The 115343-nt window shown below is 69.7% G+C and carries 98 protein-coding genes and 3 pseudogenes (1 of these 101 running past the window's edge); 56 read left to right on the top strand and 45 right to left on the bottom strand.

The genetic code is table 11. The annotated features are described in order from the left end of the window. The 13 genes from ACWCP8_RS27585 to ACWCP8_RS27525 all read left to right on the top strand — a co-directional run. Positions 1-163, top strand: the 3' end of a protein-coding gene (locus tag ACWCP8_RS27585; RefSeq protein ID WP_352270446.1) for a hypothetical protein. 305 nt of this gene lie to the left of the window's left edge; 163 of the gene's 468 nt are visible here — the last part of the coding sequence; its start codon lies beyond the left edge, outside the window; it ends in the stop codon at positions 161-163. Positions 164-358: 195 nt separating this feature from the next. After that, on the top strand, positions 359-1627 hold the full coding sequence (locus tag ACWCP8_RS27580) for an RICIN domain-containing protein (protein WP_451118792.1): 1269 nt from the start codon (positions 359-361) through the stop codon (positions 1625-1627). Continuing rightward, on the top strand, positions 1624-3018 hold the full coding sequence (locus ACWCP8_RS27575; RefSeq protein WP_451118761.1) for an RICIN domain-containing protein: 1395 nt from the start codon (positions 1624-1626) through the stop codon (positions 3016-3018). The genes ACWCP8_RS27580 and ACWCP8_RS27575 overlap by 4 nt, the downstream gene beginning before the upstream one ends. A 204-nt stretch (positions 3019-3222) precedes the next feature. Then, positions 3223-3552 (top strand): deoxyxylulose-5-phosphate synthase, encoded by a 330-nt coding sequence (locus tag ACWCP8_RS27570; protein WP_267009215.1) that lies wholly within the window; start codon positions 3223-3225, stop codon positions 3550-3552. A gap of 88 nt (positions 3553-3640) precedes the next feature. Further along, a complete protein-coding gene (locus ACWCP8_RS27565; RefSeq protein WP_356004043.1) occupies positions 3641-4126 on the top strand; it encodes a MarR family winged helix-turn-helix transcriptional regulator in 486 nt (161 codons plus the stop codon). A gap of 89 nt (positions 4127-4215) precedes the next feature. Then, complete coding sequence (locus tag ACWCP8_RS27560) at positions 4216-5703, top strand: MFS transporter (protein ID WP_451118759.1); 1488 nt, start codon at positions 4216-4218, stop codon at positions 5701-5703. Positions 5704-5751: 48 nt separating this feature from the next. After that, positions 5752-6261, top strand: coding sequence for a TIGR03618 family F420-dependent PPOX class oxidoreductase (locus ACWCP8_RS27555; protein WP_451118757.1), 510 nt, complete (start codon positions 5752-5754; stop codon positions 6259-6261). Between the two features lie 64 nt (positions 6262-6325). Then, the gene (locus ACWCP8_RS27550; RefSeq protein ID WP_356004034.1) at positions 6326-6553 is read left to right on the top strand and encodes a hypothetical protein; all 228 of its coding nucleotides are present in this window, start codon (positions 6326-6328) and stop codon (positions 6551-6553) included. Positions 6554-7035: 482 nt separating this feature from the next. After that, positions 7036-7524: a pentapeptide repeat-containing protein gene (locus tag ACWCP8_RS27545; protein ID WP_451118755.1), complete on the top strand. Its 489-nt coding sequence runs from the start codon at positions 7036-7038 to the stop codon at positions 7522-7524. Between the two features lie 72 nt (positions 7525-7596). Then, on the top strand, positions 7597-7761 hold the full coding sequence (locus ACWCP8_RS27540) for a hypothetical protein (protein ID WP_451118753.1): 165 nt from the start codon (positions 7597-7599) through the stop codon (positions 7759-7761). Between the two features lie 782 nt (positions 7762-8543). Then, positions 8544-10994 (top strand): SpoIIE family protein phosphatase, encoded by a 2451-nt coding sequence (locus ACWCP8_RS27535; RefSeq protein WP_451118790.1) that lies wholly within the window; start codon positions 8544-8546, stop codon positions 10992-10994. Between the two features lie 221 nt (positions 10995-11215). Further along, a complete protein-coding gene (locus tag ACWCP8_RS27530) occupies positions 11216-11521 on the top strand; it encodes a hypothetical protein (protein WP_451118751.1) in 306 nt (101 codons plus the stop codon). A 332-nt stretch (positions 11522-11853) separates the two neighbouring features. Further along, positions 11854-12039, top strand: coding sequence for a helix-turn-helix domain-containing protein (locus ACWCP8_RS27525; RefSeq protein ID WP_451118749.1), 186 nt, complete (start codon positions 11854-11856; stop codon positions 12037-12039). Between the two features lie 12 nt (positions 12040-12051). Here the strand turns inward: ACWCP8_RS27525 and ACWCP8_RS27520 are convergent, their stop codons facing one another. Next, on the bottom strand, positions 12052-13110 hold the full coding sequence (locus ACWCP8_RS27520) for an enoyl-CoA hydratase/isomerase family protein (protein WP_451118747.1): 1059 nt from the start codon (positions 13108-13110) through the stop codon (positions 12052-12054). 262 nt (positions 13111-13372) lie between these two features. Between ACWCP8_RS27520 and ACWCP8_RS27515 the strand changes: the two genes are divergently transcribed. Next, positions 13373-15577: a SpoIIE family protein phosphatase gene (locus ACWCP8_RS27515; protein WP_352263731.1), complete on the top strand. Its 2205-nt coding sequence runs from the start codon at positions 13373-13375 to the stop codon at positions 15575-15577. Positions 15578-15675: 98 nt separating this feature from the next. Here ACWCP8_RS27515 and ACWCP8_RS27510 read toward each other — a convergent pair whose 3' ends face one another. From ACWCP8_RS27510 to ACWCP8_RS27480, 7 genes and pseudogenes are all read right to left on the bottom strand, one after another. Next, positions 15676-16302 (bottom strand): LAETG motif-containing sortase-dependent surface protein, encoded by a 627-nt coding sequence (locus ACWCP8_RS27510; protein WP_356004018.1) that lies wholly within the window; start codon positions 16300-16302, stop codon positions 15676-15678. Between the two features lie 274 nt (positions 16303-16576). Further along, positions 16577-17065 (bottom strand): N-acetyltransferase family protein, encoded by a 489-nt coding sequence (locus tag ACWCP8_RS27505; protein WP_451118744.1) that lies wholly within the window; start codon positions 17063-17065, stop codon positions 16577-16579. 46 nt (positions 17066-17111) lie between these two features. Further along, a complete protein-coding gene (locus ACWCP8_RS27500) occupies positions 17112-17300 on the bottom strand; it encodes a hypothetical protein (RefSeq protein ID WP_451118796.1) in 189 nt (62 codons plus the stop codon). A gap of 85 nt (positions 17301-17385) precedes the next feature. Beyond that, a pseudogene (locus ACWCP8_RS27495) lies at positions 17386-17448 on the bottom strand (sugar O-acetyltransferase); the annotation flags it as partial. A gap of 67 nt (positions 17449-17515) precedes the next feature. Next, positions 17516-18505 (bottom strand): DUF6397 family protein, encoded by a 990-nt coding sequence (locus ACWCP8_RS27490; protein WP_451118742.1) that lies wholly within the window; start codon positions 18503-18505, stop codon positions 17516-17518. A 137-nt stretch (positions 18506-18642) separates the two neighbouring features. Next, entirely contained in the window at positions 18643-19056 is a 414-nt protein-coding gene (locus ACWCP8_RS27485; protein WP_382836810.1) for a roadblock/LC7 domain-containing protein, read from the bottom strand. 125 nt (positions 19057-19181) lie between these two features. Beyond that, positions 19182-19820 (bottom strand): GTP-binding protein, encoded by a 639-nt coding sequence (locus tag ACWCP8_RS27480; RefSeq protein WP_352263722.1) that lies wholly within the window; start codon positions 19818-19820, stop codon positions 19182-19184. 336 nt (positions 19821-20156) lie between these two features. On the opposite strand from ACWCP8_RS27480, the gene ACWCP8_RS27475 reads away from it, so the two are divergent. Together ACWCP8_RS27475 and ACWCP8_RS27470 are read left to right on the top strand one after the other, a co-directional pair. Further along, positions 20157-20519 (top strand): ArsR/SmtB family transcription factor, encoded by a 363-nt coding sequence (locus tag ACWCP8_RS27475; RefSeq protein WP_352263720.1) that lies wholly within the window; start codon positions 20157-20159, stop codon positions 20517-20519. A 12-nt stretch (positions 20520-20531) separates the two neighbouring features. Beyond that, positions 20532-20786, top strand: coding sequence for a GNAT family N-acetyltransferase (locus tag ACWCP8_RS27470; RefSeq protein ID WP_451118739.1), 255 nt, complete (start codon positions 20532-20534; stop codon positions 20784-20786). Positions 20787-20825: 39 nt separating this feature from the next. Here ACWCP8_RS27470 and ACWCP8_RS27465 read toward each other — a convergent pair whose 3' ends face one another. Beyond that, complete coding sequence (locus tag ACWCP8_RS27465; RefSeq protein ID WP_451118737.1) at positions 20826-22319, bottom strand: LCP family protein; 1494 nt, start codon at positions 22317-22319, stop codon at positions 20826-20828. Positions 22320-22748: 429 nt separating this feature from the next. On the opposite strand from ACWCP8_RS27465, the pseudogene ACWCP8_RS27460 reads away from it, so the two are divergent. After that, positions 22749-22859: pseudogene (locus ACWCP8_RS27460) on the top strand (TerD family protein); the annotation flags it as partial. A gap of 35 nt (positions 22860-22894) precedes the next feature. On the opposite strand, the gene ACWCP8_RS27455 reads toward ACWCP8_RS27460, so the two are convergent. The 4 genes from ACWCP8_RS27455 to ACWCP8_RS27440 are packed head-to-tail and all read right to left on the bottom strand — an operon-like array spanning position 22895 to position 27364. Beyond that, entirely contained in the window at positions 22895-23329 is a 435-nt protein-coding gene (locus tag ACWCP8_RS27455; protein WP_267009120.1) for a DUF742 domain-containing protein, read from the bottom strand. Between the two features lie 22 nt (positions 23330-23351). Then, positions 23352-23789 carry a roadblock/LC7 domain-containing protein gene (locus tag ACWCP8_RS27450; RefSeq protein ID WP_352263716.1) on the bottom strand — a complete coding sequence of 146 codons (438 nt, stop codon included), beginning with the start codon at positions 23787-23789 and terminating at the stop codon, positions 23352-23354. Beyond that, the gene (locus ACWCP8_RS27445; RefSeq protein WP_451118734.1) at positions 23786-26443 is read right to left on the bottom strand and encodes a nitrate- and nitrite sensing domain-containing protein; all 2658 of its coding nucleotides are present in this window, start codon (positions 26441-26443) and stop codon (positions 23786-23788) included. Before ACWCP8_RS27445 ends, ACWCP8_RS27450 begins: the two co-directional genes overlap by 4 nt. Before the next feature lie 51 nt (positions 26444-26494). Next, positions 26495-27364: an MHYT domain-containing protein gene (locus ACWCP8_RS27440; RefSeq protein ID WP_352263713.1), complete on the bottom strand. Its 870-nt coding sequence runs from the start codon at positions 27362-27364 to the stop codon at positions 26495-26497. Between the two features lie 171 nt (positions 27365-27535). On the opposite strand from ACWCP8_RS27440, the gene ACWCP8_RS27435 reads away from it, so the two are divergent. The 3 genes from ACWCP8_RS27435 to ACWCP8_RS27425 all read left to right on the top strand — a co-directional run bounded on the left by ACWCP8_RS27435 (position 27536) and on the right by ACWCP8_RS27425 (position 29726). Continuing rightward, the gene (locus ACWCP8_RS27435) at positions 27536-28135 is read left to right on the top strand and encodes a class I SAM-dependent methyltransferase (RefSeq protein ID WP_352263711.1); all 600 of its coding nucleotides are present in this window, start codon (positions 27536-27538) and stop codon (positions 28133-28135) included. A gap of 203 nt (positions 28136-28338) precedes the next feature. Next, positions 28339-28638 (top strand): hypothetical protein, encoded by a 300-nt coding sequence (locus ACWCP8_RS27430; protein WP_382836902.1) that lies wholly within the window; start codon positions 28339-28341, stop codon positions 28636-28638. Positions 28639-28754: 116 nt separating this feature from the next. Next, on the top strand, positions 28755-29726 hold the full coding sequence (locus ACWCP8_RS27425; RefSeq protein WP_352263790.1) for a hypothetical protein: 972 nt from the start codon (positions 28755-28757) through the stop codon (positions 29724-29726). A 69-nt stretch (positions 29727-29795) separates the two neighbouring features. On the opposite strand, the gene ACWCP8_RS27420 is transcribed toward ACWCP8_RS27425, so the two are convergent. The 3 genes from ACWCP8_RS27420 to ACWCP8_RS27410 form a co-directional block, all read right to left on the bottom strand. Next, a complete protein-coding gene (locus tag ACWCP8_RS27420) occupies positions 29796-30338 on the bottom strand; it encodes an MOSC domain-containing protein (protein WP_352263708.1) in 543 nt (180 codons plus the stop codon). A gap of 34 nt (positions 30339-30372) precedes the next feature. Then, on the bottom strand, positions 30373-30555 hold the full coding sequence (locus tag ACWCP8_RS27415; RefSeq protein WP_352263707.1) for a hypothetical protein: 183 nt from the start codon (positions 30553-30555) through the stop codon (positions 30373-30375). A gap of 152 nt (positions 30556-30707) precedes the next feature. Continuing rightward, positions 30708-31823, bottom strand: coding sequence for a fatty acid desaturase family protein (locus ACWCP8_RS27410; protein ID WP_352263705.1), 1116 nt, complete (start codon positions 31821-31823; stop codon positions 30708-30710). 269 nt (positions 31824-32092) lie between these two features. Between ACWCP8_RS27410 and ACWCP8_RS27405 the strand changes: the two genes are divergently transcribed. The 7 genes from ACWCP8_RS27405 (at position 32093) to exaC (ending at position 42719) form a co-directional block, all read left to right on the top strand. Then, positions 32093-34996, top strand: a complete 2904-nt coding sequence (locus ACWCP8_RS27405) for a DEAD/DEAH box helicase (RefSeq protein ID WP_352263704.1) — start codon at positions 32093-32095, stop codon at positions 34994-34996. Continuing rightward, positions 34993-36387 carry an SWIM zinc finger family protein gene (locus tag ACWCP8_RS27400; RefSeq protein ID WP_451118730.1) on the top strand — a complete coding sequence of 465 codons (1395 nt, stop codon included), beginning with the start codon at positions 34993-34995 and terminating at the stop codon, positions 36385-36387. The genes ACWCP8_RS27405 and ACWCP8_RS27400 overlap by 4 nt, the downstream gene beginning before the upstream one ends. Positions 36388-36577: 190 nt before the next feature. Then, positions 36578-38065 (top strand): APC family permease, encoded by a 1488-nt coding sequence (locus tag ACWCP8_RS27395; protein WP_352263701.1) that lies wholly within the window; start codon positions 36578-36580, stop codon positions 38063-38065. Next, a complete protein-coding gene (locus ACWCP8_RS27390) occupies positions 38062-39078 on the top strand; it encodes an acetamidase/formamidase family protein (RefSeq protein WP_352263699.1) in 1017 nt (338 codons plus the stop codon). The genes ACWCP8_RS27395 and ACWCP8_RS27390 overlap by 4 nt, the downstream gene beginning before the upstream one ends. Before the next feature lie 33 nt (positions 39079-39111). Continuing rightward, the gene (locus ACWCP8_RS27385; RefSeq protein ID WP_451118727.1) at positions 39112-39705 is read left to right on the top strand and encodes an N-acetylmuramoyl-L-alanine amidase; all 594 of its coding nucleotides are present in this window, start codon (positions 39112-39114) and stop codon (positions 39703-39705) included. 98 nt (positions 39706-39803) lie between these two features. Then, entirely contained in the window at positions 39804-41054 is a 1251-nt protein-coding gene (locus tag ACWCP8_RS27380) for a GAF domain-containing protein (RefSeq protein WP_451118725.1), read from the top strand. Between the two features lie 141 nt (positions 41055-41195). After that, positions 41196-42719: an acetaldehyde dehydrogenase ExaC gene (exaC, locus tag ACWCP8_RS27375; protein ID WP_451118723.1), complete on the top strand. Its 1524-nt coding sequence runs from the start codon at positions 41196-41198 to the stop codon at positions 42717-42719. A gap of 162 nt (positions 42720-42881) precedes the next feature. Here exaC and ACWCP8_RS27370 read toward each other — a convergent pair whose 3' ends face one another. From ACWCP8_RS27370 to ACWCP8_RS27305, 14 genes and pseudogenes are all read right to left on the bottom strand, one after another. After that, positions 42882-43184: a hypothetical protein gene (locus ACWCP8_RS27370; protein WP_451118721.1), complete on the bottom strand. Its 303-nt coding sequence runs from the start codon at positions 43182-43184 to the stop codon at positions 42882-42884. A gap of 962 nt (positions 43185-44146) precedes the next feature. Further along, positions 44147-44269, bottom strand: a pseudogene (locus ACWCP8_RS27365) (transposase); the annotation flags it as partial. 132 nt (positions 44270-44401) lie between these two features. Continuing rightward, a complete protein-coding gene (locus ACWCP8_RS27360) occupies positions 44402-48325 on the bottom strand; it encodes a helix-hairpin-helix domain-containing protein (RefSeq protein ID WP_451118719.1) in 3924 nt (1307 codons plus the stop codon). A gap of 4 nt (positions 48326-48329) precedes the next feature. Next, on the bottom strand, positions 48330-49280 hold the full coding sequence (locus ACWCP8_RS27355; protein ID WP_451118718.1) for a hypothetical protein: 951 nt from the start codon (positions 49278-49280) through the stop codon (positions 48330-48332). Next, positions 49280-53668, bottom strand: a complete 4389-nt coding sequence (locus ACWCP8_RS27350) for a hypothetical protein (protein ID WP_451118716.1) — start codon at positions 53666-53668, stop codon at positions 49280-49282. Before ACWCP8_RS27350 ends, ACWCP8_RS27355 begins: the two co-directional genes overlap by 1 nt. After that, a complete protein-coding gene (locus ACWCP8_RS27345; RefSeq protein WP_451118714.1) occupies positions 53661-55238 on the bottom strand; it encodes a baseplate J/gp47 family protein in 1578 nt (525 codons plus the stop codon). Before ACWCP8_RS27345 ends, ACWCP8_RS27350 begins: the two co-directional genes overlap by 8 nt. Continuing rightward, positions 55235-55702, bottom strand: a complete 468-nt coding sequence (locus tag ACWCP8_RS27340) for a GPW/gp25 family protein (RefSeq protein ID WP_352263684.1) — start codon at positions 55700-55702, stop codon at positions 55235-55237. Before ACWCP8_RS27340 ends, ACWCP8_RS27345 begins: the two co-directional genes overlap by 4 nt. Positions 55703-55718: 16 nt before the next feature. Then, positions 55719-56051, bottom strand: coding sequence for a hypothetical protein (locus tag ACWCP8_RS27335; protein WP_352263682.1), 333 nt, complete (start codon positions 56049-56051; stop codon positions 55719-55721). 73 nt (positions 56052-56124) lie between these two features. After that, positions 56125-56931 carry a phage baseplate assembly protein V gene (locus tag ACWCP8_RS27330; protein WP_352263681.1) on the bottom strand — a complete coding sequence of 269 codons (807 nt, stop codon included), beginning with the start codon at positions 56929-56931 and terminating at the stop codon, positions 56125-56127. Next, on the bottom strand, positions 56928-57917 hold the full coding sequence (locus ACWCP8_RS27325) for a hypothetical protein (protein WP_451118711.1): 990 nt from the start codon (positions 57915-57917) through the stop codon (positions 56928-56930). Before ACWCP8_RS27325 ends, ACWCP8_RS27330 begins: the two co-directional genes overlap by 4 nt. 29 nt (positions 57918-57946) lie before the next feature. Further along, entirely contained in the window at positions 57947-58840 is an 894-nt protein-coding gene (locus ACWCP8_RS27320) for a hypothetical protein (protein WP_451118710.1), read from the bottom strand. Beyond that, on the bottom strand, positions 58837-62907 hold the full coding sequence (locus ACWCP8_RS27315) for a peptidoglycan-binding protein (RefSeq protein WP_451118708.1): 4071 nt from the start codon (positions 62905-62907) through the stop codon (positions 58837-58839). Before ACWCP8_RS27315 ends, ACWCP8_RS27320 begins: the two co-directional genes overlap by 4 nt. A gap of 16 nt (positions 62908-62923) precedes the next feature. Continuing rightward, positions 62924-63340 (bottom strand): hypothetical protein, encoded by a 417-nt coding sequence (locus ACWCP8_RS27310; RefSeq protein ID WP_356000653.1) that lies wholly within the window; start codon positions 63338-63340, stop codon positions 62924-62926. 30 nt (positions 63341-63370) lie between these two features. Then, entirely contained in the window at positions 63371-63910 is a 540-nt protein-coding gene (locus ACWCP8_RS27305) for a hypothetical protein (RefSeq protein ID WP_451118706.1), read from the bottom strand. 180 nt (positions 63911-64090) lie between these two features. Between ACWCP8_RS27305 and ACWCP8_RS27300 the strand changes: the two genes are divergently transcribed. Beyond that, positions 64091-64318, top strand: a complete 228-nt coding sequence (locus tag ACWCP8_RS27300; RefSeq protein ID WP_451118704.1) for a hypothetical protein — start codon at positions 64091-64093, stop codon at positions 64316-64318. A 910-nt stretch (positions 64319-65228) separates the two neighbouring features. Here ACWCP8_RS27300 and ACWCP8_RS27295 read toward each other — a convergent pair. The 7 genes from ACWCP8_RS27295 to ACWCP8_RS27265 form a co-directional block, all read right to left on the bottom strand. Further along, positions 65229-65672 carry a hypothetical protein gene (locus ACWCP8_RS27295; RefSeq protein WP_352263671.1) on the bottom strand — a complete coding sequence of 148 codons (444 nt, stop codon included), beginning with the start codon at positions 65670-65672 and terminating at the stop codon, positions 65229-65231. Positions 65673-65688: 16 nt separating this feature from the next. Then, entirely contained in the window at positions 65689-66243 is a 555-nt protein-coding gene (locus tag ACWCP8_RS27290; protein WP_352263669.1) for a hypothetical protein, read from the bottom strand. 14 nt (positions 66244-66257) lie between these two features. Further along, positions 66258-67928, bottom strand: a complete 1671-nt coding sequence (locus ACWCP8_RS27285; RefSeq protein ID WP_451118701.1) for a phage tail sheath subtilisin-like domain-containing protein — start codon at positions 67926-67928, stop codon at positions 66258-66260. Continuing rightward, positions 67925-69169: a hypothetical protein gene (locus ACWCP8_RS27280; RefSeq protein WP_451118699.1), complete on the bottom strand. Its 1245-nt coding sequence runs from the start codon at positions 69167-69169 to the stop codon at positions 67925-67927. Before ACWCP8_RS27280 ends, ACWCP8_RS27285 begins: the two co-directional genes overlap by 4 nt. 263 nt (positions 69170-69432) lie before the next feature. Further along, the gene (locus ACWCP8_RS27275; RefSeq protein WP_352263664.1) at positions 69433-70344 is read right to left on the bottom strand and encodes an AfsR/SARP family transcriptional regulator; all 912 of its coding nucleotides are present in this window, start codon (positions 70342-70344) and stop codon (positions 69433-69435) included. A gap of 563 nt (positions 70345-70907) precedes the next feature. Further along, positions 70908-71555 (bottom strand): hypothetical protein, encoded by a 648-nt coding sequence (locus ACWCP8_RS27270; RefSeq protein ID WP_451118696.1) that lies wholly within the window; start codon positions 71553-71555, stop codon positions 70908-70910. Continuing rightward, positions 71546-71743 carry a helix-turn-helix transcriptional regulator gene (locus ACWCP8_RS27265; protein WP_097282426.1) on the bottom strand — a complete coding sequence of 66 codons (198 nt, stop codon included), beginning with the start codon at positions 71741-71743 and terminating at the stop codon, positions 71546-71548. Before ACWCP8_RS27265 ends, ACWCP8_RS27270 begins: the two co-directional genes overlap by 10 nt. Positions 71744-72307: 564 nt before the next feature. Between ACWCP8_RS27265 and ACWCP8_RS27260 the strand changes: the two genes are divergently transcribed. From ACWCP8_RS27260 to ACWCP8_RS27160, 21 genes are all read left to right on the top strand, one after another. Beyond that, complete coding sequence (locus ACWCP8_RS27260; protein WP_352263660.1) at positions 72308-73786, top strand: sugar transferase; 1479 nt, start codon at positions 72308-72310, stop codon at positions 73784-73786. 73 nt (positions 73787-73859) lie between these two features. Next, positions 73860-75179 (top strand): nucleotide sugar dehydrogenase, encoded by a 1320-nt coding sequence (locus ACWCP8_RS27255; RefSeq protein WP_352263658.1) that lies wholly within the window; start codon positions 73860-73862, stop codon positions 75177-75179. Next, complete coding sequence (locus tag ACWCP8_RS27250; RefSeq protein WP_451118693.1) at positions 75169-76434, top strand: glycosyltransferase family 4 protein; 1266 nt, start codon at positions 75169-75171, stop codon at positions 76432-76434. Before ACWCP8_RS27255 ends, ACWCP8_RS27250 begins: the two co-directional genes overlap by 11 nt. After that, on the top strand, positions 76431-77831 hold the full coding sequence (locus tag ACWCP8_RS27245) for a Wzz/FepE/Etk N-terminal domain-containing protein (RefSeq protein WP_451118691.1): 1401 nt from the start codon (positions 76431-76433) through the stop codon (positions 77829-77831). Before ACWCP8_RS27250 ends, ACWCP8_RS27245 begins: the two co-directional genes overlap by 4 nt. Next, on the top strand, positions 77828-79348 hold the full coding sequence (locus ACWCP8_RS27240; RefSeq protein WP_451118689.1) for a Wzz/FepE/Etk N-terminal domain-containing protein: 1521 nt from the start codon (positions 77828-77830) through the stop codon (positions 79346-79348). Before ACWCP8_RS27245 ends, ACWCP8_RS27240 begins: the two co-directional genes overlap by 4 nt. A 2-nt stretch (positions 79349-79350) precedes the next feature. Continuing rightward, complete coding sequence (gene asnB / locus ACWCP8_RS27235) at positions 79351-81285, top strand: asparagine synthase (glutamine-hydrolyzing) (RefSeq protein ID WP_451118687.1); 1935 nt, start codon at positions 79351-79353, stop codon at positions 81283-81285. A gap of 25 nt (positions 81286-81310) precedes the next feature. Next, complete coding sequence (locus ACWCP8_RS27230) at positions 81311-83491, top strand: bi-domain-containing oxidoreductase (protein ID WP_352263649.1); 2181 nt, start codon at positions 81311-81313, stop codon at positions 83489-83491. Further along, positions 83488-85440, top strand: a complete 1953-nt coding sequence (locus tag ACWCP8_RS27225) for a heparinase II/III family protein (protein WP_352263647.1) — start codon at positions 83488-83490, stop codon at positions 85438-85440. Before ACWCP8_RS27230 ends, ACWCP8_RS27225 begins: the two co-directional genes overlap by 4 nt. Before the next feature lie 8 nt (positions 85441-85448). Next, the gene (locus tag ACWCP8_RS27220; protein WP_451118684.1) at positions 85449-86969 is read left to right on the top strand and encodes a right-handed parallel beta-helix repeat-containing protein; all 1521 of its coding nucleotides are present in this window, start codon (positions 85449-85451) and stop codon (positions 86967-86969) included. A gap of 1 nt (position 86970) precedes the next feature. Next, positions 86971-88203 (top strand): O-antigen ligase domain-containing protein, encoded by a 1233-nt coding sequence (locus ACWCP8_RS27215; RefSeq protein WP_451118683.1) that lies wholly within the window; start codon positions 86971-86973, stop codon positions 88201-88203. Positions 88204-88205: 2 nt separating this feature from the next. Then, positions 88206-89480, top strand: coding sequence for a glycosyltransferase (locus ACWCP8_RS27210; RefSeq protein WP_352263642.1), 1275 nt, complete (start codon positions 88206-88208; stop codon positions 89478-89480). After that, on the top strand, positions 89477-90751 hold the full coding sequence (locus ACWCP8_RS27205) for a class I SAM-dependent methyltransferase (protein ID WP_352263640.1): 1275 nt from the start codon (positions 89477-89479) through the stop codon (positions 90749-90751). Before ACWCP8_RS27210 ends, ACWCP8_RS27205 begins: the two co-directional genes overlap by 4 nt. Beyond that, positions 90748-91578 (top strand): glycosyltransferase family protein, encoded by an 831-nt coding sequence (locus ACWCP8_RS27200; protein WP_352263639.1) that lies wholly within the window; start codon positions 90748-90750, stop codon positions 91576-91578. Before ACWCP8_RS27205 ends, ACWCP8_RS27200 begins: the two co-directional genes overlap by 4 nt. Next, positions 91575-92222 (top strand): PIG-L deacetylase family protein, encoded by a 648-nt coding sequence (locus tag ACWCP8_RS27195; RefSeq protein WP_451118680.1) that lies wholly within the window; start codon positions 91575-91577, stop codon positions 92220-92222. The genes ACWCP8_RS27200 and ACWCP8_RS27195 overlap by 4 nt, the downstream gene beginning before the upstream one ends. Positions 92223-92225: 3 nt before the next feature. Continuing rightward, positions 92226-93251, top strand: coding sequence for an NAD-dependent epimerase/dehydratase family protein (locus tag ACWCP8_RS27190; RefSeq protein WP_451118678.1), 1026 nt, complete (start codon positions 92226-92228; stop codon positions 93249-93251). After that, on the top strand, positions 93248-94522 hold the full coding sequence (locus tag ACWCP8_RS27185; protein ID WP_352263634.1) for a DUF4910 domain-containing protein: 1275 nt from the start codon (positions 93248-93250) through the stop codon (positions 94520-94522). Before ACWCP8_RS27190 ends, ACWCP8_RS27185 begins: the two co-directional genes overlap by 4 nt. Then, entirely contained in the window at positions 94519-95817 is a 1299-nt protein-coding gene (locus tag ACWCP8_RS27180) for a hypothetical protein (protein WP_451118676.1), read from the top strand. The genes ACWCP8_RS27185 and ACWCP8_RS27180 overlap by 4 nt, the downstream gene beginning before the upstream one ends. Continuing rightward, on the top strand, positions 95814-96761 hold the full coding sequence (locus tag ACWCP8_RS27175; protein WP_352263631.1) for a glycosyltransferase family 2 protein: 948 nt from the start codon (positions 95814-95816) through the stop codon (positions 96759-96761). The genes ACWCP8_RS27180 and ACWCP8_RS27175 overlap by 4 nt, the downstream gene beginning before the upstream one ends. Next, a complete protein-coding gene (locus ACWCP8_RS27170) occupies positions 96758-97999 on the top strand; it encodes a polysaccharide pyruvyl transferase family protein (RefSeq protein ID WP_451118674.1) in 1242 nt (413 codons plus the stop codon). Before ACWCP8_RS27175 ends, ACWCP8_RS27170 begins: the two co-directional genes overlap by 4 nt. Continuing rightward, positions 97996-98547, top strand: a complete 552-nt coding sequence (rfbC, locus tag ACWCP8_RS27165; RefSeq protein WP_352263627.1) for a dTDP-4-dehydrorhamnose 3,5-epimerase — start codon at positions 97996-97998, stop codon at positions 98545-98547. Before ACWCP8_RS27170 ends, rfbC begins: the two co-directional genes overlap by 4 nt. Positions 98548-98554: 7 nt before the next feature. Continuing rightward, complete coding sequence (locus ACWCP8_RS27160; protein ID WP_352263626.1) at positions 98555-99889, top strand: glutamate-1-semialdehyde 2,1-aminomutase; 1335 nt, start codon at positions 98555-98557, stop codon at positions 99887-99889. 7 nt (positions 99890-99896) lie between these two features. On the opposite strand, the gene ACWCP8_RS27155 is transcribed toward ACWCP8_RS27160, so the two are convergent. Further along, on the bottom strand, positions 99897-100577 hold the full coding sequence (locus ACWCP8_RS27155) for a phosphatase PAP2 family protein (RefSeq protein WP_451118671.1): 681 nt from the start codon (positions 100575-100577) through the stop codon (positions 99897-99899). A 1230-nt stretch (positions 100578-101807) separates the two neighbouring features. Between ACWCP8_RS27155 and ACWCP8_RS27150 the strand changes: the two genes are divergently transcribed. Then, a complete protein-coding gene (locus ACWCP8_RS27150; RefSeq protein WP_451118669.1) occupies positions 101808-102641 on the top strand; it encodes a PIG-L family deacetylase in 834 nt (277 codons plus the stop codon). A gap of 483 nt (positions 102642-103124) precedes the next feature. After that, complete coding sequence (locus ACWCP8_RS27145) at positions 103125-103250, top strand: hypothetical protein (RefSeq protein ID WP_267008952.1); 126 nt, start codon at positions 103125-103127, stop codon at positions 103248-103250. Between the two features lie 19 nt (positions 103251-103269). Here ACWCP8_RS27145 and ACWCP8_RS27140 read toward each other — a convergent pair whose 3' ends face one another. Both ACWCP8_RS27140 and ACWCP8_RS27135 read right to left on the bottom strand, forming a co-directional pair. After that, positions 103270-104001, bottom strand: a complete 732-nt coding sequence (locus ACWCP8_RS27140; protein ID WP_451118667.1) for a dienelactone hydrolase family protein — start codon at positions 103999-104001, stop codon at positions 103270-103272. Positions 104002-105162: 1161 nt separating this feature from the next. Further along, positions 105163-106575, bottom strand: a complete 1413-nt coding sequence (locus ACWCP8_RS27135) for an aminopeptidase P family protein (protein WP_451118665.1) — start codon at positions 106573-106575, stop codon at positions 105163-105165. 214 nt (positions 106576-106789) lie between these two features. On the opposite strand from ACWCP8_RS27135, the gene ACWCP8_RS27130 reads away from it, so the two are divergent. Beyond that, the gene (locus tag ACWCP8_RS27130; RefSeq protein WP_451118663.1) at positions 106790-107773 is read left to right on the top strand and encodes a LuxR family transcriptional regulator; all 984 of its coding nucleotides are present in this window, start codon (positions 106790-106792) and stop codon (positions 107771-107773) included. A 501-nt stretch (positions 107774-108274) separates the two neighbouring features. Here the strand turns inward: ACWCP8_RS27130 and ACWCP8_RS27125 are convergent. Then, positions 108275-108715: a hypothetical protein gene (locus ACWCP8_RS27125; protein ID WP_451118661.1), complete on the bottom strand. Its 441-nt coding sequence runs from the start codon at positions 108713-108715 to the stop codon at positions 108275-108277. A gap of 294 nt (positions 108716-109009) precedes the next feature. Between ACWCP8_RS27125 and ACWCP8_RS27120 the strand changes: the two genes are divergently transcribed. Both ACWCP8_RS27120 and ACWCP8_RS27115 read left to right on the top strand, forming a co-directional pair. Next, positions 109010-110236, top strand: a complete 1227-nt coding sequence (locus ACWCP8_RS27120; RefSeq protein WP_451118659.1) for a metallophosphoesterase — start codon at positions 109010-109012, stop codon at positions 110234-110236. 202 nt (positions 110237-110438) lie between these two features. Then, on the top strand, positions 110439-110759 hold the full coding sequence (locus ACWCP8_RS27115) for a SpoIIE family protein phosphatase (protein ID WP_352263612.1): 321 nt from the start codon (positions 110439-110441) through the stop codon (positions 110757-110759). Between the two features lie 162 nt (positions 110760-110921). Here the strand turns inward: ACWCP8_RS27115 and ACWCP8_RS27110 are convergent, their stop codons facing one another. The 4 genes from ACWCP8_RS27110 to ACWCP8_RS27095 form a co-directional block, all read right to left on the bottom strand. After that, positions 110922-111755 carry a YhjD/YihY/BrkB family envelope integrity protein gene (locus tag ACWCP8_RS27110; protein WP_451118656.1) on the bottom strand — a complete coding sequence of 278 codons (834 nt, stop codon included), beginning with the start codon at positions 111753-111755 and terminating at the stop codon, positions 110922-110924. Positions 111756-111995: 240 nt separating this feature from the next. After that, positions 111996-112118 (bottom strand): ferritin-like domain-containing protein, encoded by a 123-nt coding sequence (locus ACWCP8_RS27105; protein WP_352263787.1) that lies wholly within the window; start codon positions 112116-112118, stop codon positions 111996-111998. Positions 112119-112441: 323 nt separating this feature from the next. Next, positions 112442-112783 (bottom strand): GNAT family N-acetyltransferase, encoded by a 342-nt coding sequence (locus ACWCP8_RS27100; RefSeq protein ID WP_352263608.1) that lies wholly within the window; start codon positions 112781-112783, stop codon positions 112442-112444. A gap of 10 nt (positions 112784-112793) precedes the next feature. Next, positions 112794-113774 carry a pirin family protein gene (locus tag ACWCP8_RS27095; protein WP_451118654.1) on the bottom strand — a complete coding sequence of 327 codons (981 nt, stop codon included), beginning with the start codon at positions 113772-113774 and terminating at the stop codon, positions 112794-112796. A 114-nt stretch (positions 113775-113888) separates the two neighbouring features. Here ACWCP8_RS27095 and ACWCP8_RS27090 point away from each other — a divergent pair, with 114 nt between their 5' ends. Beyond that, the gene (locus ACWCP8_RS27090; RefSeq protein ID WP_451118652.1) at positions 113889-114377 is read left to right on the top strand and encodes a carboxymuconolactone decarboxylase family protein; all 489 of its coding nucleotides are present in this window, start codon (positions 113889-113891) and stop codon (positions 114375-114377) included. 188 nt (positions 114378-114565) lie between these two features. Continuing rightward, positions 114566-115183 carry an NAD(P)H:quinone oxidoreductase gene (gene wrbA, locus ACWCP8_RS27085; RefSeq protein ID WP_326818522.1) on the top strand — a complete coding sequence of 206 codons (618 nt, stop codon included), beginning with the start codon at positions 114566-114568 and terminating at the stop codon, positions 115181-115183. Positions 115184-115343: the final 160 nt, after the last annotated feature.

Raw genomic sequence — 115343 nt, 5'->3', positions numbered from 1 at the left:
CGGCAGCGTACGGGTGGAGTGGCTCGGTCCGCCGGGCAGCGGCGCCGCGCACGAGGAAGAGGCCGAGCTGACCCGGTGTGCGGCCGCGCTGGGACGGCTGGGGTGGACGGCGCTGCTGTACCGGGGGCCGCGGCGCCGCAGGTTCCTGGAAGTCGAGCCATGACGGTGGCGTTCAAGTCCTGAACGCGTCGTTGGTGCGGTCCGTCAACAGAAGGTCCGTACCAGCTCCTTGACGCCCTCTCGTGCCAACACTTAAATCAAGAAATGAATTAAGCGTCGGGGCCGAACGTCACCCGGGCGCCGGTTCAGCGTGCGATCTGTCATGAGCATGCCCCCACCATGAAGTGATGTGATGACTGTGCGAACCCCCAGACGGCGCCGGACGGCGCTGTATCTCGTTGCCCTGCTGTGCTGTTCCGGCGCGGTGACCGCCGCTCCCGCGGGCGCCGCCCCGGTGCCCGAACCGCGCGTCGCCGCCGCTGCCGCCGCGACAACGTTCTCCGACGACTTCAACGGTGCGGCCGGATCGGCGGTCGACGGCAGCAAGTGGCAGATGGAGACGGGCGACAACGTCAACAACCACGAGCGGCAGTACTACACGGCGGGCAACAGCAACGCCGCCCTCGACGGCCAGGGCAATCTCGTCATCACCGCCCGCAAGGACAATCCCGGCAACTACCAGTGCTGGTACGGCCGGTGCGAGTACACCTCGGCCCGGCTGAACACGGCCGGCAAGTTCACCTCGACATACGGACACGTCGAGACCAGGATGAAGATCCCGCGCGGTCAGGGCATGTGGCCCGCGTTCTGGATGCTCGGCAACGACCTCGGCAGCGTCGGCTGGCCCAACAGCGGCGAGATCGACATCATGGAGAACGTCGGCTTCGAGCCAGGCACGGTCCACGGCACCATCCACGGTCCCGGGTACTCCGGCTCCGGCGGGATCGGGGCCGGCTACTCCCTCCCCGGCGGCCAGGCGTTCGCCGACGCGTTCCACACCTTCGCAGTGGACTGGGCCCCCGACTCCATCACGTGGTCCGTGGACGGCAATGTCTACCAGCGCCGTACGCCGGCCGACCTCGGTGGCAAGAGCTGGGTGTTCAACAAGCCGTTCTTCGTCATCATGAACCTCGCGGTCGGCGGCTACTGGCCCGGCGACCCCGACGGCAGCACCGCCTTCCCGCAACAGCTCGTCGTCGACTACGTGCACGTCACCACCAGTGACAGCGGATCCGGCGGTACGGGCGGCACCATCACGGGGCTGGGCGGCAAGTGCGTCGACGTGGCAGGCGCCTCCGCCGCCAACGGAACAGCAGTCCAGCTCTACGACTGCAACGGAACCGCCGCCCAGAAGTGGACCGTCGGCACCGACGGTACGATTCGCGCGCTCGGCAAGTGCCTCGACGTCAAGGACAACAGCACGGCCGACGGCGCCCAGCTTCAGCTCTGGGACTGCACCGGCGGAGCCAATCAGCGATGGGGGGTGTCCGGCGCCCGGGACATCGTCAATGTCCAGGCCGACAAGTGCATGGATGCCACCGGCAACTCCTCCGCCAACGGCACCCGGCTCCAGATCTGGACCTGCGCCGGAACCGCCAACCAGAAGTGGACGGTGAACGCCGCATGAGCCCCTCCCCCGGCTCGCGCCGCCGCCCCGGCCCGCTCGCCCTCCCGGCAGCGCTCCTCCTGGCCGCCGGAGCCTCACTCGTCACCCTGCCGGCCACGGCCAGCGCCGCGGCCACCGCCACCGGCGCGATCACCGGGCTGGGTGGCAAGTGCGTCGATGTGGCAGGCGCCTCCGCCATCAACGGAACAGCGGTCCAGCTCTACGACTGCAACGGAACCGCCGCCCAGCAGTGGACCGTCGGCACCGACGGTACGATCCGCGCGCTCGGCAAGTGCCTCGACGCCAAGGACAACGGCACCGCCAACGGCACACAGCTGCAACTGTGGGACTGCAGCGGCGGCGCCAACCAGAAGTGGTCCGTCTCCGCGGCCCACGACATCGTGAACACCCAGGCCGACAAGTGCATGGACGCCACCGGCAACTCCTCCGCCAACGGCACCCGGCTCCAGATCTGGACCTGCGCCGGAACCGCCAACCAGAAGTGGACCGCACCTTCGGACGGCGGCACCCCCGCACCCGGTGGAACGATGGCCGTGGCGCCCTATCTGTACAACGGCTGGGGCAGCCCGCCCAGCCCGACGACCGTCATGAACGCAACCGGCGTGAAGTGGTTCACCCTGGCGTTCGTGCTCAGCAACGGCTACTGCAACCCTCAGTGGGACGGCGGACGGCCCCTGACGGGCGGCGTCGACCAGCAGACCATCAACACCGTGCGCGGCGCCGGCGGGGACGTCATCCCGTCCTTCGGCGGCTGGAGCGGCAACAAGCTGGAGAGCTCCTGCTCCAGCGCGGGTGAGCTCGCCGCCGCGTATCAGAAGGTCATCAACGCGTACGGTCTCAAGGCGATCGACATCGACATCGAGGCGGACGCCTACAGCAACGCCACGGTCCAGCAACGCACGGTCGACGCACTGAAGACCATCAAGGCCAACAACCCCGGCATCAAGGTGTACGTCACCTTCGGTACCGGCCAGAGCGGCCCCGACACCAGTCTGATCAACAGGGCCGCCTCCGCGGGGCTGACCGTCGACAGCTGGACGATCATGCCCTTCGACTTCGGCGGCGCCGGACAGAACATGGGCACGCTCACCACACGTGCCGCCGAGGGCCTGAAGAACGCGGTCAAGAGTGCGTACGGATACAGCGACGACCAGACCTACCGGTCGATCGGCATCTCGTCGATGAACGGCATCACCGACGACAACGAGACGGTGACGGTCGACGACTTCCGCACCATCCTCGCCTACGCCCAGCAGCACCACCTGGCGCGGCTCACCTTCTGGTCGGTGAACCGCGACCGGCCCTGCACAGGCGGCGGAGCAGACACCTGTTCCGGCGTGAGCCAGCAGGCGTGGGACTACACGCGGGTGTTCGCCCAGTACACGGGATGACGTGACGGGGAGCGCAGGGGGCTGCCGGCTGGCCGCCCCCTGCGTTTCGGAGGCGACGCGGACCGTCCGCCGGGCACCGGTGTGAACCACCGGGCCGGCGGCCGGTTCCGCGGCTCCCTACAACGTGGCCGCAACTGGCGGGCGCCCTGGCCGCCCCGCCGAATTCCCGTCGCCGCCGGGCCGGTCAGGGCCTACGCTCCCCGCATGTCGCACGCGAAGACCTCGTACGTCTGTCTGCCCTGCCGGGCCTCGTACAAGCAGCGCTGCACGGGAGATCACGACCGAATCTGCCCGCGCTGCACACAGCCGTTGATCCACGTCGGCTCGGCCTTCGCCACACCGCGGCGCCGGGACACGGATGCCTGGCGCACGCTCTCGGTCCTGTTGCATGCGGGCATCCGCTTCCACAAGAGCTGCTGCGGCGGTCCCGGCTACCGTCCGCGCACCATGAGCGAGGTGCGCGAGCGGATGGCGTACGCGCGCACCACCGGGGAACCGTTCGCCCGAGCCCTGGTGCGTCGCAGCCTGCCATAGCGTGCCCGTACCAGCGGCGGGCCGGTCACCGGATAGGCCAGTTGCCGGATAATCCACCACGGACCGAATCGCGATTACCCTGGGCGGCATGACTGCCATGGCACCCGCCCGGACCGAACCGGACCTCTCCTTCCTGCTGGATCACACCAGCCATGTTCTGCGGACCCAGATGGCGGCAGCGCTCGCCGAGATCGGGCTCACGGCACGCATGCACTGCGTCCTGGTCCACGCCCTGGAGGAGGAGCGGACCCAGATCCAGCTCGCCGAGATCGGCGACATGGACAAGACCACGATGGTCGTGACGGTCGACGCCCTGGAGAAAGCCGGCCTCGCCGAGCGCCGCCCGTCCAGCAAGGACCGCCGCGCGCGGATCATCGCGGTGACCGAGAAGGGTGCGCAGGTCGCCGAGGAGAGCCAGAAGATTGTCGACGGGGTGCACGAGCGGGCGCTCGGCTCCCTCCCCCAGGACGAGCGCGAGGTGCTGCTGCGAGCGATGAAGCGCCTGGTGGACGGCCATCTGGCCACTCCCGCCGAGAGTCCGCAGACGGTGCGTCGCGCTCGCCAGCGCGGGTAGCGGCCGGCAGATCGACCCGAAACAAATAGTCTGCAACGAAACCATCTGCTAACTTCTCTCCTGTCACCTCATCCGACAGGAGAGACCGCATGTCCGCTCCTTCTGCTCGCCCCGCACCCGCCGCTTCGTCCACGACACCTGCCACCACAACCCGCTCCCGCCGGTTGGCCCTCGGGGTGATTGCGACGGGGATGCTCATGATCATCCTCGACGGCTCCATCGTCACCGTGGCCATGCCGGCCATCCAGGACGACCTGGGGTTCACCCCGGCCGGACTGAGCTGGGTCGTCAACGCCTACCTGATCGCGTTCGGCAGCCTGCTGCTGCTCGCAGGACGGCTCGGCGACCTGCTCGGCCGCAAGCGCATGTTCCTGGCCGGCACTGCGGTGTTCACCGTCGCATCACTGCTGGCGGGCCTCGCCACCACACCCGCGCTGCTCATCGCCGTCCGGTTCCTGCAGGGCGTCGGCGGCGCGATGGCGTCCGCCGTCGGCCTGGGCATCCTCGTGACACTCTTCACCGAGCCCCGCGAACGCGCCCGCGCAATTGCCGTGTTCAGCTTCACCGGTGCGGCCGGTGCGTCGATCGGTCAAGTCCTCGGCGGGGTCCTCACCGACGCCCTCAGCTGGCACTGGATCTTCTTCATCAACCTGCCGATCGGGCTCGCGGCCCTCGCCGTCGCCGTGCCCGTGCTTCCCGCCGACCGCGGTCTCGGCCTCCGCGCCGGAGCCGACGTCATCGGGGCGCTCCTGGTCACCGCCGGGTTGATGCTGGCGATCTACACCGTCGTCAAGGTCGAGGAGTACGGCTGGACCTCGGCTCACACGCTCGGTCTGGGCGCGGCGGCCGCCGTCCTGCTCGGCACGTTCATCGCCCGCCAGGCCGGCGCCGGAACCCCGCTCCTGCCTCTGCGGATCCTGCGGTCGCGCACGGTCGCTGGTGCCAACCTGGTCCAACTCCTCATGATCGCCGCGCTGTTCTCGTTCCAGATTCTGGTCGCCCTCTATCTGCAGAAGGTCCTCGGTTACGGCTCCGCGCGGACCGGACTCGCCATGCTTCCGGCAGCGGCCGTCATCGGCGTGGTGTCCCTGGGCGTCTCGGCCCGTCTCAATGCGCGCTTCGGCGAGCGACGCGTACTGCTGGCCGGACTCGTGCTGCTGGTCGGGGTTCTGGGGCTGCTGGCGCGCGTACCCGTCCATGCCCACTACCTCACCGATCTGCTTCCGGTGATGCTGCTGGCGGCCGGCTTCGGCCTCGCGCTCCCGGCGTTGACCGCGCTCGGCATGTCCGACGCGAAGGCCGATGACGCCGGGCTCGCGTCCGGGCTGTTCAACACCACCCAGCAGATCGGCATGGCCGTGGGCATCGCACTGCTGTCCACGCTGGCGGCCTCCCGGACCGACGAGCTGCTCGCGAACGGACAGAGCCGGACAGCGGCGCTGACGGGCGGCTACCACCTGGCGTTCGTGATCGGCGCCGGCTTCCTCGTCGCCGCCTTCGTCGTCGCGTTCCTGGTACTGCGCCCGCACCGGCCGAAGCCCGTCGCGGCCCCGGAGAGAAACGCCGCGACTGTCTGACCTCCCCCTCTCACTCCTCCACGACCACTACCGGCGAAAGGTCGCCTCATGAACGCGAACACGGAAGAAACGGCGAAGGACGAGCAGCAGCCGGGCGCCGGGCCCGCACCCCGCCTACTCACCGATGACGAGCTGTCACGACTTCTGCGCGATCAGCAGTTCGGAGTGCTCTCCTTCGTCAGGCGCAGCGGCCACCCGCATATGTCCACGGTGCTGTACGACTGGCATCCCGAGGAGCGCGTGGTACGCATCTCCGCCACGGCCGACCGCCTGAAGGTGCGCCGGCTGCGAAATGCACCGCAGGCCGCCCTGCATGTACACGGGCCGGACGTCTTCTCGTTCGCCGTCGCCGAGGGGCATGCAGAGGTCTCGGAGGAGACCACCGTTCCCGGTGACGCGACCGGCCGTGAACTGCTCGCCATGACACCGGGGTTCGAGGACGCGGCGGAAGAGGCCGCATTCCTGGAACAGGTCGTGGCAGACCGGCGCGTGGTGATCCGCATTCGGGCCTCCCGTCTGTACGGAACGGCCCTGGACATCCCCGCAGCGCAGTCCTGAACCGCGTTGTCAGACCCATGAGGGATGCTTGATGGTCCGACACCTCTGACCAGGAGATGCTGAGATGCACAACGACGAGCTCGCTGCGGCCCAGGCGTACGTCCGGTTACTGGAGGCGACTCGGGCAGCTCTCGCGGACCAGGACCGGGCGCCGCTGTACCTGTCGCTGCTCGCCTCCCCGATGGCCGAGGCCGATAGTGCGTTGCGGCGTGCGGGGCTCTGCGGCAACGAGGCGAGATTCTTCGATCTCGTACGGTCCCTTCAGCCGAGCATGTCCGGCAGCGGTCACTGATCACCACGGCGGGCGGGCCGGCTGACAGGCCGGCGGGGACAGTGCCGCGGAAATCGGTTCGTCTGTCGATGTCAACGCCCGTACGGTACGCGCGATGGACGGGGGTCTGACGATGGTCCGCAGCAGCAGGAAGCCACGGCGTCTCGTCGTGGGTGACGAGACGTTTCTCTGGTCGGTCGGTCATCACCACCGCACCGACGGAGGTCGGCAGTTCCGGTTCGGCAGCGAGCAGGTCCAGCAGCGTCCTGCGCTCGTCGGCCTTGGCCAGCCAACTGCGGCCAATCCTCCAGCAAGTCGTCGGTCTTCACATGGAGTGCGGTCGCGAGGGAGTCCAGCTCTTTCTTCACACACCGAGGTTGGCCTCCTTCGCCACTTCCACGGGCCCTTCCCGCACATACAGGCCCCTGCGGCACCGGTCAGAGCAGCCCGTGCCAGCTGTCCAGCAACGACAGCCCCATTCAAGAGCTGGCACGATGTCCAGCATGAGCCGACTGGAAACGCTGAAGGAGAACCTCGCATCCCGCCGTCAGTACGCGACTCTCCAGCGGGAGTCCTTTGACGGCGCGGATCTCGCTTCGGTGCGCTTGCGGTCGTTGTGGTTCACCCGGTGCACATTTCGCGAGACGGATCTCCGCCAAGCCACTCTCGATGGCTGCCACTTCAAACTATGCGATCTTCGCGGAGCGAATCTGAGCGGCGCCTCCATGCGGGGCGTCACTCTGGCGGGCTGCGATCTGACCGGCGCCGACCTGCGCGCCGCGGATCTGACCGGCGCCCGTTTCGGCCTGGTCCTCACCGGTGCCCCACCCCACGGGCTGACGAATGCCACCGACGCCAAGCTCGACAAAGCTGTTCTCCGCGATCTCCAACTGGAAGAGGTCATCGGCTGGCCCATCATCGCTGATCAACTCGCGCCGGAAGCGCGAACACATGCAGCGGGCGTCGACCAAGCCTTGGAACCGATCATCTAGGGCCTGGTCGCCACCGAGAACGCCCCTGACACCGGCCCCGGGGGCGGGGGCCAGGAGCGGGGCAGTTCCTGGGTGGAGATCGCCCGGTACCTGGGAATCGGTTCGGCGGAAGCGGAAGCGCGATTTACTGCGAACCTGGACGGCTGGAACACGGCCTTCGACATCCCCTGCCGGCTCGACGACACCGGCCGCAAGCGCATACCCCAACTGCCCACCGCAGCGTATGACCCCGCTTGAACCTCACCCGGCTTGACCGCTGGGCGGGGAACCGGCTCATTCTTGTCAACGACGAGCACCCCGTCAGCGCGGGTCTCGTCATGGCCGGGCCGGAGACGTAGCACCCCCGGTCACCCCGTAGCGGCGTTCGGCCCTGCAGGAAAGACGATCCACCCCACCGGCCCGCCCGCCCGCCCCGAAACGGGAATCGCTCACCCTGGGCCTCTGACCAAGGCTTCGGCGTAGTCGCCTCAGGCCCGCCCGGCCGCGGCACGACGGAGGGGCAGCGTGCGGATTCGGAGGTGCTGCTGGACGCGGCAGGGCAGCAGCACCTCGCGGAGCTGTGCAGGTGGAGGGCGGAGTAGTTAGCCGGGCAGCGAGGCGGGAGCGGGCCAGCAGCATTGGGGGTGGAAGTGCCGCCCTCCGCATCGTGGGTGAGCGCGGAGAGGCGGAGCTGGGGGAGCGAATGCGGCGGGATGCGTTCCCACCGGCAGCGGTCGACGCTGGATTCATGAGGACCGTCTGGTCCAACATGATCCAGTTCGGAATGGTTGCCCTGCCCGTCCGGCTGTTCGGCGCCACCGAGCGGGGCGGGCCATTTCCGCCGAGCCCTTCGACGTCCTGGGTCGGCTCGAAGACTGAAAGCACCCGTCGTAGGTAAGCTGAGACCAGCCCGGCGAGCGCATCCACGCAAGCGTCTGCGCACCGGGAACGCGCTGCACTGGATGGTCGGCATGGGTGCTCGCAGGAGAACTCGTTCCACAGCAGCAGACCTCCTTGGGGGTCCATCGACCGCCGTGGTTGTGGTCGACGGCGCAGGGGTGGTGCGGGGGTGGAGCGAGGGCGCTGCGAAACTTCTCGGCCACTCGAGCCCGGAGGTGCTGGGCAGGCCCCTGTCGGAGGTCTTCTCCCCGACGGAAAGGGCGACGTATCAGGCGGGCGCCCCTGACCTCGCGGCGCGGCTCGGGGCGCAGCAGGGCTGGAAAGGCCGGCAGACCGTGCGTCACCGGGACGGCCGCCGTCTCGAGCTGGAGATCGGGATCCTGCCCATCCAGGACTCCGGCGATTGTTCGATGCGACTGGTTCTCGCCACCGACACGACTCGGACCTGGTGGTGGAGCGCCGGCAGCTCCCTGCTGGAAGGGATCACCGTCACCGCTCCGGTGGGCGTGGCCATGGTCGACACCGAGCTGCGGCTCACCTGGGTGAACGATGCCATGGAGCGCCAGTGCGGCATCCCCCGCGAGCGCTTCCTGGGGCGGCGCCTGGAAGACATCCTGCCCGACCTGGATGTGGAGCACACCGAAGCGGAGATACGCCAGGTGCTGGAGACCGGCCGCCCTTCGACGGGCCGTGAGTACTTCGGCCACGTTCTGTCGGAGCCGGGTCAGATCGCCTATTCCACCTCGTGCTTCCGCGTGGAGAACGAGGATGGACGACCGCTGGGCGCGTGCTACATCGTCCTTTCCACCACCGACCACTACCGCGCCCGGCAGAAGCTGACACTGCTGAACGAGGCCCACAAGCGCTTGGGCAGCACGCTGGACGTCCCCCGCACAGCACAGGAACTGGCCGACGCGGCCGTCCCCGGGCTCGCCGACCACGTCACCGTCGATCTCCTCGACTCGGTGCTGCGCGGTGAAGAGCCCCCATCCGGCCCGGCCGACGCCACCACTGCGGCCTCCCTCCGCTGCGTCGGACACCGCTCCGCCCGCGAGGGTGCCCCGCCGCCCATCCCGCCGGGTGAACCCTGCGACTACCCTCCGCTGTCGGCCACGGCACGCGCGCTTATCAGCGGCTCCTCCACACTGATCCCCGAGTTGGACCCCACCGATCCCCACTGGACCGCCGACGACCCGGCCCGTGGCGCGTACCTGCGCGACCTCGGCATCCACTCACTGATGATCGTCCCCATCCGCGCACGCGGCACCACCCTGGGAGCGGCCACCGTCGGCCGCTGGCAGCCCAGAGTGCCGTTCCAGCCCGACGACCTGGTCCTCGCAGAGGAGCTGGTCGGACATGCCGCGGTCTGCATCGACAACGCCCGCCGCTACACCCATGAGCACGCCGCCGCACTAACCCTCCAGCGCAGCCTGCTCCCCCAGGACCTGCCCGAACAGAACGCAGTCGATGCCGCCTACCGCTACCTGCCCGCCGACACGGCAGCCGGCGTGGGCGGTGACTGGTTCGACGTCATCCCGCTCTCCGGAGCCCGCGTCGCCCTGGTCGTCGGGGACGTGGTCGGACACGGCATCCACGCCGCCGCCACCATGGGACGGCTCCGCGCCGCCGTACAGACCCTCGCCGACATCGACCTCACCCCCGACGAGGTGCTGGCTCACCTGGACGACATAGTCAGCCGGATCGCCGAGGAAACCAACGACGAATCCGGCGTGACCGGGGCGACCTGCCTGTACGCCGTCTACGACCCGGTCGGCCGCCACTACACCCTTGCCCGCGCAGGCCACCCGGCACCGGCGCTCGTCTCTCCCCAAGGCGCTGCCCGGCTTGTGGACCTCCCCAGCGGCCCGCCCCTCGGCCTCGGTGGTCTGCCCTTCGAATCCATTCGGATGGACGTCCCCGAGGGCAGCATCCTGGCTCTCTACACCGACGGCCTGATCCAGAGCCACTCCCTCGACGCCGACCAGGGACTCCGGCAGTTGTTCGACGTCCTGGCCGTCCCGCAGACCCCGCTGGAGGACCTCTGCGACGCCGCCGTCGCAAGCCTTTCGACCAACCGGCCGGGAGACGACGCGGCACTGCTGCTGGCCCGCACCCACGCCCTGGGCGAGGATCACGTCGCCTCCTGGGACATCACCAAGGATCCGGCCGCCGTCGCACCGGCCCGTGCCAGGGCGGCCCGGCAACTCGCGGCGTGGGGCCTCGAGGAGCTCGCCTTCACCACCGAGCTGGTGGTCAGCGAACTCGTCACCAACGCCATCCGCTATGCCTCGGGCCCCATCCGGCTACGGCTCATCCGTGACCGTACGCTCATCTGCGAGGTCTCCGACGGCAGCAGCACCTCCCCCCACCTGCGCCACGCCCGGACAACCGACGAGGGCGGCCGTGGCCTCTTTCTGATCGCCCGATTTGCCCAGCGCTGGGGCGCCCGATACGCCGGTGACGGCAAGACCATCTGGTCTGAACAATCCCTCCGACCCGCCGGAATCGAGCAGGACATACTCGAAGCCTTCGGAGATCTCAGCGACCTTAAGGACAGCGGCCCCCTGAGCCGATTGGGCAGCCGTGGCTGACGCAGCCTCACGTGCGGAGCAACGGATCGCGCGCGTGCGAGACGACGCGGCCGGGCGATACGAGCCGGCGCGGGAGTTCTACCGGCTTGCCACGGGCCCCCGCCGCCGGTACGGCCATGCCGAGCTGAGTTTCATGCACTGGTCCCTCGCCCGTGGTGTCCTCGCGCCGGAATCCTCCGACCCGCCGGGAAGTCCCTGGTGGCGCGCCGCCCGAATACCCAGTGATCGAGACCGTCGAGGAAACCATCCTCGACGAGCACGCCTTCGCCCGCATGCTCGACTACGGCCTGATCGCCCCACGGCTGACCGCACTCTACGAATTCTCGGCCACGTCGCTGGACCAGCCGCAGCTGACCTCCCTACTGGACGACGGCGTCCCGGCCTACGCATGGCCGCACAAGGACCGGCCGCTCTGGTACATCGGCAACACCGGCCCCCACCTGCGTGCCATAGCCCGCGCCAGCGGCGTCCGCCTGCTCCGGGAACCGTCACCGCTGGCCCGCTCCCACCGCCGACCGCACCGGTGACGGCACCGCACCGCAGCGGTGTGCGGTGGGCTTGGCGCCCTTTCCGGATCGGGCGACAGAGCCCCGCAGTGCCCGCCGACGCGGCGGTAGGTCCGTGCTGTCAGCCGTGGTGTCACGGCCGTGGCGCTGGTGTCCTGCGCCAGTAGTTGATCGTTAGTAGTTGCGTGACTTCTGCTGCTGGTGCGTCAGTTCCTCGTCGGGGCCCGAAGCTGGAACCGTTGCTGCTGTCTGATGACGAGCGGGCGGTGTTGGAGCGGTGGACGCGTCGGGCTGCATCGGCCCAGGCGCCGGCCCTGCGGGCGCGGATTGTGCCGGCGTGTGGGGGACCGGAGGTGCCGGCGATCACCGCGGTCGCCCGGGATCTGCGGGTGGCTGCGGACACGGTCCGCAAGCGGCGGCGACGCTTCCTCGCCGAGCGGCTGGACGGGCTGGTCGACGAGCCCCGGCCGGGCCGGCCGCCCACCATCAGCGTCGGTGGAAGCGGTGGTGGTCACCACGCTGGCACCTGTGGAGCCTGACTCACGGAGATCTCATTGCAGGGCGAGGCCGAGTTCGCGGGCTCCCAGCGGCTCGAAGAAGCCCGCCACGTCCGCCGAGCTGACCTGGGCGAGCCGGGCCGGGCTCCACTGCGGGTTGCGGTCCTTGTCGATGATCTGGGCGCGCACGCCCTCCACCAGATCGGGCCCGGTGAAGGCGGCGCAGGAGACGCGGAACTCCTGGTCGAGCACCGCCTCCAGGCTGCCGAGGCGCCGTGCGCCGCGTACCGAGGCGAGGGTCACCTTGAGTGCGGTGGGCGACTTGGCGAGAATCGTTTCGGCGGTCTCTTTCGCGGCGGGTACGCCGCTGTTCTGGAGCCGGTCGACGATCTCCTCGACCGAGACCGCCGCGTAGCAGGCGTCGATCCAGTCGCGGTGCGCGGCCAGTTCACCGACGGGCGGGGCCGTGGCGTACCGCCGCACAGTCGCCACGACCTCGGCAGGAGTTGTGCTCCCGGCGAGATCCCGGGTGAGGTCCACCAGGTGATCGGACGGGACGAAGTGGTCGGCAAGGCCGCACAGCAGCGCATCGCCCGCGCCGACCGCGTCCCCGGTGAGCGCCAGGTGGGTGCCGAGCTCACCGGGTGCGGAGGCGAGGAGGTGGGTTCCACCGACGTCCGGCACAAAACCGATGCCGGTCTCCGGCATGGCGACGCGTGAGCGTTCCGTGACGATACGGACGCTGCCGTGGGCCGATACCCCGACGCCGCCACCCATCACGATGCCGTCCATGAGTGCGACGTACGGCTTGGGGAAACGGGCGATACGGGCGTTGAGCCGGTACTCGTCGCGCCAGAAGTCCACCGATGTGCTGCCGCCCGCTCGGGCGTCCTCGTAGATCGCGCGGATATCGCCGCCGGCGCACAGACCGCGCTCCCCTGCCCCACTGAGCAGCACCGCGGTGACCGAGTCGTCTCGTTCCGCCGCGGCGAGGGCTTCGTCGATGCAGAGCACCATGGTGTGGGTCAGCGCGTTGATCGACCGGGGCCGGTTGAGCGTGATGTGCCGGATGCGGCCCTCGGTGTGCAGCAGGACGGGGTCTTCGTTGTTCATGAGTGCGCTCCGGTCAGCCCTGCCGTACCGTCCGCCGGTCACGGACGATCTTCCGCTGTTCATTGTGCGTGGTGGGTGGTGGGGCGGGGCAGCAGGGGGTGCCGAGGGCCGGGACAGGGGGCAGTAAGGGGCGTCCGAGGCGCCGGGGGGTGTCGTCCGCTGTGGCAGTCATCTGGAACCGGTTCGACAATTGAGGCGTATACGAGCACCGCACACAGGCCGCACTGCCCGCCAGTCCCGCCGGACGATCTCCGGAGCAGGAATGACCGACAATGACCGGAAGCCAGACTCCGACGATTCCCCCCGCGTGCAGCTCGACCGGCGCCACAACGGCGAGACCGGGACGGCGGAGCGGCTTGCGCTGAATCGCACGGGCAGCTTCGAGTGGGACCTGGACGCGCGGACGCTGGACATCGACGTGGCCGGTCTGCTGGTCTTCGGGGTGGACCCGGACACCTTCACCCCCCGCCCGGGGGCCCTGCTCGAGCGGCTCGAACCGGTGGAGCGGACCCGGCTGGAACTCGCGGCCGACGAGGCCATCAACGGCAGCCGCAGCTCGTACAGCATCCACTTTCAGGTCCCGCTCGACGACGGCACGCACCAGTGGACCCATATCCAGGCGCGGGTCCTGCGCAGCGACGACGGACGGGCGCACCGGGTCATCGGAGTCGTACGGGACGCGACGGCTGAGATCACCCATTCGGCCTTCGTGCTTGACCTGGAGAAGCGCCGCCAGCGCCAGACCAGCATCGTTGAACGCACAACAAGCGCAATGGCTCGCGCGGTGACCGTGGACGATGTGACCGCCGCGCTCACCGGCCCGGGCGGGCTCGCCAGGCTCGGCGCCGACGGGCTCGCCCTCGCGCTGGTCGAGAACAACGTGCTCACCGTCATCGCGCTGAGCGGCGACGCTCCGGAGGCGATAACCGAGGTCGCGGCCAGGAATCTCGACCCTCGATTCCCCCTGGCCGACACCATCCTCAGTGGCCGGCCACGGTTCGCGACCTCGGTCGGCGCACTCACCCGGCGCTACCCGGCGCTGGAGCAGTACATGGACCAGTTGAAATTCCGCGCAGCAGCGTATCTACCACTGGTCGCACAGGCGCGTACGTTGGGCGGGCTTGCGCTCTTCTACCACGAGCGCACGGCCTTCAACGCCGACGAGCGCAATCTGTGTCTGGGGCTCGCGGCCATCGTGGCCCAGTCGCTGCAACGCGCGACCCTCTTCGACGAGGAGCGCGAATTCGCCACGGGGCTGCAGTCGGCGATGCTTCCCCGGCAGATCCAGGAGATCAAGGGTGGCGAAATCGCCGTGCGCTACCACGCTGCGTGGAGCGGGCGACAGGTCGGCGGTGACTGGTACGACGTGATCCCCCTGCCCAAGAACCGGTTCGGCATCGTGGTGGGCGATGTGGAGGGCCATGACACCCATGCGGCCGCCATCATGGGTCAGCTGCGGATCGCCCTGCGCGCGTACGCCGCCGAGGGGCACCCGCCGGCCACCGTACTGGCTCGGGCCTCGCGGTTCCTCGCCGAACTGGACACGGATCGCTTCGCCACGTGTACGTACGCGCAGGTCGATCTCGCCACGGGGACCGTGCGCATGGTCCGCGCCGGACATTTCGGTCCGCTGATCCGGCATACGGACGGCAGGATCGGCCTTCCACAGGTACGGGGCGGGCTGCCGCTGGGGATCTCCACCGCCTTCGAGGACGAGGAGTTCCCGGAGACCCGTCTCGACCTGGTGCCCGGCGAAACGCTCGTCCTGTACACCGATGGCCTCGTGGAAGAGCCGGGAGCCGATATCGACGCGGGTGTCCGTGCGCTGGTCCACGAGGTGCGCGCCGGTCCCACGCGCGCGCAGGCGCTGGCCGACCATCTGTCGGACCGGCTCTGGGAGCGCTGGGGCGCGGGGGACGATGTCGCGCTACTGGTGCTGCGGCGCAGTCCGGATCCAGGGTCGCCGCGAGCGCCGCGGTTGCACCAGTACATCCACCAGGCGGACCCGGAGGGGCTCTCCGAAGCCCGGGCGATGGTGCGCCAGGCCCTGGAGGACTGGAACCTGGGCGAATGCGCCGACGATTGCGAACTGATCACCGGTGAGCTGCTGGTGAATGTGCTGCTGCACACGGACGGCGGAGCGGTGCTCACGCTGGAGGTCCTTCCGAAACCTGTCCGGCGGGTGCGGCTGTCGGTGCAGGACCGTTCCAGTGCCTGGCCGAGGCGGCGAACTCCCGGCGAAACGGCGACATCGGGGCGCGGCCTGTTGCTCCTCGATGCCATCGCCATCCGCTGGGGTGTCGAGTCGCGCGGCGAAGGAAAGGCCGTCTGGTGCGAGATCGGACCATCGGCATCATCCGCCTCCGCTGCCCGGGTCCGGAAGCCGACCCGGTCTGCGGAACCTGGGGCGCCCGTGAAGCCGCCCGACCCTGCGGAGTCCGCGGACCCTTCTGAAGGCCCGAGTTGAGGGGCGCGCCGCCACGCGCGGCGTGATGCGGCACGCCCCTCGCCCCCATGGTCCGTGGCGCGGTCCCACGCTACGGACCTTGGGACCACTGAGCTACGTCAGTGCTGTGCGGTGCGACGCTTGCGCACGGACCACATGATGCCGCCACCGGCCAGCAGCACGGCGACAGCCGCACCACCGATGACGGGGGTGGCCGACGACGAACCGGTCTCGGCCAGGTCTGGCGAGCTGGGGCTCGGCGAGGCCGCGGCGGGCGCGGTCTCCGGGGAGCTCTCGCTCGGCGTGGCGCTCGGGGTGGGCGCCTCGGTGGTCGGCTTCTCGGCCGGCTTCGACTCGGACTTCGTCGGCGTGGGCTTCGAGGTGTTGTCCTCACACACCGGCGCCTGCTTGGTCTCGTCCTTCGAGAACTGATCCCCGTCGCCGGCCTTGACGACCAGGTGGACCGTCAGTTCCTTGTCGTGCTGGGGCAGGTCGAGCTTCTTGTGGAACTCCTTGCCGAACGTCTCGGTGGGCAGGAGGTCCTTTCCGTCGACGGTGACGGTCACCTGGTTGGTGACGCCACCGTTGTAGGCGGTCAGGTCAAGGCTCACATCAGTACAGGTCACGGCCCAGGTGGGGGTGTGAGCTGCGGCCGGTCCGGCGCAGAGGACCGCGCCGGTCAGGCCGGCAACCGCAACGGCCGCGTATGTCCCCGCGGCGCGCCACGATCTCCTGGGTATGGTCATGGATTCTTCCTCCACATATTTCATCGCCCGAATGGCGGTGGAGCGCACAGTACTGCCCCCCGTAACCGTCCGCGCAACCGACCCATGCGCCACACGAGGTTACAACTGCCTCCACATCGCCGCGGGTTGGTATATGCCGGACACCCCCCCTGACGCCGCGGCCCGTCGAGCGGTGGCGTGAAGTGAGCGTATGGCGCCGGACCGCCCGTTCCGCCGGCCCGAGCGCAGTCCGAGGAGCAGCCCCGCCGGCGGCCCGACGAGCGGGCCTCATGAGTCAGAGCGCGCGATGCATGATGTGCAGTCCGACGAACCCGTGCTTCGGGTGGTTGAACCCTCCGGGCAGGGTCCCCAGGATCTCGAACCCGAGAGAGCGGTAGAGCCGCACCGCATAGTGGTTGGTCTCCACGACGGCGTTGAACTGCATCGCCCGGAACCCTGCCGCGCGAGCCCACTCCACCGTGTACACGCACAGCGCCCGGCCCACTCCCTGACCGGAGTGCTCGGGGGCGACCATGTAGCTGGCGCTGGCGATATGCCTGCCGTTGCCCATGTGGTTGTTGTTCATCTTCGCCGTACCCAGGACGGTCCCGTCGTCGTCGACCGCGACGACCGTACGGTTCGGCTCCTTCAGCAGCCACCAGTCGCGGGCGTCGTCCTCGCCCAGCTGTAGCGGGTAGGTGAACGTCTCCCCGGCGGCAACGATTTCGTGGAAGAACGGCCAGATGGCGGGCCAGTCCTCGGTGGTGGCTTCCCTGATCAGCATGAGGACACAATGCCGGTGCGGGGCGCCGTTCGCGAACCGTTATTCGTCACGCCGCGCACTGGCTAGGAACGGTGAGAAGCTGCACGTTGGGGCCGATTTGTACATCGGCACCGATCGTGATGGGCGCCGCATCGAGGAAGACCGCTCCGAAGTTGATGAACGTACGCGGGCCGATGGTGATGCGAGACCCGTAGTCGCAGTAGAACGGCGCGCGAAAGTTGACATCCGCGCCCACCGAGCCGAGCAGCTCCGCCAGGGATCTTCCGCCGTTCGCCGGGCGTTGCCCGCGCCGCAGTGTTGTAGGCCTCGCAGAGTTCGATGCGCCGCTCGGTATCCGCGCGCAGTTCGAGATCGTCCGCGATGTACCAGTCGCCGGCCAGCATCCGCCTCTTGTTCTCCCCCACGACTCACCTCTCTCCTTGCGTATCCATCGTGTCCGTCGTGTCCGGTTCATTCAACGGTCTTCACCGGCAGCCCGTTCCCAACCGTCCTCCGCCCCGTAACGCGCCTTCGCAGACCGAGTCGGGCAAGCAGCCCGGGTGCGGAATCGAGCAGGGGCTCAGTACCGGGAGCGGAGACGGGGACGGGATCGGAGTCGGTAACGGAAACGGGGCGATGGTCGTCTCCCGGACGCGGAGCCTGTCGCGACGCCCGTGCGCCGTCCAGCTCCATGATCAGATTGATCCTCCGCCAGAGGATCTCGTCCGGATCGTCCGCCTGCATCAGCTGTGCCACGGTCTCCCGGGCGACGACGGATCCCGGCGGCCCGAAGACCGGCTCGGGCCGGACCTTGGCGAGGTGGGCGCGCTCGCAGGGATCGTCGACCACGTCCGCGAGCTGCACCGGATCCAGCGCGCCGGCGAGCACCGCCGCGCGCCGCCAGGGATCCTCCGTCCGGCTCAGCAGCCGCTCGATCCGTTGTGCGCGCCAGTTGCGCGCCCGCCAGTCGGTGCCTGCGTCCAGCCGGGCCCTCATCCAGACCGGACTTTTCCCGGCCAGCAGTTGAGGAGCCCGGGCCGCGAACCCGAGGACTTCCTGGGCGAGATAGAGCCACACAACCGCTCGATACCGATTGAGACAGAACGTGACCGGCGTGATGCATCCCGCCCGGGCCAGTCTGGTGAAGCGGACCGGACTGATGCCGAGTAGACGCGCCCCCTCCGCCGTGCCCACCGTACGAACCCGTTCGCGCAGCGCGTCCGGGAAGCCGTCCTCCGACCGGAGCCGGTGGATCTCCTCACGCCCTACCCTGGGCCTGCCGCCGGCCTGCTCCGCCGTGGTGCGCACGATGCCCAGATGCACCGCAAGTTCGAATTCACCGCGCTTCAGACCCAGTTCCTGCGCCGCTCGTCCCCCTGCCACCGTCCCGCCAGTGGTGTCGGCGGCAGCGGCCGTCCCGCCGCCCAGGACTTCTGTACGCGCTGCTTCCGTAACAGCCATGACCGTCCTCCCCCGTGAGGTTCCGCGAGTTCCATAACTCTCTGTGATCACGGTATCTCGAGGGGAAGACTTTCGCCCGGCCTGTGGACAACTCTCACGGTCGGGCGAAAAGTGCAGGTCGGATGGGCTCCGTAGAGTCAGATCCGGTTGACTCCTCCATGGCCGCCCTGGCGTGCGGTGACGCCGAGATGTTCTCCGACCTTGTTCACGAGCAGTGTCATCTCGTACGCGACCTGGCCGACGTCGGCCTCGGCCGCGGTCAGCACGCACAGACAGCTGCTGTCTCCGGCGGCAGTCACGAAGAGGAGCGCCTCGTCGAACTCCACCATCGTCTGCCTGGCCTTTCCTCCCCGGAAGTGCCGTCCCGAGCCACGGGCGAGGCTGTGCAGCCCCGACGAGACCGCGGCGAGATGCTCCGCGTCCTCCCGTGCCAGCCCCGTGCTCGCTCCCGTCACCAGGCCGTCGTTCGAGAGCACCAAGGCGTGCCGTATGTGCTCGACGCGGCCGGTGAGATCGTCAAGGAGCCAGTCAAGTCCCCTGTCCAGCGCCATTTCCCCGCTCCTCCCCGCTCATGCGTTCCCCGTACGTGTCCCCGTTCCCACGTTGCGCGTAAGCCTTGCGTACAGCTCACGTACGGGCAAGCGCCCCCCTGCATCCGCAACGTCGCGCAGGAAGGTCAGCCCACCGAGTCGAGGAGCCGCGCCGTGTGCATCCGGCCGGCGTACTCGACCATGCGGATGAGGACTTCCTTGCCCGAGTCGCGGTCGCGCGCGTCGCACAGCACGACCGGTGTCCCCAGGTCGAGATCGAGGGCGCGGGACACTTCGCGCTCGCCGTAGGCGCGAGCTCCCGCGAAACAGTTGACGGCCACGACGAACGGGATCCTGCGATGCTCGAAGTAGTCGACGGCCGGGAAACAGTCTTCGAGCCGCCGGGTGTCGGCGAGCACAACCGCGCCGAGGGCCCCTTGGGAGAGCTCGTCCCAAAGGAACCAGAACCGGTCCTGCCCCGGTGTGCCGAAGAGGTACAGCGAGAGGCCGGACCGGATGGTGATGCGTCCGAAATCCATGGCCACGGTCGTGGTGGTCTTCTGATCCACCCCGTCGGTGTCGTCGACCGACTGTCCGGCCTCGCTGAGGAGTTCCTCCGTACGCAGCGGCCGGATCTCACTGACCGCACCGACGAGAGTCGTCTTGCCGACCCCGAAGCCCCCGGCGACCAAGATCTTCAGCGCGAGAGCGTCGGTCTCCGCGGCTTGTTCAGCCGCTCCCTCGACCGTCTCCCCGCCCGTTCTGTCAGCGTCCTCGGAAGGCATCGATCACTTCTCTCACCCGTGAGCCTCAAAATGGAAAAGCGCAGATCGGAGCCATCTTGACGGGCTCGGTTCGATATCTGTGGGCTGTGGTACGCGTGACAGCATGGCAAGCAGTGACCCCGCCCCGAGCAACGTGATCGGATTTTGACCGGAGTGGCCGGACAGAGACCAGTCGGTGTTCGTATGAGATCACTGTTTGAGCCGAATTGAAGCCTGGTTCCAGCCGGACCCGAACCCGGCGCGGTTGTGCGGTCGGGCCCGGGGTCTTCACGTCCGGCGCCTACACTGGTCGCTTCGGGGCGTGGGGAGACAGTCCGGCGGGACAGGAGAGCAAGAGTGTCGACACGTGCCGGCAGCTTCGGCGATCCGCCCGCGGAGGTGCTGGCGGAGGCGGCCGCGGCGTTCGGACTGCTGGCGACGCCGGCGCGGCTGCACATCGTCTGGGCGCTGTCACAGGGTGAGAGTGATGTGACCGGTCTTGCGGAGCTGGTGGGCGGCACGCTGCCGTCGGTCAGCCAGCATCTGACGAAACTGAGATTGGCCGGTCTCGTGCGATCGCGGCGCGAGGGCCGCCGTCAGGTGTATCTGGTGGATGATCCCGATGTGGTGACGGTCGTACGGCTGATGGTCGGCCAGCTCGCCGCACGGGCCGGGCATGCACCCGCGCGGCGCGTACGCCTGCGTGACCTCAGTGACTGAAAGCAGCGCAGCGTGCGATGTGCACGCGCCCAGCCCGGCCAATCCCAGCGGACTGCACGGCACATCTCCAATGTCAGCACCGATCCGCGCCGTCGACGCCGCGGGTACGCCCGGGCGTGCCTCGACGCGTTGCTCACCTGGTTCGGTGAGGAGACTCCGGTCACGGTCGTCAATCTCAATGCCACCGGGGACGGTGCCGCTCTGTACGAGTCGTTCGGCTTCGCGGCGCCTCGGCACCCTGCGCTGCAGCTCCGTACGGGGGCGTGACCGCCCGCAGTTCCGCAAGGGTCGGTGGAACCGGGCCGGTCAGCCGTAGGAGAGGTCGGCGCACAGGTCTTCGTCGGCCGACCGGACTCCGTCACCGGGGGCGGACGCAGCCGTGCCGGGTGTCGTGGACGCGGCGGGCGACGGATTCTGTGCGTACGAGCTGCCGAGGACCACTCGGATGCCCGGGGTGTCCGAGGCCGTGGTCCGCGCCCCGGTGAAGAGTCGCGCGGTGGTCTCCGCCTCACTCCGTAAGCCCGGCCCGTATTCGATGACGGTCGACGTGTGGTCCTGGGTGCTCGCGGTCGCCGTGACGGTGACGGTGAAGCCGCGGGCGCGCAGCAGTTCGGCAGCGCGGGCGGCGAGTCCATTGACGGTGGTGCCGTTGTAGACGGCCAGGCTGATACCTGTGCCGGAGACCGCGGCCGGGGCGGCGGGAGACGGCGACGCATCAGCCGAACCCGGGCCGCCACGGCCATCCTTGCCCTTGCCACCGGCATCCTGGCCGTCGATCGCCCGGTCGGCCTTGAGCGCCGCCCACAGCGCATCGGCGTCCGGCTCGACGATCGCGACCCGCGCGCCCTCGTAACGCCAAGGGACGGTCACGAACTTGGTGTTGCGCAGATCGATGTTCTTCATCGACATGGCGAACGACAGCAGCCGGTCGGCCGATCCGAGGCCGGGGTCGACGGTCATCGCGTCGGTGGCCGCGTTGGCGAGCGGCAACAGGGTGGTGGGGTTCATGCCCCGGGACTTGACCTTCTTGATGAGGGAGCCGATGAATGCCTGCTGGCGTTTGATCCGTCCGATGTCGGAGCCGTCGCCGATGCCGTGCCGCATCCGGACGTAGTCGAGCGCGCGCTGCCCGGAGACGGTCTGCGGGCCCTTGGCGAAGACCAGGGCGCCTCGCGTGGGCCGGTTCGGACTGAGGTCGCGCTCGTAGATGTCCTGCGGCAGACAGACCGGGACTCCGCCGACGGCCGACGTCAGGGCGGCGAAGCCGGAGAAGTCCACCACGATGGTGTGGTCGACGCGCAGGCCCGTGAGCTGCTCCACGGTGTTCTGGGTGCAGGCCGGGTTTCCCTCAGCGGTGTCCCCCGCCGAGAACGCCCCGTTGAACATGACGTGGTGCTGCGGTGCGGTCCAGTCGCCGCCCGGCGTCTTGCACGCCGGGACGTCGACGAGGGAGTCACGGGGAATGGACACGGCGACCGCGTTCCGGCGACCGCCGTACACATGGAGCAGGAATGCGGTGTCGGAGCGGCCCACGGTGCCCTTGCCGCCGCCCAGCTTCCTGTTGGCGCCGGAGCGTGAATCCGATCCGATGACGAGGACATTCTGCCCGTCCGACGAGGAGGGCGGCCGGTCGCCGGAGATCCCGTCCGCGCTGAAGGTGTCGATCTGGCCGGTCAGCTTGAGGTAACCCCAGCCGACGCCCGCGACGAGCAGGACGAGGAACGACAGCCCCATGGTCACGGTGCGCCGCGCCCGACTGCCCCGTTGTAGGCCCGCCGCCACCTTGTGACTTCCCGTCATTGGTCACCTCGCCCGTCCGGCCTTCCACCTTCCACCTTCCACGGAGGAAGACGTACACCGCCGCCCCGAAGTTGCACAGTTGCGCAATCCAGCAAGTGTTGCCGTGCAAGTGGATCAACGGTCCCACCCACAGCCGTCCGGATCCGCCGACTCCGAAACATCGGAAGGAAGGGCGGAACAGAGGTGCTGCGCAACGGCCTTGAACCCTGGCACCTCTCGATTGTCGCGGTTGTACTCATCGCGCTGTCCGGATCGGAGAAACTGCCGGACTCGGCCCGCACGCGGGGCGATTCCACGCGGATCCCGAAAAGCGTGAGGCGAAGGCCGTGAACAACGACGAACCACAGTGAGCCGGGCGGCGCGATAGCGCGCCCGGGCTGACCGTGGTGACGGTCGGTCCGGACTGGGACGTGTGGACGACGGGTGAGGGCGAGGGCTCTCGGGGAGGTGTTCCGGCATGGCGTGGAATGGAAGTTCCGCGCGGTGGGCCAGGGTTTCGCGCGAGGCCCTGCCGGTATCCCGTCCGGCTACGGCGTCGATGCCAGGTCCCTCGGACCGCCTGCCGGAGCGATGGCTCAGAGCGCCCGCAGTCCGTTGATCACCTCGCGAAGGATCCGCTCGTCGGGCAGTTGTGCGGGCGGCACGGGTCGGCTGACCCGCACATAGCCGGCTTCGAGCAGATCTCCGAGGAGTACGCGGACGACACCGACAGGGAGGTCGGCGTCGGCTGAGAGTTCCGCGACGGACTGGGTCTCGGAGCGGCACAGGGTGAGCAGGGCGCGGTGTTCGGGTCCCAGCAGGCGCTCCTCGGAGCTGTCCGGTGCGCTGTCGGCGACGGCGACGAGTGCGATCAGATCGAAGTGCGCGCCGTTGGGGCCCGGTTCGGTCCGTCCGCCCGTCATGGCGTACGGGCGGACGAGGGGCCCCGCTTCGGCGTCGTACCACTGACTGCCCGGCAGTTCGGGCGGGTCCGGGAAGCGCTGGGAGCCTCCCGGACCCTTGCTGGTCATGTCCACTGCTGTCTCCGCCCTTTCAGCCGGCCGGGGGCGGGGGTGCGGTGAGCCGCGGCGGGGTTCGCAGGTGCTCGCCGACCCGTTTGACGAGGCGGGCCATCTCATAGGCGACCAGGCCGATATCGGCGTTCGCCGTGCTCAGTACGGCGAGGCAGGAGCCGTCCCCCGCAGCCGCGACGAACAGGAAGCCCTCATCCATCTCGACCATGGTCTGACGGACGTCTCCGGCCTGGAAGTGCCGTCCGGCGCCCTTCGCGAGGCTGTGGAAACCGGAGGCCACCGCCGCCAGGTGCTCGGCGTCCTCGCGGCTGAGCGCGCTGGAGGCGCCCACCGCCAGACCGTCGTTGGAGAGCACCACGGCGTGCCGGACTTCGCCGACCCGGGCCACCAGATCGTCCAGCAGCCAGTCGAGTTCGCCCGAGCGCCGGTGCACCTCGGTCCTCTCGTTCGCGATCATGCGTGGTCTCCTTCGCTGCCTGGACGGGGGCGGGGTTCGGTGATTTTCCGGCGGGGTGCGGGCGTGCCGGGGGCGGTGCCGCCGCCGCGTACCCAGCCGTTGCGGTAGGCGGTCATCCGGTCCCTGGCCTGCTCCGGGGTGCGCTCCACCGGGCTGTCCGCGCCGCTCCCGTCGTCGCCTCGGGACGGTTCGGGACGGGGCTCCTCGCGCAGTTGCGGAACGAGGCTGGCCTGCCGGACGCGGCGGGGCAGTGTGCCGTCGTCGTCCGCGCTGCTGCTCTCGCTCCGGGGTGTCGGCCTGGCCTCGCTCCTGCCCGCTGCCCTGTCCTCGTCCGTTCTGCGGGCACGCGGGCGCAGCGAGGTGACTCCGGCCGGGGGACTCGTCCGGGATTCGAGGGCGTGCACCGGGGCCGGGGCGGGGAACGCCGTGGCCTGGGTGCGCACCGCACGCGGGCCCGGTCCGGGTCCGAACGGCTCACGGTCACCATCGCTGTCGCCGTCGCGTTGGCGCTCGACGGTTGTCTTCTCCGGTGCGGCCGCTTCCTCGCCCACCAGAAGCGCGCCCTGCAGCAGTGCGGTCGGCAGCAGGACCACCGCGGTCGTTCCGCCGTACGGGGAGGTGCGCAGCTTGACCTTGATGTGGCGCCGGACCGAGAGCCTGCTGACGACGAAGAGGCCGAGCCGGTCGCTGTCGAAGAGGTCGAGAGCCTGCGCTTGCTCGATGCGCCGGTTGGCCTCGGCGAGGAGGTCGTTGCCCATGCCGAGTCCGCGGTCCTCGATCTCCAGGGCGTAGCCGTTGCCGACAGGCTCGCCGCTGATCCGCACCTTGGTGTGCGGCGGTGAGAACTGCGCGGCGTTCTCGACGAGTTCGGCAAGGAGGTGGGTGAGGTCGGCGACCGCGGTGCCCTTGACCGCGGCGTCGGGCAGTTGCCGTACCTCCACCCGGGCATAGTCCTCGATCTCGGATACGGCCGCGCGTACGACATTGGTCAGCGGTACGGGCATCCGCCATGCGCGGCCGGGGGCTGCGCCGGACAGGATGATCAGGCTCTCCGCATGCCGCCGCATCCGGGTGGTGAGGTGGTCGAGGCGGAACAGGTTGCTCAGTTCGTCGGGGTCATCGGTGCGGCGCTCCATGCTGTCGAGGAGGTTGAGCTGGCGGTGAACCAGCACCTGGCTACGGCGGGCGAGGTTGACGAAGACGCCCGAGATGCCGTCGGCCAGTTCGGCTCGTTCGACGGCGGCGCTGAGGGCGGCCCGGTGCACGGTGCCGAGGGCCTCGCCGACCTGTCCGATCTCGTCGTGGGAGGCCATGCCGGGTGGGGCTTCGGCCTGGATGTCGAGCGCCTCGCCGGCCCGGAGTCGCTGCATGGCGCGGGGCAGTTTCCGGCGGGCGATCTCCAGTGCCCTGTCACGGAGACTGACGAGTTCCACGACGAGCGCGCGGCCGATGCGTACGGTGATGACCAGCGAGGCGGCCACGGCGACGCAGCCGAAGAGGACGGCCGCTCCAGACGGACTGAACAGGCCGCGGGCCAGCGGGTCGGTGCGGTCCGCGGCCCGTTCCGCGGCGCGGGTGTCGATGGTACGCAGCTCGCTCCGTACGCTCGCGGCGGCCGTTTCCCAGTCGGCGGTGTTCACCGCCCGTGCGGCTTCCTGTCCGGGCGATGCCGCCAGCACCTGGTCCTCGGCCGCCTCGATCAGACGGTATGCGGGCCGGGTCGTGAGCTTCTGCCAGGTGATGCGTTCGGCGGCCGGCAGATCGGCGCCCGCGGTCTCGGTGAGGTTCCTGCGGGTCTCCATCGCTCCGGTGAACTGCACCAGTTGGTGGCCGTCGAGGCTCTCGGTGAGGCCTGCCGTGGCGAGCAGGGCGTCCTCGCGGGCCAGCATCTCGTCGGCGCGGGCCAGTTCGAGCAGGACCCGTGCATCGGATCCGAGCGCGTCGTCCTGAATTCCGGTCACGGCGCCGGAGACGGCGAATCCCGCGGTGACGGCCCGGGTGTACCGCTCGAACACTGCGTTCTCGTCGCGCTCCTGCTTACCGTCCCGGTCCCGGTCGCCCGCCGTACGCAGTTCGTGGGTGCGGTCGAGGAACCGGTCGAGCCGGTCGGCGACGCCCGTCGGAAGGCTGCCCGCGTTGGCGCTGGTGTGCTGTTTGTCGAGTCGCAGGGCGGCGAGTGCGGTGTCGGTACGGCCGGCCTGCTGTTTCAGGGCGGCGGCGCGGGCGCTGCTGGGGGCGACGGTCTGGAGCAGGGCAGCTCTGCGTTCGGCCTGGAGTGCGGCGACAGCGGTCGATATCGGGGCCCGCACCTCTTTGTCGACCCGCTGCAACTGCCGTAGCTGTGCCACGTCCTGGGCGGTGTTGACCGTGGCGAAACCCCACAGGGCGAGCAGCGAGACGACGGGCACCATCAGAAGCGAGATGATCTTCGCGCGTACGGTCCTCGGGCGCAGTGTCCAGCGTCCGCGTGGCCCGGATGTGCCCTGCGTCAGCAGCAGCCGCACGTCGTGTTCGGCGCTCTCGTCGGCCGGCGGTCCCGCGTGCGCGCGTCGTCCGCGCGCCGCGGGCGGGGGCGAGGCGTCGGGCGAGGGCTGGGCGCTGGTCCATGTGGCGGCCGTCGCGCCAGGGTCCGGGGTCGTGCGGGGTGGGCGCATGGCCTCCTCGTTCCGGGTGTGGAGCTGGGCAGGAGTGAAAGGGGCGCGGCGTCAGGGCGCGGCGGCGGGCGAGGGGTCCTGGCCGCGCGGGTCACGCCGTGTGTGGGGATCGCGTCCGCGTTGCGCGGATCGTGCCGGGGCCATGGCATCCGCTTCGGCGGGTTCCGCACTGCGCCCGGCGGAGACGTACGCGGCACGCTCGCGGGCCGTCGGCGAGAGGGCGACGAACGCCGACGTCAGAAAGAGGTACGAGCCGAGTCCGACGGCCAGGGGGAAGATGAACTGCATCGTAGTTGCCCCGGGGAGTTCCACGTCGGAGGAGGTGACGCGGACGCCGACGGCCATCATGCCCGTGTAGTGCATGCTGCTGACCGCCGCACCCATGACGAGCGAGGCGAGGGCGACGGCACGCGGTGACTTGATGTTCAGCGCCGCCCACAGGGCCGCTGTCGCGGCGACGACGGCGATGGCGACGGAGAGTGCGACCCGCAATGGGTCGTAGTGGATCGTGCCGTGCAGCCGCAGTGCCGCCATGCCCAGATAGTGCATGCTGGCGACGCCGAGTCCGGTGCCGAATCCTCCGACGAGCAGTGCCCCGGTGCGGTCACGGCTGTAGCCGACAGCGAAAACACCGCAGCCGACCACCACCATGGCGCAGAGCAGGCTGAGCAGGGTCAGCGGCACGTTGTAGCGGATATCGGTTCCGGTCACGCCGAAGCCGAGCATCGCGACGAAGTGCATGGTCCAGATGCCGGTGCCGAGGGCGGATGCGGCTGCGATCAGCCAGTTGCGGCGCGAACGGCCGCTCGTGTCGAGTGCGCGCACGGTGCAGCTCAGTCCGAGCGCCGAGCCAATCACTGCCATCGCGTACGACAGCGCAGGTGTCAGCCAGCCGAAGGTGGCGTGGTCCAGGTGTCCCATGAATCGGGGACGCTAGTCGCGATGGGGGCGCACGCCTGGGGCGCATTTCGAAAGCTGCCGGAATATGAGAGAGAGATGTCCCCGAACGATCGCGCAGTGCTCGAACATGCACACCGATTCCCGTGGTTTCGTTCCATTTCACTCCGGCGGCCGCTGCGCGATCATGTCCGTATGGCCGATCACCACACACATGTCCAGGACTTCTTCACCGCCCGCGCCGCGGACTGGGACACCCGCTTCCCCGACGACGCTCCTGCCTATGCGGCCGCCGTCGAAGCACTCGCGCTGCGCCCCGGCGACGCCGTGCTCGACGCGGGATGCGGTACGGGACGGGCTCTGCCCGCACTGCGCAACGCCGTCGGACCACAGGGCACGGTTCTGGGTGCGGACCTCACCCCGGCAATGCTCCAGGCGGCGGTACGGGCCGGACGCGACCGGAGCGGTCGGCTGCTGCTCGCCGATGTGGCCCGGCTGCCGCTACGGAACGCCTCGCTCGACGCAGTGTTCGGCGCCGGGCTCATCTCGCACCTGGCACATCCCGGACCGGACCTGGCCGAACTGGCGCGCGTCGTCCGGCCCGGCGGGCAGCTGGCGCTGTTCCACCCGATCGGCCGGGCCGCACTCGCGGCGCGCCACGGCCGCCGGATCACGGACGACGATCTGCGGGCCGAGCCCAACCTCAGGCCGCTGCTCGCACGTTCGGGCTGGCGACTGGACTCGTACACCGATGAGGATGCCCGATTCCTCGCACTCGCCGTCCGGGCGGACTGACCGGTGAGCGGGCCGACCGGGCGCGGGCCTCCGGGTCTACTCGACCGGAGCGCCCGGCCGCCGGTTGTGCGCCGCGCGGTCCCTGTTCCTCGGTCGGTGGTCCAACTCTACGTCGAGGGGGAAGACCGTAAGTACGTACGAAGACAGCTTGCGTGCACGCCCCCCGTGCACGGCTCCCCGGGAAGGCGGTCTCCATGATCGACATGTTCAGCAGTCTCCGGAAGGTGGTCTCTCCCGGCCGCAAAGGCGGGCTGCCCGCGCCACCGCACGAGGAACACCGACGCAAGCAGCACAATCTGTTCGAGGCGGCCGCCACCTATGTCTCGGCGTGCGCGGAGGACGACCAGGACCGGATGGACGAGGCGAGCGGATGGGTATCGCCCGGAGCGCTCTCCTTCGGGGTCAATGAGCTGGCCTGCAGAGCCGTCGTCGCGCTGGCTCGCGAGCGCGGTCAGTCGCCGCAGTCCGTGGCCCGTGACCTGCTCGGGCTGCCCGCCGACTGAACGGCGCCGTCCGCTTGACCACGCACGATGGGTCTTCCCTTGTCAGGGCCTCGACGACCGCGTTACCCACTGGTTAAGGTGCGCCGACGGAAACCATGAGGGACGAGGAGAGTGCTGTGGCCGGGACGGACGACGCGGTCGCCGAGGACGACGCACTGTATGTGCTGACCGCGGTGCTGCTCACACCCGCGCAGTTCCCGAGCGTGCTCGGTGACGACTACCCGGCGGCCTGCGGGGCACTCGGCCTCGAGCCGTACGCCGAGGGCTATGGACTCGTCCTCGGCCAGGACGGCGACGGTGCCCGGTGGACCGTCGTCGTCGACGACGTGTCACTGGTCGCCGTCGCCATCGCCTCGTGGGACTGCGGCATGGAGTACGACCTCTCCCCCGACGACCGCTCAGTGGTCTCTGCGCTCCCTGGCTGGCCCCTCGCACTGGCGGTCGCCGCACCGGGGGTGCCCGCCCCCCACGACCCGCCGCCGGACCCCGAGGCCGAGGGCACCGATCTGCCGCCGCTGACCCCGCCCGACACCGAGACGTGGGGGCCTGCGCAGCGGCGGCTGGGCGCGGACGAGATCGCGTTGCAGTGGGCGGCCTGGCGCGACCAGATCGACGACGAGACGACGTTCAGCGGGCCGAACGGCACGGATGTCGCGGACGATGCGGATGGCGGGGACGCCGGGGGTGGCGCCGGCGAGCCGGACGGCACGGACGATCCGGACGGCGCCCAGGAGTCGGATGCCGGCGCCGCAGTGGACGCGAACCCGTCCTCCGACGCGGCAGAGGAGAGCTCGGCCCGCCCCACCGCGCTCTCCGGAACCCATCCCGGTGTGCGACGCGCTCTCGCGGAGGCCCATGCATACGTGGACAACCCGCCGCCGCCCGGACGCATCCGGTCCTCCTTCGCCCCGGGCGACGCCCGGACCCTGCGCGCCGACGGACCCGGCTGGTCCCTGGTCGCGAGGACCGACGACATTGCGTTCGTCCTGCTGGACGAGGAACCCGGCGAGGTCCTGCCGGTGGGACGCGGGGCGGCACTGCCCGGCCTGTTGAAGGCGCTCGACGCGCTCGCGGTACGGCCGACCTGAGCCGAGAGACTCAGGCACCGGCCGGGCGGTGACCAGAGCCCGCACGGCGCGACCGGTGCGGCTCCCCCGCTACACGCGGTCCAGCGGCCGGTGCGGCTCGGCGGGCAGCTCCACCTTGACCGGATCGCCCGGCCGGACCGTGCCACCGGAGGTGACGATGCCCATGATCCCGGCCTTGCGCACGATGTGGCCCGCCGCATCCCGACCGACGACCTGCTTCAGCAGGCCGTCCTGGAAAATGTCGATCTGCAGGCACGGGTTGCGCAGGCCGGTGACCTCGACGACGGCTTCGTCACCGAGGTGCAACAGCGTGCCGACGGGGAGGCCGAGGAGATCGATGCCGCGCGTGGTGACGTTCTCCCCGAGATCTCCGGGAGCTACCTCGTAGCCCGCCTCCCGCAGTTCCTCGAACAGCTCCTCGTGGATCAGATGGACCTGGCGCAGATTCGGCTGGGTGGGGTCCTGCGCAACGCGGGAGCGGTGCTTGACCGTGACCCCCGCATGTACGTCCCCCTCGACACCGAGTCCGGCCAGCAGGGTCACGCTGTCCCTGTTCGGCTTGGTGAAGGTGTAGGTGCCGTTGCTGCTCACCGCGGTGACTGTCCCGCTCATCTACGGAGAACCCCCCTCTCGGCCGCCTGTCCTCTCAGCGACCTATTTCCTTGCGGGTGATCCTGCGGAGCCTGCGCCGCTGCGAGGGATCCAGCATGAGATAGGCAACCGCAGGCACTCCGATCAGGACCACCAGCGAAAGCCAGAATCCGATGAACGGCATCAGGACGACTGCCGCGACCACTCCCCCGATGGCGATCTTTGCGCTGTTCGACATCGTCCACTCCTCCTTCGCGGCGCAAGCCGCTTCTGCTGTGACAACGCCTGTGCGAGCCTGTCGGTTCCAGCTTGCACCAGCGGTCGTCCCGATGGGTTGCCCGAGCAGGTTGCCGAGTCGGCTGCCCCGAGCGGGCTACCTGCTGAGCTGTCTCAGCGAGCCGTCTCAGCAGGCTGCCTCAGCGGTTCGCCGACTTCGTACATGTGCTGCAGCGCCTGACGGTAGGACTCGACCAGGCCGGTCTCCGCGTACGGCATGCCCAGCGACTCGCAGTGCGCTCGCACCAAGGGCTGCGCCCGGCGAAGGTGGGGGCGCGGCATGCTCGGGAACAGATGGTGTTCGATCTGGTAGTTGAGCCCGCCGAGGAACCAGTCGGTGAGGACGGCGCCGCGTACGTTGCGCGAGGTGAGGACCTGTCGCTCGAGATGCCCCCAGCGGTCGCCGTCGGGGTCGGGCATCTCCATGCCTTTGTGGTTCGGTGCGAAGGCCATGCCCAGGTGGAGTCCGAACAGCGCGTGATGCACCAGCGCGAAGACGACCGCCTTGCCCGGAGACATGACGGTGAGCAGCAGCGTCGCGTAGAGCCCGAGGTGGGTGACGAGGAGCAGTGCCGACAGGACACGCTCGCGGGCGGGCTGCTGCCGCAGGTACTGGAAACCGGAGATCTTGAGGGCGATGCCTTCGAGGAGCAGCATCGGGAAGAACAGCCGGGCCTGGTTACGGGTGAGCCGGCGGGCGAAGCCTTCGCGCTGGGCTGCCTGCTTCTGCGTCCAGACGAGGGCGCCGACGCCGACGTCCGGGTCCTTGTCGATGTGGTTGGGGTTGGCGTGGTGGCGTACGTGTTTGTCGTTCCACCAGGCCTCGTTCATACCGAGGAGCAGGTTGGCGTGGACGAGACCGATGACCCGGCTCGCTCGGCGGTCGCCGGTTATCTGGGCGTGTCCGGCGTCGTGGCCGACGAATGCGGTCCGGGACCAGAGAATCGCCAACGGCAGGGCGAGCAGCAAGGCCCACCAGGTGTTGCCGAGGAGTACCAGGCCGGTGAGCACGCCGCCCAGGGCGAGGAGGTTGCCGGCGATGACGGCCGCGTACCATCCGGTGCGCCGCTCCAGGAGTCCTTGCGCCTTCACGGCCCGCAGGAGCGGCGCGAAGTCACTGCCGCCGACACCTGCCGCGCGTCCCCCGACGCCCCTGCTTCCGTCGGCGCTGTCCGTACTTCCGGCACGGTCGCGGGGGCGGTCCGCGACGGTGACTACGGCCTGAGGCATGTTGACTCCGGTCTCTGGGCGGCAGGGGAAACTGCTCTGACCTGTTGAAACGTACGGGAAGGGGTGCTGCGGCAACCATGGCGCCACCACCCGGGGTATCGGGGGGTAGCCCCCTCCTGGGAGAGGGGTGCTGGCTGCACCGGGCAGCCCGCAGGCGTCATCGAAGTGAGCTGGATCACGGCGATTGCGCTCCCGGACCGCGTCTCCGGTGGAGTACTCTCGGCGACCTTGGGCCCCCACTAGTCAAATTTGAGGAATCCGACATCGCTGTGCAAAGGCTCCCTGCGGCAACCCTCGCCGAGATCTCCGCACTCTCCCGCTGCTCCGTCGTCTTCCTTCCCGCAGATCCCTCCCGTACCGGCCGGGTCGCCTTCTGGCATCCGGACGGCGACAGCCCGCCCGATGCACCAGGGACCGTCGGGGATCTGACCGTCGTCGGAGCCGACACCCGCCCGTACGGTGTACCGGCGCTGCTGCTTCCGGTGCGGGACGCGCTGCCCGTACTGACCCGCGCGCGGGCCGCGGCGCAGGCCTCGCCCTCGGCCGCGTTCTGGGGCGCGGCCGCCCTCCTCGCCCTGCAACTCGCTGCCCGTGGACTGCTGCTGCCGGGGCTCAGTGCCTCCGACCACGACGCGTGGCGGGCCGGCCCGCTGACCGCCGCCGATCTCGACCGGATCCGTGACCTCGCGGCTTCCATGCCGCCAACCGCCCATGCCGTGCCGCTCGACGACGCTGTGGAGCCCGTGCTGCTGCCGGAGCCGGAGCGGCTGCTGCGCGCGTTCCTGGACGCGGTGGCCGACGGCCTGCCGCGCACGCCCGCCGCGGTGTTCGCCACCAAAAGTCCGGCCTTCGCCGTCGACGCTCCGCAGCGCCTGCCCGAGCGTCAGGCCTGGGCCGCCGACGTCGCGGCCGGGCACGACGCGGGTGTGCGGCTCTCACTGCGTGTCGAGGTCACCGGTCTGACTCCTGCTCACGAGGACGCCGAGCGGGGTGCCGGGCCATCCTTCCGTGCCGTCCTGCAGATCCACAGCGTCAGTGATCCGACCGTGGTCGCCGACGCCGCCGACGTCTGGGCGGGCACGGCGCCCACCGCAGCGGGGTTCGGTCCGCGCGCGCGGATGGACGCCCTCCTCGCCCTGCGCCGCGCCGCCCGGGCCTGGCCGCCGCTGACTCCGCTGCTGTCGGCCGCCGTACCGGACTCCGTCGAGCCCGCCGACGAGGAGATCGCCGAACTGCTCGGCTCCGCCGCACGGTCGCTCGCCGCGACCGGGGTCCAGGTGCACTGGCCCAAGGAGCTCGCCCGCACGCTCACCGCACGCGCGGTGATCGGCCCGCCGGACGAGGGGGAAGCCGGGCACGCCGGCGACCGCGACGGCGAGTCCTCGAACAGACAGTCCGCGTCCGACGTCCCGTCGTTCCTGTCGGCCGACGCTCTGCTGGCGTTCAATTGGTGGTTCGCGCTCGGCGACCAGAAGCTCAGCCGCGCCGAACTGGACCGGCTTGCCGAGGCCGGCAGGCCGATTGTCCGGCTGCGCGACCAGTGGGTGCTCATCGACCCGGAAGCGGCGCGTCGCGCCCGTGAGACGCAGGACCGCAAGGTCACGCCGATCGATGCGCTCGGGGCCGTTCTGACCGGTTCCACCGAGATCGACGGCCGCCCGGTCGACGTGCAGGCGACCGGCTGGCTGGAGCAACTGCGGGCGCGGGTCGCCGATCCTGAATCCGGTGCGCAGCAGACGGTCGGTCAGCCCTCCGCGCTCGTCGCGACGCTCCGCGACTATCAGCTGCGCGGTCTGAACTGGCTCCACACCATGACCTCGCTCGGCCTCGGCGGCTGTCTCGCCGACGACATGGGCCTCGGTAAGACCATCACCCTCATCGCGCTGCATCTGCACCGTCAGAGCGTCGAGGAGGCCGCCGGGCCGACGCTGGTGGTCTGCCCGACCTCGCTGATGGGCAACTGGCAGCGAGAGATCGAGAGGTTCGCCCCCGACACACCGGTACGTCGCTTCCACGGCGCGTCCCGGACCCTGGAGGGCCTGGTGGACGGCGAATTCGTCCTCACCACGTACGGCACGATGCGGCTCGACGCGGCGAAGCTCGCCGCGGCCGATTGGTCCATGGTGGTCGCCGACGAGGCGCAGCACGTGAAGAACCCGTACTCGGCGACCGCGCAGCAGCTGCGGACGATCGGTGCGCGGGCGCGGGTGGCGCTCACCGGCACCCCCGTGGAGAACAACCTGTCCGAGCTGTGGGCGATCCTCGACTGGACGACGCCCGGGCTGCTCGGCCGCCTCGGCACGTTCCGTACCCGGTACGCGCGGGCGGTGGAGGGCGGCAACGACCCGGCTGCGGCCGAACGGCTCGCAGCCCTGGTACGGCCGTTCCTGCTGCGGCGGCGCAAGTCCGATCCGGGCATCGCCCCGGAGCTGCCGCCGAAGACGGAGACCGACCGCGCGGTCTCGCTGACGGCGGAGCAGACCGGTCTGTACGAGGCGGTGGTACGGGAGACCCTGGCCGAGATCTCCGGCGCCGACGGGTTCGCCCGGCGCGGCCTGGTGATGAAGCTGCTGACGGCACTGAAGCAGATCTGCAACCACCCTGCGCAGTACCTCAAGGAGGAGCGGCCTCGGATCGCGGACCGTTCGGGGAAGCTGGAGCTCCTCGACGAGCTGCTCGACACCATTCTCGCGGAGGACGCGAGCGTGCTCGTGTTCACCCAGTACGTACAGATGGCGCGGCTGCTCGAACAGCATCTGGCGACGCGCGGGGTACGCACCCAGTTTCTGCACGGCGGCACGCCGATCGCCGAGCGCGAGGCCATGGTCGACCGGTTCCAGGCGGGCGAGTCCCCGGTCTTCCTGCTGTCTCTGAAGGCGGCCGGTACGGGGCTCAACCTCACCCGGGCGGGCCACGTGGTGCACTTCGACCGCTGGTGGAACCCGGCAGTGGAGGCCCAGGCCACCGACCGTGCGTACCGCATCGGGCAGACCCAGCCGGTGCAGGTGCACCGGCTGATCGCCGAGGGGACGATCGAGGACCGGATCGCCGACATGCTGGCCCGCAAGCAGGGCCTCGCGGATGCGGTGCTGGGTTCCGGTGAGACGGCACTGACCGAGCTGACCGATGCGGAACTTGCCGATCTGGTGCAGCTACGAGGGGGCGCGCGATGAGCGACACGTACGGGACCGACAAATACGCGAACCCTGGGTACGAGGGCGAGGACCACGACGCCGACGGTTACGAGGGGGAGGGATGCGACCCCGCCGGTGACGGAGCCGAGGTGGCGGCGCCGGGGCAGGAACGTACCTTCGCCGCTCTGCCGCCCGCGCGGGGCCGCGGCTTCGCCGAGTCCTGGTGGGGCCGGGCCTGGCTGAAGGCCCTCGAAGACACCGCGCTCGACGGCGAACAGGTCAAGAAGGGGCGTCGGTTGGCCCTCGAGGGAGGGGTCGGCGCGGTCTCCGTACGCCCAGGGCGGATCACCGCAGTCGTCCAGGACCGGGACTCGACCACGTACCGCAGTGATGTCCTGCTCCAGCAGCTGAGCGAGGAGGAGTGGGACCGCTTCCTGGACATGGCGGTCGACCGGGCCGGGCACATCGCCGCACTCCTCGACCGGGAGATGCCGCCGCATCTGGTGGAGGACGCGGCGGCGGCCGGGGTGGATCTGCTGCCCGGCATCGGCGATCTGGATCCGGAGTGCACCTGCGAGGCGTGGGACCACTGTCCGCACTCCGCCGCCCTCTGCTACCAGGTGGCACGGCTGCTGGACCAGGACCCCTTCGTTTTGCTGCTGATGCGGGGACGCGGCGAGCGGCGGGTGCTCGACGATCTCCAGGCGCGAATCACGGCCCGGGCCGCGGAGCGGCAACCGGCGGAGCCCTCCCGCGCGGAGGACCGGCGGGCGCGCGGCGTACGGGCGGACGAGGCATTCGCCGCGCAGGACATCCTGCCCCCGCTGCCCGCTCCACCGCCGCTGCCCGCCGAGCCCGGCCCCCCGCCGTCGCTGGACACGGAGACCGAACCGGAGCCCGGCCTCGACCCGGCCGCCCTGGAAGTGCTGGCGACCGACAGCGCCGTCCGGGCCCACCGGATGCTGGCGGAAGCCCTGTCGCCCGACCATGGACAGCAGCCCGTGCAGGCCGGGTTGACGCCGGAGCAGGATGTCGTACGGCTGGTCGCCGACGCCCGTCCCGAGCCGTGGATCATCACACGGCTGGCCACGGGATCGGGGCGGCAGCGGGCCGAGCTCGACGCGGCGGTGAGGGCCTGGGGTTACGGCGGCACCGCCGCGCTCACCGTGCTCGACGAGGAGTGGGCACCGGATCCGGAGTCCCACGCCCGGGCCCTTGCCCGGCTCGCTGCGGCGTGGGAGGACGGCGAGCGTCCGCAGCTGCGGGCGGTGCGCAACCGGTGGACCGTGGCGGGCGGTGACGTACAGCTGCGGTACGGGCGGGACGGACGCTGGTGGCCGTACCGCAAGGAGCACGGGCGATGGATTCCGGCGGGGCCGTCGGACGACGACCCGGCGGCGGCGCTGTCGGAAGCGCTCGGCATCGGGTAGCCCGCCCGCCGGTGGTCCCCCGCCCCACCGGACACCGCACCCGACTCCCCCAACTCCCTTGCATGCCACCGATTTTCGGCCGCCTGCCATCTTCCGCCATCCGCGCCGCGGTCGTACGGTGGGGCGCGCGAGACGCTCGGCCGTACATCGGACAACGCATTCCGGTCAACGGACAAGAGGGAGTCACGAAGTGTCGGGGGAATCGGAAACCACACTGCTGCGCGATGCCATCGGGCTGCGCGAAGTTCTCTTCCAGAGCATCACGGCGATGGCGCCCGCCGCCGCCATCGCCGCGTCCATCCCGTCCGGGGCCGCGTTCGCCGGTGGCAGTCTGCCGCTCTCCGTGCTGGTGGCGCTGGTGGCCTGTCTGTTCACCGCTTCGTGCGTCGCGGAGCTGGCCCGCCACCTGCCGGCAGCCGGTTCGGTCGCCACGTACTCCGCACAGGGCCTGCATCCGACCGTCGGCTTCCTCGTGGGCTGGGGCTATGTCTTCGTCGAGGCGCTGGTGCCCGCGCTGCTGCTGCTGCAGCTCGGGTTCACGACGGCGGGCACCCTGCACCAGGAGTGGTCGTCGTACCCGGCGGACCTGTGGTGGCCGTGGTCGCTCCTGGGTGCGGTCGTCATCGCGCTCGCCGGCTACTTCGGGGTTCGGGCATCCGCCCGCTTCGGGACCGTACTCGGCATCTTCGAGGTGCTGGTCTTCGTCGCCTTCGCGGTGCTGCTGATCGGGCAGGCCGGCTCGGACAACACCCTGTCGGTGTTCGGGACGTCGCACACCGCGGACGGCTTCGACGGCATCAGCGGGATCTTCGCGGGCTCCGTCTACACCGTGCTGGCGTTCGCGGGCTTCGAAGCGGCGGCGCCGCTCGCCGAGGAGACGAAGAACCCGCGGCGCACGATGCGCCGGGCGGTGCTCGGCGCCGCGCTGTCGATCGGCCTGGTGTACGTCCTCACCACATACGCCATGTCCGTCTATTTCGGGCCGGACAAATTCTCCGGATTCGGCGCTTCGGGGGCGGCGTCGTGGGAAGGCGTCGCCCGCGCCTCGTTCGGGCTGTTCTGGGTGCTGCTCTTCCTCGCCGTCGTCAACTCGACCGTGGCCAACGCCAACGCGTGCGCGAACGTGTCGACGCGTACGGCCTTCGCGTTGGGGCGCATCGGAGTGTTCCCGCAGGCGTTCGCCCGGCTCCATCCGCGCCGCCGCTCCCCCGTCACCGGGGTGGCCGCGCAGTTCGTGATCGCGGTCGGAGCCACGCTCGGTCTCGGCTTCGGCTATGACCCGGTGACCGCGTTCGTGCTGCTGGCCACCGTCATCGTGACCGTGATCATCGGTGTGTACATCGTCGTCAACCTGGCCTGCGCCGGGTACTTCCTGCGCCGACGCCGCGACGCGTTCAGCCCCGTACTCCATCTTCTCTTCCCGGTGCTGGGCATCGCGGCGTTCGTACCGGCGCTGCTGACGGCCGCCGGCATCCCCGTCTTCGACTTCGTCTCGGAGCTCAGCGCCCCCGTCTCGTACGCCGGACCGATTGTCGGTATCTGGATGCTCATCGGCATCGTTGTGCTGCTGGTGCTGGTGCGCAGACATCCGGAGCGGGTGGCACAGACCGGACGGATCCATCTGGACGAGGCCCCGGAGGCCGTCGTCGACATCGAAGCAGGAGCAGAACAGCGATGAGCGACCCACGGATCCTGACCGTTCGCCCCAAGGAGGGCGAGTACGCATGGACCTTCGGCGGTGCGGCGCCGGTGGCCCGGATCGAGCCCGGCACCTTCCTCGATGTGTACACGGAGGACTGCTTCGCGGGCCGGGTGCGCTCCGAGAAGGACCTGGTCTCCGCCGTCTGCGAGTTCCCGTTCCTCAACCCGCAGACCGGTCCCTTCCATGTCGTGGGGGCGGAGCCGGGCGATACCGTCGCGGTGCACTTCGTGTCGATCGAACCGGCCAGGGACTGGGCGGCGTCCACGACCGTGCCGCTGTTCGGCGCCCTCACCTCCACCCATGCGACGGCTTCGCTGCAGGCCCCGCTGCCCGAGGTGGTGTGGATGTGGCAGCTCGACCGGGCCCGCCGCACCTGTCTCTTCAGCGCCCGCGACAGCGACATCCAGGTGGAGCTGCCGATGGATCCGATGCACGGCACGGTCGGGGTGGCTCCGGCCAATCTGGAGGTGCGGTCCGCGCTGGTGCCGGACGCACACGGCGGAAACATGGACACGCCCGAGATGCGGGTCGGCGTCACCTGCTATCTGGGGGTCAATGTCGAAGGTGCGCTGCTGAGTCTGGGCGATGGCCATGCCCGGCAGGGTGAGGGCGAGACCTGCGGAGTCGCGGTGGAGTGCGCGATGAACACGGTGGTGCTGGTCGAGCTGTTGAAGGGTGTCGCGACGCCGTGGCCGCGCATCGAGTCGGACACCCATCTGATCTCCACCGGCTCCGCCCGCCCCCTCGAAGACGCCTTCCGTATTTCACAGTTGGACCTGGTGCAGTGGCTGGCACGTGACTACGGGCTCTCCGAGCTGGACGCGTACCAGCTGATCAGCCAGGCCGGTGAAGCTCCATTGGCGAATGTCTGCGACACCAACTACACCTGTGTGGCGAAGATCCGCAAGAAATGGCTGCCTGCGGGCGATCCTCATGGTGGGCTGCACCGTCATCTGCGGGAGACCGCCGCACTACTGCCCACCGCCTGATCCCGGAACCCCCCTCCCCCCACAGGAGCGTTCATGCACCGCAGAAGGATCCTTCAGGGCGCCGCGGCGACGGCCGCCGCCGCTCTGCTCCCGGCCTCCACCCGCGCCATGGCCTCGTCCACCGCTGGATCCACCGACTATCCGCTCGCACACTGGACGCCCGCCTCCACCGCCAACTACACGGCCTCGACGCGCCCTTCGGCGTATCCGGTGCAGTACTTGATCATCCACGTCACGCAGGAGATGTTCTCGGACGCGATCGGGATCTTCCAGAATCCGGCGAAGCAGGTATCCGCCAACTATGTGGTGCGTTCGGCCGACGGATACATCGCGCAGTGCGTCCGGGAACAGAACATTGCCTGGCACGCAGGCAATTGGGACTACAACACTCGCAGTGTCGGCATCGAGCACGAGGGCTGGGTGGACCAGCCGGCGTACTTCACCAACGCCCTGTACGAGCAGTCGGCGCTGCTGACCGCGTCGGTCTGCGACCGCTACGGCATCCCCAAGGACCGTGCGCATATCCTCGGACACGCCGAGGTACCGGGCACCGATCACACCGATCCCGGACCCAACTGGGACTGGGTGCGCTACATCCGCCTCGTCAACCTCTTCAGCGCCGGCTGAACCGCAGTCCCATGTGACTACTCTCCGCACCGAGGTTGTCGCAGAGCCCGGCTGCGACGACGATGGGGGGCACGACACCCCTTGGACGGGAGGGTGAGTTGACGGACCCCTGGCTAGCTCTGACCGCCGATACGGACCTCGTCGATCGGCTCGGTGAACTGCGTCACGCACACGAGGTGTTCACCACCGCGGGTCGGCTGGAGCTGCCGGTACGATCCGTGGTCGGCGAGTCGTGGCGGCGCTCCGCCCGGGCCCGGGTCAGTCCGGACGGTGCGGCTCAGGTCGAGCTGGGTGCGGACGAGCTCGGACCGTACCGGGAGGGACATCCGCTGGCCCGCGCCATGCCGGTGATCCGTGAACTGATGAGTGCGTACGCCACGGACGGAGAGCATCTCCTCGCGGTGTGCGACGCGCACGGCAGGCTGCTCTGGGTCGAAGGACACGAGACGACACGGCGACGCGCGGGGCGGATGAACTTCGTGGAAGGCGCCCGCTGGTCCGAGTCCGTGGCGGGGACGAACGCACCGGGGACAGCGATCGCCGTGGACCGGCCGGTGCAGGTGTTCGCCGCCGAGCACTTCCTGCGTCCGGTGCAGCAGTGGACCTGCGCCGCGGCGCCACTCCACGATCCGCGCACAGGGCGGGTGCTTGGCGCCGTCGACATCACCGGCGGAAACCGGCTCGCGCACCCACACAGTCTGGCGTTCGTCCAGGCGGTGGCGCGCGCGGCCGAGTCCCAGCTCGCTCTGCTCGCGCCCTCGCCCGCCCCGGAGTCCGTACAGCTCAGCGCGCTCGGCCGGGACGAGGCACTGCTCGTCGCGGGCGGCCGCAAGATCCGGCTCAGCAGGCGGCACAGCGAGATACTGGTGACGCTGGCCCGCCATCCGGAGGGCTTGGGCGGCGACGAACTTCTCATCGAGCTGTACGAGGACGAGTCGGTGACCCCGGTGACGCTGCGGGCCGAACTCTCCCGGCTGCGAAGGCTCCTCGGCCCGGAACTCCTGCTCTCCCGCCCGTACCGGTTCGCCGCCCCGGTCGACGCCGACTTCGACACCGTGGCGCGCAGGCTCGCCTCCGGTGCGGTGGCGGCGGCGCTCAGCGCGTACGCAGGGCCGCTGCTGCCCGGTTCTCAGGCTCCGTCCGTCGCCCGGCTGAGGCGCCGGCTCGGCGATCAGCTGCGGGCCTCGCTGATCGCGCGCGGTGACCCGGGGCTGCTGGCGGACTGGGCGTACAGCCCGTGGGGTGAGGAAGACCTCCCGATATGGCAGGCGCTGGCCGCGGCAGCGCCGCCCGGGCAGCGGCCGGCGCTGCTGGCCAGGGCGCGCGAGCTCGACGCCGAACAGCGGTAGAGCTGCCCGGCGGATCGGGGCCGGGGCCGCGACGCCCAGCACGACCGCGCCGCGCGCAACGGGCTTGCAACGTTGCGCTGCCTAGCCTCACGCCGAGGGCCGTCCAACGGCGGGCGGCACCGGATCCGGGAGGCCACAGAGATGACCCGTTACGCTGCGCCGGGCACCGAGGACGCCATCGTCTCGTACGAGTCCCGCTACGACCACTGGATCGGCGGCGCTTACGTCCCGCCGACCCGCGGCCAGTACTTCGAGAACCCGAGCCCCGTCAACGGCCGCCCGTTCACCGAGATCGCCCGCGGCACCGCCGAGGACATCGAACTCGCCCTGGACGCGGCACACGCCGCCGCCCCCGCCTGGGGAGCCACGGCAGCCGGTGAGCGCGCGTCGGTCCTCAACCGGATCGCCGACCGGATGGAGGCGCATCTGGAGGAGCTGGCGGTCGCCGAGAGCTGGGACAACGGCAAGCCGGTGCGGGAGACGCTGGCCGCCGACATCCCGCTCGCCATCGACCACTTCCGGTACTTCGCGGGTGCGCTGCGGGCCCAGGAGGGCTCGCTCAGCGAGATCGACGACGACACCGTGGCGTACCACTTCCACGAACCGCTCGGTGTGGTCGCTCAGATCATTCCGTGGAACTTCCCGATCCTGATGGCGACCTGGAAGCTGGCCCCGGCGCTCGCCGCGGGCAACGCGGTGGTCCTCAAGCCGGCCGAGCAGACCCCGGCCTCCATCCATGTGTGGCTGAGCCTGGTCGCCGATCTGCTGCCGCCGGGTGTCGTCAACATCGTCAACGGGTTCGGCGCGGAGGCCGGCAAGCCGCTCGCCTCCAGCCCGCGGGTCGCGAAGATCGCCTTCACCGGCGAGACCACGACCGGGCGGCTGATCATGCAGTACGCCTCCGAGAACATCAAGCCGGTGACGCTGGAGCTGGGTGGCAAGTCGCCGAACATCTTCTTCGACGACGTCTGGTCGGAGAACGACGACTTCCGCGACAAGGCCCTCGAAGGGTTCACGATGTTCGCCCTCAACCAGGGCGAGGTGTGCACCTGTCCGTCGCGTGCGCTGATCCAGCGCGGCCACTACAGCGAGTTCCTGGAGGCAGGCATCGCCCGCACTGAGAAGATCGTGCCGGGCCACCCGCTGGACACGGACACCATGATCGGTGCGCAGGCCTCCAACGACCAGCTGCAGAAGATCCTTTCCTATCTGGACATCGGCCAGCAGGAGGGTGCAAAGGTCCTGTCGGGCGGTCAGAAGATCGAGTACGACGGCGAGCTGGCAGGCGGCTACTACGTCCAGCCGACCATCTTCGAGGGCGATAACCGGATGCGGGTCTTCCAGGAGGAGATCTTCGGCCCGGTCGTCGCAGTGACGTCCTTCTCGGACTTCGACGACGCGATCAGCACGGCGAACGACACGCTGTACGGCCTCGGGGCAGGCGTCTGGACCCGTGACATCAACACCGCGTACCGGGCGGGCCGCGCGATCCAGGCAGGCCGGGTCTGGACGAACTGCTACCACGCCTACCCCGCGCATGCGGCCTTCGGCGGCTACAAGCAGTCCGGGATCGGCAGGGAGAACCACAAGATGATGCTGGAGCACTACCAGCAGACGAAGAATCTTCTGGTGTCGTACTCGCCGAAGAAGCTGGGCTTCTTCTAGACGCACGAGAAAAGGCGCCTGACCTGGGCTTTCACCCGTCAGGCGCCTTTCGCTCAGCCCGCTCTCGACCGAGCCCGGCTTGCGTGCTAACTCCCATTTCCTCTCACTGCTGTACCCCTCCCGACCAGTGCTTCCGGACCAGTCACGGACCAAACCCCCGGTTCAGCCCTCGGGTGCGTCACCTTGGCTGACGCGCTGCCACTCGTTCATGGACTGCTCGATGAGGCGGTTCGCCTGCTCTCGAAAGCCGTCGAGGAACTTGGCGTAGTGGCGAAAGAGAACCTCGATGGTCTGACCGGCGCGGCGGGCGCATTCGGCCGGGTGCACTCCGGAGTAGAGCCAGAACGAGATCCCGGCGTGCCGGAGATCGTAAGGTCGCTTGGCCAGGCGAGAAGTCCGCTCGGTACGAGTCAGGGCGTGCTCCCGGGCCCGCACCCACGTAATGCCGTAGGCGGCAGCGCCCAACGTAGTTGCCGGCCTGGTTCCGGAAGAGTCAACCGTCGGGTGCCATCGAACCGTTTCACATGGGCACGCAGCATGCGTACGAATTGCGGCGGGATGGGAACAGGTCGCGTCGCGCTTGCCGCGCGACGCTTGAGCGAGTGCACCTCGTGCACCTCACCGTCGTCGGTCCACTCCTTGCCAGACGTGACAACCCCGCCCGAGAGGTTGAGCATCCCCCATCCAGTCTTCGGCAAGTGACATTGATCGATCCGAAGATGGATGCCTCAGCCGGCCGCACAGTCGCGAAGTACATGCAGCCGAAGAACGCCCCAAGATGAGGACCCCGCCCCCGCTGGCGAGCAACGGACTCGAGCAGGCGAAGCACCTGGGCCGGATTGGGAACGGCGGCCGGATCCACCTCTTCATTGACTGCTGGCGCTTTCCACCGTAGACCGTTGAGGGGTTTTTCCGCGAAGTACCCCTTCTCCACCGCAGTGTTGAGAGCTTCGTTGAACGCAGCCCTCTTGCGTCGGGCTGTCTTGGCCGCAGCCGCCTTGCCGTCCAGTTTGCGGCACATCGCGTCGAGGGCCCGCCAGCCTGGTTGGGCTACCGCTTCGACGACCGCTGACGTACACGAGCGCCGGCGTACGGCAGGAGCGCTAACGATGGGCACGTACCCCATGCGGACCCCGGACCGCTGTCCCGCTGCGGCAGGGCTCTCCCCGGCCCACCGGCCAAGCAGGTCAGGGCCGACGGCTTCCCGGCAGAGGTGACGTACGAGACCGACCCCCTGTGCGGTACGCGCTGGCACGTGTGGGGCAAGACGTCGCCGCTGCGTATTGACCGCGATAGCGTTGCCAAATCGCGTGGTGAGCAGCAACGACACCTCTTCCGTCAGCCTGCCCTCTCCTGGCCGACCCCAGGGAAGCTCGACCGCCTGGGGCGGGAAATCCTTCACATGCCTTTTCAGCTCTTCAGTTGATGCGACGCTCGTAGTACGCCCTGGTGCGGGGGTCGAAGCGCATCCGGGTCTGCACGATCCGGTGCAGGGCGGCGTTGGCCTGCCGGTCGCCGCCGCGGTTGAGCCGACGGTACTGCCGACGGCCTCTGCCTCGCCGTTCGTTCACGCCGGAGTTCAAGGCCGAGACCGCGGTGCGGCTGTGGGTCGGCCAGGCACCGCGGTTTGTCTCTCGACAGGTAGGCGTCCGCTTCCGCCACGGTCGACGCGCCGACCATCCTCAGGTGGGAAAGATCACCCGTACTCCGTTCGCTCGCACCAGCCGGCCCGCTTCGGTGATCAGCCGCCGCGCCATCTTGTTCGACACCCCGCGCAACCCGGCGACGGTCTCCGGGACGGCGCCGCTCAGCGCGACCAGGTCGCCGATCCCCACCTCGTTGAGCTCGACCGCCCGGATGTTTCCGATTCCCCGGATCGAGGTGAGAGGCAGCTCTGTCCGCACCCGCGATACGACGGCGGGGCCAGGAGTCAGCGCCGGCCGGTCCGGGATCCGGAGGCGCGGGAGGCGGATCTCCGGCGCGGCCTTCAGCTGTCCACCGAGGCGCATCCGGTCGGTACCGCACTTCGGGCATGTGCTGAGCGTGGCCGGTCGGCCGGCGGGGGTTCGGACAGCCATCGAGCGCCGTACGGGACGGTCTTCACCGCAGGTCGAGCAGTAGCACTGCTCGCCATCGGGCTCGTCGCCGACAGGTGTCGACGGGCAGAGACCGTCAGCAGGCAGCGGCGAGGCGACCGGGACACCCTCGTCCAGCCGCACCGATACACCGGTCATCGTCAGGTCACCAGGAGCCTCCGAGACGAAGTGCAGTGCGACCTGCTGCGCAGTGCCACAGGTCAGGGACAGCGCCGACAGCTCCACGGCACCACCAGCCGGTACTACGAACCGCAGGCGGGCGACCGCTGAGCCCGCAGGCACGGCCCCGCTCATCGCGCGGTCCTCGAAGTCCAGCGGATCGAGGGGCAGGGTCAAGGCGGCTCCGATCGGCGCCTCGGTCTCATCGCCGAAAACGAGCTCCGCAGCCGCGGCAGGGCCACTCACACGGGCGGTCAGCCGCAGATCGAAAACGTCTGCCTGGTCCACGGGCACGAGTTGAGTCACGAGGGCGTCGACCGCGCCGGAGTTCGTCATGGTGATCCCCGAGCCACCCGACGGCGTGACCACGGCACCGACAGACGTCCAGGACGATGGCAGCGTGGACGCGGCGTCCGCAGTGCCGGCCAGAGTCACGTGGTCCACGGCGGTCAGACCGCCGGGGGTGAAGAACCTGATCTCCACCTGGGTGGCGCCGGGCGGCGAGGTCACCACGAGTTCGTGTCGGGGAACATGGTCCAGGGCGGTCTCGCGATCGGCGTCGAACGAGGTGACCGGCACACGGTCGGTCCGCCCGCGCGAACACCCCGAGCCGCGCCAGATCAACTGCGCGACGGCGTCCTCGTCCTGGCTGATCCCGTCGAAGGCGAACCGGTACCGCGTGGCGGCGAGCACCCCGACGGCCTGCGAGATCGCGGCCGGCTGCGGCACCTCGCTCCGGCGGCTGCCCCGATCGCCGAACAGTGCGAGCACCTCGCCGGTCGTCGGCAACGCAATGGGCTGTACGGCGCCCGCGGTCAGCTCCCAGTCCACCGGCTGAGCCTTGCCGAGGGTCAGCAACTGGGCCGACACCCCGCCGACGACCGTCACCACCGCGTGCGTCCCGGCCGGGCTGATCACGGCCTCGGCGCCGTCCGAGGTACCGGTCATCGAGGCGCCGGACTGCTCGATCAGCGCCCGGCGGCGAACGTCGATCGCCAGCACGTCGCCGTCCTGGATCACCACGGCCAGCTCGTCGGTGGGATCGATGGCCAGGCACTGCGGAGTCGAGTTCGCCGGCAGGTCGAACTTCCCCACCGGGGCCAGGTCGTTCGCCCGCAGGAACTGCACGCTCTGGTGACCGAGGAAGATCACCTGACCCCTGGACGACACGACTGCCACGTCGACCGCGCTGTCGCTCAGCTCGACCGCCATCGCGTTCCGCCCGACCAGCCCCGCCCGGTCCGGGTACCGCACCAAGGTCGACTTGCCGTCACCCTGAACCAGGACATAGATCGCCCCGTCAGCGCCCGTCGCGAGTGCTCGCGGGCTGCCGATCGTCCGGTCGGAGGGCAGCTTAGACCAGTTCGGTGCGCCCGCACGCAGGTCGGCCCAGCTCACAAAGCGCACAAGAGCGTCGTTCGAGTCGTCCCGGCAGAGCAGCAGGACCCCGGATCCGTCAGCCATCCGCACCACGTCGAGCACTTGCTCGGGTACGGCGATCGCGGCGCCGATCGGCCGCCCGTTCTCCGTCACCGCAAGCTGCAGGAAGGACCCCGGGATGCTCCCGGCCGCCTCCCTGCCGAACTCGGTCAACGCCACAACGACCTGCGCCCCGGAAGCATCGACCGCCATCGCCACCGGGTAGCCCGGACCGAGCGCGGAATCGAACCCGGGCAGCTGCGCGAAGACGTCATAGGAGTGCAGCCGGGCGCCATCCGGACCTTGCGCACCGAGCAGCACGGTGCCGCTGTCGGGCAGGAACGCCGCGGCCCGGCCGAGCGACTGCCCCGTATTGGCTCCGCCCAGCGGCGAAGGCCCACCGATCGTCGTGCCGACCCGGTACCAGTCTTCAAAGTTGCCATTGGCAACATGCTCTGCCGTCACCTGCCCAGCGCCCTGGCCGGCCGCCGCAGCGTTGACCGCACCCGCTACCTCCGGGAAGCTCAGGTCAAGGTCGATCGACGCCTGCGCAGCGAATCGTTGCAGTGACACGGCGACTTCCTCGGTGCCTGCGGCAACGCGCAACTCCAACGGCATCTGGAACGTGCTCGTCACATGGCGCAACCGCAACTGCGCCCCAACCCCGCCGACGGACCGCCAGGACAACCCACCATCGGTCGTCCGCTGCAAACCCTCGGCCGCAACCCCTGCGCCCCAGGTCGCGACGCCTTCCCGAGCCTGCACGACCAGCCAATGCCGTACGCCACCTGGTAGCTCCAGCTCAGCCGGCAAGGCCACGTTCAGCCAAGTCGGCGATCCGGCCGTGTCGCGCGTCAGCGTGAGCTCGGCCGGCTTGCTCAATGACGACGTCCGGCCCGGCTTGCCGTCCAGGTCGTTCACCACGTCGATCGCCAGCTTCGCCTCCGCCGTCACCGACGTGACCAGCAGATCGACCGAGCTCGCCACCACCGCGGCGTCGAGGGTGAAAGGCTGCGCCAGCGGTCCGGCGGCAGACACCTCCACGTACTCGGTCGCAGGAGGGGTCAACGCCCCGAACACGACTGTGCTCGCCTCGAACCCACCCTGCACCCGCCCAGCCGTCCCACCCGGTACCGCGATCAGCCCCGGCGCCATCGCGACACTGAGCGCCGGGGCGGCGGTCGGTGTACCGGCGTACTGGTAGGTCGATCGGATCGTGGTGAGGTCGTCGGGCATCGCGCTGACGGCAACCGTGTAGTCGATCTCTAGGTCGAGGTCGAGCCGGGAGATCGAACCGGAAGTCACGATGAGAGGCACCACGTAGCAGCCGTTCTCGATCGGGAGATCCGGCAGCATGCCTTGCAGCAGCGCCGAGAAGTCGGGGGTGGTGACGGGCTCGACCAGATCGCCGGTCCGGTTGTAGAAGACCGGTCCGCCCTCCACGGCGAGAGTGATGTCGCTTGGCGGCGACACGACCTTCAGCGCGGAGATGTCCGCACCGGCCTTGGCCACGCGCAGACCTGTCACCGTCAGCCCCGGCAGGTCCATCGAGTTGCTCAAGGGCAGTACGGGCCCATCGCCGAGACCGCCCGAGGCGTTGACCCCGAGGAAGCCACCGCCGAGATCCACCAGCAGTATGCCGGGCGGGGGCGTGGTGTTCAGTCCGGAACCGGTCAACGCCGCCAGTTTCCGGCGCGCGTGCAACTCGATCTCGACCGCGCCGTTCGCCAGTGCTTTGCTCGCTCCCCACTCGCCGACCGGACCGGGGAACGTGATCGTCTCCAGAAACCGCCGGCCCGGGTCCACGCTGTGCGGCGTCACCGTCAGCACCGCACGGCTGACCGCCGCGCCGGCCGGGAGTCTGCGCAGCACCAGCCGGCGCAGCCGCTCGAACGGCGCCGCACGGCCCGCGTACCTGGTCCGGATCCTCATCGCGTCAGGCCTTGAGCAGGATCATGACCGCGAGCTCGTCGCCGTACTCGCCTTGCAGGTAGTCGGCGACCTGGCCGGCCTCGGGCCCGCCGTGAAGCGCGTCGCCGGGGAACCACACCGCGGTCCGGTTCAGGTCGAGGTGCTGGATCATCACGTTCGCCGGGGCCGGGATCCGGACCTGGTTGTCGTTGCCGAAGGCCGGACCTGCGGGGAAGTTGAGCGTCCGGCGCGGCCGGAACTGGAACAACAGGTCGTTCCAGTCGCCGTTGGCCCTCAGCTCCTCGACGGTGATGTTCTGCTTGCAGCAGCGTTCGAACCAGGGCGAGTGGCAGTAGGCGTCGTCGTCGAACTGGTCGTTGGGGTCCTTGAAGAACGCCTTCCAGAACTCGGTCTCCAGATCGTCCAGCGTCGAGCTGTCGGTGTACGGCACCCGGTACCGGGTGAGCAGGTCGGAGAACAGGATGCCCAGTTCGGGAAAGTCCTTCGGCTGGATGTCGACCGCCACCTGGTTGTTCGCCACGTCACGGACCCGGACCCGGCGTTCGCTGCGGTGGTGCAGGTAGAACGTCGCGTAGGCCAGCCTGGTCTCGTCGTCCTCGCGGCAGACCACCTTGAAGTAGTCCAGCTCATAGACGTCCACCAGCGGGCAGCTGCCGAGGTTGTGCTCCAGCTCGGTGATGTCGTCCTTCTTCAGCATCTTGAAGAGCTGCTGGTACCCGGTCCGGCCGCGGACCTGGTCGAGCACCCGGCGGGTGACCTCTTCGGTCAGCGCGTTCAGGTCCTTGCCCTCCAAGTGGTGCGCGTCGTCCGCGTCGGCGACATGCGTGACACTGTCGGCCGCGGCCTGCGACGTACTCCGGATGTCGGCGTAGATCTTGCGCTGGACGGTGTTCCAGTCCTCCGCGGTGAGCAGGTCACCGGGTGCTCGTTCGACGTACGGCGTGGTCTCGGTCATCAGGTTTCCTCCGTTGGTTCAGGTCCGGCAACCCGGTCCCTGGTCACGTCTGCATGGATGCCGGCCGCCTTGGCGAGGCCGACGCCGACGGGTCCGGGGTGTAGCAGCGCGTTGGCGAGCGACGACAGCGGCGGGCCGAACACGGTCTGCCGGGCGGATTCGAACCGGCCTCCGGGGAAGGCCACTTCGAGGTCGTAGATGACCGGGCCCGACGCCCTGCCGGTCACCCGTATTTCATTGCCCCAGGCCCCTTCTTCGGCGGCGGACAGCTCAACGAAGCCGGGCGCCAGGCCGGGCTCGGACAGGAACATCCGGGCGCGCGCACCCGGCCGGCCGCCGCTGAGCCGGACCGGATCCCGGAACGGCAGCGCGACCGCGCTCCAGCCGATCGGCACCAGGTCGACCAGCTTGGCGATCACCAGCTTGGAGCCGGTCTGCAGGTCGTTCAGGCGGTCGACCAGGAACTCGTCGTCGGTCACCGGCTCGGTGACGACACCGGCGTGCGACTCGGGCACGGCCGCGCCGAATCGGGCGTTTCCTTCCGCCGTCGCACCGATGCCGCCTGCGCCGAAGGCCATGCCGAAGCGTTCGTCCAGCTCGGCCGGGAGGTTCACCGTGAACGCGCCGGCTCGGTGTGAGTCCCAGTCCACGCGGATCTCCGCGGTCGGACGGCGTACCGAGGAGGCGGCGAAGACAGCGTCGGGGTGCGCGCCCTGCGGGCCGAAGGAGCTCAGATCGAAGACAGCTTCCTCACTCCCGGCGCCGCCGGCGAAGTGGTCGGCGTCGAAGTACGCGGCATCGAAGCGAGCGGCGCGGCACTCCGAGAAACTCCAGGCATTCAGACCACGCCGTACGCCGAGGAGGCCGGTGCCGGTGGTCTGGACGTGTGCCGCTGGACGGCTGGTTCCGTTCTCGGTGATGACCGCGCGCACGGTGTCGCCGCCCGCCGGCTCGATCGTCAGGATGCCACCTGCGTCGATCGCCTCGCTGATCCGGATCGACCAGCCCGCCACCGGGTCGGCGACCCGCGGGGCGGACACCCCAGCCTGCGTGGTCAGCGTGACCCGGCCGATCACGTCGGAGGCACCGGCGTTGCGGAAGCGCAGGACGGTGCCATGGGCAACAGGTCCGGAAGCCCGGGCGGGCTGCGACGGGTACTCGGCGACCTCGAGGAATCTGAGCGGGATCACCTCGACTTCGCTGTCCTCCCCTTCGGTCGGCGAGGCGAGCCGCAGCTTGTCCTCCGGTGAGAGTGAGGCGAGGCCGGGAGCGGCTTCGTTGATCGCGGCAATGATCTCGGCGGCGACGGTGGTCGACGAGGTGGCGCCGGCGACGTCCACGTCGAAGGGCGGCTCGCCGTCGACCGCGAGACGCAGTACGGATCGCTCGGAAAGGTCCACTGGGGCGAGAAGGTCGACCGCGCCGTCGATGACGGCTGGGCCGGGAGCTTGCCCGGCTGCCGAAGTCGCGCCGAAGAGGAGGGGTGCGGCGTTGCCGGTGCCCGTGCGGATGAGCTCGATACGGCTGGAGGAGCCGCTGGTGGGCGAGGCGATCCGCAACGCCAGACCCCCTGGCACTGCTACCGCCGATGCGTTCGCGATCGTCGCTGCGTTGATCGCTGTGGCCAACTCGGAGATCGTCACCGCGGCCGGGTCGGCGGCCGCGCTCGTGAGATTCACGACGACCGCCGGTCCTCCGTCGACCGCGACCGTCAGCTGGTTGGCGATGGTCAGATCCACCGGGCCGGTGCGGTCGATCTGTCCGACTACTCGGGCGGGAGTGGCCACGGCGCCCTGGTAGGTGCGCGGCGCGGCGATACCCAGCACAGCGGTACTGACCTCCGTCCCGGTGCTCGGAGGCAACAACTCCAATCGGCTGCCGCCGCCGACGGACGGCGAGGTGAGCAGCAGATGGATGCCGTCGTGCGCGGCAACCTGTGCCACGAGGGCGACGTTGATCGCAGCAACCAACTGACTGAGGCTGCGCCTCGCCGGCCCGGCTGGATCACCGAGGATGACGTCAACCGCTGCGCCACCGTCGACAGCCATCCGGATCGTCGCGTCGGCGGGCAGATCGACCCCGGCGGTCAGGTCGACCGTGCCCGTGAACCGGACTCCCCCGGGCGCGCCACCACGCGTCAGCCCGGGTTCGACGTCCAGCACCGCCCTGAGTGCATCCCGCTGCAGCGGTTCTTCCAGCACAATGGACGGCGCTCGCCCGGCGGTGAGGGCAGATGACCGGAGGGCCAGGGTCTTGCCGTCGGTGGAGGCGAGGGCTGGGGTGCCGGCGGAGGCGAGGCTTGTGTTGGCCGCGTTGATCGCGGCGACGATCTCGGCGGGCGTGGTGGCGCGCGGGCGAGGCCCGGCGCAGTCGACCTCCACCACCATGCCGCTCTCCACACCAGCGGCTCCTTCCAACGCCACCCCGCCCTCCGCCGACACAGGTACGTCGGTCAGCCGGATTCGGAGGTAGCGGTTGGTGGTCAGGTCTGCGCCGCCGCTCAGGTCGTTGGTCCCGCGGAGCACGGCCGGCTCGCCTGCCGTGCCGATGGCTGTGCGGGCGGTGAAACCCAGGACCGTCGCAGCCGCGTCGTCGGTGACTCGGACTCGGGTGACGAAGCGTCTGCGGTCGGTACGGCGGAGTGGTGCGACGCGCAGACTTCCGCCGGCTCCGTCGGTGGCTGAGACCAGGATCAGGTGAGCGCCGTCGTCGCTCGCGAGCTCCTGACCGAAGCTGGTGTTGATCGCGTTCGCGAGGTCCTCCACGGCCGCCCGGGTGATATCGGTGACTCCCCGGCGAAGGTCGACATCCACCAGGTCGGAGCCGTCGATGGCGATCGACAGGGTGTGGCGGGCTGACAGGTCGACCTTCGCCGACAGGTCCGCGGTACCGGTGAAGGAGGCGGTGACCGGCGGGGTGCCCTGGCTGCTGCGGGGGTGCAGGCCGAGGAGGTCTTCGGCGACATCCCCGGCGACTTCTTCGACGCGCAGGCGACCCGTCGGCCCAGGGCTCGACGACGTCAGGGTGAGATGGCTGCCGTCATGACTGGCGACCGCGTCACCGAGGCCTTCATTGATCGCGGCAACGATCTCGGCGAGCTTGGTCGCGGCTGGATCCGCGCCGGCCAGATCGAGGGTGACCGTCGGCTGCGAGTCCACGGTCAACCGGAGACTCGACCGTTCCTGGAGATTCACCCCGGGCCCGAGATCCCGGTCACCGACGACTCGCGCGTTCCGAGCAGCATCGCCCACGGTAATCGGTGCGACCTCACCGAACAGCCGCGCGGTCGCGTCCTGGGCGGCCGGTGTCTGGAAGGCGATGTGCCCGGCTGCACCCGGAGTCGGCGAGGTGAGGGTGAGGAACCGGCCGTCGTCCGTGGCAAGCGGCAGGCCGATCGCGCTGTTGATCGCAGCAACGATCTCGCCGATCTCGACCGCCGCCGGATCCGCCGCAGCGGCCGCGCAGTCGATCTCGGCCAGGTGACTGCCATCGACTGCAAGCCGGAGGTAGCGCGGACCGGTCAGGTCGACAGCGGTGCTGACGTCGACCCGTCCAGTCACCACGGCATGCGTTGGATCCGCACCGCGATAGGTCCGAGGACGCAACCCGAGAACGAGCTCCGCGGCGTCACCGGGCCCGTCGTCGACAGTGATCAGCCCGACGGTACCCGCAGTCAGTGAGGTCAGCCGCAACCGCCCGTCCGACACATCAGCGATCCCCTCCACGCCAAGCCGGTCGTGGATCGCGGCAACGATCTCCTCCGCGGTCACCTTGGCGGTATCGGCCGCACCCGTCGTCAGTTCGACCGACTGCGGCCCACCGCCGTCGAGCGCTATCCACAGCGTGCCCCTCGCGCTGAGGTCGACGCCGCCGCGCAGATCGACGTCACCGAGGAGGGTCGCCCGCGCCGCGTCTGCGCCGTAACGGTCGAAGGCCGGCCGGCCGAAGACGAGCGTTGCCGCGTCAGCACCCTCCGGGAACGACGTGACAAGGATGGGCTCGCTCCTGGTCCACCACGTGTCGAGCGCGTCGTCCTCGATGTGCAGCCCGAGCGTCGCGGCGGTGATCCGCAGGATGCCCTGCACGGTGACCGTGCCGTCGAGGAAGGTCTTCACATAGCGCTTCAGATGCTCCCGGAACTCCTCGACCGACTCGTCCGGCCGCGGCGCCAGCCCGTACAGGGCACCGAACAACGCGAGATCGTGGATCGCCGACTCACCCGCGTCCGCGAAGTCGACCCAGTGCGACCGCATCACGGCGACCAGGCTGTTCTCGGCCGCCTGCAGCTCACCGCCGTACGCGTCCGCCAGCGCCCGGAGCGCGGACGGGTCACCCAGCGTCCGGTACGTCGGCGGCAGGTTCGCGAGGATGCGGTCGGCCTTAGGCACCGGGTGCCTCCCGCAGCGCGACATCCGTGGCAGCCATGTCGAGCGCGATCCACCACTGCTCGCCGTCGATCGTCGCCGAGACGCTGAAGGTGGCCGCCTCGATCTCCTCGTCGGTGGCCGGCTGCCCAGTGGGACCGACGAGCAATGAACGATCGGGAATCCGCGCACCAGTAGGAGCTTGCGACCCGGCAGTCTCGACCGCGGCAGTCAAAGCGGCACGCAGACCATCGGCGGGCGCGGTGGCCACAGCAGTCAGCAAGGCGTCGATCAAGGTGCCGTCGCCGGTGTCGCCGGACAGGTCGGCACGGGCGACGACGACGTCCACGATGGTGGCGTCGGCGATGTCGTCGACGCCCTTGACCGCAGCGAGCATGGTCGCGCCGTCCGCGGCGTCACCAGCTGAAAGCGCGTCGACGACCGCCTGCAGCGCGGCCACCACCTCGGCGGCGATCCGGGCCTGCCCCGGCGCTGAAATGCCCGGGGTGATCGTCGCCGTGATCCGCGGCGTGATGAAGACGTACCGCGCGACCAACGTCGCCAGTACTCCGGCCGCCCGGGTGTCATGAACCGCCGCGGTGAGACTGGGCAGGCGCTCCGGTTCGGCGTCGACGACCACCGTGACCGTACCCGGATCCGACCGGTTCGCCGGCGGGCTGTTCGGGTCGAAGAACTCGACCGGTTTGCCGCGCCCCTCCCGGATCACCCGGTCGAGCGCGGACAGCGTGGCCTTGCCCAACGCCCGCAACGCCGACCGAGCCCGATCGCGCAGCTCGTCATCCGTCTCGTCGGCGGCAGCGCGGATGGTCGGGTCGAGGTTGGTGACGCGCTCGATCCCGGCCACCGGTTGAGTCATCTCGCTGATCACACCGGCCCCCACCAGCCCGGCATCTCCGGCGAACCCGGTGTCCGCCCGCACCGGCACGTCGATCCGCACCTGACCGCGCTGCAGAGTCCTCGGTTGGGTCGAGGTGAAGACGACCCCACCACCGGCCAGCCGAGTCCCGGCCGGGATGGTGATGTTGCCGTCGACGGCTGCGGCCCGGAAGAAGGTGACCAGGCCCTCGGCGTACTCGGCGGTCTTGCGGACGACGTCCAGGATCGACACGACGTAGTCCAGGGACTTGCCCGTCGCGGTGTCGACGAACGCGGACAGGTAGGCCAGGTTGATCTGTTCGTAGACCGTCGCGATCTCCCGGCCGACCGCCTCGGACAGCGTCCGCGTGACGCTGCCGACGTTGATGTCGCTCAGCGGCGAGCGGCTCGTGATCCGGAAGTAGTCGACGTAGAAGGTGCTGTCGTCGTCCGGCAGGGTGCCGTCCTCGAGCCAGATCACCACATTGGTCCCGGCGCCGAAGGTGAAGTCGATGTCAAGCACGAACGTGCGCGGCTCCTGCGCCGCAGTACCAGTGATGCCGCGGACGCCGCCCGCGGGCTCGGCCAGCGGGTAGGTCAGCACCTTCAGGTCGAACCGGATCGGCTCGTTCACGACGCCGCCGACGACCGAGGTGAGGATGTCGTCGACCAGATCGCCGTACGGGCGATGGATCAGCGTTGCGGTGTCACCGTTCATGCCACGCTCCCGCCGAGGTCGATCGGTAGCACGAGATTCAGAGGAGTGGGTTCGTGGACGGTCAGCACCTCGACCTTGATCACCAGCCAGGTCGGCCGGCGCCGATCCGTCGTCACCGTGACCGACTGGACCGCGGCGATCCGTGGTTCGCCTTGCAGGGCCTGCAAGGCGAAGAGTTTGGCGCGGTTGCGGGTGGTCTCGGTGTTCGGTTCACCGACCAGCTCGTGCAGGCGGCTGCCGTACTCAGGATGGCCGAGGTGAGCCAGTTCGCCGACCTGGGTCAAGAAGCGCAACAGCAACGCCTGCTGGAGATCCTGTACGCCGGTCAGCCGCTGCAGGTCGACCTTGGACGAGACCGGCCGGACCGCGGTCAGCAGATCTGCGCCACGCTCCCGCTGCTCGGCATACTCCAGATCGCCCAGCAACCGCAGATCCGACCCGAACAACGCATCGAAGTCCGTCATTGCCGCCTCCTCGTGGTCACGGCGGCCAGCTGTCCGTCACGTATGTCGCCGCGGGTGGGCCCAGTACGACCAGCACTCCGGGCGGGGACGGAATCCGGTCGCCGACCCGGACGAGCGCCCTGCCCCCGACCTTGACCCCGGAACTCCCGAGCGGCCCGATCACCAGCGGATAGGGCACGCCGGTGAAGGAGTTCACCATCAAGCAGATCGAGCCGCTCGTTGCCAGCGGCATCCCACCGGCCGTGATGTACGGCGGTAGCACGACCATGATCGTCCCGCTGTCGGGCGCCCCGGCCGCACCAGGCGCCACCATCACCGACGCCCCCACCGACACCGGCAATCCCGGCATACCGACCTCCCCCACTCACGATCTGCCCCCTTTTCTTACGCACCGGCGGTCTCTCAACCGTCTTTGTGCTGTCTCAAGGGCTGAAGGAGGTGGTGCCCTGGATGGTGATGCTGGCGCCTTGGAGGGTGGCGCCGGTGCCGCCCTGAAGGGTTGCTTGCAGGTTGCCTTTGACGGTGGCCCGGGAGTTCGCCTCGATCGAGGCGTTGAGGCCGGCCTTCAGGTTGATGCTCCCGTTCGCCTCGAGCGTCAGGTCCTGAGCTGCCTTGAAGGACACCGAACCGGCCGAGTCCAGTACTACGTCGCCGTCCTGGTTCACCGTGATCGTCGTGCGCCCGGCCGTCACCTTAACCGTGCCTCCGCTCGAACCCGACTGGTCGAGCTTCAGCTCTGTCTCGCCCGCGGTCGCGGTGACGGTTCCGTCGACGATCCGCACGCTGATCTTCGGCGGCATCTCGATCACCAGCTCGCGCGGTGGACTCTTGTCCCCATGGTTGCGGATCGCCGCCAATACCGACTTGTCGTCCGCTTCGGCGAGCGGCAGCCGGAAGATGAGTTCGTCGGTCGTCGACAGCGGCGGGCGGTCGACGTCGTCGTACAGGCGGGCGATGACGATCGGCGCGTTCACGTCGCCGTGGTCGAAGGCGAGCAGGACGAGGTCGTTCACGTTCGGGATCGCAACGCTGCCGACGTGTCCGGTGCCGACCGGGACGCGTTTCAGCTCCAGCCCGCTGCCGCGCAACTTGACGTCGACGCCGTAGTTGTCGTCATCGTCCTTGCCGGTGTGCGGATGGACCGCGGTGACGACGCCGAGCTCGGTGGTCCGGTGCGCGGTCAGCTCGTCGCGGACGATCGCGGCGATGGTGTCGACGATGGTGCTCACGGTGCCACCCCCTGGCGAGTGCGGAACTCGACGTCGGTAATCAGCCCTGCGGCCTTGGTCAGGTGATGCCGTACTCCGCGAACCTGGTAGGTCCCCTCCAGCTCGTCGACCCCGGCCCGGTCCGGGAACCCTTCCAGCCGGATCAGGTCGCCGAGGAACAACTGCGGCCGCCCTTGGATCCGGACCCGCCCGTGCAGGGCTTGCTCGGTCAAGGTCTCGGCAACCGACTCCGCCACCGCCGCAGCCAATTTGCTGGTCCGGACGGCAGCTCGCTCGATCAGCAGCATCGGCTTCGCAGTACCGGAGGTCCCGTGCCTTGGGCCGAAATCCTTGGTCAGCCATGCCCACGACTCGTCGCCTCCCGAGCCAGGGCTGTCTCCCCACACCTGCACGGTCCCTGCGCGCGACCGGGTTCGTTGCAGTTCGGCGTGCAGCACGTGTTCGCCGTACTTGAGTTTGTGCACGGTCCGATTCCCCGTGAATCCCTCGAAGACCAACTTGCCTTCGGCCGTGACATAGGTGTCGAACCCCGCCAGATACGCGAGATCCCGCAAGTGCCGCGCCACCGGCCGCCGGCCGTCGATCACGTACGCCGGAAACGGCGGCCCGTCCTCGACCGAGTGGACGTCCATGCCCGCCTCGGTGGCCAGCGCACGCACGATGTCCCCGGCCGTCGTGTCCTCGAAAGTCCTGTCCACAAAGGTTCTCACCAACTTATCGCCCCCCGAGTGCCCGGTGATCCGCTTCGTCTCCAGCCCGGGCTCGACAGCGACCACGCTCCCGGTCAGCACCCGGAAGAGCTGATCCTCGTCGGCGTACCCGAGATCGACCGACAGGTCGTCACCAGGCTGCGCGCGCAATCCCCCGACCTGCCCCTGCCGCAGGGTCACCGAGTCGGCCGGGGTGTCGAGATCCAGCCGCACGGTCAACTCGATCGCAGTACTGGCTTTCGCCTCGACCGTCGTGTCGACGACCTTGTCCCCCACCACGATCCGGTACGCCGGCCGCAACATGGTCAGGCACCTTCCCCGGTGGGGCCGAGCCACTGGCGCAGCCTCTCGCCGTACGCCGAAGTGCCTTCGTCGGCCTCGTCCGTACGGACCCGCTCGGCCAGCTCAGGTCGCTCGTCGAAAACCTCTGTGCTGGACAGGGGGTCGGGCGCCTCGACCAGGTTCGGCAGGAACGTGGTCAGCAGATGGTCCCGAAGGTCCCGCTGGGCTGGGTCGAGCGCGGTCCGGAACATCGCGCGGGCCAACCGCGCGCGCTGTCCGGTGTCGAGCGACTCCGTCACGCTCGCGTCTTCGTAGGCCGCTCGGAGATAGGCGTCCTGGGCGTCCGTCCGGGTGGCGGGATCCTCGGCGATCCGCATCAGCACGTCGAACCGCTCCGGCGAGCTGACGACCGCCTGCCGCACCTGCACCCAGACGAACCGGGCGAACCGGGCGCCGCCCTCAGCTCGCAACCGCCCAGCCTGCGCGAGGATCTGGTCGACGGTGAGATGGCGGGCCCGCAGCTCGAGCGCGAGCCGCAGATCCGGCAGAACCGACTCCGCGGGCTGGAGGCTGGTGCAGTGCTCCTCGGTGAGCTGGCCGGCGAGATTCGGCGTACTGCCGTCGCAGAGACCGACGAGCTCGGACCCGGCCTCCGTGCTCACCTGCGACCAGAGGCCGTAGTAGTCGAGAACCGCGTCCTCGCCGCCCCGCTCGACCACGGCGATCCGCACGACATCCCCGACCGGGTCGGTCAGCGTGCCCTGGAGTACCTCGAGCAGCCGTACGTCGAGCGTGCCGATCCGTTCGGGTAGGTCGTCGGCGCCGGGCTGCCACGGCCCGAACTGCCGGGACTCGACGCGGACGTGCACGATCAGGCCGGCGGCCGCGATCTCGGAGATGACCGGTGTCTGGCTCATGCTCGTCCGTCCCTTGCCAGCAGAGGTACCGCACTGGGAGCCCGTACTTCGACCCCCGCCGAGACCGCCGGCACGGCCGGCGAGGTCTTCGTCCGCGCGGTGATCTTGGTCGACGGCGCGGTCGCCACGGTGATCGCCCCCGTTCCTGGGTTGATGGTCCATCGTCCATCCATCTGCCACGCCAGCCGGTGCAGTACGCCGTACAGGCGGTTCGCGGGGTGCACTGTCGGCGTGCTCGCCGCGCTCAGGTTGGTCCACAGCGACAGGAAGCAGTTGAAGCGGATCTCGAACACGAAGGCAGTCAGCTGCCCGCTCGCGGGCAACGGGTGGGTGCCGCGCGCCGACGAACCGGGGCTGTCCACGGCCTCGACGATCCAGCGCTCACCAACGGCGAGCGGGGTCCGGCTGCGGATCCGGCTCTGCCCGAGTGCGGCCGAGTCGCCACCGGTGCCCACGGCGCCGCGGCCGGAGTCCAGGATCGGCGGCACCACCAGCGCCGGCGCGGGATCGCCCGGCAGGAAGGTGGTCGCAGCACCGGTTGCGAGCGCCCGGTTGGAGCAGAAGACCGATGGCGACGGGTGGACGACGTTGGGCACCACCGAGGCGTCGGTGTAGGTCGGTGAGAACGTGTTCGGGCCGGTCATGTTGTTGAACCAGCCGCCGAAGAACTGGGTGGACAGCCGGCGGCCGGTCGAGCCGCCGGTGACGAGGTCGACCTGGGCGTTCATGTGGATCGCCGCGGTGCCGGGGTTGGTCACGTCGAATACCCCGGACCGGACGTTGATGCCGTTGCCGGCAATCGCGGTGGCGTTGAAGTTGGCCGCGGTCGCCGCGGAGTTGTCCTTGAACAAGGTGGCGCGGCCGAGCACGAGGTTCAGCACGATGTTCGGCTCGCGGTCGATCTTGTGCTCGAACCGGCCGTTGCCGTTGCCGTCGACGAACGGCCGGACGTGGAAGGTCCCGGTATTGTCGGTCAGCAGCGTCGCGCGCCGATCATTGCCAACAGCAACCTTGACGGTGGGCGCCGAACCTTTCTTGTGCAGGTTGACGATCGCCTCGGCATCGTCGCCACCGCTCGCCGCCGAGATGCCGGAAGCGCGCTGGGCACCCCAGCTGACCGGCGTACCGGCGGGCGCGACGTCGACGGTCAGCTGCACCGGGCCGGCGACCAGGACCGAGTTCTCCAGCAAGGGCAGCGGCGCGTTGAGCACCGGATCCTCCTCGAAGGCCTGCGCGACGGCGACGGTGAAGAGATGGTCCGCAGCCGGGCCGTTGCCCAGCCTGGCCGTCCGCGGCGGCGTGGCCGGGACCGTCGCCTGCAGGTTGCTGAACTGAACGACCGTGAGAGCGACCCGGTCACCGTCCGGTTCCAGCCCGTCGATGCCGAGCTGGAACCCGCAGTCGCGCAGCCCCGCGCTGACCCGGGCGCCTTCCACCCAGAATTTCGTCCCGGCTGCCGGGAAGGGACTGGCGACCTTGGTCGACGTGCCCAGCGAGGCCTGACCGGCCGCGGCCACCTCGTTGGCCGCCGCGAACAACCTCTCGCGTGGGGTGGGATCGGCGGAGTCGAGCGCGCGCAGTACGAGGGTTCCGGTGAAGCCGGCCGGCTTGGGCGGGCGGACCGTGAGCATCGCGCGGCCGTGGTGGAAACCACCGTCCTGCAGGTGGACGAACCGGCCGGGACTCATCTTTGTGGCCGCCGTCATCGCTGCCGGATCCGTCGTCTTCGAGGTCCGGCTCGCGTGCAGGTCGAGAGTCAGCTCGACGGCCGTCATCGCCTTCTTCGCCGACAGTCCCTTCTTGCCGTCGACGGTCAGGCTCAGCGTCAGGACGACGTCGCCCAGCTTGTCGCTCGCCTTCGCGCCGGCGGCGAAGATCGTGACTCCGGCCTGCAGCTGCACACTCGTGAACACCGCGCCGTCGGCCACCCGGTTGCCCGCGGTGACCGCGTCGAAGAACTCGATCGGGCCCGCCTTGGAGATGGTCAGCTTGCCGCTACCGGTGAAGGCGGTGGAAGACTTCAGCACGACCGGACGGCGGGCCGGGCTGGTCTGCGGCTTCTTCACCACCACCACGTCCGGGGAGGTCACCGTCGGCGTCGGTGGCGGCGGGGCCGGTGGGTTCACCGGAGCGTCCAGCACGATGCTGGGCTGGACGAACGCGACCGCGCGGTCGACGACGACGATGTCGGCGTCGGCGGAACCGTCCAAGCGGAAGCAGACGGCGTTGCCCTTCACATCGTCGAGGGACTGGGTCCCGGCGCTGACCACGAACGGCCCGTCCACCTCCGCGGTGAAGGTGCCCGGGCCCTTTTGCTTGTCGTAGTGGAAGGTGCCGTCTTCCTTGGTGCGGCCCTGGATCGGCGTACCGGCGGGCGCAGTACCGGCTGTCTTGGGGATCTCGCCGTCCAGGTATTCGCCGTCGGCCGCAGTGAGGATGTACTTGCCGACGAAGGGCGTTCCGTCCTCGAAATGGATCTTGCCTTGGACAACGAATGAGCCCGGCTCGGCCGGCTTGCGGCACCACGGGCGTTTCGGGTCCGGCGTACCGGTTGGGCAGGGTTGGTCCCAGGGGACGACGTAGCAGTCGACGGCGGTCGCAGTACCGTCGTCGAGGCACCAGCCACCGCCGCCCGCGCCTTCCGGGACGAGGTCGAGCGTGACCGGTTTCGGTACCTGGCAAGGCATCACGGGCTCATGGACGAACATCAGCTCGGTACGCCGGTTCGGCCGCCACGCGTTCCCCGTGTTGAGCACCGGATCCTGCTCGCTGCAACCGAGCCAGCGCAGCGGGCCCGAGTCGCAGCCGGTGGTGTTCATGTTCGCCATCAGCCGCGCAGTTGGCAGGTTGAGCGGCTCGTGCCCAAGGTAGGCCTCGATGAGCACCGGCCAGGTTCCGTCACCGACCACTCCGTCGTCGGCGAGACCATGATCCTGCTGGAACTTGCGGATCGCCGCGTTGGTGAGGGTGGCGTCCTCGCCGGACGTCTTGCCGACGTTGCCGAGATACAGGCCGAGATCCTGCAGCATGTGCTGGATCTCGCGCGTCCCCCAGCTGTCCCGGACGGTGGTGATCGTGCCGCTCGGCCGCTCCTTGCGCAGCTCGTTCCACTCGGCGATCGACTTCTGCGGATCGCTTCCGAACGTGAGCATCGCGTACGTCGCCCGGCCGCGCCGCTCCGACAACGCCTGGTTGTACGCCGTCGAGCCGACCAGGTCCGTATGCCCGGAGATCACCAGGAGTTCGTCGGAGTGCTTGTCGGAGTACGCCGCGGCCGCCTGCAGCACGTGTCGCATGCAGGGCTCGACGAAGGCCTTGTCGAAGCGGAAGTGGATCGCGAACACCGTGCCGACCTTCGCGCCGCGGCGCAGCACGATCGTCACCCCGGCGACCTGACCGTCCTGCACCCGAATCGTCGCCGAACCGGTCAGCACCTCGCGCCGGCCGGTAGGGGTCGCGGTGTCGTCGACCAACGCGTCGACCGTGTACTCCCCGGCCGGAAAGGGATCTTCGAACCACACATCCGGCCTGATCCGGTTCGTGAGGACCCGGGTCAGGTCCTTCTTGGACTCGGCCTCGACGCCGTGCACCGTAACCCGGACACGGTCCATGTCGAAGGCGGGGTCGCCTTCCACGACCACCGTCACCGACAGCTTGCCGGTCTCGACGTCGGGCGGTGGTGGCGGCGGGACGATCACGTCCTCGGTATCCGTCTTCTCCGCCGGCAGGAACTCCCGGAGCGCGAAGCGGTACTCGAAGGCGTTCGGCCTGCCGGCCACCTCGCGGACGTCCATCCGCTCGATCAGCACCCGGTCGACCAGCGTCGCCGAGGTGATGTCGGAGACGAACGCGACCGGCTCGCCGGCGTGGAACGCCTTGCGCAGGTCGGCCAGATGCGGCAGCGTCTCGGCCGCCGTCAGCGTCCCGGTCAGCCTGACGCGGGCGGCGCACCGGCCGAGGTCCTGCAGGAAGTCCCCCTCGAGCCCGGGGACCGGGTGGCGGGTGACCACCTGGTCCTCACCGGTCTCGACCAGTTGGACCTGCTCCAGCTCGAGGTCTCCCAGCATCGGCCGGACCACCGGGTCAGCCCTTCAGGCTGTTCAGGTGCGCGACTATGGCGGCGATCAGCGCGAGGATCTCTGCCTTCACGGCGTCGACGCTCGGCAGCCCGGTGACGACGTCGGCGACGTCGGCGATCGACTCGATGCTGGCGGTCTCGTTCGGCAGCAGCTTCTTCGCCGCCTCGAGCAGCGCCGGGATCTTGCCGGTGAACGCCGACACCTCGGCCAGCCCCGGGATCGCGCCGACGTCGAGGTTCTCCAGCTCGGTCTTCAGCTTGTTCAACAATTCGACGAGCAGATCGAGCAGATCGTTCACTCGTGGAACCAGTGACGCGATCGCCTGGATCGCCGGTTTGATCGTCGGCACGTTGGCGTCCAGGAAGCTCTTGAAGTCCGCCAGCACCTCCTTGAGCTGCTCGAACAGATTCTGGTCGGCCATGGCGCTTGTCTCCCCCCGGGTTTCCTTCGGTTACGGCAGGTCTGCCTTGAACTTGGTCAGCCGCCCCAGCAGCTCGGTCAGCGGATCGACGAACCGCTCCAGCCCGGTCGCGAACGGCAGCGCGATGTCGAGCCCGTCCAGTACGCCGTCCAGGAGGTCGGTGGCGTCACCGAGGATGTCCGCGTCAAGCGGATCCACCCCGGCGGGCTCGACCGGTTCGATGAACTCGCGCAGCGTCAGCACGTAGCCGAACCGCCCCGGCCTGCCGGCCAGCTGCCGGACCCGCAGGTCATCGATCAGCACCGTGTCGATCGCACAGTCGGTGGTGATGTCCGCGACGAACGGCACCGCCACCCCGGTCCGCAGGTTCTCCTTCAACGTCTCGACAAGCTCGAGCGCCTTCGGGTCGGTGGCGACCCCGATGACGGTGACGGTCGTCGGCGCCCGGCCGAGGTTCTGCAACAGGCTGCCGTCCTTGCCCACCGGCTTGTGCTCGGCCAGCGCCCGCCGATCGCTCGTCCCGATCTCCTGCACCTGAGGCAGTTCGGTCCCCGCCAACATCGGCCGCATCCCTCACACCTCGATCCCATGCCGCCGTGCCGCATCCCCGAGCACTCGCTCCAACACCCGCTCGACATCCGCGTCATCCCAGCCGCCCGCCGGCCGCTCCACCCCCGGCTCCTCATCAGGCCACGCCCTCGGCAACACATCCGGCCCGCCGACCCGAGCCTCCGCCGCCGGGCTTTCCCGGTGGACCGACTGTCCAGCATTCACGCCTCCAGCCCCGACAAGCTCCGTACTACGTCCAACCGCGCGACCGTCCGGCAGTTCGCCATCGCCGGTCAGGCCCGAGCCACCAGCGAACTGCCCCAGCCCGTCATCGCCCGACTGTGCCAGCCTGCCTGCGCCCAACTGCCCCGGACGGTCACCACTCGACTGCGCCGACGGGCCACCGCCCGGCTGTGCCAACCTGCTTGACGACCGCTCCAGCCGCTCATCGCCGGACCGGCCCGACACGCTCCCTCGCCGGCTCGACACGTTGCCCGGCCAACCCGACCGGCCACCGCCCGGCTGACCTGTCCCGCCGCCTGGCGTCCGGTCACCTGTGCCCGTCCGCTTCTGTCCGAGGCCTGGCGTCCGGTCGCCTCCACCCATCTGCCCCGGCCCACCGTCATCCGACCGGCCTGCGCCAGGCTGCTGTCCGGCCACCGCGCCTGCATGCCCCTCAGCCACCTGCCGGCGCCGAGCCCTCCCGGCGGGCACGGCGTGTTCACCGGCACCTCCCGCCGCCGCACCGGATCCACTCGTGTCCCCCGCCATCGCCTGCCGCTCCGGCTCGCCGGCAGACCGCCTCTCCGCTCGGTCACGGACACGGTCGAGCAGTCCGGCCGACGCCTGACGACCGGCACGCGGCGGCTTGCGCAGTACGTCGAGAAGCCCATCGGGATCAGCCCCGATCCGGGAGCCAACCGCCTCCCGGAGCAGCCTGGACACCTCCCCGGCCGCCACTCGCGCCCGTGCCGGCTCGCAGTCGGTCATCGGGTCTGCGCCACGCCGGCTCGGGGGTTCCTTCAACCCCGGGTCGGCAGGGGCGCAGACCACCGGAGCAGGTTCTCCCGCTCGCCTCCGTGAGGCGGGCCGACGAGGGGTGGTTTCGTCAACAGGACAAGGAGTTTCGGGCATCCCAAGCACTGGTACCTGCGCAGGCACACTCGACAGACCCTCACCCAGCAGCGGGGCTGACAGGATGGAAGGCAGCGGGAATGCGGTCGCGCAAAGGGCTCGCGTGGCCCGGCCGATCCGGTCCAGCCGATCGGTCGAGCGCGCCAACTCGTTGCGCCAGGCAACAAGTGAGTCGGCGGCCGCCAGGGCGGTCGGGGTGTTCATGTCAGGCGACCTCCGAGCTGCGGCCAGCCATTTCGACGTACATCAGGATCTGGCCGACCGTCATCGCGCTGACCTCCTCCGGCGTCCAGCCGAACTCGTCCGCGAGCACGAAGCACGCTTTGGCCAGCGGCGTCTGGACGAGTTCGCCGAGCCGGTCCCGCGGCGTGTCGATCCCGCTCAGCTCGTTGATCCGGTCGACCAGGAAGCGTGCCAGGCCGGCCGGCAACCGCCCGGCCTGGTCCACCGTCAGGGTCGGCTCGACCAGCGCCTGCTGGATCATCAGCCCGGCCGCAAGCTCGCGGTCGTCCCGGGCCGCGTGCGCGATCCGTTGCACGTCCCGGACCGTCAGCGGCCGGATCGTGACGGCACCTGTCGGCGAGCCGGGCGGCAACTCGACCTCGTGGGTGAGCGCGCTGCCGGCCAGCAGGTCGTCTGCCGTGAGCATCGGTCGATCCCCTGCCTCAGGCGAAGGCGACGTTGGTCGGCGGTGCCTCGCCACCACCCGCGTCACTGCCGGAGCCATCCCGGTCGACGACCCGCACGGTCAGCGCCTTGAAGCACAGGTTCTCCATCACGAACTCGTCCTCCGGCAGCGACCAGCTCCAGTTGGCGAACTTCACTCCGCCCAGCTCCAGGCTGAGCGAGTTCGCCGGCCGGGCCGGATCGGCCAGCCGCAGCGTGATGCTGAAGGTCGGCTGTACGTACGGTTCCGGCGTCGCGGTCGGCGTGGCGCCCCGACCGAGCAGCAGGAACAGCAGCGCGCCGTTCACGTAGGCGCGCCCGACCGTGCCGGAGATGGCGATGTCGCCCGGACTGAGCGAGACCGGATGCCGGCGGCCGACCTCGTAGAACTCCTTCAGCGCGGTGTCGACGCGGACCTTCACGTCGCTCAGCCGGCCGACGGTCTGGATCGCGAACGTGTCGACGACGGCCTTCGCGTCCGCGCCTTCCGGCGTGTTCTCGCCGGCCAGCGTGAGGGTGCCGTGCGCACCCGTGAACACCTCAGTGAGTGCCATGACTGTCCTTTCCGTTAGCCGAGGAAGATGGTGACGACGATGAAGTCGATGCTGAAGGTCGGCAGGATGACGAGGTCGACCAGCGCGCGGCCGCGGATCTCGTCGTCCCGGCTGGCGTGTACGTCGAGCTGGTAGCTGACCAGCATCTCGCTGGTCACCATCGATGCCAGGAAGCCGTTGATGGTCGCCCGCAACGCGCCCCGAACGCGTTCGTTGTTCAGCAGCCCGATGTACGGTGTCGCCGCGGACCGGACGCCGAGTTTGGCGTAGTCGACGATCCGCCGGGTGGTGATCTGCGTCCACGCGGTGTTCGTCGAGGTGGTGATGCCCTTCACGACCCGGAAGCCCTGCCGGTTCTCCAGGGTGAGCACGCGGCTCAGGACGAGCTGCTTGAGTTCGGCGCTGCTGAAGTCGTGTTCCAGCTTGTCGACCGCGAGCACCTTGTTGGTCAGACTGATGTGCGGGCTCTGCGAGGAGAGCAGGCCGGCCACCGCGGCAGCGGAGTACGTCCCAGGCAGTACTACGGGCGCCGGCGGGCTCTGTGAGCGGTCTGCCGTGCCGATGCCAGGTCCGACGAACAGGAGGCGGTCACTGTTGAGGCTGTGGGCCGAGGTGGCCGACAGGAAGGCCGACCGGTCGGCAGCAGGCGCAGTGCCGACCACCGCGACCCGCTCTCGCTTGATCTCGTCACCGGACGCCGCTGCGCAGTGTGCGGCGAGGTCATCGCCGAAGGACTGATCCTGTCCGGCTGCCACGATGATGTGCGCGTCCACTCCGAGCAGAGCGTCAAGGCCCGTCTGGTAGTCCGCACCCGCGGCACCGTTCGCTCCGCCGGCCAACGGGGTCGCGGCAACCTCGTCGGGCAGCTCATCCGGGTGGTATGCCGCGGGAGCGGGTGGCGAGGCCGGGGCCGATCCCGTGACGAGTGCGGAGTTGGTCAGGTCCGAGATGAGGTCGTCACCCGACACGACGTTGTAAGTCTCTTCGGCCTGGATGCCGAGTTTCACAGTCACCTTGCGGGCGGCCGACTTGGCCACTGTGTAGGTCGCGAGCACGGTGTCGCCCGCGCCGGGCGCGGTACCGAAGGTGAGCTCACCGCTGGTGGTGTCAACGGCTACCTGGGTCGGACTGGGCGTCGTGTCGTAGACGATGCCCGGTACCTGGTCGGCCCCACCGGCAGAGGGCCGTACGACGATCCTGTTGGTCGCGCTTTGGATCACAGGTGCATGCCCGAGTGTCGGCGGCGTACCGGCGACGTCCTCGCTGCGGACCTGAGCGTTGGCGTCTGCGGTCGACACGGCCACGGTGAGGGCGTTCCCCCAGGTACCGGGCGACGTGGCTGTCAGCCGGACACAGGGGCCACCGGGCGAGGCAAGGTCCACCGCTGCAGATGCAGCGTTGTTGTCAGCGATCCGGACGGCCCAGACGGTGGTAGCACCGTACTTATAGGCCTGTTCGAGCGCCCGGGTCAGCGTGAGTTCACCAGAGGCACCGTCCACCCAGCGGTCATAGCCGCCGTACTCGGTGAGCGCGTCGGTGTAGCTGCCGAGCACTTGCGGCACCCCGATCGGGCCCTTGCCGGCCGTGCCGACGACTCCCAGGTTTCCCACGGTGATGGCACCGGGGACGATGAGCGCCTCGGGTCGCACCTCGATCAGTACGCCGGGCAGAACTGGTTCGGTCATGTCGCCCTCTTGTCCGTGAGCCGTAGGTAGACCACGGCGGTCTGGTCGAGGCCGGGCCCCGAGTAGGTGATGCTGAGCCGGTCGGACCTCGCCACCAGCTCGATCGCCGGGTCCAGCAGCCGGTCGAACCCGACGTACTCGTCCGGCACCGTGTCGACGTTCCAGTCGCCCAGCGTCAGCGACGTACCGGCCGGCCCGATGCTCGCGAAGAGCACCCCGGGCGCCTCCGTCACCTCGGCCGGGCCAGTGGCCGCCAGGAAACTCGCGAGGTCCGGCTGGACGACCGGCGGCGCCCCGGACGAGTCGGTACGGCGTACCGTCACCGTGCCGCCGAGCGGCGGGCCAGGCTCGAACACGAGCGCACTGATCCGGCTGATCGTCGCGGGACCGGTCAGGGTGAGGTCAGGCGCCTCTGCGTCGTCCCATCGGACCAGGCCGTCAGTGATCGTCTCGTGCTCGCGCGCGGTGCTCGGCGCCTGCTCTGGATCGGTGGTCATCTCGATCCGCGCGATCAAGCTGTCCGCGTCGTCGTCGGCTGCGTACCGGTACTCGTAGAGCAGGTCGAAGCTGGTGGTCTTGCGCCAGGCGGCAAGGGAGTCGAACTCCTCGGCGGGTAGGGTGTCGGCGACGTTGAAGCGCAGGAAGCCCGCGGACCGCAACTGCTCGCGGTCGTCCAGCAGGTCGGAATGCAGAGTCAGTACTGCGGAGTCGACAGCGGGCGCCGACCCTGCCCACAACTGAAACCGCACCCGAGCGTCGAGCCGGCCGGCCCGCAAGGTCCGCCCCCCAAGAGCCGCAGACTCCGTGCCGGCCTGATTCCCCAACCCGGCAAGCTTTTCAGTGACCCGCTCCAGCGTCACGTTGGGCTCCGGTAGCACCGGTGCCGCCACCGGCAACCGCGCCCCGAGCACGGCCAGCATGTCAGCCACCACCTCGGTCAACGTAGGCCCGGCCATCACCGACCGCCGCCCACCCACGCGCCCTGCGCTACCCGGCACCGCGGTGCGGGACAGCTGGCGTTCCACGAAGCGTGCGATGTCTGCCGGCCTCCGCCAGCCCTGCCGTTCCCCGGTGACCGCGTCAGTGACGTATCCGGCCCAGCCGGAAACTCCCGCCTGACCGCCTGCCCTCGCCGTGGGCAGCTCGAGCAACGCCCGGACCACGAACGAGTGCGCCGACACGAGGTCGTCGTCGATCGAGCCGATCGGTCCACCGCTTCCCCCACTGCCGTCGGCGTTCACGCTGCCTGCTGCTGCTTCATCGGTCCGCGATCCCCTTCGCGAGTCCACCCGCGAGCCCTTCCGTCTCCCCACTCCACCCGCCCCCGGTCTCCGCCCCGTCTCCCCACCGTCTCCCGAACGCCTCAGCCCCCGCGCGCTCGCTCGGCATCTCGGCAGCGTCGACGGCCTGAGCAACGAAGTCCGTCGTCACGAACCCCCTGGTTGCTCACGCGTGAGAACGTAGTCCGCGCCGGCACAGGGGTCTCCTCCCGATGCTCGGAATGTCAGGCTGGGCTGTTGCGTAGTTGGTGGCTGATGGCATCGACACTCGCGCGAAGCGCGGCGAGCTCAGCGCGGACGCTGTCCAACGTCGCGGGCGGTCCGGGCGCCGCCGCGACAGGCCGGACGGCTGGTGGGCTGTGGGTCGACGGGGGTGGCGGATTGTCCGCGCCGATCTCCGCGGCCAGCGCCTCAGTCCTGGGCTGGGGGCGGACGCCCAGTTCGTTGGCGAGGACCTGTCGGCAGCGGCGGAACTGGCGCAGGGCGCGGGTTCGGTCATCGGTCAGGTAGTAGAGGCGCATCAGCCGGCGATGACTTCGCTCGTGCGCCGGTTCGATCTCGAGTAATTTCTGCGCCCAGCAGATCGCCGCCTCCAGGTGACCCCGCCGTTCGCAGCCCCGGCTGAGCTTGTCCAGCAAGGTGATGTGCAGGTCTTCGAGCTGGGCTCGTTCGGCCAGGCACCACTCCTCGTAGCAACTCGCCAGCAGCGGCCCGCGGTACAGCGTGCTGGCCTGGTCCATCGCGGCCAGATCCGCGTCGGTGAGGTCCTCGACCTGGGTCAGCTGAGCGGCCCTGGCCTGCTCGGTGAAGACAGCGACATCCGTCCACAGAGGCCGGTCCGGATTCACCCGCAGCAGGTCCCCGTCGGTCAGGACGAGTCGCTGGCCGGCCGGTCCGCCGGTGTCGGTGACCCGGTGGATCTGCCAGAGCGCTTGCCGAATCGCCTTGCGGGACGCCTCCGGTCCGGCGTCCGGCCAGACGACCTCAGCGGCCTGCTCCCGTCGTACGTTGCGTTGTGGTGCGAGCAGCACCAGTGCCAGCAGTTCCTGGGCCTTCCGCAGGATCGAGCCGGCGACCTCACGGTCGGTGGACACGATCTGGAACGGCCCGAACAGATGGACGCGAAGCTCGAGCACAGCAGAAACCTCCCCCCACGCGACCAGCGACCCAGGCGCCTGTGCGACCCCGGTCCCCCGCCGGCCGAACACACCGCCGGCCCGTAGCGTCCGGCTCCCCCGAGCGGTGTGTGTTAGTGGTGTACTTCCAGGATGCGCGCATCCGGTCACTCACGGCAAGATGGGAGGACGTGCCTGGTTTCGCCTCGATTTGGCGGGAGTTCGCGTCTTGACCGCTTGAAGCGACCGTCCGACCTGTGGAGTTCACCGGCGCGGGCCCGGCAGGGCTTCGGCAAGGAACTCCATCCGGTTCAGCAAGCGCACGTCGGCGACCACCTGCGTGGAGTCGGTACGCCGGCGCCTGCCTCCGGGCTGGCACGCCCGCCGCCTCATCAGTACCAAGATCCGGACCATACGCGGGCCAACACTCCGCCCGTCGCAGATCCAGCCTCCGTTTTCCCTGGTCACCGCGCCATGCAAGATGTACCACCAGCAGACGAAGAACCTCCTGGTGTCGTACTCGCCGAAGAAGCTCGGCTTCTTCTAGACACAGAAAGAGGGCGCCTGACCAGGCAAGATGCCCGTCAGGCGCCCTCCGCAGCGCACGACTGAGCGGTAAGTCGAGATGCGTTGACCGCTGCCCTCTTTCGGTTCACAGTCTTGGCGGCAGCAACCGCCCCGTCGACCTTCCGGCACAGGGCGTCGAGCCCCCGCCGCAGTACGTCCGACTCCTCCGACTCGCTGACAGGCAGCGAGTGGCGCTGCAGCCAGTCCAGGGCGGCCTGCCACTCCTCCCGGGCATCGGCGTTCCAGGGATTCTTGTTGAAGGCCCACGAGTACAGCGCGCGTCGCAGTACGCGAGGCGCCCGGTAGACGGCCCTTGGTTCAACGAAGGCCGGAGTGATAGTCGCCAAGGCGTCTGCAAGGGTGCGGCGCGTATTTCCTGGGGTGCGGTCCCACCGTTGCTCGAGGTACTCCCGGGCCAGAACGTACCAAGTGTTCCGCTGCTTCAACGCCCGGATTTCGGAGGCCGGCAGACCTGACCGGGTGTCGAAGGGTTCACCGTCGCGAGCGGCGGTCATCAGCTTGGAGCGCCGACTCTCCGCGAGCCCTTTGGTGAGGAAGGACTCGGACTTCTCACGTCCACCAACCGTCCAACGGACCTCAAATCCCTTGCGCCGATCCGGCCGCTCGCGGATCTCCCAGACCCGGACCTTGTAACTCATCGCCATGCAGGCGTATCCCTTTCACACGCCTCCCACCACGCGTCTAGGTCCGCGCGGCGACAGCGCAATTCACCATTGGGCAGCTTGATCATTCGGGGTGCCTGACCGCGAGCACGTAGGCGGTAGAAGGCCGACGGACTCATCCGGATTTCCGCTAGGACCTCGGCGAGCTTGAGCGCAGGTGGACGAGCCATTGATGCTTCCTCGGGCATTCCGGATTTGTCGGCCGCCCAAGCGGCAGCGCGCGACTCGCACCCACCGTTGTGTCCACCGCGCAACGATCGGCGGTCGTCGGCCGGCGACGGCAGGGAGGTAGAACCCTCTTTCTCCTTTCTCCGGGTAGCAGAAAGTCCGTTCGAGGCCGGTCGAGCGACGGCTGTTACAGCATTCCGTGCCGGTCTCGCAAGGGTGAGCCGTGGTGCGCGCGGGTTGGCGTGGCGCGCGCCGTGCCAGGTGTGCCGGTATCGAACGGGTGGATGCAGTGGTCAGTGATTGACGGGCACCCGGGTAGTTGAATGCGTGCCAAATGCATGCGTGTGTGACGGAAATGTCTGCATTTCGTAACAGGCATCGGGACGTCTACCGCAAATCGGGCAATCAGGCCAAAGTGTGCGCTCTCGGCATCACGCCGGGACCGATCAATGCTCGGGCCGCACGGTCCGGGCCTAGCCGGAATGTCATGCGGCCGGCGTGGGCCTCCCGAGGGGAGGAACAGTGTTGGGCGATCACGTCGAGCCACTGGTGACCTGGAGGGTTCTGTGCGGCAAGGGGGACTAGTCAGCCCGTTTTCGTCGGCGCGCGAGCGTCTGGCGAACGGCGCGATCAGACAGCACGCTATCGAGTGGGAGCAGCGGTACCGCCGTGCCGTGATCATCAGCGATACCGTGGCCACCGCCTTGGTGGTGGCGGCGATCGGCAACTTCTTCGGGGTCCGGGACGCGGCCAACTGGCATGAGAAGTGGGGAATTCTCGCATTCGGCACCGAGCTGCTGGTGCTGGGGGCGCTTGCGGTGAGCCGGTCGTGGGCTCCGGCCGTACTCGGCCAGGGCGCCGAGGAATTCCGTCGGCTCGGACGCTCACTGTTCGCGGCGACCGTCGTGCTGGCGCTCGGCGGGATCGCTCTCACCTCGCGCAACATCAAGCTCTGGATCTTCGTCGCGATCCCCGCGATCGCGATCGTCACCATGACGGAGCGGTATCTGCTGCGCCTCTGGCTGCACAAACAGCGGAAGGAAGGACGGTGCCTGCGACCGGTGCTCGCTGCCGGGAGCCTGGCCACCGTCAGCGACCTGGTCACCCGAACCCGCAAGTTCCCGCACCTCGGCTGGCGGGTGGATGCGGTGTGCACGACGGACGGTCTCGGGCTCGACGGTGACCAACTGGACGGAGTGCCGGTCGTCGGCCGACTGGCGGATGTCGCGGGCCACGTCAGCCGCGACGGCTACCGTGTCGTCGCGGTCACACCGGACCCGCACTGGTCACCGGACCGGCTGCAGCGGCTTGCTTGGAACCTCGAAGGCAGCGATGCCGAGATGGTCGTGGCCCCCGTGCTGATGGAGGTGGCCGGCCCACGGCTGCGCATCGACGCGGTGCTCGGGATCCCGCTGCTGCGGGTCAGCATGCCGACCTTCACCGGGGGCCGCCGGGCGATCAAAGAGGTCGTCGATCGGATGGGCGCGGCGATCCTGCTGGTGCTGTTCGCGCCGCTGATGGTGCTCGTCGGGCTGCTCGTGCTGGTGGACAGTCGGGGCGGGGCGTTCTACCGCCAGCGCAGAGTCGGCAAGGACGGCCGCGAGTTCACCATTCTCAAGTTCCGCACCATGGTCGCCGGGGCTCACAGGGCACGTGCCGCGCTGGCCGACCGCGACGAGGGCGCCGGCCTGCTGTTCAAGCTCCGCCGGGATCCGCGGGTGACCCGGGTGGGAGCAGTGCTGCGCCGGTACTCGATCGACGAGCTCCCGCAGCTTTTCAACGTGCTCACCGGATCGATGTCGCTCGTCGGTCCGCGGCCTCCGTTGCCGGGGGAGTCCGCTGCGTACGGCCCGGACATCCGGCGGCGGCTGCTGGTCAAGCCCGGGCTGACCGGCCTGTGGCAGATCAGCGGACGCAGCGATCTGTCGTGGGAGGAGGCGGTCAGGCTGGATCTGCGGTACGTGGAGGACTGGTCGCTCGCCCTGGACACAGTGATCTTGTGGAAGACGCTGCGTGCGGTGCTCTACGGGCAGGGGGCCTACTGATGCGCGGGGGTCGCCATCCGGCCGGCGCCCGGACCGCAGGCCGGGAGTGCCTGCCTGGGGAGAGGAACGGGTCATGAGAGTCAGCGTTTTCGGGCTCGGTTACGTGGGCTGTGTGTCGGCCGCGTGCCTGGCCAGCATGGGTCACGAGGTCATCGGGGTGGACGTGAACCAGGTGAAGGTCGACCTGGTCAACGACGGCAAGGCCCCGGTGGTCGAGGAGCGTATCGGCGAGCTCATCGCCGAGGTCGTGCGGACCGGAGCGTTGCGCGCTACCGGCGACGTCCGTGAGGCGATCATGGGCAGCGAGGTGTCGCTGGTCTGCGTGGGCACGCCGTCGGAGCCCAACGGGAGCCTGTGCACCACGTACTTGGAGCGGGTCACCGAGCAGATCGGCGCCGCGCTGGCCGAGCGGAGTGGGCGGCACACCGTCGTGTTCCGCAGCACCATGCTCCCGGGCACCTGCCTGAACCTGCTGGTACCGATCCTGGAGAAGTACGTCGGCGGCACGGCCGGGGTGGACATCGGGGTCGCGGTCAACCCGGAGTTCCTGCGCGAGGGCACGAGCGTGCGGGACTTCTTCGACCCGCCCAAGACCGTAATCGGCGAGCTCGACCCGGCAAGCGGCGATGCGGTGTTGGCGCTGTACGACGGCCTGCCCGGCGAGGTGTTCCGGGTACAGGTCCCGACGGCCGAGGCGATCAAATACGCGGACAACGCATTCCACGGCCTCAAGATCGGCTTCGCGAACGAGCTGGGCGCGGTGTGCCAGGCGCTCGGGGTGGACTCGCACCAGGTGATGGACGTGTTCCTGGCCGACCGCAAGCTGAACATCAGCCCCGCCTACCTACGGCCCGGCTTCGCCTTCGGCGGCTCCTGCCTGCCCAAGGACCTGCGCAGCCTGGTCCACACGGCGCAGCGGGCCAACGTCTCGGTGCCCATCCTCGCCCACGTGCTGCCCTCCAACTCCGACCATCTGCAGCGCGCGGTGGAGATGGTCGAGCGCACCGGCAAGCGCAAGGTGGGCCTGTTCGGGTTGTCCTTCAAACCCGGCACCGACGACCTCCGCGAGAGCCCGCTCGTCGAGCTGGCGGAGCGGCTCTTCGGCAAGGGGTACGACCTGCGGATCTACGACGCCAACGTGAGCCTCTCCCGGCTGCTCGGCGCGAACCGCGAGTACATCGAGACCCGGCTGCCGCACCTCGCGCAGCTGCTCGCGGATTCCGTCGACGAGGTGCTCGAGCACGCCGAGGTGTGCCTCGTCGGGACCAGGGATCCGGCCGTGCTGTCGGCGCTGCCCCATGGCGCCGACGGCCCGGTGATTGTCGACCTCATCCACCTTCCCGACGCCGAGACGCGCCGGGCCGAACCGGGGTACGTGGGCCTTGCTTGGTAACACGACCAGCGGCGACCGGGCGGACCGGCGCGCGCTGATCCTGGTGGAGAACCTGTCGGTGCCGTTCGACCGGCGGGTGTGGCAGGAGTGCACGACACTGCGCGACGCGGGCTGGAAGGTGCACGTCATTTGTCCCCAGGGGAGTAAGCGGGACACGGAGCCGGAGGCGGAGATCGACGGGGTGCGGATCCACCGCTACCCGTTGCGCGCGGCCACCGGAGGGCCGGCCGGCTACCTGCGGGAGTACGGAACGGCGTTGTGGCACACCATGCGGCTGGCCCGCAAGGTCGGCCCGGTCGACGTGGTGCACGCCTGCAACCCGCCGGACCTGCTGTTCCTACCCGCGCTGTGGCTGAAGCGGCGCGGTGCACGGTTCGTCTTCGACCAGCACGACCTGGTACCCGAGCTGTACCTCTCCCGGTTCGGCCGCGGCGAGGACCTGCTCTACCGCGCCGTGTGCGCGCTGGAACGGCTGACCTACCGGGCCGCGGACGTCGTGCTCGCCACGAACGAGAGCTACCGGGACGTCGCGATGCGCCGCGGCGGTCGACGCCCTGAGGACGTCTTCGTGGTACGCAGCGCGCCCGCAGTCGAGCGGTTCCAACTGGTGCCGCCCGAGCCGGAGTTGAAGCGCGGCAAGCCTCATCTGCTGTGCTACCTCGGCGTCATGGGCCCGCAGGACGGCGTCGACTACGCCTTGCGGGCCCTCGCGAGGCTGCGTGACGAGTTCGGGAGGACCGACTGGCATGCGGTGTTCGTCGGCGCCGGCGACACCTTCGACGCGATGGTGGAGCTGTCCCGGCGGCTCGGGCTCGCCGAGCAGGTGCAGTTCACCGGGCGCATTCCGGACGCCGACCTGGTGCGCTACCTGTCCACCGCGGACGTGTGCCTTTCCCCCGACCCGCACAATCCGCTCAACGACGTATCGACCATGAACAAGGTCCTGGAGTACATGGCCATGAGCCGGCCGATCGTCTCGTTCGACCTCCGGGAGGCGCGAGTCTCCGCCGGTGACGCCGCCGTCTACGCGCCCGCCAACGACGAAGCTGCATTCGCTGAGCTCATCGCGCTGCTCCTTGACGATCCGGAGAAGCGGGCCCGGATGGGCAAGATCGGCCAGGAGCGGGTCGGCGGACCGCTTTCCTGGCGGAACTCGCAAGCGTCGCTGCTCGCCGCCTACGCCGCTGCCTGCGGTGACCACACTCCGGTGTCCGCGGGCAAGACGGTCCGAACAGGGAAGAGGACGCGGCGTTGAACGATGACACGATCCGCCTGGTCACCATCGGGCGGATTCTCCGTCGGCGCTGGCGGCTTCTCGCCGTCCTCACCGTGGTGGGCGCGCTCGTCGGCTACGGCGCCTCGGTGCTGCTGTTTCCGCCGCGCTACACGGCGTCGGCATCGGTAGTGTTGCCTGGGCAGTGGGAAGAGCGCCAACTGCTGACCCAGGTGGACATCGCGACCAGTTCCTCGGTGGCCGACCGCGCGGCCGCCACGCTCGGCTGGCAGGGCGTCAGCGGCGCCGACCTGCGGGACCGAGTGAGCGCCAAGGCCGCTGACGGGAACATCATCAAGATCTCGGGCACGGCCGACACCCCCGAGCGCGCACAGCAGCTCTCCGACCGGACGGCCCAGCAGTTCGTCAGCTACGCCGCGCGGATCGCAGGCGGCAGCACCGACTCCGACGCGGCGTCGGGTACCGAGGCGCTGCGGAAGCAGGCGGCGGAGACCGATCGCCGCATCACCGACCTGGCCAATGCGGCCGATCCGGGGCAGACCGTGGAGAGCGTGCAGACCCGCACCGAGCTCGAGAAGCTACGCACCTCGCTGCAGGAGGCCATGAACAAGCTGGATCAGGCCGACCCGGCCGCCACCAAGGTCAACATGGTCGTCATGGGACCGGCGGCCCGGCCGACCGGCGAGGCGCCGCCGACGCGGATGCAGCTCATCGTCGCCGGGGCGCTGCTGTTCTTCCTGGTCGCGGTCATCGGCCATCTCACCGCCGCACGGATGAATCGCCGATTGCGCACCGAACCGGAGATCGCCGCTGCGCTGGGCTCGGCGCTGCTGGGTGCCGTCGACGTACCCGGTGAACGGCCCGCGCACCGACCGGAAGACCGTGGCCCGCGGGCCCGGATCCGCCGGCTGCTGGGCGTCGACATCCGGTGGGACCTACCGACCCCGCAGACGTCCGGCGACGAGGCCAGCAGGCAGATCCGCTACCGGCGGGTGTGCGCCCGCCTCCGGGACCAGCTGCCGGCCCCCCGGCGGCTGCTGGTTGTCGTCCCGGACGGCGACGAGATCGCCCGCCTGGCCGCCGGGCAGCTCGTCGCCGAGGCCGAGAGCGATCCTTCCCCAAGCTCTTCGAGCAGGGGATACCCCATGCTGCAGGTGGTGGGGGTTTCGGTGTCCCAGCCGATGGTGCCGGACCGCGACAACGAGTCCGGTGCCCTGGTCGTCCTCAGCGCGGGCAGCTGGACCGCAGGGGACCTCGCCGGCATCGCCGAGGCATGTGCGGACGCCAAGCACGAGGTCGTCGGCATCGTTCTCGCCGGCACGGTCCGGGTCCGTTCGACGCAATCCGTCGGCCGTCCTCGAAATGCCGCCACGCCGGCGCTCGCGGTGGGCGGCGACGCAACGGGAGGTTCAAGGTGACGACGAGCACATCTTCGGAGTCGTCGGCCGCCGCTCCGCTGCTGGAACTGCAGGCGCTGGTAGTGGCGGTGCGGAGGCGGCGCCGCCTCTGGTGCTCCATGGCGCTGCTGGGGCTGCTCGTCGGCGCGGCGGTGGCGGTCCTGCTGCCATCGCCGCCGACCGCGGTGACCAAGGTGCTGGTCGCGCATCAGGAGGACCAGCCGAACGACCCCGGAACGCTGATCCGCACCGACATCGCGCTGCTGCAAACCACGCGGATCGCCGACATGGCCCTGAAGTCCCTCGACTCCCCGGAAAAACCAGAGGACTTCATGCGGAACTACCAGGCCATCGGCTTGACCAACAACCTGCTGCAGATCAATGTGACGGCTGACAGCGATGCGGAAGCGGTGGCCCGCGCCAAGGCGCTGGCCGATGCGTTCGTCGCGGACCAGGTGAAGCGGACCCAGGAAGCCGCGAACGCCGAGTCCAAGGCCCTGCTCGACCAGCGTGACCGAATGCGGGACGATCTCGCCAAGGTCAACAAGGCGATCAGAAACGGATCGCCGAAGAGTGGGCCGATGGCGTCGGCGGACCTGGAGTCCTTCTTCGCCCGCCGGACCGAACTCACCGAGCGGATCAGCGATTTCGGCCAGCGCGCCGCGGAGGCACGCATCGGCACGCCCAAGGTCATCGCCCGTACACAGATCGTGGACACCCCGCGCGCGGTGCGGCACTCAATGCCCAGGGCTGCTGTCACCAATGCCGCGATCGGGCTCGTCCTCGGGCTCATCCTCGGGCTCGCGGTGGCCGCGGTCGGCGCGGTGGTGGCGGACCGCCCCGTGCTGCGCCGGGAGATCGCGGCGAACCTGGGCGCCTCGGTCATCGCGGAGCTGCCCCGCCGGTCGGGCAGGCTGTGGCAGCGCCGACGGATCCGGGCGGCACGCGAACGGCTCACCGCGTCACTGGCCCGCACCGTGCGCAGCTCCGCGGAACCGTTGTCGCTGCTGGAACTTGGGTGTGCGCGCAGCACGAGCGTGATCGCCCTGGACCTCGCCAGGGCACTGGCGCCGGAGGGGCCAGTGGTCATCATCGATGGTCTGCCCCGCCCGCAGCTCGCAGGCCGCCGCCAGAAACCAGGAGACCCGACCGTGGTCAGCGGCGAGCACGCCGCGCCCGTGTCGCATCAGGAGCGCCGGCTCGGCGTCGGCTCGGTGGCGCCCGGCACGGCGTGGACCGACCTCCAGTACCTCGGCACGCAGACCGTGCTCGTGGTGCGGGCCGGGCACGGCAGCGCGGCATGGCTGCACACCGTGGCGCGGCAGCTCGCGGACCAGCGCATTCCGGTGATCGGTGTGGTGCTGATCGACCCCGATCCGCGTGACCGGACCGACGGCACGCTGTGGGACGGGCTGCACACCGCGCTGCGCGGCCAGAACGAGCTGCTGGCCCGACAGAACGGGACAGGCCGGCCGCGGGCTGAGCGGCTGCCGATGTGGGCGGCACGGGTCCCGGACAGCGACCAGGAGGGGCGGTAGACATGTGTGGCATCGCAGGCACTTACCGATGGCCGGACGGGAAGGTCGTGGCCGACCGGCTCACCGAGACCCTCGCCCACCGCGGTCCGGACGGAGCGGGCCGGTACAGCCACCCCGTCGGTGACGGCGAAGTGCACCTCGGGCACCGCCGGCTGGCCATCATCGACCTGTCAGAGACCGGCGCCCAGCCGATGGTCTCGGGTGGCCTCGTCCTGACGTACAACGGCGAGCTGTACAACGCGCCCGAGCTGCGTGCCGAGCTGGAGGCCTCGGGGGTGCGTTTCCGCGGTACCTCCGACACCGAGGTGCTGCTGGAGGCCTGGCGGCGCTGGGGCACGGACTGCCTGCCCCGGCTGCGCGGCATGTTCGCGTTCGGGATCTTCGACGAGCGCACCGGTGAACTGGTGCTCGCCCGCGACCAGCTCGGCATCAAGCCGCTGTTCCTGCTCCGGCGCGGCGGCGGCCTCGTGTTCGCCTCCGAGCTCAAGGCGCTCGCCGCCGTGACCGGTAGGTCGCTGCAGGTGGACCATGCGGCGCTGGTGGCCTCACTGCTGTACTACTGGGTGCCGGACTCGCGGTGTGCGTTCCGCGAAGCGGAGAAGCTGCCGCCGGGGAGCTGGCTCCGGTGCCGGCCCGACGGCCGGGTGGAGCTCGGCCGGTACTGGCATCTGAGGGACATCGCCACCGAGGGCCGGGAACGGGCCCTCAGCGGCGAACAGCCGGACCTGGCTGCCATCGTCGAGGAGTCGACTCGGCGCCACCTGCTCTCCGACGTACCGGTGGCGACCTTCCTCTCCGGCGGTCTTGACTCCAGCTACCTGACCGCGCTGGCGGCCCGCGACCGCCCCGGGATCTCCGCTTACACGATCGGGTTCCGCGCCGAGGACGCCAAGTTCGAGGCGATGCCGGACGACCTGCGCTATGCCCGGCAGGTGGCCGAACAGTTCGGCGTCGACCTGCATGAGATCGAGATCGCCCCGAATGTGCTCGACCTGCTGCCGCAGATGACGCACCATCTGGACGAGCCGATCGGCGACCCCGCCGCGATCAACACGTTCCTGATCTGCTCGGCCGCACGAGAGGCCGGGGTCAAGGTGATGCTCTCGGGGATGGGTGCCGACGAGCTGTTCGCCGGTTACCGCAAGCACCTGGCCAACCTGCTTGCGCTGCGCTACCAGCGCATCCCGCGACCCCTGCGGCGCGGCTTGTCCGCGACCGTGGACCGGCTGCCGGTCGCCACGGCCCGCCGGGGGTATCGGTCGGTGCGCTTCGCGAAGCGGTTCCTCTCCTTCGCCGACCTGCCGGAGGAGACCGCGTTCCGCCGCAGCTACACCATGTACGACCAGGAGGAGCTGCTCGCCCTGGTCAATCCGGACTTGGCCGGGACGGTCGAGGACGTGCTGACCGAGCATGCGGACATCTACCAGGACAACGACCTCGACGACTTCGTCAACCGCATGTGCCTGGGCGACGCCCGGATGTTCCTGCCGGGCCTGAACCTCGCCTACACGGACCGGTCGAGCATGGCCGCGTCGACCGAGGTGCGGGTGCCGTACGTGGACGTCGAGGTGGTCAAGGCGGCGTTCGCCGTGCCCGGCGATCGCAAGATCGTCGGACGGCAGGGCAAGGCCGTCCTCAAGGAGGCGGCCACCTCGATTCTGCCCCGGGAGATCGTGTACCGGCCGAAGGGCCTGTTCAGCGCCCCGCTGCGCGCCTGGATGAGCCGGGATCTGGCACCGCTGGTGCGCGAGGTGGTGCACGACGGCGTGCTCGTCAATTCCGGGTTCCTGCGCCGCGAGGCGCTGGCGCGCATGGTCGCCGAGGACGCCGCCGGGCAGCGGGACTTCTCCAAGCATCTGTGGCATGTGCTGACCCTGGAGTACTGGTATCGCGGCGCGACCTCCGGGGCCGACCAGCACTCTCCCGTGAACGCGTAGAGACAGTAGAGACAAGAGGACTTCGGTGAAACAGGTTGTGCAGAACTACAAGAGCGGTGAGTTGGCGGTGCTCGACGTGCCGGTGCCGGGGTGCAAGCCGGGCGGTGTGCTCGTCCGGAGCGCCTACTCGCTGATCTCCACCGGGACCGAGCTCATGAAGGTGTCCGAGGCCGGCATGTCGATGGTGGGCAAGGCCCGTTCCCGTCCGGACCAGGTCGCCAAGGTCATGCAGAGCGTGGCCACCAACGGGGTGCCCGCCACCTACCGCAAGGTGATGGGCAAGCTGGACTCCTACACGCCGCTCGGCTACTCGCTGTGCGGGGTGGTCGAGCAGGTCGGCACCGGGATCGACGACGTGAAGGTCGGCGACCTCGTGGCCTGCGCCGGCAACGAGCACGCGCTGCACGCCGAGCTGAACTGGGTGCCGAAGAACCTCTACGCCCCGGTGCCGGACGGCCTCGCGCCGCGCCACGCGGCCTTCGGCACCGTCGGGTCGATCGCGATGCAGGGCGTCCGCCGCGGCGAGCCGCAACTCGGCGACGTGGCGCTGGTCATCGGCCTTGGGCTGATCGGGCAGTTGGTCGTGCAGCTCCTCACCGCCTCGGGCGTCCGCGTCGTCGGGGTCGACCCGGACCCGGCGCGCTGCGAGCTCGCCGAGCGCCTGGGCGCCGCGGCCTGCGGCGATCCCGCGTCCGTGGCCGTGGAAGCCGTCGTCGCCGAACTCACCGGCGGCCACGGCGTGGACCAGGTGTACCTGGCCGCCGGCGGCGGCAGCAACCAGCCCGTCGAGCTGGCCGCGCGGCTCTGCCGGGACCGCGGCCGGGTCGTCGACATCGGCAAGTGCCGCCTGGACCTGCCGTGGAACGCGTACTACGAGAAGGAGCTCGACGTCCGGTTCTCCCGCAGTTACGGCCCCGGGCGCTACGACCCGGAGTACGAGCTCGAGGGGCGGGACTACCCGATCGGCTACGTGCGCTGGACCGAGCGCCGCAACCTGGCGGGCTTCCTCGATCTCCTCGCCCGCGGCCGCGTCGACGTGGAGCCCCTGGTCTCCCACATCGCCGACTTCGATGACGCCGTCGAGACGTACCAGCGCCTGAAGGACGGCGACCTCAAGGCCGTGGCTGTGCTGTTCCGGTACCCCGAACACGCGGGGGAACCGGAGGCCCCGGCGGTGGCCGTGCCCGCGGTGCGACGCAGCGGCGGAGCGCCCACCCCAGCCCGGTCCGCCAAGACGCCGGTGCGCCTCGCGTTCGTCGGCGCGGGAAACTACGCGACGTCGATGCTGCTGCCGCACCTGGCACAACGCGACGGTGTCGAGTTGTCCACGGTCGTCACCACGACGGCGCTGTCCGCGGCCAACGCGAAGCGGAAGTTCGGCTTCGCCGAGGCGACCACCGATCTCGACGCCGTGCTCGGCGACAAGTCCATCGACGCGGTGTTCGTCGTCACCCGGCACAGCTCGCACGCCGAACTGACCCGAAGGGCGCTGCTGGCCGGCAAGACGGTGTTCGTGGAGAAGCCGTTGGCGCTCACCGAGGACGAGCTGGCCGGTGTGCTCGCGGCGGTGGAGGAGTCCGGCAACGACCGGCTGCAGGTGGGCTTCAACCGTCGGTTCGCGCCGCTGTTGCAGGAGGCCAGGAAGCGGTTCGGCGCCCGGACCGGCCCGGCGAGCCTGCGCTATCTGGTCAACGCGGGCCGGCTGGCGCAGGGGAGCTGGTACCTCCAGCAGGGCGCCGAGGGCTCGCGGTTCGTCGGCGAGGGCGGACACTTCATCGACACGGCGAGCTGGCTGCTCGACGCCGGTCCGGTCTCCGTGTACGCGGTCGCCTCGTCCGGCAACGAGGACCTCCAGGTCGTCCTGCGCTACCCGGACGAGTCCACCGCCACCATCAGCTACGTCACCACGGGCGCGCCCGGCTTCCCCAAGGAGACGCTGGACCTCGTCGCGGACGGCAAGGTGCTGCGGCTCGACGACTTCGTCCGTGCCTCGGTGTACAGCCGCAAGCGGTGGGTCAGTTCGCGGCTTCCAAAGGCCCGGGACAAGGGCCAGTCGGCCGAACTGGCCGCGTTCGTCAAGGCTGTTCGGACCGGCGGGCCGATGCCGGTGCCGCTGGAGTCGCTGGCCGCCACCACAGCGGCCACCCTCGCCGTGCAGACCGGCCTGGCCGCCGGCGCGCCGGTGACGTTGGCGGGCACTCGATGACCACGAGCGCGGGCTGGTACCTGCGCCGTCTGTCCCGGATGGGGCCGCGGGAGGTCGGCGGCCGGGCCGGCGACGCGGTGCGCAGGCGGCGGTGGCGTTCGGCGCCGCCGGACTGCCCGAGCGTGACCGGCGCCCGGTTCACCGCTTCGCTGCCCGCGGGGACTCTCGCCGCGGTGCCGCCGGACGCCGCGAAGCGTCTGGTCGCCGAGGCGGACCGGCTGATGGACGGGCACGCCGAGTTCTTCGGGGTGGAACGCGACGACCTGGCCGACCCGGACTGGTGGTACGACCCGAAGACCGGACGCCGGGCCCCGCAGGTGTACGCCTTCGACGTGCCGTACCGCGACGAGGACGCGGTCGGGGACATCAAGCAGATCTGGGAGCCGTCCCGGCACCAGTACCTCACAGTGCTCGCCGCCGCCTACGCGATCACCGGGGACGAGCGGTACGCCGAGCGAGTGGCCGCGCACCTGCGGTCGTGGTGGGAGGCCAATCCACCGCTGCGCGGAGTGCACTGGACCAGCGGCATCGAGCTGGGCATCCGGCTGCTGTCCTGGGTGTGGATTCGCCGGCTGCTCGACGGCTGGCCGGGCGCGGCCGGGCTGTTCGAGGGCAACCCGGTGGCGGTGAACCAGATCTGGCACCACCAGCGCTGGCTGGCTGCCTTCCCCAGCCGGGGGTCTTCGGCGAACAACCACGTCATCGCCGAGGCCGCCGGGCAGTTCGCCGCGGCCTGCGCGTTCGGGTGGTTCCCCTCCTCGGCGCGTTGGCGAGCCCACGCGCTGCGGTCGCTGGAGCGGCATCTGCGGGGCAACACCTTCGACTCGGGTCTCAACCGCGAGCTGGCCACCGAGTATCACGGACTGGTGCTGGAGCTCGGCCTGGCCGCGGTGGCCGAGGCGGATGCCGCCGGCGTTCAGGTCCCCGCGTCGATCCGGCTGGTGCTGCTGCGGATGACGGACGCGCTCGCGGCCATCGTGGACAGCCGGTTGCGGCCGCCGCGCCAGGGGGACGCGGACGACGGGCACGGGCTGGTCGTGGACGGCGCGGGCACCGACCGCTGGGCCTCGCTGCTGGCCACCGGGAACGCCGTGTTCGGCCGGCTCGCCTGGTGGCCGGCGGTGACCGGCACCGATGTGCGCACCCCGCTCCTTGCCGCGCTCATCCGGCCCGCTGTACCGGCCGTGACCCGCCCGGCAAGCCGACCGGCCCATTTCGCTGATGCGGGCATGACCATCCTGCGCGGTCCGGCGGAGATCTGGTGCCGCTGCGACGGTGGTCCGCACGGCTTCCTCTCCATCGCCGCGCATGGCCACGCGGACGCGTTGTCCGTGGAGGTCCGGCACGACGGTGTCGACGTGCTCGCCGACCCGGGGACGTACTGCTACCACGGGCAGCCCGAGTGGCGGCAGTACTTCCGGTCGACCCTCGGCCACAACACCCTGCAACTGGATGGCGGTGACCAGTCCGTCTCCGGCGGCCCGTTCCTGTGGACCCGGCATGCCCGCAGCAACATCCTGGTCGCGGACACATCCGGCGCCTCCGATGGGGGGACGGCCCGATGGTGCGCCGAGCACGACGGTTACCAGCGCTCCGTGCACCGCCGCCGGGTGGATCTAACGGCCGCGAGCCAGGAGCTGAGGGTGGTTGACGAGGTGCGCGGCCCGCGCCGGGCCGTGCACCTGGCGTTCCACCTCGGCCCGGCGATCGCCGCGGACCTGGTGGGGAACCGGGCAGTGCTCACCTGGACCCGGGACGGCGAGGACCGCTCCGCGGCGCTCGACCTGCCCGGGCAGCTGTGCTGGCGGGCGCATCGCGGCGAGAGTGACCCGCCGCTGGGCTGGTACTCCGCCGGCTTCGGGCGCAAGGAACCCACCACAACGCTGGTCGGCAGCGGCTTCGCCGACGGCGCGGAGGGGTTCACCACCGTACTCAGGTTCCGCGGCTAGGGGGGCGCATGGAGATCAAGAGGCAGCACTGGGCGTTGGCGGCGGTACCGCTGACGCTGGCCCTACTGGCGGCGACCGGCTGTGAGAGCACGCCGGGCGCCCGGGCAATGCCGGGCGCTGCGCCATCCACGCCCGTGGCCCGGGTGTGCGCCAAGCCCGCGGCCGGGCCGGCGAAGGCGCCGGCGGGCGCGGTGACCGTCGACCCCGCGGTGGTCGGTGACCTGGCAGCGAAGACCAAGAGCAGCCCCCCGAACACCACGTTCTGGCTTCGACCGGGCAAGCACAGGCTCGACCCGGACCGCTACGCCCAGGTCATCCCCAAGGAGGGGAACCGTTACCTCGGTGCGCCGGGCGCGGTGCTCGACGGCCAGAAGAAGAACCAGTACGCGTTCGGCGGTACCGCCCGCAACGTCACCATCCGCTACCTGACCGTGCAACGTTTCGTGGCGCCGCCCGACGAGGGCGTGGTCAACCATGACTCGGCCGACGGGTGGGTGATCGAGCACGCGACGATCCAGAACAACTCCGGCGCCGGGCTGATGGCCGGTGCCCGCCAGCAGGTCCGCGCCAGCTGCCTGCGCGACAACGGTCAGTACGGCATGAACGCGTACAAGCCCAACGGCCGTATCACCGGCCTGGTGGTCGAGGGCAACGAGATCGTGGGCAATAACACCGGCGACTGGGAGCGTCGGCGGGAGGGCTGCGGCTGCACCGGAGGCATCAAGTTCTGGGCCGTCAACGGCGCCGACGTGCGCGGCAACTGGGTGCACGACAACCGCGGAACCGGGCTGTGGGCGGACACCAACAACAACGACTTCCGCATCGAGAACAACGTGCTCGAGGCCAACGACGGTGCCGCGCTGATCTACGAGACCAGCTACAACGCGGTCATCCGGAACAACACGATCCGGCGGAACAACTGGGTCCAGGGCCGCAGGGAAGCCGACCGCGGCGACAGCTTCCCGTACGCGACCATCTACCTGTCCGAGTCCGGCGGTGAACCACGGATCCGAGCCCGCACCAACAAGATCGAGATCTACCGGAATGTGCTGGAGAACAACTGGTCCGGGATCACCCTGTGGGAAAACGCCGACCGGTTCTGCAACAGCCCGGCCAACACCTCGTCCGGTGACTGCACCTTGCTGGTGCGGGACACCGACCGCTGCGCGAAGCCGGCGATCGCCACCGCACCGCTCTACGCCGACTGCCGGTGGAAGACCCAGCGGGTGGACATCCACGGCAACCGCTTCGTGCTGGACAAGTCCGTCGTCGACTGCACGGTGAAGTGCGACCGAATGGCGGTGCTGGCCAACTACGGCACCTATCCGGACTGGTCGCCGTACCAGGGCCAGCGGGTGGCCGAGGCGATCACCAGCAAGCAGCACAACCGCTGGCACGACAACGTCTACCTCGGACCATGGAAATTCGTCGCCCACGACCCGAGCCGGATCCTCAACTCCGGGCAGTGGCAGGGCGCGCCGTACCAGCAGGACGCGGGCAGCACCTTCCGCGCAGGGGACGGTGGTTGAGATGAGCACGGACCACACACCGAGGATTGTCGGGATCGTCTGGGGGCTACTGATCCTCAACACGCTCGGCTCCACCGGGGCGCAGACCATCATCCCGCTGCCCCGCTCCCTCATCCAGATGGTCACCATGGGCGCGCTGGTCGCCGCGTTCGCGCTGGCGCTCGCGGCCAATCTCCGGCTGCGCATCCGAGCCAGCGCCTTCGTGTTCCTGCTCACCCTGCTGCTGGTACCGAGCGTGATCTCCAGCGCGAACCTGGAGTCCGGGTTCGGCGCGCTGTTCCGCTGCGCCCGGCTGGCTCTCTTCATCGGCACGCTGTGGCTGCTCAGCCACTGGTGGGACGGCAACCTGACGTTCGTCCGGTACCACATCCGGATGTACTTCGCGGTGCTCGGGTCGGTGGCCGCCGGCCTGGTCATCTCACCGGGCGCGGCCCTGCCCGGGCTCTACGGCGGGCGGCTGGTCGGCGCGTTGTGGCCGCTCACCCCGCCGCAGATCGGACAGTACGCCGCGGTGATCATCGGGCTCACCGTGCTGCTCGTTCTGGGGCGCCGGACCGACAGGACCAGCGCGGCGGTGGTCATCGTGCCCTCCCTCGTCCTGCTCGCCCTGACCCATACCCGGACGGCCACGCTCGGCCTGCTCATCGGGCTGGCGTTGGCGATCAGCTCGCTCATCCTGACCAGCGCCCCCGCCCGCCGGTTCTTCGCCTGGGCGGTGCTGTGCGCCGCCGTGGCCGCTGTGGGGTTCGCCTCCGCGCTGCAGGCGTGGTTCCTGCGCGGACAGAGCCAGGAGAACTTCACCAGCCTCACCGGCCGGGCCAAGGTCTGGCACGCCCTGCTGGCAGCCCCCCGGACGACCACGGAGTACCTGTTCGGCGCGGGCCTGGGCGACAAGTCGTTCGGCGGGCTGCCGATCGACAACAGCTGGCTGGCCGTTTACAACGACCAGGGTATGACCGGCGTCGCCCTGGTGGCGGCGATCATCATCGTGCTGGGCGGTGTCGCGCTGCTGCGGCCACCGTCGCTGTCGAGGGCCTGCGCGATCTTCCTGATCAGCTACTGCGCGATCGCCTCGTACACCGAGGCCGGGCTCGGCGACGCCTCGCCGTATCTGCTGCACCTGGCCCTGGCCGCCTCACTGCTGGCGGCACCTGCCGCGGCCACTCCCCTCTCGGCGCCCGAAGTCCCCCGACGACGCGTCCCGCGATGGGCCCAGAGATCGGAGGTGACCTGAGCATGCACGTTCTCGTGGTGCACAACCGCTACGCCTCGGCGCAGCCGAGCGGGGAGAACAAGGTCGTCGACCAGGAGGTGGCGCTGCTGCGCGAGGCCGGCCACCAGGTCGAGGTGTTCGAGCGGCGCAGCGACGACATCGCCGCCCGGTCCCTGCTGGGCAAGGCCGCGGTGCCGCTCCTTGTGCCGTGGAACCCGGCGGTCCGCACGGAACTCGCCGCCCGGCTGCGCACCGAGCGGCCGGACGTGGTCCACGTCCACAACGTCTTCCCGCTCCTGTCGCCCGCGGTGCTGGCCGCCTGCGCCGACGCCGGAGTGCCCGCCGTCGCCACGCTGCACAACTACACCCAGGTCTGCCCGCCCGGCACGCTGCAGCGGAACGGCCGGCCGTGCACCGAGTGCGTCGGGTCGGCGCCGCTGCCCGCCGTCCGGCACGGCTGCTACCGAAACTCCCGGCTGGCGACGGTACCGCTCGCGGTCAGCATGTCGGTCAACCGACGGCGGTGGTGGTCCGGCGTGGAGCGGTTCTTCTGCATCTCCGCGGCGCAGCGCGACGTCCTGGTGCGGGCCGGCATGCCGGCCGAGCGACTGGCGTTGAAGCACAACTTCGTGCCCGACCCGGGCGCCTTGCGTTCGGGCGCGGGCGAGCATCTGCTCTATCTCGGCCGGCTCGCGGAGGCCAAGGGCGTGCGGCTGCTCATGGCCGCCTGGGACGAACTCGCCGCCGACGGCGGGGTGGGCGTCCCCCTCGTGATCGCCGGTACGGGGCCGCTGGAGCCGGAGGTGACCGCCTGGGCCGCGGACCGGGACGACGTCCGCTACGTCGGCCTGTACGACCAGGCGGAGTGCCGGCAGGCGATCGCGCGGTCGATCGCCGTGGTGGCCCCCTCCACCTGGCTGGAGGCGTTCGGCCTGGTGGTCGTGGAGGCGATGGCGGCGGGGGTCCCGGCCGTCGCCGCCGGTCACGGCGCCTTCGTCGAACTCGTCGAGGACGGGGCGACCGGGCTGCTGCACCGGCCGGGCGAGTCCGCATCGCTCGCGTCCTGCATACGCCGGATCGCGGCCGAACAGGACCGCAACCGGGAGATGGGCCAGGCGGCCCGGCGCCGTTACGAGCAGCACTTCAGCCCGGCCGTCGGGCTGGAGCGCCTGGTGGAGGAATACCGCACCGCGATCGCGGGTCGGTCCGGCGGCGGGGACAGCCCGCCGCCGACAGGGAACGGAAACGCTGGCTCGCGGCGGGGCACCCGCGCGAGCAGAGATAGGGGCAGTAAATGACACGATGCCGACTCTGCGGCTCGGCGGCGATGGGGAGCGTCGTCGATCTGGGGGCGACCCCGCCGTGTGAGAGCTTTCTCGCCGCGGACCAACTGGACCAGCCGGAACCGGCGTACCCGCTGCACCTGCGGGTCTGCACCGACTGCTGGCTCGCGCAGATCCCTCCGCTGATCACGCCGGAGGAGACGTTCAGCGAGTACGCGTACTTCTCCTCCTTCTCGACCTCCTGGGTGGAGCACGCGCGCACGTTCGTCGCCGACGCCGTACAGCGGGTGGGGCTCGGCCCCGACTCCTTCGTGGTCGAGGTCGCGAGCAACGACGGGTACCTGCTGAGGCATGTGGTGGACCGCGGGATCCGCTGCCTCGGCATCGAGCCCTCGGTGAACGTCGGCGCCGCGGCGCGGGACGCGGGTGTGCCCACGCTCACGGAGTTCCTGTCCCCGGACACCGGCTCGGCCGTCCGCGCCGAGCACGGCCCGGCGGACCTGGTCGTGGCCAACAACGTGTACGCGCACATCCCCGACGTGGTCGGGTTCACGCAGGGGCTGCGCGCCCTGGTCGCCGACGACGGCTGGGTCTCCATCGAGGTGCAGCACCTGCTGACCCTGATCGAGGAGAACCAGTACGACACGATCTACCACGAGCACTTCCAGTACTACACGGTCGCGTCCGCGACCCGGGCGCTGGCGAGCGGCGGACTCACGCTCGTGGACGTCGAGCTGCTGCCCACGCACGGCGGCTCCATCCGGCTGTGGGCCCGGCCGGCCGAGGTGGCCGGCGAGCCGACCGATGGGGTATCCCCTGCTCGAGCGGAGTCGAGAGCTTGGGGAAGGGTGACCGACGTGCTGGACCGGGAGAAGGCCGCCGGGCTGCAGGAGCTGTCCGGGTACACAGAGTTCTCCGCTCGGGTGGCCAAGGTGCGCCGCGACCTGCTGCGGTTCCTCATCGACGCGGCCGAGCGCGGCGAGACGGTCGTCGGCTACGGCGCCCCGGGCAAGGGCAACACCCTGCTCAACCACTGCGGCATCCGGCCCGACCTGCTCCCGTACACGGTCGACCGCAACCCCTACAAGCACGGCAGGTTCACCCCGGGCACCCGCATCCCGATCCTGCCGCCCGAGCAGATCAGCACCGACAAACCCGACTACGTCCTCGTCCTTCCGTGGAACCTGCGGGCCGAGCTGGTCGAGCAGCTGTCCTTCGTGCACGAGTGGGGCGGCCGGCTGGTCTTTCCCATTCCGGAACTGAGTATTGTCGAGGTCAAGTCATGAAGGTCGTTCTGTTCTGCGGCGGTTACGGGCTGCGTATGCGCAACGGAGCCTCCGACGACATGCCCAAGCCGATGGCGATGGTCGGCCCGCGGCCGCTGATCTGGCACGTCATGCGCTACTACGCGTACTTCGGGCACACGGAGTTCATCCTGTGTCTCGGGTACGGGGCTCACCACATCAAGGACTTCTTCCTCAACTACGAGGAGACGACGTCCAACGACTTCGTGCTGCGGGGCGGGCGGGCCGAGCTGCTGTCCACCGACATCGCCGACTGGACGATCACGTTCGCGCAGACCGGCATCGAGTCACCGATCGGGGAGCGGCTGCGCCGGGTGCGGCACCACCTGGACGGCGACGAGATGTTCCTCGCCAACTACGCCGACGTGCTCACCGACGCCCCGCTGCCGGAGATGATCGACCGGTTCGCCCGGCGCGACGCCGGTGCGTCGATGATGGTGGTGCCGCCGCAGTCCTCGTTCCACTGCGTGGACCTGGGCGAGGACGGCCTGGTGGGCGGCATCACCGCGGTGAGCGACATGCCGCTGTGGGAGAACGGCGGCTACTTCGTGCTCCGCCAGGAGGTCTTCGACCACATCCCTGAGAACGGGGACCTGGTCGCCGACGGCTGCGCCCAACTGGCCAAGCGCGGACGGCTGGTGGCACACCAGCACCGCGGCTTCTGGAAGCCGACCGACACCGTGAAGGAGCGGGCCGCACTCGACGACGCGTACACCCGGGGCGACCGCCCGTGGGCCGTGTGGGAGCACGGCGACACAGGGGCGGGCGTGCCCAAGAGCCGGGCCGGCGCCACGGCGGGCACCGCGTGATCCGGCTCGGGGCCGGGCGCCTGAACAGAATCGTCGCGGTGGGCGCGCACTGCGACGACATCGCCATCGGCGCCGGCGGCACGCTGCTGACGCTGTGCCGCGCGCATCCGGGCCTCCGCGTCGACGCGCTGGTGCTCAGCGGCGGTGGCAGCGAGCGGGAGCAGGAGGAGCAGGCCGCGCTCGCCGCCTTCTGCCCGGGCGCCGACCTGCGGCTGACCGTGGACAAGCTGCCGGACGGCCGGCTGCCCGCGCGCTGGGACGAGGCCAAGGCCGCGGTCGAGGAGCTGCGCGCGGGGACAGAGCCGGATCTCGTGCTGGCCCCGCGCACCGATGACGCGCACCAGGATCACCGCGGTCTGGCGAAGCTGATGACCACCGCGTTCCGCGACCACCTGGTGCTCGGCTACGAGATCGTCAAGTGGGACGGCGACCTCGGCCGTCCGGCGGCGTACCAGCCGCTGTCGCCGGAGATCGCCGAACAAAAGGTGCGGCTGCTGCAGGAGCACTACCCCTCGCAGCAGCACCGGCCCTGGTACGACCGGGAAGCCTTCCTCGGGCTGGCCCGGATCCGCGGTATCGAAAGCAACGCGCGCTACGCCGAGGCGTTCGCCGTCACCAAACTCACTCTCGACCTGGGGGAATGAACCTTGCGCGTACTACTGACCGGGCACCAGGGCTACCTGGGCACCGTCATGGCCCCGGTCCTCACGGCCGCCGGACACGAGGTCGTCGGTCTTGACGCCGGCCTGTTCGCCGACTGCGTGCTGGGCCCGACGCCCGCCGACCCGCCGACGCGGCGGGTGGACCTGCGCGACGTCACGGCCGAACACGTGGCCGGGGTCGACACCGTGATCCACCTGGCCGCGCTGTCCAACGACCCGCTGGGATCGCTGGCGCCGGACCTCACCTACGACATCAACCACCACGCCTCCGTGAAGCTGGCCAAGCTCGCCCGCGACGCCGGAGTGCGGCGCTTCCTGTACGCGTCGACCTGCTCCGTCTACGGCGCCGCCGGGGGCGACGACCTGGTGGCCGAGGACGCCCCGCTGCGGCCGGTGACGCCGTACGCGGAGTCCAAGGTGCGGGTCGAGGACGACCTGCACGAGCTCGCCGACGGCGACTTCAGCCCGGTGTTCATGCGCAACGCCACCGCCTTCGGCTACTCGCCCCGGCTGCGCGCCGACATCGTGCTGAACAACCTGGTGGGACACGCGCTGCTGTCCGGCGAGGTCCTCGTGCTCTCCGACGGCACGCCCTGGCGCCCGCTGGTGCACGCCGCCGACATCGCGCGGGCCTTCGCGGCCGCGCTGGTCGCGCCGCGCGAGGCCGTGCACGACCGGGCGTTCAACATCGGCAGCGAGGTCAACAACGTCACCGTCGCCGAGATCGCCGAGCAGGTCGCCGAGGCGGTGTCCGGCGCCAAGGTGGTGATCACCGGGGAGAACGGCGCCGACCCGCGGTCGTACCGGGTGGACTTCTCCCGGTTCCGCGCCGCGCTGCCCGGCTTCGACTGCGAGTGGACGGTCAAGCAGGGCGCGCTCGAACTCGCCGACGCCTACCGCAAGCACGGGCTGAACCGGGAGAACTTCGAGCAGCGCTTCACCCGGCTCGCCGTGCTGCGCGCGGCGTCCGACGCGGGCACCGTCGACGACACCTTGCGGTGGCGCCGATGAGCACGGCCGGCGAAGAGATGCACGCGCTGGTGGAGCGGCTGTACCCGCTGTGCCGGAGCATCACCGGCGACGGGGTGCGCGCCACCCTGGACATCGTCGGCGAGCACATCCCGCTCCAGGTGAACGAGGTGCCGACCGGGACCCAGGTGCTCGACTGGACGGTGCCACAGGAGTGGAACATCCGGGACGCGTACATCGCCGACCCCGCCGGCAACCGGGTCGTCGACTTCGCCGCGTCCAGCCTGCACGTGCTCGGCTACAGCGTGCCGGTGTCGGCGACCATGCCGCTGGCCGAGCTTCGCGCGCACCTGCACACCCTGCCGGACCACCCGGCCTGGGTGCCGTACCGCACCAGCTACTACAAGCCGGAGTGGGGCTTCTGCCTGGCCCAGGAGACCTTGGACGCGCTGCCGGAGGGCGACTACGAGGTGTGCATCGACTCCACGCTCGCCGACGGCCACCTCACCTACGCCGAGCACGTGGTCCCCGGGCAGGTCACCGACGAGGTGATCGTCTCCTGCCACGTCTGCCACCCGTCGCTGGCCAACGACAACCTGGCCGGCATCGCCGTGGCGACGTACCTGGCCCGGGCGCTGGCGCAGGAAACGCCGTACTACACCTACCGGTTCATCTACGCGCCCGGCACCATCGGGGCGATCACCTGGCTAGCCCGCAACGCGGAGCGGGTGGAACGGGTCAAGCACGGCCTTGTGCTGGCCTGCGCCGGCGACCCGGGCCAACTGACGTACAAACAGAGCAGACGCGGCGACGCGGAGATCGACCGGGTGATGCGGCACGTGCTTGCCGCCTCCGAACGCCCGCACCGCGTCGCCGAGTTCACTCCGTACGGCTACGACGAGCGGCAGTTCTGCTCGCCCGGGTTCGATCTCGGCGTGGGCTCGCTCAGTCGGACCCCGTACGCCGGCTACCCCGAGTACCACACCTCGGCGGACAACCTGGACTTCGTCTCCCCGGAGGCGATGGCGGACACTCTCGCCATCTGCCGCGAGGCATTCGCCGTCCTTGACCGCAACCGGCAGTACGTCAACCTCAGCCCCTACGGCGAGCCACAGCTGGGCCGGCGCGGGTTGTACGACTCGCTCGGCGGCCGCAGCGACGCGAAGCAGGCCCAGATGGCCATGCTCTGGGTGCTCAGCCTCTCCGAGGGCGAGCACAGTCTGCTGGACGTCGCCGAGCGGTCCGGGCTGCCGTTCGACACCGTCGCCGCCGCGGCCGGCGCCCTGCACGACGCCGGGCTGATCAAGGGATGACGCCGATGACCATCGAGGGGGAGAAGGCGACGGCATCGGCCGGATCCGGCAGGCGGGCCCTCGTCGGTCGGCTGTCCTGGGGACTGGCCGATCAGGCGGCCTCCAGCATGACCAACTTCGCGGTGGGAATCTACGTGGCACGCTCGCTAGGGCTGACCGCGTTCGGCGTGTTCAGTCTGGCCTGGCTGACCTACGGCGTGGTGCTCAACGTCGCCCGCGGGCTGGCCACCGATCCGCTCGTGGTGCGCTTCAGCGGCCCGCCCGGCGCGGCTTGGCGCGGGGCGGTGGGCCGCTCGACGGGCACCGCGCTCGGCGTCGGCGGCGTCCTCGGCGCGGTGTGTCTGGTGGCCGGGCTCGGCCTCGGCGGCCAGGTCGGGCCCGCGTTCGCCGCCCTCGGTGTCATGCTGCCGGGGCTGCTGCTCCAGGACGCCTGGCGGTACTCGTTCTTCGCCGCGGGCACCGGGCGGAAGGCGTTCCTCAACGACGTCGTGTGGGGTGTCGCGCTCGTCCCGGCCATGGTGGTGGCCGCCCGCGTCGGCACCGTGGCCGCCTTCGTGCTCGCCTGGGGCGCGTCCGCCACGGTGACCGCGGGGTACGGCTGCGTCCAGTCCGGCATCCGGCCCCGGATGGCCGAGGCGCGCGGGTGGCTGCGCGAACAACGCGATCTCGGCTACCGGTACCTGGTCGAGAACGTCAGCCTCAGTGGCGCGAGCCAGTTGCGGGCGTACGGGCTCGGCGTGATCGTCGGGGTCGGCGCGGTCGGCGCCGTGCGGGGCGCCGAGCTCCTGCTCGGCCCGTTCCTGGCCGTGCTCATGGGGCTTTCACTGGTCACCGTCCCGGAGGCGGCACGGGTACTGCGGCAGGCCCAGCACCAACTGGGCAGGTTCTGCCTGCTCCTCGGCGGGGGGCAGGCTGTCGGCGCGCTGCTCTGGGGCTCGGCGCTTCTGCTGGTGCCCGGCTGGCTCGGCGAGATGGTGCTCGGCGACGTCTGGCACTCCGCCTCCCAGCTCATCGTGCCGATCAGCCTCGGCGTCGCCGGCGCGGGCCTCGGCACCGGCGCGGCGGCCGGGCTGCGCGCGCTCGGCGCGGCCCGGCGCAGCCTGCGCTGCCAGTTGTTCGCCTCCGCCTGCTACGTCGGCGGCGGGCTCGGCGGCGCGGCCGCCGGCGGCGCGGTCGGCTCGGCCTGGGGCGTCGCCGCCGCGACCGTCAGCGGCTCGGCCGTGTGGTGGCTGCAACTGCGGTCCGCCCTGCGCGAGCACGCTCAAGAACCGATCCGCGAAGTGAGGACGTCATGACCGCCCTTCCCCGGCTGAGCATCGGCCTGCCCGTGTACAACGGCGAGGAGTACCTGGCCGAGTCGCTCGACGCCCTGCTTGGCCAGACCTATGAGGACTTCGAGCTGGTCATCTCCGACAACGCCTCGACCGACGGGACCCAGGACATCTGCCGTCGGTACGCCGAGAAGGACTCGCGCATCCGGTACCTCCGGCTGCCCCGGAACATCGGCGCCGCGCCGAACCACAATTACGTGTTCACCGAGTGCCGCGGCGAACTGTTCAAATGGGCCTCGCACGACGACCTGTACGCCCGGGACCTGCTGCGGCGCTGCGTTCAGGCGCTGGACGAGCGGCCGGACGTGATCCTCGCGCACTCCGGCCAGGCGGTCATCGACGGCGAGGGCCAGGTGAAGGTCCCGTACGAGTACGGGCTCGCCACCGACTCGCCCGACGCGCCGGAGCGCTTTCGCAGTCTGCTGTTCGAGCCCGGTGGCGACGACTTCTACGGGGTGATGCGGGCAGACGTGCTGCGCCGGGTGAAGCCGCACGACAGCTACCACCACGCGGACCGCACGTTCGTCGCCGAGATCACCCTGCACGGGCCCTTCCACCAAGTGCCGGAGCTGCTGTACTTCCGCCGCGACCACCCCACCCGCGCCGAGCGGGCGAACCCTTCCAAGCGCTCCCGGTGCGTCAACCTGGATCCGCGCCGGGCGGGCCCGCTGCACCCGACGCCCCGGCTGCTTGCCGAGTACGTGTGGGGCTTCGCCTCGGCGATCCGGCGGGCGCCGTTGTCCCCGGCCCACCGGCGCGCGTGCTACCGCCACCTGGCCGCGTGGATGACCAGCCGGGTCCGGCCGGGCGCCGGCGAGCGGGTCGAGGACCGCGCCCCGGTCGACCCGGGCCGGCTCACCGTCTCCGTCGACGCCCTGGTCGCCGGCCGTGAGGGGAGGCGGGCATGACGGCCGCGGACGGAACTCCGGTGCGCGTCGGGGTGTTCGGCCTGCTCGGCTCCGGCAATCTCGGCAACGACGGGTCGCTCGAGGCCGTGCTCGGTTACCTCCGCGCCGAGCACCCGGAGGTGGTCGTGGACGCGCTGTGCGGCGGACCCGAGGCCGTGACGACCCGGTTCGGGATCCCCGCGACGCGGCTGCACTGGTACCGCGGGGAGTATCGGACCGCGTCGCGTGCGGGCGCGATCGTGGGCAAGGGGCTGGGCAAACTCGTCGACGTCTTCCGCATCGCTGCCTGGGTGCGCCGGCACGACATGGTGATCGTGCCGGGCATGGGCGTCCTGGAGGCCACGCTGCCGCTGCGGCCGTGGGGCTTCCCGTACTCGCTGTTCCTGCTCTGCGCGACCGGCCGGCTGCTGCGCACCCGGGTGGCGCTGGTCAGCGTAGGCGCCGCGACGATCAGCAACCGGCCAACCCGGGCCCTGGTGCGCTGGTCGGCGCGGCTGGCCGCATACCGGTCGTACCGGGACGCGCAGTCTCGCGACGCGATGCGGGCGATGGGCGTGGACACCGCGCGCGACGAGGTCTACCCGGACCTCGCGTTCGCCCTGCCGACGCCGCGGGCGAGTGCGCCCTCGGACCCGTCGGCCCCGCCGGGCCCGGTCTGCGTCGGCGTTATGGACTTCCACGGCGGCAACGACGACCGCGCCCGGGCCTATGAGATATACCGGCGCTACCTCGACGGGACGATCCGGTTCGTCCGCGCGCTGGTCGAGGAGGGCAGGCCGGTCCGGCTGCTCACCGGTGACGAGTGCGACGCGTCGGTGGTCGCCGCGATCCTCGACGCGGTGGACTCGCCGCTGGTCACCGCTGCCGAGCCGTCCTCACTGGCCGACCTGATGAAGGAGATGGCGGCTGCCGACACGGTGGTGGCAACCCGGTACCACAACCTGATCTGCGCGCTGAAGACCGGTACGCCGGTGCTCGCTCTCTGCTATGCAGCGAAGAGCGACGCGCTCATGGCGGAGATGGGCCTTGGCGCGTACTGCCACCCGGCGCGCGAGGTCGACGCCGACCGGCTGCTCGAGCAGTTCCGTGCGCTGGAGAAGCGTTCGGCCGAGCTGCGGCAGACCCTCACCGAGCGGAACCTGGCCGCCGCCCGGCGACTCGAGCACCAGTTCAACTCCTTGACCGCGGCCCTGTTCCCTGCGGCCGACCACGCCCACACCTTGCGGAAGGCTCCATGAAGGCGACCAAAGTCCCGGAGATCACCGGCGCGTACCTGTTCGAGCCGACGCCGTACGCCGACGAGCGCGGCTTCTTCTGCCGCACCTTCGACGCCGACGTGGTCCGCTCGGTGGGCCTCGACCCGGACGCCTTCGTTCAGGACAGCCTGTCCCGCTCGGTCCGGGGCGTGCTGCGCGGCCTGCACCTGCGCTCCGGCGCAGGCGAGGCCAAGCTGGTGCGGTGCTCGTACGGCAGGATCTTCGACGTCGTCGTGGACCTGCGGCCCGACTCGCCGACCTACCGCAACCGGGCCTTCTTCGAGCTGTCCGACGAGACGCAGGTGACCCTGTACATCCCGGCGGGGTGCGCGCACGGCTTCCAGGCTCTGACCGAAACCGCCGACACCTCGTACCGGATCGACCGCCCGCACGATCCGGCCGAGGACGTGACGATCGCCTTCGACGACCCGGAGCTCGCCATCCCCTGGCCGCTGCCGGTCGCATCGATGTCCCAGCGGGACCGGGAGGCGCCGAGCCTCGCCGAGGTCCTCAAGCACCAAGAAAGTTGAGGTCGACGTGCACACCGAAGACACCGAAGAGTTCCTCCTGCCCCGCTCGCGGCTGGCCAACGAGCGGCTGCACGCCATGATCCCCGGAGGCGCGCACACCTACGCCAAGGGCGACGACCAGTACCCCGAGAACCTGGCCCCGGTCATCAGCCACGGCCGCGGTGCCCACGTGTGGGACGTCGACGGCAACCGCTACATCGAGTACGGGTCCGGCCTGCGGTCGGTCAGCCTCGGCCACGCCCACCCACGCGTAGTCGAGGCGGTGCGGCGGGAACTCGACCGCGGCAGCAACTTCGTCCGGCCGTCCATCGTGGAGGTCGAGGCCGCGGAACGCTTCCTGGCCACGGTGCCGACCGCCGAGATGGTGAAGTTCGCGAAGAACGGCTCCGACGCCACCACCGCCGCGGTGCGACTCGCCCGCGCCGTCACCGGGCGCCCGCGAGTGGCCCTCTGCGCCGACCATCCGTTCTTCTCCGTCGACGACTGGTTCATCGGCACCACACCGATGTCCGCCGGCATTCCGGCGGCGACCAACGAGCTCACCGTGGCGTTCCCTTACGGGGACCTGGCCGCCACGGAGGAGCTGCTCACCCGGTACCAGGACGAGGTCGCCTGCCTGATCCTCGAACCCGCCACCCACACCGAGCCGCCGCCCGGGTACCTCGTCGGCCTGCGCGAGCTGGCCGACCGGCACGACTGCGTACTGATCTTCGATGAGATGATCACCGGCTTCCGCTGGTCCGAGGCGGGCGCCCAGGGCCTGTACGGCGTCGTCCCCGACCTCTCCACGTTCGGCAAGGCGCTGGGCAACGGATTCGCCGTCTCCGCGCTGGCCGGGCGCCGCGATGTGATGGAGCTGGGCGGACTGCGTCACTCCGGCGACCGGGTGTTCCTGTTGTCCACCACGCACGGTGCGGAAACGCATTCCCTGGCAGCCGCGATGGCCGTGCAGACCACCTACGCCGAGGAGGGCGTCACCGCGCGGCTGCACGCCCTCGGTGAGCGGTTGGCCGCCGGTGTCCGCGACGCCGCGGGCGGCATGGGCGTCGGCGACCACATCGCCGTCCGGGGCCGGGCCAGCAACCTGGTCTTCGCCACCCTCGACGAGAACCTGCAGCCGTCTCAGCAGTACCGCACCCTGTTCCTGCGCCAGCTCCTCGCGGGCGGGGTGCTGGCCCCGTCGTTCGTGGTGAGCAGCGCGCTCGGCGACGCCGACATCGATCACACCGTCGACGTGGTCGCCCAGGCATGTGCGGTGTACCGGAAGGCACTGGACGCCGCAGACCCCACCCCCTGGCTGGCCGGACGACCGGTGAAGCCCGTATTCCGTCGCCGGGCGTGACGTGACGTCAGCGACGCTCCCGCCAACCGGCGTCGGCCATCCCATCGACCAGCCGGTCAGCCATCCGGTCGACCAGCCACGCGGTCGCCGGTATCACCGCCAGCGCGGTGCACCAGCCGCCGAGGACGTCGGTCGGGTAGTGCGCGCCCAGGGCGACCTGCGCCCAGCCCATGGCGGCGCCGGCAACCAGCGCCGCGGCGAGGACGAGTAACGTGCCGGCCGTCCTGCCGAGGCCGAGCAGGCCGGTCGCGAGCAGCGCCACCACCAGGGCGAGCGCGGTGAGGAAGGCGGTGTGCCCGCTGGGGTAGGACAGATTGTCGCCGTGGATGGTGCGTCCCACCAGGTACTTCAGCAGCGTCGCCGACCCCACGGCCATGGCTACGCCGGCAACGACGAGCACCGCTGCGCGAGGACGCCGAAGCAGCAGGCAGCCCGTCACGGTGGCCACGACCAGCGTCGCCGCTCCCACGGGCTCCCCCAGGAAGTCCATGACCAGGGCGATGTTCCGCCACGGCGACCGCACACCGTCCACCGCCGACTGGATCCACACGTCCACGCTGCCGGGCTCGCTGTGGCCGGCGTACAGGACCCCGAGCACGACGACCACCAGCGCGGCGAGGGCCGCGATCAGCCCGAGCCACGCGCGCAGCGATGGGGGCAGCACCGCGGGCGCCGGCCGGCCGGTCACCTGCCCACCGCTTCCGGTCGACCTGCGGTGGTTTGCCGTGATCGGTGGATGGTGTTCCGGGTCTTGGCTTCTTGAGGCAGGGTGAAGGTGCGGCCCTTCATCGGACCGGTGGGCAGCCATGAATCAGCGCCTTCCTGTTTCCGACCGCGCCCCACGACGGCGGGGCATTGTTCCCGGACGACTCCGGTGACCGTAAGTCCGGGCACGCCACGGCCTATGTGTCCCGTCAGTACCCCGGCTCCCGCGGGCAGGTCCGAAAAGGCATGGTCCCAACCACCACCGCGCGGGCCGATGAGCGCGTGCACTACCCGCCGCACACCGTCGCAGACCATCCGACAGATGCGATGCACCGCCCCCCGTCGGGACCTACGCCATGTCGCCCCCGCCGCTACCGCGATGCCGCGCCCACGAGAACTGACAATACAATGCGGTCGCGACAAACCGCCGTTGGATAGTCCGCGGGTCAACACTCCGCGAATTTTGGTTCCGGATCGATTTTCCGTGCCAGAGCCTCGGAGTGTCGCCGAAACCGCAATCGTGATACGTCGTGGATGACGCCTTCCTGCAGGACTCCGGCTGCGCAGCGGCCGCTGTCTTGGCTTCAGGGACGCTACGAAACGGGATGCGGCCAACCTCGTCTGGTCTCGACTCCTGACCGTTCCACCTGATGTTCTCGGCCTGCGGGTCCACTTCCAACCACGGCCACCGCACGGACACGTAGTAACGGGTGACCCCGGTGACGGCGGTCTCAGTGAACGGGCACTCCAGCAACAGCACGTCACCGGGCCGGTAGTCGTGACTCATGGACGCATTCTGCATGCCGTCACTGACATGCGACCGAATGAGTATCCGGCGTTCCGGAGAGGCGGCCCGCAGCGCGCCCCCTTCCACAAGAGCCAACTCGTCTGAGAACAGCGCCCGGCATCATTCTCAAACCACCTGGCAACCTCATAGGTCAGCGCCCCACCAGCTGCCAACTCGAATCGGACGGGACAGCAGGTCGCGCCTGTACCTCGTTCGCGTTGAAACACCGACGCCTGGAAGGCCAAGCGGCCGCGGCGGGAACAGCCGGTCCGGGAGCACGGTTGCATCGACCGAGGGACCGGCGCCGCACGGGCAGGGAACACGGAGACCACAAGGTCGTCCGCCCCACCAGGATCCGGGCCCCAGGATCGCGGTACGCCCGCCGCGCACTCGGACCAAGACGTATTTCTGCAGGAGGACTTTTTCATGACTGACCGGCCCTTGACGCTCATGGCAGTACACGCCCACCCCGACGACGAGGCCACCGGAACCGGAGGGGTCCTCGCGCGGTACGCGGCGGAAGGCATCCGCACAGTTCTCGTGACGTGTACCGACGGCAGTTGCGGTGACGGACCAGGGGGTGTCAAGCCGGGCGATCCCGGGCACGATCCGGCGGCGGTCGCCTTGATGCGCCGTCAAGAGCTCGAGGCGAGCTGTGACGTCCTGAAGGTCAGCGATCTGGAGATGCTGGACTATGCCGACTCCGGGATGACGGGCTGGCCGAGCAACGACGCCCCCGGATCCTTCTGGCAGACCCCCGTGCAGGAAGGCGCGGCCCGACTCGCGGAACTCATGCGGCACTACCGACCTGATGTGGTCGTCACCTACGACGAGAACGGCTTCTACGGCCACCCCGACCACATCCAGGCCCACCGCATCACGATGGCGGCGCTGGAGATGACCGCGCTGACACCGAAGGTGTACTGGACCACGATGCCCCGCTCGATGATGCAGCGGTTCGGCGAGATCATGCGCGAGTTTCATGAGGACATGCCGGAGCCGGATCCTGCCGAGGCCGCCGCGATGGCCGAGATCGGCCTCCCCGACGATGAGATCACCACGTGGGTGGACACCACCGCGTTCAGCTGCCAAAAGTTCGACGCGCTGGCCGCGCACGCCAGTCAGGGCGAGAACATCTTCTTCCTCAAGATGGGCAAGGAGAGGTTCGGCGAGTTGATGGGCATGGAGACCTTCGTACGTGTCCAGGACGCCACCGGCGCGGCCATACCCGAGAACGATCTCTTCGCCGGACTACGCTGATCCACCCGCCCGACCGGCCGGGAAAGCGCATCGACCGCACGGCGCGATCGAGCGGGTCACACACCCGGAGGCTTGTCCACGCGAGTTCCGCTCCGGCAGTCCGCGTCCAGGCCCTCGCCGACGGCGTCGACGCGTGTCCGCACTTCCGACCCGCCACCGCGCTCGTCCCCAAACCACCTGACAACCGCACAGGTAGGAGACGTGCGCACTGCTGACTCGGAAGTTGCGCGACAGCCCAGGTCACAAGCCCGGCGGTCTGCTCCGATCAAGACAGACCGCCGAGGAAGCGACACGAAGCTGAGGCTCCGATGTCCGACACGCCGTGAGGCAACGGAAGAAGAAGCAGGTCACGAGAGCGGTCTCCGACACCGACCGCGAGACCCTACAACAATGAAGCCAGTCGCCCTGTCATTCAATCGAGGCGTTTGACACCGAACCTAGGCGCCCACGCCCTCGCGCCGCCCCGACCGGCCGGTACCACCGATGGCCGGTACCGCCGCGATCGGGGCGGTCGTGCATCTACCGGCTACCGCCATCGAGGAGGGCCGGGACCTGTCCTCGATGAGCGGCATCCTGACCGACACCGCCTACCGTCTGCTGCTGGCCTGACGGCGGGGGTGGTCGGTGGCTAGCTCAGATGCCGGGTGAAGAACTGGGCCGCGGCGTCCCCCGCGAACTGCGGGACGCCGGTGTGCCCGCCCAGATTGGCGTGCAGCGTCTTCTCCTTGGAGCCGAAGGCGTCGAACAGGTCCAGGGCCTGCTGCCGGTCGTTCCCTTCGTCGTCCCACTGCAGCAGGACGTGCAGCGGAATGGTGACCTGCCGGGCCTCCTCGAACAGGGCGCGAGGCACGAAACTCCCGGCGAACAGAACGGCGGCCGAGATGCGCGGTTCGACCACCGCCAGCCGGGTCCCGATGGCGATCACTCCCCCCGAGTACCCGACCGGGCCGCCGATCTCGGGCAGCGAAAGGAGGGCGTCCAGAGTGGTCTGCCATTCCGGGACCGCCTTTTCGACCAGCGGGAGGACGAGCCGGTCCACGATCTCGTCGTCGACCGGCTCGCCGGCCTCCAGCGCCCGGCGCAGGTCGGCGCGGGCCTGCTCGGCGGCGGCTGAACGGGGCCGTTCACCGCTTCCGGGGAGCTCGATGGTGGCCGCGGCGAAGCCCTCCGCCGCGGAGTGCCGGGCCCGGGCCGCCAGTCGGGGGTACATCTTGTGCAGTCCGCCGGGGTGGCCGAGCAGGATCAGCGGCACCGGTGCGGATGCGGATCCAGGCATCCACAGGATGCCGGGGATCTCGCCGAGGGTGAATTCGCGTTCGAGGACGCCGTCGTCGAGGCGTTGTTCGGAAGTGAATTGCATGGTCGTGCCTTTCGGGAGTGCTCGTGAACGGCGCTCCCGGACGACCTATCGTCCGACCGTGACCCCGGAGGGGAGCACCCATGTCGATACTGTGTTCACGGGTACCACCTCCTCGTTCTCTCGCACGGCCTCCGGAAAAGTAGCAGTGGTCGCCGTGGTCCGCCAACGGGTTTTTGCGGAGGCTCCGTGGCCGGATGCCACGGAGCCACTCGCCCAAAGGCCAAGGCCGTATGGTTAGGGGCTTCGGGCCTGTGTGGTCACGGTGTGGTGCAGGCCGGGACGTAGGAAGCGGAGCCCTGTCAGGGACGGTTTGGCGCGGGCCTGGTACAGCTGCGACGACGGAGCCGCCATGAGCCTCTGTGGTGGGCCGGGCGCGCCCCGGGATCCCGTTCACCACGTACCTCCGCCACCATCCATTGACATCGAAGTAAGTCCACCCAAGGCTTGCCCCGTAAATGATCTTTGACTGGGTGTGGCGTGGCCGGTGGCCAGTCCGGCTGCAGCCACGAGGTCCAGCGCGCGGCGAGGCGGGTTACGACGAGCAACGAGGAGGAGGGTTTCGCGAACGCGGTCGAGCAGTTCGTCCTATGACCCGCGGCACGTGTACGAGGCGGGCGGTGGCCGCCGCCAACGACGGCCTGGTACAGGCAGTATCGGTACATCCGCCCTCCGTCGGCCGCCGACGCCCGCAGGGCAGCGACCTTGCGGACCCGTGCGGCGCCGGCCGGTGCGATCGCGGACTGCCGCTTCGGCGTGAGCTGCGAGGCGGAGGCCGGGCGCATTGACGGCGCCGCGGTCAGCGCCACCGACCACAAGGGATACGCGCCCTGCTCGATGAGGGCATCCACGTCGAACAGGCGCGGGTCGAGGATGCCGGCGGCAAGCAACGAACGGACCTCGTCCGGGATGACGGTGATGTCCGTGCCGCCCTATTTGATCTCCGCAGCGCCACTGGGGCTGTCCGCGTCCCACCTGAACGCGACGATCGGACGACGACGAAGGTGGCCCCGGCCTGTTCCTGGTCTCCGAGAGGACCCGGACCCGGAGCAGCAGTCCGGGCCAGGCCGTCTCGTTCGGGTCATCTGACAACGTACGGGGGCACGCAGACTCGGCACCCATTCGATCCGGGGGATCCAGCACCAGGCCCCGTCCTCGACGCGCTCAACCCGCGAACTGGGCCATCCACGCCTCGACATCGTCCGCCGACCGCGGCAGGCCCGCCGACAGGTTCTCGTGACCGTCGTCGGTGACGACCAGGTCGTCCTCGATCCGGACGCCGATGCCGCGCCACTCCTCGGGCACGGTGAGATCGTCCGGCTGGAAGTACAGGCCGGGCTCGACGGTGAGGACCATGCCCGGCTCCAGCACGCCGTCGACGTACTCCTCGTTCCGGGCCTGCGCGCAGTCATGCACGTCCAGACCGAGCATGTGACCGGTGCCCGCCATGGTGAAGCGGCGCTGGAGACCGAGTTCGTACGCGCGGTCGGCCGGACCTTCGATGAAGCCCCACTCGACCAGCCGTTCCGCCAGGTATCGCTGGGACGCCTCGTGGAAGTCGCGGTACGCGGCGCCCGGCTTGACGGCCGCCATGCCGGCTTCCTGGGCCGCGTACACCGCGTCATAGACCTTGCGCTGCAGAGGCGTGAAAGTGCCACTGATCGGCAGCGTGCGCGTGACGTCGGCGGTGTAGAGCGTGTGTGTCTCCACGCCGGCGTCGAGCAGGAGCAGGTCCCCCGGACGCACCGGACCGTCGTTGTCCGTCCAGTGCATGATCGTGGCGTGCTCGCCCGCGGCGCAGATCAAGCCGTAGCCGACGGCATTGCCCTCGAGGCGTGCACGGCGGAAGAACGTGCCCTCTATCCACCGCTCGGACGACGCGATCGCCCCGGAGAGCTCACCGATCACATCGGTGAATCCGCGCACCGTGGAGTCCACGGCCTTGCGGAGCTCGGCGATCTCCCAGTCGTCCTTGACGAGGCGGAGATCGCCGAGCGCCTCTTCCAGTTCGGCGTCGCGCTCCTCATCTGTGGTGACGGCGGCCTCCAGGGACGGGTCGAGGCCCCGGACGATCCGGGTCGGCGCACCGGAGGCGGCGGCCAGGTCACCGGCCGCCGTGCGGACGTCCCGGCAGGGCAGACCGAGCACGAGCTCCGACTCGGCGAGGGAGCGGCGCCGGCCCATCCACAGCTCCGCCGTGGCGCCGGTCCAGAACTCGTCGTTGTCCCTGCTGTCCCGCGGCAGCTGGTAGCAGAAGGCGTCATGGCCGCCGTCCGCTCGGGGTTCGAGGACGAGTGCGCCGTCCCGGGCTTGGTCTCCGGCCATGTGCACGTAGCCCGAGTACGGCCGGAACGGGTAGCTGTCGTCGTTCGAACGGACCTTGAGGTTCCCCGAGGGAATCACGAGGCGTTCGCCCGGAAAGCGCGCGGAGAGCGAGGCGCGGCGACGGGCTGCGTACGGAGCCTGCTCGCCGAGCCGCAGGTCGTGCCGCTCGGTGTCCGCCCACCCCGTCCGCATCAGAGCGGACAGTTCCTCGGAGATCCCTGAGTAGAGACCGTTCTTTCGGCCTTTCGCCACGGCATACACCTTCTTCTGGATGGGTTCCCAAGCGGCGCTGGGCAGAGTGAGCCGTACGGACAGGCGTGCTCCCGGTGCGGCTCGTGCTCCCTCGCCGCCGCCGGTCGTCGGCGGCTCCCGGACGGTATCCCGTACCGCGCGTGCTCGGTGCTGAAAAGTGCCACTGGCACAGATCGGCCACAGCCTCCGGCCGGAGCCGTCGATAATGCGACGTATGAGGAACGCGAAACTCGGCGAGGCCCTTCGGCTTCTGGGCATCGGTCACGCGGCGGTCCAGGTGTATCTGGCGCTGCTTGAGCTGGCCCCCGCTCCGCTGAGTGCGATCGCGGCCGCGGCCGACCTGGACGGTGCGGAACTGGCCACGGCATACAGCGCACTGGTCGACGCCGGTCTCGCCAGTGCCGCCGACGAGGGTGGGGACGTGGTGGCCCCGGTTCCGCCGACCGCAGGCCTGGAGATCCTCGCCCGACACCGTGCGGCCGAGGTCGAGGAATCGCGCATCACCGTCGGGGGCGCGTTCGAGTCCTTCCGACGACAGCGGCTCGCCGCGTACAACGACAATCTCGTCGAGGTCGTCACCGGCGACGCCATCGGCCCCAGGATTCGTCACGCGTGGGCGAGCGCCCGCGATCAGATCCGGCAGTTCGAGTCACCGCCGTACTTCCCCTTGGCCGACGCCACGGACGACGCGCTGGCCACGCTCGCCCGCGGTGTGACGCAGCGTGTCGTGTATTCGCGGGAGTCGCTGGAGCACCCGGGCCACCTGAAGGAGGTCATCGAACCGTGCATCAAGGCCGGCGAACAGGCCAGGGTGCTGCCGTCGGTGCCGGTCAAACTCGTGATCATCGACGAGGCGTACGCACTCGTGTCGTTGTCGATCAAAGAGGCGGACGTACACAACACCATGCTGGTCGTGCAGCCATGCGGTCTGCTCTCCGCGCTCATGGCACTGTTCGAGCAGTCCTGGCAGAACGCCCTGCCGTTCCATGGCCGCACCACTCGCCCAGGAGGCCTGCCGGCCGCCGACCGCCGCCTGCTGTGGCTCCTCGCGGGCGGCGCGAGCGACGACATCATCGCCCGCGAGCTGGGAATCAGCCGCCGCACGCTGTTCCGCCGCCTGCAGATCCTGATGGCCCAACTGGGCGCCGCGAACCGCTTCCAGATGGCCTTGCAGGCACAGCGCAGCGGATGGTTGTGACCGGCACGCTGCCCCTGCTGCTTGCCGCGCCCACCGCAACGGCGCGTGTCAGACCAGGATCCGGGCCATTCCCGGACCAACGCGCCGCCGGACTTGCCCCTCACCGCCGTTTCCGCACGTCGGAGCCAATATTCCAGCTGCACCACCAACAGACGAAGAACCTTCTCGTGTCGTACTCCGCGAAGAAGCTCGGCTTCTTCTAGACATCAAAGAAGGGTGCCTGACCAGGTGTTTTACCTGTCAGGCACCTTCTTGGCGCGCATCTACGTCGTGGAATGAAATGCGGGGTTACTCCCGATACCTGCCACAGCTATCCCACCTCTGACCAGTTGTTTCGAGGCATTTCTGGGCCAAGGTCTCGGTACAGCCACTGCGGCAGCTCTCACGATCTGGCTCCGAACATGATCGACGGGAATGCTCCGTGGCACTGAGCCGAGAACGTGCTCCTCGCTGCCCCTGTCGCCGAGGATCTGCACCCTCACAACAGCGATCGAACCCCTGCTACGAGGGGCGGAGAACGGGATCGATCTCTGCCAGGCTTTCGTGCAGCCGACGGGCCCCCCGGGCAACACGATCGTCGGTGTCGCCCGACATCTCCCCGCAGAGCCGTAGCGCCTCGTCCAAGTCGTCCGAGAAGATGCTAAAGACATCGACGATCGCGGTGTGGATGTAATCGGCGTGGTTGTCGTTGGCGACTGCCAATGCGGACGCGACTATCGTCAGTCCGACCCTGTCCTTTCGCCGAAGCAAGCCCTCCGCGGTCCGCCGGGTGACGAAGGTGTCACCAGGATCGAGCACAAGCCCCAGCAGCGGCTCTACGGCCTCCGGCATCTCGGCGAACCCTGCCAGGCTGTGACCAGCATCCGCCCGGTCACGCCAGTCATCGCTTCGCCCGAGTTCGCCAAGCGTCACGACGACCGCACGCCGCAGGTCACTGTCCACGGATTCGCCCACCCCTTCCCACGATGCCGGTCAAAATATCACCGAGGCGCCCGACCGGATCATCGCCAGGACAGGTCCTAAGCGCGGCATCCACCGTTCCGTCCAAGCACTCGAACGCGACATCCGGGCCTGGGTCGCAGACTGGAAGGACCACCCACGACCCCTCACCTGGACCTAGACCGCCGACGAAATCCTCGACAAGGTCGCCACCTGTTCAACGAATCTCCGACTCATGTCACTAGGACGACCGGGTACAGTGCGCGCCGGCAGTCTGGTTACTTGAGGAGGGGAAGCGTGACCGACACCAGCGAAGCCCGATCCGCGGACAGTGCAGCTCATGCGACCCAGCAGAGCCGACTGCGCCGCCTGATGCGCTACATCCCTTTGATCGCCCCCGTCCTGCTGTGGACTGTGCCCTGCTGGGTGCTGCTGCACGCCGGCCAGCACTGGCCGCTCCCCGTGGCGTTGGGCGGTACCGCCCTGTCCGTCCTCGGTCTGGTCGCCATGCCGCTCGCGATGGTGCGTGGCCACGGCCAGCGGCAGCAGGACTGGGCGGCGATCGTCGGAGACACCCTCCTTGGGGCCAGCTGGGTACTGTTCACGTGGTCCGTCCTGCTCGGCGTCCTGCTGCGCCTCGCCCTGACCGTGGCCGGCGTGGACGAGAGTCAGGACCGGGCTCGAATTGTCACTTGGGCCGTCCTCGGCATAACCGCCGTACTACTCGCCTGGGGGTACGCCGAAGCCCGCCGCGTGCCACGCGTGCGCCGACTCGACGTGCAACTCCCACGGCTGGGTGCCGGGTTGGACGGCACCCGCGTCGTCCTCATCACCGACACCCACTACGGCCCGCTCGACCGCGCCCGCTGGTCGGCGCGGGTCTGCGCGAAGGTCAACACCCTGGAGGCCGACCTGGTCTGCCACACCGGCGACATCGCGGACGGCACGGCCCAACGCCGCCGCGCCCAGGCCGCTCCGCTCGGCACCGTGCGAGCCACCCGGGCCCGGGTCTACGTCACCGGAAACCACGAGTACTACAGCGAGGCCCAGGGCTGGGTCGATCTGATGGACGAGCTGGGCTGGGAGCCGCTGCGCAACCGTCATCTGCTGCTCGAACGCGGCGGCGACACCCTCGTGGTCGCCGGCGTGGATGACGTCACCGCCGAGTCCTCCGGCCTGGCAGGCCACCGCGCCCACCTCGCCGGCGCCCTGAACGGCGCCGACCCCGACCTGCCCGTCCTGCTCTTGGCCCACCAGCCCAAGTTCGTCGACCGGGCCGCAGCAGGCGGCATCGACCTCCAACTCTCGGGCCACACCCACGGCGGCCAGATCTGGCCCTTCCACCACCTCGTCCGCATCGACCAGCCCGCCCTCGCCGGCCTCAGCCGCCATGGCACCCGCACCCTCCTCTACACCAGCCGCGGCACCGGCTTCTGGGGCCCACCGTTCCGCGTCTTCGCCCCCAGCGAGATCACCCTGCTCGTACTCCGCTCCCCGCAGCGGCCTCCCACACAGCCCGTATGAGCGGGGTCCTGGCTGCAGCTGTCCGTGACCAGGTGGAGGATCTCCCGGGCGCGTAGCGTTTGAGGCAACGGACGATTTCGCGGGCTTCCTCAATCGCGTCCTGCACCACCGGAAAATGCAACTGGAGTCCGTACGTGACATTGCCGCGGCTGTTCAGCGTGCTGTCCTGCCACACCCTCCGGACAGAATCGGTCCGCTGAGCTTGGCCGCACGTTACGAGGCTGCTCAGGCGGATGCACAGATCGGCAGGGACCTCTACGCAGTGGTCGACACTCCGTTCGGCGTGCGCTGCGTGATCGGCGATGTGCGTGGCAAGGGGATAGGGGCAGTCAGGGCGGTCGCGCTCAGCTTCGGGACTTTTCGGGAGGCAGCCCTGCACGAGCCCACTCTGACCGGTCTCGTGGAACGGCTGGAGCAGTCCCTCGTCCTCGAGGCTCAGCAGTCAGGGACCCTGACCGAGCTCGAAGGGTTCGTCACCGGCGTAGTGGTCGGGTTCCCCCGGTGGGGAAACAAAGTTCGGTGACGTCCTCGACCTGGCCGGTGGGCACAGTCCGTGCCGGGCTGCCCCGCCGGGCAGTGGCGGTGGTGCGTCCGCAGGTGTGGGTGCTGGACGGCACCGGCTTCCCCACCTGGCTCGAGGCCGTCGCGAAGACCATGCCCCTATCACAGGACCCGGATCTAGATCTCATCCTCGCCGTTTCAGTGCCTGTGCCACGCGTGGGGTCTCCTCGTGCACCAGACGGCCGACCAGCGCACCACCGAAGACGACGACGCCCACGCCGACCAGCCAGGACTGGAGGACCAGGACAGTTCCGATAGCGCCGTAGGTGACAGCGTTGGTTGCGATCAATGGCGAGAAGACGAGCCGGGAGAAGATCCTGAGACCGAGCAGTCCCAACATGGTGGCGACCGCGCCGGGCAACAGCGCGCGCCAGCGGACCCGCCCGCCGAGCAGCATGCGCTGGGACCACCAGAAGAACAGGACGGTGCTCAGCGTCGCGCCGAATGCACCAACAGGGGAGTCGCTTCGCAGCGTCGTAGTGGCGGAGACGAAGAGGTAGCCGGTGAGTACGACGAGCCACACCACTTGCCGCCACCTGGCCCACCAGCGCGCCTGCGGCAGATCCCAGACCTCCTCGTAGCCGGCCTGCACCACTGCCCCGAAGGTCACACCGAAGGCAGCGAGGACGGCAATGCCGAACGCCGTCGTAGTTCGCAGAGCCTGGCCGGGCCGAGTGAACAGCTGCTCCACCTCCGCTCTGGAAGCCGTCGACACGCCGAGTCCCTTCCCCAGCCACTGCGCAAACCCCCGCCCGCGCTCCGGATCGGCCGAGGACACAATGATCAGCAACGGAACCAGCGTGAGAAACCCCAACGCCGCGAAGCCCAACGAACGCGGCCCCAACTCCAGATCGCAGCTCCGCCGCCATCCGCGTCCGACCGGTGAATGGATGATCACACGGCGCAGCCGTCCGAACAGAGATGAACGGCTCGCTGCACTGGAAGGCTTCATCGGCATGCCTGTCGACTACCACGGCCGATACCGCCGCCGCGCGAAGACGCGACGCACAGCTTCCAAGTCCGCGCCGGCTGGGGCGGATGCCACCCGTGGGGGCCAGGCGGGCGCGAAGTCCGAGGCGTTGTCTGATAGTGCACCACGTACGCGCCGGAACCCCACACCTTGTGGGCCTCCTGGTGGACACCCGGGCCTGAAGGCGTTCCCCGACTCGTCACCAAGAGCAAACCAGGGGGACCGGTGTCAGACGGATCGGTTTTCCGCGCTGACCATCCAGGCGTGTTTCTCAAGCGAGTCGGTGATCGCGTGCAGCAGGTCGGCCGTGGAGGGGTCCTCGCTGTCGACCTGGTCATGGAGGGTGCGCAGCGTTTCGACGGTGGTGCGTGGGCGGGTAGTGACGAGGTCGACAACGACGCTACGCTCTGCTCGCCCTCCGGTTGATGGGCATCGGCCACCCCCGCCTCGTGGGCTGCTTCGCGCAGCACAGCCAGCGCTTCCGCCGGCGGTGCAGGAGGCCCGACGCGGGAGTGGTGGCGAGGAGGCGGGGCATGCAACCTGGCCGGGTTCAGGCGGCGTTCGGGTACGGGCGAAGGGTCAAGACCGTGGGCCCGCCGGTGGGGCATCGTCGCAGATCCCGCTCCGCCGGTCCGGACGTACCGATGGCGTCGGAGAAGACGCGGCACCGGTGGTCAGTGAGGCAGCACGGTGTCCAGCCATTGCAGGACCTCGGGGGTCACCGGGTCGGTGATGTCGGCGAACTCGTCATGCTTCTTGAGGAACTTCGCGACGTAGGGGCAGACCGGCACGATGCGCTTTCCTGACGTGCGTACGTCGGTCAACGCCTGCTGTACGAGTATCGCGGCCAGGCCCTGTCCGGCGAAGGCGTCGTAGATTTTGGTGTGGTAGAAAACGCGCTGGTCGTCGCGGTCGCGATACGCGGTGTGGCCTGCGGTATTGCCGTCGACCAGGATTTCGTAACGGTGCTTCGGGTCCACTCGCTGGACAGTCGGAGCGGCGGCGGGCTGGGTCATCGCATGCCTTTCAGTGACGCGTCGGGTTTTTGCGAGGTGCGATGGTGGCGTGGGGAAGGTTCGGCGCGGGAAGACGGTCGCCGTCGTAACCGTCGACCTTGCCGAAGCGTTCGGATGCGCTCTGCCACGCTTCCCTGGCTTCGACGATGTCTTCGTGGCTCCGACCGATGAAATTCCACCACATGACGATCTGTTCCTCGAACGGCGTCCCGCCGAGCAGGACTGCCCGCGCGACGGCGTCCGTCTCGTTCGCCAGCGTCAGTGTGTCGCTTCCCGTGCCGACGTATCCCAACTCCGTCGGGTGCAGGAGTGTTCCAGCGATACGGACCTCCCCGTGGTCGACGAGAAGGCCGTGCTCGAAGCCGGCGTCGATGGCGAGCGTGGTCGTCGAGTACGGCTCAAGGATGAGTTCGGCACCGAGCAGGGGCGTGAACGTCCGCACCGGGGCGGTGTCACCTGCCAGCGCCCCGAGGAACACTCTGACTTCGGCTCCGTCCACCCGGACCGGGCTCGGGACGTAATGCTGGAAGTCACGGCCGGTGTGCCGGTGTTCTTCGGGAAGCGCCACCCACAACTGGACGCCGTGCAAGATCGTGGTGCGGGCGGTGGAAACTTCCGAGTGGCTGATGCCGTGCCCACCCGTCATGAGGTTCAGCTCACCGGGCCGTACAAAGGCGTGGCTGCCCAGGCTGTCCCGGTGCTCGACCTCCCCGCTGAACAGCCAGCTCACCGTCTGCAGACCGGTGTGCGGATGGGGCGCGACGTCCATGCCGCCCGTGCCGGCAACGTCGTCGGGGCCGTAGTGATCGATGAAACACCAGGCCCCGATCAGCGTCCGGGCCCGCTGCGGCAGCGTGCGCCGTACGGTCATCGACCTCGGACCGCCCAAGGGGACGTCCCTCGCGGAGAGGACCTCGACCTGCGGCACATGCTCACCATGCTCCGAGGCCCCGCAGCGGAGCTCGGCGGGTTCCCTCTCGACATTGCTCATGGCACGCCCCTCTCACCCAAGGATGATTTTATATTCAACAATTGTTTCCGATGATACGAGGATGCCCTGCCGTGCGCACGGCAGGGCCGGGAGCGACCCGTGAAGGAGTCCAGGTTGAGTGACACGGCAGCAGGCCCCGTGAGCAAGCGGATCTTCATCGACAAGCAGAGCCCGAAGGCCTACCACGCGCTGACCGAGACAGCCGAAGCAGTCCGTGGGGTCGCCGCCGAAGCGGGGCTGGACCGCACGCTCGTGGAACTGATCAACCTCCGCGTGTCGCAGGTCAACGGCTGCGCATACTGCCTCAACGTGCACACGCGGGCCGCCCTGCGCGCAGGCGAGACCACCCAGCGTCTGGGTGTACTGGCCGCCTGGCGCGACACCGAACTGTTCACGGCACGGGAGCGCGCGGCACTCGCCCTGGCGGAGGCGGCCACCGAACCCGCGAACGCCGCCGTCCAGGAGAGTGCCTACGACGCAGCCCGCCAGACCCTCACCGACGACGAGATCTCCGCAGCGATCTGGGTAGCGATCACCATCAACGCGTTCAACCGCGTCTCCATCATGAGCAAGCATCCCGTGCGCGTGATCCCGCAGCAGTGATTCCGGCTTCACCTCCTGCCCTGCGCCAAGACACCGGTCGTGCACACCACGGGTTCAGGAAAAGTTAGTTGATTCTTAAACCATATTCATTTATGGTTCAACGATGTCGGGCGTGCTCCACCGGCGCGGCGACGCCGGCGGCCAGTCCGCCCACTGCCCATACGCACTTTTCAATGGAGAACAAAGACATGACCACAGCCGTCAAGCTTGCCGTCATCTACTACTCGTCCACCGGTTTCAGCGCCGAGATCGCCAAGGAGATCTCCCAGGCCGCGGAGAAGGCCGGGGCCGAGGTCCGTCTCCTGAAGGCCGCCGAACTCGCCCCCGAGGCCGCCATCAGCTCCAACGAGGCATGGGCCGCACACGCCGCCGCCAGCGCGGGCATCCCGGTTGCCACCCCCGCGGACGTCGAGTGGGCCGACGCCGTGATCTTCGGCTCCCCGACCCGCTTCGGCAACATCTCCTCGCAGCTCAAGCAGTTCATCGACACCCTCGGTGGCCTGTGGGCCCAGGGCAAGCTGGCCGACAAGGTCTACAGCGGCTTCGTCACCACCGCCACCGCCCACGGCGGCCAGGAGTCCACCCTGCTCGCGCTGTACAACTCGATCCACCACTTCGGTGGCCTCGTCGTCTCCCCCGGTTACACCGACCCGGTCAAGTTCGTCGACGGCAACCCCTATGGCACCTCGCACGTCGACGCCCAGGGCAACAACCCCATCGGCGACCAGACCCGCAACGCCGCCCGTCACCAGGCCGAGCGCGTCGTCCAGGTCGCGGGCGCCCTCAAGGCCGGCTTCGCCGCCTGACCCCTCCCGGCCCGGACCCGGCTCATCCGCGTTGCCACACCTCGGCCAGCAGTTCGTAGGACCGCCGGAGGTCAGGTCCGCCTGGAAGACGCAGCGGTAGGTGCCACCGCTGTCGATGGGGCCCTCCGCGGTGAGGGTGAGGACGGCCTGGCCCACCTTG

Source organism: Streptomyces sp. NPDC002206, from assembly GCF_053593595.1.
This window is presented reverse-complemented; position numbering and strand designations above follow the sequence as displayed.

Excerpts from the sequence above, each read along its gene's own strand:
- ACWCP8_RS27220 (WP_451118684.1), top strand. The coding sequence starts at position 85,449 with ATGGAGATCAAGAGGCAGCACTGGGCGTTGGCGGCGGTACCGCTGACG.
- ACWCP8_RS27440 (WP_352263713.1), bottom strand. The coding sequence starts at position 27,364 with ATGGGACACCTGGACCACGCCACCTTCGGCTGGCTGACACCTGCGCTG.
- ACWCP8_RS27205 (WP_352263640.1), top strand. The coding sequence starts at position 89,477 with ATGACACGATGCCGACTCTGCGGCTCGGCGGCGATGGGGAGCGTCGTC.
- ACWCP8_RS27400 (WP_451118730.1), top strand. The coding sequence starts at position 34,993 with ATGAGCGACACGTACGGGACCGACAAATACGCGAACCCTGGGTACGAG.
- ACWCP8_RS27170 (WP_451118674.1), top strand. The coding sequence starts at position 96,758 with ATGACGGCCGCGGACGGAACTCCGGTGCGCGTCGGGGTGTTCGGCCTG.
- ACWCP8_RS27175 (WP_352263631.1), top strand. The coding sequence starts at position 95,814 with ATGACCGCCCTTCCCCGGCTGAGCATCGGCCTGCCCGTGTACAACGGC.
- ACWCP8_RS27285 (WP_451118701.1), bottom strand. The coding sequence starts at position 67,928 with ATGACCGAACCAGTTCTGCCCGGCGTACTGATCGAGGTGCGACCCGAG.
- ACWCP8_RS27555 (WP_451118757.1), top strand. The coding sequence starts at position 5,752 with ATGAACGCGAACACGGAAGAAACGGCGAAGGACGAGCAGCAGCCGGGC.
- ACWCP8_RS27130 (WP_451118663.1), top strand. The coding sequence starts at position 106,790 with ATGAGGAACGCGAAACTCGGCGAGGCCCTTCGGCTTCTGGGCATCGGT.
- ACWCP8_RS27415 (WP_352263707.1), bottom strand. The coding sequence starts at position 30,555 with ATGTCGAACAGCGCAAAGATCGCCATCGGGGGAGTGGTCGCGGCAGTC.
- ACWCP8_RS27320 (WP_451118710.1), bottom strand. The coding sequence starts at position 58,840 with ATGAGCCAGACACCGGTCATCTCCGAGATCGCGGCCGCCGGCCTGATC.
- ACWCP8_RS27140 (WP_451118667.1), bottom strand. The coding sequence starts at position 104,001 with ATGCAATTCACTTCCGAACAACGCCTCGACGACGGCGTCCTCGAACGC.
- ACWCP8_RS27360 (WP_451118719.1), bottom strand. The coding sequence starts at position 48,325 with ATGAGGATCCGGACCAGGTACGCGGGCCGTGCGGCGCCGTTCGAGCGG.
- ACWCP8_RS27450 (WP_352263716.1), bottom strand. The coding sequence starts at position 23,789 with ATGATCGCGAACGAGAGGACCGAGGTGCACCGGCGCTCGGGCGAACTC.
- ACWCP8_RS27355 (WP_451118718.1), bottom strand. The coding sequence starts at position 49,280 with ATGACCGAGACCACGCCGTACGTCGAACGAGCACCCGGTGACCTGCTC.
- ACWCP8_RS27430 (WP_382836902.1), top strand. The coding sequence starts at position 28,339 with ATGTTCAGCAGTCTCCGGAAGGTGGTCTCTCCCGGCCGCAAAGGCGGG.
- ACWCP8_RS27295 (WP_352263671.1), bottom strand. The coding sequence starts at position 65,672 with ATGCTCACGGCAGACGACCTGCTGGCCGGCAGCGCGCTCACCCACGAG.
- ACWCP8_RS27335 (WP_352263682.1), bottom strand. The coding sequence starts at position 56,051 with ATGCCGGGATTGCCGGTGTCGGTGGGGGCGTCGGTGATGGTGGCGCCT.
- ACWCP8_RS27515 (WP_352263731.1), top strand. The coding sequence starts at position 13,373 with ATGACCGACAATGACCGGAAGCCAGACTCCGACGATTCCCCCCGCGTG.
- ACWCP8_RS27435 (WP_352263711.1), top strand. The coding sequence starts at position 27,536 with ATGGCCGATCACCACACACATGTCCAGGACTTCTTCACCGCCCGCGCC.
- ACWCP8_RS27305 (WP_451118706.1), bottom strand. The coding sequence starts at position 63,910 with ATGCGGCCGATGTTGGCGGGGACCGAACTGCCTCAGGTGCAGGAGATC.
- ACWCP8_RS27410 (WP_352263705.1), bottom strand. The coding sequence starts at position 31,823 with ATGCCTCAGGCCGTAGTCACCGTCGCGGACCGCCCCCGCGACCGTGCC.
- ACWCP8_RS27480 (WP_352263722.1), bottom strand. The coding sequence starts at position 19,820 with ATGCCTTCCGAGGACGCTGACAGAACGGGCGGGGAGACGGTCGAGGGA.
- ACWCP8_RS27265 (WP_097282426.1), bottom strand. The coding sequence starts at position 71,743 with ATGGCTCGTCCACCTGCGCTCAAGCTCGCCGAGGTCCTAGCGGAAATC.
- ACWCP8_RS27575 (WP_451118761.1), top strand. The coding sequence starts at position 1,624 with ATGAGCCCCTCCCCCGGCTCGCGCCGCCGCCCCGGCCCGCTCGCCCTC.
- asnB (WP_451118687.1), top strand. The coding sequence starts at position 79,351 with ATGTGTGGCATCGCAGGCACTTACCGATGGCCGGACGGGAAGGTCGTG.
- ACWCP8_RS27565 (WP_356004043.1), top strand. The coding sequence starts at position 3,641 with ATGACTGCCATGGCACCCGCCCGGACCGAACCGGACCTCTCCTTCCTG.
- ACWCP8_RS27570 (WP_267009215.1), top strand. The coding sequence starts at position 3,223 with ATGTCGCACGCGAAGACCTCGTACGTCTGTCTGCCCTGCCGGGCCTCG.
- wrbA (WP_326818522.1), top strand. The coding sequence starts at position 114,566 with ATGACCACAGCCGTCAAGCTTGCCGTCATCTACTACTCGTCCACCGGT.
- rfbC (WP_352263627.1), top strand. The coding sequence starts at position 97,996 with ATGAAGGCGACCAAAGTCCCGGAGATCACCGGCGCGTACCTGTTCGAG.
- ACWCP8_RS27110 (WP_451118656.1), bottom strand. The coding sequence starts at position 111,755 with ATGCCGATGAAGCCTTCCAGTGCAGCGAGCCGTTCATCTCTGTTCGGA.
- ACWCP8_RS27455 (WP_267009120.1), bottom strand. The coding sequence starts at position 23,329 with ATGACCAGCAAGGGTCCGGGAGGCTCCCAGCGCTTCCCGGACCCGCCC.
- ACWCP8_RS27200 (WP_352263639.1), top strand. The coding sequence starts at position 90,748 with ATGAAGGTCGTTCTGTTCTGCGGCGGTTACGGGCTGCGTATGCGCAAC.
- ACWCP8_RS27445 (WP_451118734.1), bottom strand. The coding sequence starts at position 26,443 with ATGCGCCCACCCCGCACGACCCCGGACCCTGGCGCGACGGCCGCCACA.
- ACWCP8_RS27185 (WP_352263634.1), top strand. The coding sequence starts at position 93,248 with ATGAGCACGGCCGGCGAAGAGATGCACGCGCTGGTGGAGCGGCTGTAC.
- ACWCP8_RS27420 (WP_352263708.1), bottom strand. The coding sequence starts at position 30,338 with ATGAGCGGGACAGTCACCGCGGTGAGCAGCAACGGCACCTACACCTTC.
- ACWCP8_RS27310 (WP_356000653.1), bottom strand. The coding sequence starts at position 63,340 with ATGGCCGACCAGAATCTGTTCGAGCAGCTCAAGGAGGTGCTGGCGGAC.
- ACWCP8_RS27340 (WP_352263684.1), bottom strand. The coding sequence starts at position 55,702 with ATGACGGACTTCGATGCGTTGTTCGGGTCGGATCTGCGGTTGCTGGGC.
- ACWCP8_RS27385 (WP_451118727.1), top strand. The coding sequence starts at position 39,112 with ATGCACCGCAGAAGGATCCTTCAGGGCGCCGCGGCGACGGCCGCCGCC.
- ACWCP8_RS27270 (WP_451118696.1), bottom strand. The coding sequence starts at position 71,555 with ATGGCGATGAGTTACAAGGTCCGGGTCTGGGAGATCCGCGAGCGGCCG.
- ACWCP8_RS27465 (WP_451118737.1), bottom strand. The coding sequence starts at position 22,319 with ATGACGGGAAGTCACAAGGTGGCGGCGGGCCTACAACGGGGCAGTCGG.
- ACWCP8_RS27150 (WP_451118669.1), top strand. The coding sequence starts at position 101,808 with ATGACTGACCGGCCCTTGACGCTCATGGCAGTACACGCCCACCCCGAC.
- ACWCP8_RS27290 (WP_352263669.1), bottom strand. The coding sequence starts at position 66,243 with ATGGCACTCACTGAGGTGTTCACGGGTGCGCACGGCACCCTCACGCTG.
- ACWCP8_RS27180 (WP_451118676.1), top strand. The coding sequence starts at position 94,519 with ATGACGCCGATGACCATCGAGGGGGAGAAGGCGACGGCATCGGCCGGA.
- ACWCP8_RS27560 (WP_451118759.1), top strand. The coding sequence starts at position 4,216 with ATGTCCGCTCCTTCTGCTCGCCCCGCACCCGCCGCTTCGTCCACGACA.
- exaC (WP_451118723.1), top strand. The coding sequence starts at position 41,196 with ATGACCCGTTACGCTGCGCCGGGCACCGAGGACGCCATCGTCTCGTAC.
- ACWCP8_RS27255 (WP_352263658.1), top strand. The coding sequence starts at position 73,860 with ATGAGAGTCAGCGTTTTCGGGCTCGGTTACGTGGGCTGTGTGTCGGCC.
- ACWCP8_RS27505 (WP_451118744.1), bottom strand. The coding sequence starts at position 17,065 with ATGCTGATCAGGGAAGCCACCACCGAGGACTGGCCCGCCATCTGGCCG.
- ACWCP8_RS27520 (WP_451118747.1), bottom strand. The coding sequence starts at position 13,110 with ATGAACAACGAAGACCCCGTCCTGCTGCACACCGAGGGCCGCATCCGG.
- ACWCP8_RS27210 (WP_352263642.1), top strand. The coding sequence starts at position 88,206 with ATGCACGTTCTCGTGGTGCACAACCGCTACGCCTCGGCGCAGCCGAGC.
- ACWCP8_RS27550 (WP_356004034.1), top strand. The coding sequence starts at position 6,326 with ATGCACAACGACGAGCTCGCTGCGGCCCAGGCGTACGTCCGGTTACTG.
- ACWCP8_RS27095 (WP_451118654.1), bottom strand. The coding sequence starts at position 113,774 with ATGAGCAATGTCGAGAGGGAACCCGCCGAGCTCCGCTGCGGGGCCTCG.
- ACWCP8_RS27315 (WP_451118708.1), bottom strand. The coding sequence starts at position 62,907 with ATGCTGGGAGACCTCGAGCTGGAGCAGGTCCAACTGGTCGAGACCGGT.
- ACWCP8_RS27145 (WP_267008952.1), top strand. The coding sequence starts at position 103,125 with ATGGCCGGTACCGCCGCGATCGGGGCGGTCGTGCATCTACCGGCTACC.
- ACWCP8_RS27390 (WP_352263699.1), top strand. The coding sequence starts at position 38,062 with ATGAGCGACCCACGGATCCTGACCGTTCGCCCCAAGGAGGGCGAGTAC.
- ACWCP8_RS27510 (WP_356004018.1), bottom strand. The coding sequence starts at position 16,302 with ATGACCATACCCAGGAGATCGTGGCGCGCCGCGGGGACATACGCGGCC.
- ACWCP8_RS27345 (WP_451118714.1), bottom strand. The coding sequence starts at position 55,238 with ATGAACGGTGACACCGCAACGCTGATCCATCGCCCGTACGGCGATCTG.
- ACWCP8_RS27490 (WP_451118742.1), bottom strand. The coding sequence starts at position 18,505 with ATGGCTGTTACGGAAGCAGCGCGTACAGAAGTCCTGGGCGGCGGGACG.
- ACWCP8_RS27545 (WP_451118755.1), top strand. The coding sequence starts at position 7,036 with ATGAGCCGACTGGAAACGCTGAAGGAGAACCTCGCATCCCGCCGTCAG.
- ACWCP8_RS27485 (WP_382836810.1), bottom strand. The coding sequence starts at position 19,056 with ATGGCGCTGGACAGGGGACTTGACTGGCTCCTTGACGATCTCACCGGC.
- ACWCP8_RS27225 (WP_352263647.1), top strand. The coding sequence starts at position 83,488 with ATGACCACGAGCGCGGGCTGGTACCTGCGCCGTCTGTCCCGGATGGGG.
- ACWCP8_RS27100 (WP_352263608.1), bottom strand. The coding sequence starts at position 112,783 with ATGACCCAGCCCGCCGCCGCTCCGACTGTCCAGCGAGTGGACCCGAAG.
- ACWCP8_RS27215 (WP_451118683.1), top strand. The coding sequence starts at position 86,971 with ATGAGCACGGACCACACACCGAGGATTGTCGGGATCGTCTGGGGGCTA.